Origin of the sequence: Enterococcus raffinosus, from assembly GCF_019175485.1 — a bacterium.
In the GTDB taxonomy this organism is placed as follows: domain Bacteria; phylum Bacillota; class Bacilli; order Lactobacillales; family Enterococcaceae; genus Enterococcus_A; species Enterococcus_A raffinosus.
This window is the reverse complement of record NZ_CP072888.1, coordinates 1,902,843-2,018,185: the sequence shown is the minus strand read 5'-3', so window position 1 is coordinate 2,018,185 and position 115,343 is coordinate 1,902,843. Positions and strand designations below refer to the sequence as shown.

The 115,343-nt window shown below is 38.3% G+C and carries 121 protein-coding genes (2 of these 121 cut by a window edge); 97 read left to right on the top strand and 24 right to left on the bottom strand.

Annotated features, from left to right (window positions below; genetic code table 11):
* A protein-coding gene (locus J9537_RS09900; RefSeq protein ID WP_218256033.1) for a hypothetical protein crosses the window boundary here: on the top strand, positions 1 to 929 show its 3' portion. The gene continues 856 nt to the left of window position 1, outside the view; only the last 929 of its 1,785 coding nucleotides appear in the window; its start codon lies beyond the left edge, outside the window; its stop codon occupies positions 927 to 929.
* A gap of 87 nt (positions 930 to 1,016) precedes the next feature.
* Here the strand turns inward: J9537_RS09900 and J9537_RS09895 are convergent.
* From J9537_RS09895 to J9537_RS09885, 3 genes are all read right to left on the bottom strand, one after another.
* Positions 1,017 to 2,437 (bottom strand): IS3 family transposase gene (locus J9537_RS09895; RefSeq protein ID WP_425333172.1). Its coding sequence is split into 2 segments (ribosomal slippage): positions 1,017 to 1,960 and positions 1,960 to 2,437, totalling 1,422 coding nucleotides; the frame shifts between segments, so codons are not numbered across the junction.
* 62 nt (positions 2,438 to 2,499) lie between these two features.
* The gene (locus J9537_RS09890; protein WP_010745994.1) at positions 2,500 to 2,796 is read right to left on the bottom strand and encodes a DUF1827 family protein; all 297 of its coding nucleotides are present in this window, start codon (positions 2,794 to 2,796) and stop codon (positions 2,500 to 2,502) included.
* 150 nt (positions 2,797 to 2,946) lie between these two features.
* A complete protein-coding gene (locus tag J9537_RS09885) occupies positions 2,947 to 5,169 on the bottom strand; it encodes an ATP-dependent Clp protease ATP-binding subunit (RefSeq protein WP_218256031.1) in 2,223 nt (740 codons plus the stop codon).
* Between the two features lie 439 nt (positions 5,170 to 5,608).
* On the opposite strand from J9537_RS09885, the gene J9537_RS09880 reads away from it, so the two are divergent.
* From J9537_RS09880 to J9537_RS09730, 31 genes are all read left to right on the top strand, one after another.
* Positions 5,609 to 5,875 (top strand): phosphocarrier protein HPr, encoded by a 267-nt coding sequence (locus tag J9537_RS09880; RefSeq protein WP_010745997.1) that lies wholly within the window; start codon positions 5,609 to 5,611, stop codon positions 5,873 to 5,875.
* Positions 5,875 to 7,602, top strand: a complete 1,728-nt coding sequence (gene ptsP, locus J9537_RS09875; RefSeq protein ID WP_010745998.1) for a phosphoenolpyruvate--protein phosphotransferase — start codon at positions 5,875 to 5,877, stop codon at positions 7,600 to 7,602. The genes J9537_RS09880 and ptsP overlap by 1 nt, the downstream gene beginning before the upstream one ends.
* 168 nt (positions 7,603 to 7,770) lie before the next feature.
* Complete coding sequence (locus tag J9537_RS09870) at positions 7,771 to 8,814, top strand: LTA glycolipid anchor biosynthesis glycosyltransferase, IagA/BgsA family (protein ID WP_218256029.1); 1,044 nt, start codon at positions 7,771 to 7,773, stop codon at positions 8,812 to 8,814.
* 15 nt (positions 8,815 to 8,829) lie between these two features.
* Complete coding sequence (locus J9537_RS09865; RefSeq protein ID WP_218256027.1) at positions 8,830 to 10,068, top strand: glycosyltransferase family 4 protein; 1,239 nt, start codon at positions 8,830 to 8,832, stop codon at positions 10,066 to 10,068.
* A 63-nt stretch (positions 10,069 to 10,131) separates the two neighbouring features.
* Entirely contained in the window at positions 10,132 to 10,998 is an 867-nt protein-coding gene (locus J9537_RS09860) for an NAD(P)-dependent oxidoreductase (protein WP_218256026.1), read from the top strand.
* A 104-nt stretch (positions 10,999 to 11,102) separates the two neighbouring features.
* Positions 11,103 to 11,333 carry a YkuJ family protein gene (locus J9537_RS09855; RefSeq protein ID WP_010740403.1) on the top strand — a complete coding sequence of 77 codons (231 nt, stop codon included), beginning with the start codon at positions 11,103 to 11,105 and terminating at the stop codon, positions 11,331 to 11,333.
* A 164-nt stretch (positions 11,334 to 11,497) separates the two neighbouring features.
* Complete coding sequence (locus J9537_RS09850; RefSeq protein WP_218256024.1) at positions 11,498 to 12,661, top strand: SAM-dependent methyltransferase; 1,164 nt, start codon at positions 11,498 to 11,500, stop codon at positions 12,659 to 12,661.
* A gap of 199 nt (positions 12,662 to 12,860) precedes the next feature.
* Complete coding sequence (gene fabT / locus J9537_RS09845) at positions 12,861 to 13,301, top strand: fatty acid biosynthesis transcriptional regulator FabT (protein ID WP_010746003.1); 441 nt, start codon at positions 12,861 to 12,863, stop codon at positions 13,299 to 13,301.
* Positions 13,298 to 14,260 carry a beta-ketoacyl-ACP synthase III gene (locus J9537_RS09840; RefSeq protein WP_218256022.1) on the top strand — a complete coding sequence of 321 codons (963 nt, stop codon included), beginning with the start codon at positions 13,298 to 13,300 and terminating at the stop codon, positions 14,258 to 14,260. Before fabT ends, J9537_RS09840 begins: the two co-directional genes overlap by 4 nt.
* Before the next feature lie 52 nt (positions 14,261 to 14,312).
* The gene (locus J9537_RS09835; RefSeq protein ID WP_010746005.1) at positions 14,313 to 14,540 is read left to right on the top strand and encodes an acyl carrier protein; all 228 of its coding nucleotides are present in this window, start codon (positions 14,313 to 14,315) and stop codon (positions 14,538 to 14,540) included.
* 64 nt (positions 14,541 to 14,604) lie between these two features.
* Complete coding sequence (gene fabD, locus J9537_RS09830; RefSeq protein ID WP_218256020.1) at positions 14,605 to 15,549, top strand: ACP S-malonyltransferase; 945 nt, start codon at positions 14,605 to 14,607, stop codon at positions 15,547 to 15,549.
* Positions 15,533 to 16,264 (top strand): 3-oxoacyl-[acyl-carrier-protein] reductase, encoded by a 732-nt coding sequence (gene fabG, locus J9537_RS09825; protein ID WP_218256018.1) that lies wholly within the window; start codon positions 15,533 to 15,535, stop codon positions 16,262 to 16,264. The genes fabD and fabG overlap by 17 nt, the downstream gene beginning before the upstream one ends.
* Before the next feature lie 17 nt (positions 16,265 to 16,281).
* Positions 16,282 to 17,508 carry a beta-ketoacyl-ACP synthase II gene (gene fabF / locus J9537_RS09820; RefSeq protein WP_218256017.1) on the top strand — a complete coding sequence of 409 codons (1,227 nt, stop codon included), beginning with the start codon at positions 16,282 to 16,284 and terminating at the stop codon, positions 17,506 to 17,508.
* Between the two features lie 2 nt (positions 17,509 to 17,510).
* Positions 17,511 to 17,981 (top strand): acetyl-CoA carboxylase biotin carboxyl carrier protein, encoded by a 471-nt coding sequence (accB, locus tag J9537_RS09815; RefSeq protein WP_218256016.1) that lies wholly within the window; start codon positions 17,511 to 17,513, stop codon positions 17,979 to 17,981.
* Between the two features lie 12 nt (positions 17,982 to 17,993).
* Entirely contained in the window at positions 17,994 to 18,416 is a 423-nt protein-coding gene (fabZ, locus tag J9537_RS09810; protein WP_218256014.1) for a 3-hydroxyacyl-ACP dehydratase FabZ, read from the top strand.
* Positions 18,417 to 18,422: 6 nt separating this feature from the next.
* Positions 18,423 to 19,787, top strand: coding sequence for an acetyl-CoA carboxylase biotin carboxylase subunit (locus J9537_RS09805; protein WP_010746011.1), 1,365 nt, complete (start codon positions 18,423 to 18,425; stop codon positions 19,785 to 19,787).
* Between the two features lie 11 nt (positions 19,788 to 19,798).
* The gene (accD, locus tag J9537_RS09800) at positions 19,799 to 20,668 is read left to right on the top strand and encodes an acetyl-CoA carboxylase, carboxyltransferase subunit beta (RefSeq protein ID WP_218256012.1); all 870 of its coding nucleotides are present in this window, start codon (positions 19,799 to 19,801) and stop codon (positions 20,666 to 20,668) included.
* Entirely contained in the window at positions 20,665 to 21,450 is a 786-nt protein-coding gene (locus J9537_RS09795; RefSeq protein ID WP_218256010.1) for an acetyl-CoA carboxylase carboxyl transferase subunit alpha, read from the top strand. The genes accD and J9537_RS09795 overlap by 4 nt, the downstream gene beginning before the upstream one ends.
* A 131-nt stretch (positions 21,451 to 21,581) precedes the next feature.
* Positions 21,582 to 22,388 (top strand): transporter substrate-binding domain-containing protein, encoded by an 807-nt coding sequence (locus J9537_RS09790; protein ID WP_218256008.1) that lies wholly within the window; start codon positions 21,582 to 21,584, stop codon positions 22,386 to 22,388.
* 152 nt (positions 22,389 to 22,540) lie between these two features.
* Complete coding sequence (locus tag J9537_RS09785; RefSeq protein WP_218256006.1) at positions 22,541 to 23,380, top strand: transporter substrate-binding domain-containing protein; 840 nt, start codon at positions 22,541 to 22,543, stop codon at positions 23,378 to 23,380.
* Positions 23,381 to 23,392: 12 nt separating this feature from the next.
* A complete protein-coding gene (locus J9537_RS09780) occupies positions 23,393 to 24,082 on the top strand; it encodes an amino acid ABC transporter permease (protein WP_010746016.1) in 690 nt (229 codons plus the stop codon).
* Between the two features lie 18 nt (positions 24,083 to 24,100).
* Positions 24,101 to 24,835 carry an amino acid ABC transporter ATP-binding protein gene (locus J9537_RS09775; protein ID WP_280640439.1) on the top strand — a complete coding sequence of 245 codons (735 nt, stop codon included), beginning with the start codon at positions 24,101 to 24,103 and terminating at the stop codon, positions 24,833 to 24,835.
* Positions 24,836 to 24,962: 127 nt separating this feature from the next.
* Entirely contained in the window at positions 24,963 to 25,487 is a 525-nt protein-coding gene (locus J9537_RS09770) for a YqeG family HAD IIIA-type phosphatase (protein WP_218256004.1), read from the top strand.
* Positions 25,488 to 26,597 carry a ribosome biogenesis GTPase YqeH gene (gene yqeH / locus J9537_RS09765; RefSeq protein WP_218256003.1) on the top strand — a complete coding sequence of 370 codons (1,110 nt, stop codon included), beginning with the start codon at positions 25,488 to 25,490 and terminating at the stop codon, positions 26,595 to 26,597.
* Positions 26,598 to 26,627: 30 nt separating this feature from the next.
* On the top strand, positions 26,628 to 26,939 hold the full coding sequence (gene yhbY / locus J9537_RS09760) for a ribosome assembly RNA-binding protein YhbY (protein WP_010746020.1): 312 nt from the start codon (positions 26,628 to 26,630) through the stop codon (positions 26,937 to 26,939).
* 86 nt (positions 26,940 to 27,025) lie between these two features.
* Complete coding sequence (locus J9537_RS09755; protein WP_376713204.1) at positions 27,026 to 27,610, top strand: nicotinate-nucleotide adenylyltransferase; 585 nt, start codon at positions 27,026 to 27,028, stop codon at positions 27,608 to 27,610.
* Positions 27,600 to 28,196 (top strand): bis(5'-nucleosyl)-tetraphosphatase (symmetrical) YqeK, encoded by a 597-nt coding sequence (yqeK, locus tag J9537_RS09750; RefSeq protein ID WP_218257361.1) that lies wholly within the window; start codon positions 27,600 to 27,602, stop codon positions 28,194 to 28,196. Before J9537_RS09755 ends, yqeK begins: the two co-directional genes overlap by 11 nt.
* Positions 28,197 to 28,271: 75 nt before the next feature.
* Entirely contained in the window at positions 28,272 to 28,628 is a 357-nt protein-coding gene (rsfS, locus tag J9537_RS09745) for a ribosome silencing factor (protein WP_278758301.1), read from the top strand.
* Positions 28,628 to 29,356 (top strand): class I SAM-dependent DNA methyltransferase, encoded by a 729-nt coding sequence (locus J9537_RS09740; protein ID WP_218255999.1) that lies wholly within the window; start codon positions 28,628 to 28,630, stop codon positions 29,354 to 29,356. The genes rsfS and J9537_RS09740 overlap by 1 nt, the downstream gene beginning before the upstream one ends.
* 88 nt (positions 29,357 to 29,444) lie before the next feature.
* Positions 29,445 to 30,584 carry a nucleotidyltransferase gene (locus J9537_RS09735; RefSeq protein WP_218255997.1) on the top strand — a complete coding sequence of 380 codons (1,140 nt, stop codon included), beginning with the start codon at positions 29,445 to 29,447 and terminating at the stop codon, positions 30,582 to 30,584.
* Between the two features lie 71 nt (positions 30,585 to 30,655).
* Positions 30,656 to 31,375, top strand: a complete 720-nt coding sequence (locus J9537_RS09730) for a YebC/PmpR family DNA-binding transcriptional regulator (RefSeq protein WP_218255996.1) — start codon at positions 30,656 to 30,658, stop codon at positions 31,373 to 31,375.
* A gap of 57 nt (positions 31,376 to 31,432) precedes the next feature.
* Here the strand turns inward: J9537_RS09730 and helD are convergent, their stop codons facing one another.
* From helD to J9537_RS09710, 4 genes are all read right to left on the bottom strand, one after another.
* Positions 31,433 to 33,715 (bottom strand): RNA polymerase recycling motor HelD, encoded by a 2,283-nt coding sequence (helD, locus tag J9537_RS09725; RefSeq protein WP_218255994.1) that lies wholly within the window; start codon positions 33,713 to 33,715, stop codon positions 31,433 to 31,435.
* A gap of 192 nt (positions 33,716 to 33,907) precedes the next feature.
* Complete coding sequence (locus tag J9537_RS09720) at positions 33,908 to 35,278, bottom strand: IS1182 family transposase (RefSeq protein ID WP_218255993.1); 1,371 nt, start codon at positions 35,276 to 35,278, stop codon at positions 33,908 to 33,910.
* Between the two features lie 121 nt (positions 35,279 to 35,399).
* Positions 35,400 to 36,266 carry a VOC family protein gene (locus J9537_RS09715; RefSeq protein ID WP_218255992.1) on the bottom strand — a complete coding sequence of 289 codons (867 nt, stop codon included), beginning with the start codon at positions 36,264 to 36,266 and terminating at the stop codon, positions 35,400 to 35,402.
* A 17-nt stretch (positions 36,267 to 36,283) separates the two neighbouring features.
* Positions 36,284 to 36,694 (bottom strand): VOC family protein, encoded by a 411-nt coding sequence (locus J9537_RS09710; RefSeq protein ID WP_218255990.1) that lies wholly within the window; start codon positions 36,692 to 36,694, stop codon positions 36,284 to 36,286.
* Between the two features lie 192 nt (positions 36,695 to 36,886).
* Here J9537_RS09710 and J9537_RS09705 point away from each other — a divergent pair, with 192 nt between their 5' ends.
* Entirely contained in the window at positions 36,887 to 37,063 is a 177-nt protein-coding gene (locus tag J9537_RS09705) for a 2-hydroxymuconate tautomerase (RefSeq protein ID WP_010746030.1), read from the top strand.
* A 314-nt stretch (positions 37,064 to 37,377) separates the two neighbouring features.
* On the top strand, positions 37,378 to 39,318 hold the full coding sequence (thrS, locus tag J9537_RS09700; RefSeq protein WP_218255989.1) for a threonine--tRNA ligase: 1,941 nt from the start codon (positions 37,378 to 37,380) through the stop codon (positions 39,316 to 39,318).
* A 30-nt stretch (positions 39,319 to 39,348) separates the two neighbouring features.
* Here thrS and J9537_RS09695 read toward each other — a convergent pair whose 3' ends face one another.
* A complete protein-coding gene (locus tag J9537_RS09695; protein ID WP_245001251.1) occupies positions 39,349 to 41,004 on the bottom strand; it encodes an IS1182 family transposase in 1,656 nt (551 codons plus the stop codon).
* A 503-nt stretch (positions 41,005 to 41,507) separates the two neighbouring features.
* On the opposite strand from J9537_RS09695, the gene J9537_RS09690 reads away from it, so the two are divergent.
* The 5 genes from J9537_RS09690 to J9537_RS09670 all read left to right on the top strand — a co-directional run bounded on the left by J9537_RS09690 (position 41,508) and on the right by J9537_RS09670 (position 45,798).
* On the top strand, positions 41,508 to 43,625 hold the full coding sequence (locus J9537_RS09690) for a penicillin-binding transpeptidase domain-containing protein (protein WP_218255987.1): 2,118 nt from the start codon (positions 41,508 to 41,510) through the stop codon (positions 43,623 to 43,625).
* A 105-nt stretch (positions 43,626 to 43,730) separates the two neighbouring features.
* Positions 43,731 to 44,204 carry a glutathione peroxidase gene (locus J9537_RS09685; RefSeq protein WP_218255985.1) on the top strand — a complete coding sequence of 158 codons (474 nt, stop codon included), beginning with the start codon at positions 43,731 to 43,733 and terminating at the stop codon, positions 44,202 to 44,204.
* Between the two features lie 124 nt (positions 44,205 to 44,328).
* Complete coding sequence (rpmG, locus tag J9537_RS09680) at positions 44,329 to 44,478, top strand: 50S ribosomal protein L33 (RefSeq protein WP_010740369.1); 150 nt, start codon at positions 44,329 to 44,331, stop codon at positions 44,476 to 44,478.
* Between the two features lie 178 nt (positions 44,479 to 44,656).
* Complete coding sequence (locus tag J9537_RS09675) at positions 44,657 to 45,064, top strand: hypothetical protein (RefSeq protein ID WP_218255984.1); 408 nt, start codon at positions 44,657 to 44,659, stop codon at positions 45,062 to 45,064.
* A complete protein-coding gene (locus tag J9537_RS09670) occupies positions 45,061 to 45,798 on the top strand; it encodes a DUF6681 family protein (protein WP_218255983.1) in 738 nt (245 codons plus the stop codon). Before J9537_RS09675 ends, J9537_RS09670 begins: the two co-directional genes overlap by 4 nt.
* 56 nt (positions 45,799 to 45,854) lie before the next feature.
* Here the strand turns inward: J9537_RS09670 and J9537_RS09665 are convergent, their stop codons facing one another.
* Positions 45,855 to 46,781, bottom strand: a complete 927-nt coding sequence (locus J9537_RS09665; protein WP_218255981.1) for an ABC transporter substrate-binding protein — start codon at positions 46,779 to 46,781, stop codon at positions 45,855 to 45,857.
* 159 nt (positions 46,782 to 46,940) lie between these two features.
* Between J9537_RS09665 and J9537_RS09660 the strand changes: the two genes are divergently transcribed.
* From J9537_RS09660 to J9537_RS09610, 11 genes are all read left to right on the top strand, one after another.
* The gene (locus J9537_RS09660; RefSeq protein ID WP_218255980.1) at positions 46,941 to 47,729 is read left to right on the top strand and encodes an ABC transporter ATP-binding protein; all 789 of its coding nucleotides are present in this window, start codon (positions 46,941 to 46,943) and stop codon (positions 47,727 to 47,729) included.
* Position 47,730: 1 nt separating this feature from the next.
* Positions 47,731 to 48,714 carry a FecCD family ABC transporter permease gene (locus J9537_RS09655; protein WP_218255978.1) on the top strand — a complete coding sequence of 328 codons (984 nt, stop codon included), beginning with the start codon at positions 47,731 to 47,733 and terminating at the stop codon, positions 48,712 to 48,714.
* Positions 48,711 to 49,694 (top strand): FecCD family ABC transporter permease, encoded by a 984-nt coding sequence (locus J9537_RS09650; protein ID WP_218255977.1) that lies wholly within the window; start codon positions 48,711 to 48,713, stop codon positions 49,692 to 49,694. The genes J9537_RS09655 and J9537_RS09650 overlap by 4 nt, the downstream gene beginning before the upstream one ends.
* 17 nt (positions 49,695 to 49,711) lie before the next feature.
* On the top strand, positions 49,712 to 50,707 hold the full coding sequence (locus J9537_RS09645) for a GDSL-type esterase/lipase family protein (protein ID WP_218255976.1): 996 nt from the start codon (positions 49,712 to 49,714) through the stop codon (positions 50,705 to 50,707).
* Between the two features lie 56 nt (positions 50,708 to 50,763).
* Positions 50,764 to 51,300, top strand: coding sequence for a 5-formyltetrahydrofolate cyclo-ligase (locus tag J9537_RS09640; protein ID WP_218255974.1), 537 nt, complete (start codon positions 50,764 to 50,766; stop codon positions 51,298 to 51,300).
* 47 nt (positions 51,301 to 51,347) lie between these two features.
* Entirely contained in the window at positions 51,348 to 52,010 is a 663-nt protein-coding gene (locus J9537_RS09635; RefSeq protein ID WP_218255973.1) for a rhomboid family intramembrane serine protease, read from the top strand.
* Between the two features lie 255 nt (positions 52,011 to 52,265).
* Positions 52,266 to 52,472 carry a YqgQ family protein gene (locus tag J9537_RS09630; protein WP_010746043.1) on the top strand — a complete coding sequence of 69 codons (207 nt, stop codon included), beginning with the start codon at positions 52,266 to 52,268 and terminating at the stop codon, positions 52,470 to 52,472.
* 1 nt (position 52,473) lies between these two features.
* Positions 52,474 to 53,430: an ROK family glucokinase gene (locus J9537_RS09625; protein ID WP_010746044.1), complete on the top strand. Its 957-nt coding sequence runs from the start codon at positions 52,474 to 52,476 to the stop codon at positions 53,428 to 53,430.
* A 26-nt stretch (positions 53,431 to 53,456) separates the two neighbouring features.
* Positions 53,457 to 53,858, top strand: coding sequence for a rhodanese-like domain-containing protein (locus J9537_RS09620; protein ID WP_010746045.1), 402 nt, complete (start codon positions 53,457 to 53,459; stop codon positions 53,856 to 53,858).
* 140 nt (positions 53,859 to 53,998) lie between these two features.
* Positions 53,999 to 54,811 (top strand): sugar-phosphatase, encoded by an 813-nt coding sequence (gene yidA, locus J9537_RS09615; protein WP_218255971.1) that lies wholly within the window; start codon positions 53,999 to 54,001, stop codon positions 54,809 to 54,811.
* A 108-nt stretch (positions 54,812 to 54,919) separates the two neighbouring features.
* Positions 54,920 to 56,692: an FAD/NAD(P)-binding protein gene (locus J9537_RS09610; protein ID WP_218255969.1), complete on the top strand. Its 1,773-nt coding sequence runs from the start codon at positions 54,920 to 54,922 to the stop codon at positions 56,690 to 56,692.
* A gap of 27 nt (positions 56,693 to 56,719) precedes the next feature.
* On the opposite strand, the gene J9537_RS09605 is transcribed toward J9537_RS09610, so the two are convergent.
* Complete coding sequence (locus J9537_RS09605; protein ID WP_010746048.1) at positions 56,720 to 56,887, bottom strand: DUF3042 family protein; 168 nt, start codon at positions 56,885 to 56,887, stop codon at positions 56,720 to 56,722.
* A gap of 204 nt (positions 56,888 to 57,091) precedes the next feature.
* Here J9537_RS09605 and galE point away from each other — a divergent pair, with 204 nt between their 5' ends.
* The 9 genes from galE to argS all read left to right on the top strand — a co-directional run bounded on the left by galE (position 57,092) and on the right by argS (position 66,849).
* Entirely contained in the window at positions 57,092 to 58,081 is a 990-nt protein-coding gene (gene galE, locus J9537_RS09600) for a UDP-glucose 4-epimerase GalE (protein WP_218255967.1), read from the top strand.
* 12 nt (positions 58,082 to 58,093) lie between these two features.
* Positions 58,094 to 59,575 carry a UDP-glucose--hexose-1-phosphate uridylyltransferase gene (gene galT, locus J9537_RS09595; protein ID WP_218255966.1) on the top strand — a complete coding sequence of 494 codons (1,482 nt, stop codon included), beginning with the start codon at positions 58,094 to 58,096 and terminating at the stop codon, positions 59,573 to 59,575.
* 12 nt (positions 59,576 to 59,587) lie between these two features.
* Positions 59,588 to 60,577: a LacI family DNA-binding transcriptional regulator gene (locus J9537_RS09590; RefSeq protein WP_218255964.1), complete on the top strand. Its 990-nt coding sequence runs from the start codon at positions 59,588 to 59,590 to the stop codon at positions 60,575 to 60,577.
* 125 nt (positions 60,578 to 60,702) lie between these two features.
* Positions 60,703 to 61,410 (top strand): tRNA (adenosine(37)-N6)-threonylcarbamoyltransferase complex dimerization subunit type 1 TsaB, encoded by a 708-nt coding sequence (gene tsaB, locus J9537_RS09585; protein WP_218255963.1) that lies wholly within the window; start codon positions 60,703 to 60,705, stop codon positions 61,408 to 61,410.
* Positions 61,394 to 61,942: a ribosomal protein S18-alanine N-acetyltransferase gene (gene rimI / locus J9537_RS09580; protein WP_218255961.1), complete on the top strand. Its 549-nt coding sequence runs from the start codon at positions 61,394 to 61,396 to the stop codon at positions 61,940 to 61,942. Before tsaB ends, rimI (J9537_RS09580) begins: the two co-directional genes overlap by 17 nt.
* Positions 61,943 to 62,368, top strand: a complete 426-nt coding sequence (gene rimI / locus J9537_RS09575; RefSeq protein ID WP_218255959.1) for a ribosomal protein S18-alanine N-acetyltransferase — start codon at positions 61,943 to 61,945, stop codon at positions 62,366 to 62,368. It abuts the gene before it with no gap.
* A complete protein-coding gene (gene tsaD / locus J9537_RS09570) occupies positions 62,361 to 63,383 on the top strand; it encodes a tRNA (adenosine(37)-N6)-threonylcarbamoyltransferase complex transferase subunit TsaD (protein ID WP_218255957.1) in 1,023 nt (340 codons plus the stop codon). Before rimI (J9537_RS09575) ends, tsaD begins: the two co-directional genes overlap by 8 nt.
* A 475-nt stretch (positions 63,384 to 63,858) precedes the next feature.
* The gene (gene argF / locus J9537_RS09565; RefSeq protein WP_218255956.1) at positions 63,859 to 64,872 is read left to right on the top strand and encodes an ornithine carbamoyltransferase; all 1,014 of its coding nucleotides are present in this window, start codon (positions 63,859 to 63,861) and stop codon (positions 64,870 to 64,872) included.
* Between the two features lie 285 nt (positions 64,873 to 65,157).
* Positions 65,158 to 66,849 (top strand): arginine--tRNA ligase, encoded by a 1,692-nt coding sequence (gene argS, locus J9537_RS09560; RefSeq protein ID WP_218255954.1) that lies wholly within the window; start codon positions 65,158 to 65,160, stop codon positions 66,847 to 66,849.
* A 71-nt stretch (positions 66,850 to 66,920) separates the two neighbouring features.
* On the opposite strand, the gene J9537_RS09555 is transcribed toward argS, so the two are convergent.
* Entirely contained in the window at positions 66,921 to 67,400 is a 480-nt protein-coding gene (locus J9537_RS09555; protein WP_218255952.1) for an arginine repressor, read from the bottom strand.
* A gap of 393 nt (positions 67,401 to 67,793) precedes the next feature.
* Here J9537_RS09555 and rpsB point away from each other — a divergent pair, with 393 nt between their 5' ends.
* From rpsB to J9537_RS09475, 16 genes are all read left to right on the top strand, one after another.
* Complete coding sequence (rpsB, locus tag J9537_RS09550; protein ID WP_010746059.1) at positions 67,794 to 68,591, top strand: 30S ribosomal protein S2; 798 nt, start codon at positions 67,794 to 67,796, stop codon at positions 68,589 to 68,591.
* Between the two features lie 78 nt (positions 68,592 to 68,669).
* Positions 68,670 to 69,554, top strand: coding sequence for a translation elongation factor Ts (gene tsf / locus J9537_RS09545; protein ID WP_010746060.1), 885 nt, complete (start codon positions 68,670 to 68,672; stop codon positions 69,552 to 69,554).
* Between the two features lie 128 nt (positions 69,555 to 69,682).
* A complete protein-coding gene (gene pyrH / locus J9537_RS09540; protein ID WP_010746061.1) occupies positions 69,683 to 70,405 on the top strand; it encodes a UMP kinase in 723 nt (240 codons plus the stop codon).
* A gap of 1 nt (position 70,406) precedes the next feature.
* Positions 70,407 to 70,964 (top strand): ribosome recycling factor, encoded by a 558-nt coding sequence (gene frr, locus J9537_RS09535; protein WP_010746062.1) that lies wholly within the window; start codon positions 70,407 to 70,409, stop codon positions 70,962 to 70,964.
* A gap of 190 nt (positions 70,965 to 71,154) precedes the next feature.
* A complete protein-coding gene (locus J9537_RS09530) occupies positions 71,155 to 71,955 on the top strand; it encodes an undecaprenyl pyrophosphate synthase (RefSeq protein ID WP_218255950.1) in 801 nt (266 codons plus the stop codon).
* Positions 71,952 to 72,746: a phosphatidate cytidylyltransferase gene (locus J9537_RS09525; protein ID WP_218255948.1), complete on the top strand. Its 795-nt coding sequence runs from the start codon at positions 71,952 to 71,954 to the stop codon at positions 72,744 to 72,746. The genes J9537_RS09530 and J9537_RS09525 overlap by 4 nt, the downstream gene beginning before the upstream one ends.
* A 175-nt stretch (positions 72,747 to 72,921) precedes the next feature.
* Positions 72,922 to 74,190, top strand: coding sequence for an RIP metalloprotease RseP (rseP, locus tag J9537_RS09520; RefSeq protein ID WP_218255947.1), 1,269 nt, complete (start codon positions 72,922 to 72,924; stop codon positions 74,188 to 74,190).
* A 117-nt stretch (positions 74,191 to 74,307) separates the two neighbouring features.
* The gene (locus J9537_RS09515; RefSeq protein WP_425333180.1) at positions 74,308 to 78,633 is read left to right on the top strand and encodes a PolC-type DNA polymerase III; all 4,326 of its coding nucleotides are present in this window, start codon (positions 74,308 to 74,310) and stop codon (positions 78,631 to 78,633) included.
* 166 nt (positions 78,634 to 78,799) lie between these two features.
* Positions 78,800 to 79,273 carry a ribosome maturation factor RimP gene (rimP, locus tag J9537_RS09510; RefSeq protein WP_010746067.1) on the top strand — a complete coding sequence of 158 codons (474 nt, stop codon included), beginning with the start codon at positions 78,800 to 78,802 and terminating at the stop codon, positions 79,271 to 79,273.
* A 114-nt stretch (positions 79,274 to 79,387) separates the two neighbouring features.
* Positions 79,388 to 80,605: a transcription termination factor NusA gene (gene nusA, locus J9537_RS09505; protein WP_010746068.1), complete on the top strand. Its 1,218-nt coding sequence runs from the start codon at positions 79,388 to 79,390 to the stop codon at positions 80,603 to 80,605.
* A gap of 19 nt (positions 80,606 to 80,624) precedes the next feature.
* Positions 80,625 to 80,921 carry an RNase P modulator RnpM gene (gene rnpM / locus J9537_RS09500; protein WP_010746069.1) on the top strand — a complete coding sequence of 99 codons (297 nt, stop codon included), beginning with the start codon at positions 80,625 to 80,627 and terminating at the stop codon, positions 80,919 to 80,921.
* The gene (locus J9537_RS09495; RefSeq protein WP_218255943.1) at positions 80,914 to 81,216 is read left to right on the top strand and encodes a L7Ae/L30e/S12e/Gadd45 family ribosomal protein; all 303 of its coding nucleotides are present in this window, start codon (positions 80,914 to 80,916) and stop codon (positions 81,214 to 81,216) included. The genes rnpM and J9537_RS09495 overlap by 8 nt, the downstream gene beginning before the upstream one ends.
* A 12-nt stretch (positions 81,217 to 81,228) precedes the next feature.
* The gene (gene infB / locus J9537_RS09490; protein ID WP_218255941.1) at positions 81,229 to 83,976 is read left to right on the top strand and encodes a translation initiation factor IF-2; all 2,748 of its coding nucleotides are present in this window, start codon (positions 81,229 to 81,231) and stop codon (positions 83,974 to 83,976) included.
* 85 nt (positions 83,977 to 84,061) lie between these two features.
* Positions 84,062 to 84,409 carry a 30S ribosome-binding factor RbfA gene (gene rbfA, locus J9537_RS09485; protein WP_010746073.1) on the top strand — a complete coding sequence of 116 codons (348 nt, stop codon included), beginning with the start codon at positions 84,062 to 84,064 and terminating at the stop codon, positions 84,407 to 84,409.
* A 123-nt stretch (positions 84,410 to 84,532) separates the two neighbouring features.
* A complete protein-coding gene (locus J9537_RS09480; protein ID WP_218255939.1) occupies positions 84,533 to 84,823 on the top strand; it encodes a hypothetical protein in 291 nt (96 codons plus the stop codon).
* Between the two features lie 4 nt (positions 84,824 to 84,827).
* Positions 84,828 to 86,909: a cation:proton antiporter gene (locus tag J9537_RS09475; protein ID WP_218255937.1), complete on the top strand. Its 2,082-nt coding sequence runs from the start codon at positions 84,828 to 84,830 to the stop codon at positions 86,907 to 86,909.
* Positions 86,910 to 86,988: 79 nt separating this feature from the next.
* Here the strand turns inward: J9537_RS09475 and J9537_RS09470 are convergent.
* Positions 86,989 to 88,409 (bottom strand): IS3 family transposase gene (locus tag J9537_RS09470; RefSeq protein ID WP_425333172.1). Its coding sequence is split into 2 segments (ribosomal slippage): positions 86,989 to 87,932 and positions 87,932 to 88,409, totalling 1,422 coding nucleotides; the frame shifts between segments, so codons are not numbered across the junction.
* Between the two features lie 188 nt (positions 88,410 to 88,597).
* Between J9537_RS09470 and truB the strand changes: the two genes are divergently transcribed.
* The 8 genes from truB to J9537_RS09430 all read left to right on the top strand — a co-directional run bounded on the left by truB (position 88,598) and on the right by J9537_RS09430 (position 94,651).
* Positions 88,598 to 89,521 carry a tRNA pseudouridine(55) synthase TruB gene (truB, locus tag J9537_RS09465; RefSeq protein WP_010746076.1) on the top strand — a complete coding sequence of 308 codons (924 nt, stop codon included), beginning with the start codon at positions 88,598 to 88,600 and terminating at the stop codon, positions 89,519 to 89,521.
* Between the two features lie 3 nt (positions 89,522 to 89,524).
* Positions 89,525 to 90,472, top strand: coding sequence for a riboflavin biosynthesis protein RibF (gene ribF / locus J9537_RS09460; protein WP_218255934.1), 948 nt, complete (start codon positions 89,525 to 89,527; stop codon positions 90,470 to 90,472).
* Between the two features lie 94 nt (positions 90,473 to 90,566).
* Positions 90,567 to 90,965: a GNAT family N-acetyltransferase gene (locus J9537_RS09455; RefSeq protein ID WP_218255932.1), complete on the top strand. Its 399-nt coding sequence runs from the start codon at positions 90,567 to 90,569 to the stop codon at positions 90,963 to 90,965.
* A gap of 68 nt (positions 90,966 to 91,033) precedes the next feature.
* Positions 91,034 to 91,756 carry an ABC transporter ATP-binding protein gene (locus J9537_RS09450; protein ID WP_218255931.1) on the top strand — a complete coding sequence of 241 codons (723 nt, stop codon included), beginning with the start codon at positions 91,034 to 91,036 and terminating at the stop codon, positions 91,754 to 91,756.
* On the top strand, positions 91,749 to 92,489 hold the full coding sequence (locus tag J9537_RS09445) for an ABC transporter permease (protein ID WP_218255929.1): 741 nt from the start codon (positions 91,749 to 91,751) through the stop codon (positions 92,487 to 92,489). The genes J9537_RS09450 and J9537_RS09445 overlap by 8 nt, the downstream gene beginning before the upstream one ends.
* A 20-nt stretch (positions 92,490 to 92,509) precedes the next feature.
* Positions 92,510 to 93,337: a MerR family transcriptional regulator gene (locus J9537_RS09440; protein WP_218255927.1), complete on the top strand. Its 828-nt coding sequence runs from the start codon at positions 92,510 to 92,512 to the stop codon at positions 93,335 to 93,337.
* A 144-nt stretch (positions 93,338 to 93,481) separates the two neighbouring features.
* Positions 93,482 to 93,670: a DUF6440 family protein gene (locus J9537_RS09435; RefSeq protein ID WP_010746082.1), complete on the top strand. Its 189-nt coding sequence runs from the start codon at positions 93,482 to 93,484 to the stop codon at positions 93,668 to 93,670.
* Positions 93,671 to 93,739: 69 nt separating this feature from the next.
* Entirely contained in the window at positions 93,740 to 94,651 is a 912-nt protein-coding gene (locus J9537_RS09430) for an AraC family transcriptional regulator (protein ID WP_218255925.1), read from the top strand.
* 48 nt (positions 94,652 to 94,699) lie between these two features.
* On the opposite strand, the gene J9537_RS09425 is transcribed toward J9537_RS09430, so the two are convergent.
* On the bottom strand, positions 94,700 to 95,083 hold the full coding sequence (locus tag J9537_RS09425) for a hypothetical protein (protein WP_010746084.1): 384 nt from the start codon (positions 95,081 to 95,083) through the stop codon (positions 94,700 to 94,702).
* 347 nt (positions 95,084 to 95,430) lie between these two features.
* On the opposite strand from J9537_RS09425, the gene J9537_RS09420 reads away from it, so the two are divergent.
* Complete coding sequence (locus J9537_RS09420) at positions 95,431 to 96,597, top strand: pyridoxal phosphate-dependent aminotransferase (RefSeq protein ID WP_218255923.1); 1,167 nt, start codon at positions 95,431 to 95,433, stop codon at positions 96,595 to 96,597.
* A gap of 42 nt (positions 96,598 to 96,639) precedes the next feature.
* On the opposite strand, the gene J9537_RS09415 is transcribed toward J9537_RS09420, so the two are convergent.
* Positions 96,640 to 96,840, bottom strand: a complete 201-nt coding sequence (locus J9537_RS09415) for a DUF4649 family protein (protein WP_218255922.1) — start codon at positions 96,838 to 96,840, stop codon at positions 96,640 to 96,642.
* Positions 96,841 to 97,078: 238 nt separating this feature from the next.
* Here J9537_RS09415 and J9537_RS09410 point away from each other — a divergent pair, with 238 nt between their 5' ends.
* A complete protein-coding gene (locus tag J9537_RS09410; protein WP_218257360.1) occupies positions 97,079 to 97,951 on the top strand; it encodes a phosphate ABC transporter substrate-binding protein PstS family protein in 873 nt (290 codons plus the stop codon).
* Positions 97,952 to 98,118: 167 nt separating this feature from the next.
* Here the strand turns inward: J9537_RS09410 and J9537_RS09405 are convergent, their stop codons facing one another.
* The 3 genes from J9537_RS09405 to J9537_RS09395 all read right to left on the bottom strand — a co-directional run bounded on the left by J9537_RS09405 (position 98,119) and on the right by J9537_RS09395 (position 102,169).
* Positions 98,119 to 99,588 (bottom strand): IS1182 family transposase, encoded by a 1,470-nt coding sequence (locus J9537_RS09405; RefSeq protein WP_218255920.1) that lies wholly within the window; start codon positions 99,586 to 99,588, stop codon positions 98,119 to 98,121.
* Positions 99,589 to 99,743: 155 nt separating this feature from the next.
* Entirely contained in the window at positions 99,744 to 101,477 is a 1,734-nt protein-coding gene (locus tag J9537_RS09400; RefSeq protein ID WP_218255919.1) for a sensor histidine kinase, read from the bottom strand.
* Positions 101,474 to 102,169 carry a response regulator transcription factor gene (locus tag J9537_RS09395; protein ID WP_218255917.1) on the bottom strand — a complete coding sequence of 232 codons (696 nt, stop codon included), beginning with the start codon at positions 102,167 to 102,169 and terminating at the stop codon, positions 101,474 to 101,476. The genes J9537_RS09400 and J9537_RS09395 overlap by 4 nt, the downstream gene beginning before the upstream one ends.
* 121 nt (positions 102,170 to 102,290) lie before the next feature.
* Between J9537_RS09395 and J9537_RS09390 the strand changes: the two genes are divergently transcribed.
* The 3 genes from J9537_RS09390 to ffh all read left to right on the top strand — a co-directional run bounded on the left by J9537_RS09390 (position 102,291) and on the right by ffh (position 104,642).
* Positions 102,291 to 102,752 (top strand): 2-thiouracil desulfurase family protein, encoded by a 462-nt coding sequence (locus J9537_RS09390; RefSeq protein WP_218255916.1) that lies wholly within the window; start codon positions 102,291 to 102,293, stop codon positions 102,750 to 102,752.
* Entirely contained in the window at positions 102,752 to 103,090 is a 339-nt protein-coding gene (locus tag J9537_RS09385) for a putative DNA-binding protein (protein ID WP_010746091.1), read from the top strand. Before J9537_RS09390 ends, J9537_RS09385 begins: the two co-directional genes overlap by 1 nt.
* Positions 103,091 to 103,226: 136 nt before the next feature.
* Entirely contained in the window at positions 103,227 to 104,642 is a 1,416-nt protein-coding gene (gene ffh, locus J9537_RS09380; RefSeq protein WP_010746092.1) for a signal recognition particle protein, read from the top strand.
* A gap of 43 nt (positions 104,643 to 104,685) precedes the next feature.
* On the opposite strand, the gene J9537_RS09375 is transcribed toward ffh, so the two are convergent.
* Genes J9537_RS09375 through J9537_RS09360 form a run of 4 tightly spaced genes read right to left on the bottom strand, consistent with a single transcriptional unit; the run spans position 104,686 to position 107,762 of the window.
* Entirely contained in the window at positions 104,686 to 105,291 is a 606-nt protein-coding gene (locus J9537_RS09375; RefSeq protein ID WP_218255914.1) for a VanZ family protein, read from the bottom strand.
* Between the two features lie 4 nt (positions 105,292 to 105,295).
* Positions 105,296 to 106,498: an ABC transporter permease gene (locus tag J9537_RS09370; protein ID WP_218255912.1), complete on the bottom strand. Its 1,203-nt coding sequence runs from the start codon at positions 106,496 to 106,498 to the stop codon at positions 105,296 to 105,298.
* Positions 106,495 to 107,379, bottom strand: coding sequence for an ATP-binding cassette domain-containing protein (locus tag J9537_RS09365; RefSeq protein WP_218255910.1), 885 nt, complete (start codon positions 107,377 to 107,379; stop codon positions 106,495 to 106,497). The genes J9537_RS09370 and J9537_RS09365 overlap by 4 nt, the downstream gene beginning before the upstream one ends.
* Positions 107,376 to 107,762 (bottom strand): GntR family transcriptional regulator, encoded by a 387-nt coding sequence (locus J9537_RS09360; protein WP_218255908.1) that lies wholly within the window; start codon positions 107,760 to 107,762, stop codon positions 107,376 to 107,378. Before J9537_RS09360 ends, J9537_RS09365 begins: the two co-directional genes overlap by 4 nt.
* A gap of 141 nt (positions 107,763 to 107,903) precedes the next feature.
* On the opposite strand from J9537_RS09360, the gene J9537_RS09355 reads away from it, so the two are divergent.
* The gene (locus J9537_RS09355; RefSeq protein WP_218255906.1) at positions 107,904 to 108,467 is read left to right on the top strand and encodes a DNA-3-methyladenine glycosylase I; all 564 of its coding nucleotides are present in this window, start codon (positions 107,904 to 107,906) and stop codon (positions 108,465 to 108,467) included.
* An 84-nt stretch (positions 108,468 to 108,551) separates the two neighbouring features.
* Entirely contained in the window at positions 108,552 to 109,064 is a 513-nt protein-coding gene (locus J9537_RS09350; RefSeq protein WP_218255904.1) for a dihydrofolate reductase family protein, read from the top strand.
* A 24-nt stretch (positions 109,065 to 109,088) separates the two neighbouring features.
* Here J9537_RS09350 and J9537_RS09345 read toward each other — a convergent pair whose 3' ends face one another.
* Complete coding sequence (locus J9537_RS09345) at positions 109,089 to 109,736, bottom strand: GNAT family N-acetyltransferase (protein ID WP_218255903.1); 648 nt, start codon at positions 109,734 to 109,736, stop codon at positions 109,089 to 109,091.
* Positions 109,737 to 109,864: 128 nt separating this feature from the next.
* Positions 109,865 to 110,419 (bottom strand): NADPH-dependent FMN reductase, encoded by a 555-nt coding sequence (locus J9537_RS09340; RefSeq protein WP_218255901.1) that lies wholly within the window; start codon positions 110,417 to 110,419, stop codon positions 109,865 to 109,867.
* Positions 110,420 to 110,610: 191 nt separating this feature from the next.
* Here J9537_RS09340 and rpsP point away from each other — a divergent pair, with 191 nt between their 5' ends.
* The 6 genes from rpsP to rplS all read left to right on the top strand — a co-directional run bounded on the left by rpsP (position 110,611) and on the right by rplS (position 114,007).
* Positions 110,611 to 110,886, top strand: coding sequence for a 30S ribosomal protein S16 (rpsP, locus tag J9537_RS09335; protein ID WP_010740297.1), 276 nt, complete (start codon positions 110,611 to 110,613; stop codon positions 110,884 to 110,886).
* An 11-nt stretch (positions 110,887 to 110,897) separates the two neighbouring features.
* Positions 110,898 to 111,143: a KH domain-containing protein gene (locus J9537_RS09330; protein WP_010746101.1), complete on the top strand. Its 246-nt coding sequence runs from the start codon at positions 110,898 to 110,900 to the stop codon at positions 111,141 to 111,143.
* Positions 111,144 to 111,221: 78 nt separating this feature from the next.
* Positions 111,222 to 112,070, top strand: coding sequence for a membrane lipoprotein lipid attachment site-containing protein (locus J9537_RS09325; RefSeq protein WP_218255900.1), 849 nt, complete (start codon positions 111,222 to 111,224; stop codon positions 112,068 to 112,070).
* A 22-nt stretch (positions 112,071 to 112,092) separates the two neighbouring features.
* Positions 112,093 to 112,617: a ribosome maturation factor RimM gene (gene rimM / locus J9537_RS09320; RefSeq protein WP_218255898.1), complete on the top strand. Its 525-nt coding sequence runs from the start codon at positions 112,093 to 112,095 to the stop codon at positions 112,615 to 112,617.
* The gene (gene trmD, locus J9537_RS09315; protein ID WP_218255897.1) at positions 112,607 to 113,344 is read left to right on the top strand and encodes a tRNA (guanosine(37)-N1)-methyltransferase TrmD; all 738 of its coding nucleotides are present in this window, start codon (positions 112,607 to 112,609) and stop codon (positions 113,342 to 113,344) included. Before rimM ends, trmD begins: the two co-directional genes overlap by 11 nt.
* Positions 113,345 to 113,659: 315 nt before the next feature.
* Complete coding sequence (rplS, locus tag J9537_RS09310; RefSeq protein WP_010746105.1) at positions 113,660 to 114,007, top strand: 50S ribosomal protein L19; 348 nt, start codon at positions 113,660 to 113,662, stop codon at positions 114,005 to 114,007.
* 106 nt (positions 114,008 to 114,113) lie between these two features.
* Here rplS and J9537_RS09305 read toward each other — a convergent pair whose 3' ends face one another.
* Positions 114,114 to 114,719 (bottom strand): DUF1349 domain-containing protein, encoded by a 606-nt coding sequence (locus tag J9537_RS09305; RefSeq protein ID WP_218255895.1) that lies wholly within the window; start codon positions 114,717 to 114,719, stop codon positions 114,114 to 114,116.
* 165 nt (positions 114,720 to 114,884) lie between these two features.
* On the opposite strand from J9537_RS09305, the gene J9537_RS09300 reads away from it, so the two are divergent.
* Positions 114,885 to 115,343, top strand: the 5' portion of a protein-coding gene (locus J9537_RS09300; protein WP_218255893.1) for a GntR family transcriptional regulator. 243 nt of this gene lie beyond the right edge of the window; 459 of the gene's 702 nt are visible here — the first part of the coding sequence; the start codon lies at positions 114,885 to 114,887; the stop codon falls past the right edge of the window.

The window sequence follows — 115,343 nt, the reverse complement described above, 5'->3', positions numbered from 1 at the left end:
TTGGCAATGTTTCAAAACAGTTGATTCGAATGGATGATGGAACAAAGCTTAATGAAACCAATAGCAGAGTTTGGGTCTCAAAGAAGGCTTTAGAAAAAGCTGAGGCTGTTTCTCCTACCTTTAAATCCATTGCTAAAAATATCGATTGGATTTATAAGGGAAGTCCTTGGAGCGGCGGTGAAGATATCGCTGGAGATATTATTTTCTGGGCTCTTAGAGATGCCGCAGCGCAAGCGGGCTACTATAAGGATGGCAAAAAGACGGAAGAATTTTGGCAGAAAGTTGATTCAGAATTATCGAAGGCTTATGAAAAAGGTCAATTGAAAAAGAAAAAAGAAATCTATCTCACCGCAACCGGGGACGGGAAATTAAGAAAGGATCTGCCCTTAGTAGGCGAATTCATGAAAAGCGGATTTGATTATACTGTTTTCTATAAAGAGTACGGTCAAGGGGCAGATGCTACGCTGGGACCAAAGGAAGATGTGGTTAAGGCAGAAAAATTATTAAATCATTCTTTTTCAGGAAACTGGCAAGATATTAATAATCCAGATTCAAACCCCGTTAAACTGGTAAGAACAGCAAAAATATCTAATCGAATCATTCAAGTTTATCGTGACCTGACTCCGATTTGGTTAGTCATCTGTGGATTCGGCTTAGTGATCATTCTCATTGGCAGTCTTTTTTCAAAAGCACAGTTAAAAATCTTTAGGGGGCTGCTGTTGATCATAGTAGGTATAGGATTATCTTACTTAATCTTCCTAATAGGGGTTTCCTGGTTCTGTTCATGGGCACCAGAACGGAAAGATTTGTTTATGATGATTTATACCGGAGCAGGCGTTCCTGTGATTCAATGGATCGAGATTCTTCTGTTCATTGGTATTATTCAAATACCTGCAATCGCTAAAAAAATTAATAAAAAAAATAGCTGAAGCCTTTAAGCTTGAAGTGACCCCAAAAAGTTAGACTTATTTCGGAGTAGAGAAATCTACTCCATTTTTTGTTTGTTAACATGACAATTATGCCGCTTTCTGTGCAGCTTTTCGAAATTGAACAGGGCTTCTCCAATTCAATTTCTGTTTCATCCGGTGATTGTTGTAGTAATAGATATAGTCATCGATCGCCGTTTTTAGTTCATCAAAACTGTGATAGGTTTCCCCATGAAAGATTTCTTGTTTTAGAAGACTGAAGAAGTTCTCCATGATTGAATTATCTAAACAATTTCCTTTGCGAGACATACTTTGAAAGATTTTCTGTTTCTTTAGTTTTTGCCGATAGGACTTCATTTGATAAGCCCACCCTTGATCCGAATGGAAGGTGCGACGATAGGGGCAATCAGCCGTGATCGCGATGGCTTCTTCTAAACCTTCCATAATTGCCAAGGCATTCGGCTTTTCTGAAATGCGGTACGAAAGAATCTCGCTATTATACATGTCCATGAACGGGTCTAGGTATAACTTTCTTTGTCGGATCACGCCTTTGGTATCTATTTCAAAATACTTGAATTCTGTTGTATCTGTCGTAATTTTTTGATGACAAATACTCGTATAAAAATGACGACGAATCCGGTTTTTCGCCACTTTTCCAATCTTTCCTCGATAAGAATTATAGCGACGTGATTTACGTGTGTAGGAACGGACTTCGATCCCTAGCTTTCGAATCAAACGTTGAACTTTCTTTTTATTGACATGAAATCCGCGATTTTTTAGTTCATTCGTCATTCGTAAACAGCCATAATTTTTATGTTCTTTACGAATACGAAGCATTTCGGCTTCGATTCCTTGATCGGGATTGTCTCTGTCAAATCGTTTTTGCCAGTACATAAACGTCGCTTTAGGAAAGTTTAACGTCTCAAGAAGCTCAACTAATTTGAATGATCCTCGGAGGCTGTTGATGATTCGTGCGATTGATTCGTTCGTCTTTGTTGGGCTTCCTGTTTTCGCAGCTTCCTCAGCTCTTTTAAAAAGGCATTCTCAATCTGAAGGGAACGCACTTGTTTTTCTAATTCTTTAATACGGTCTCGTTCTTCCGGTGTTGACTCAATTGAACGCTTCTTTTTCTGTTCTTTTTTCTCAGCCAAGGTAGATGGACGTCCTTTCGTTTTTGTGAGTCCATCGATACCATCATCCCGAAATTTTCTCATCCAACTGGCAATGAGAGACGGATTATTCATTTTAAGTACATTGGCAATTTCACGATAAGACAGCTCACTAGTTTGATATAACTCTATCGCATCCAACTTAAATTGAACAGAATAATTCGCATTTTTACGTTTTCTGAGAAGACCTTCTTCGCCAAATTCCCGGTAGGAATTCACCCAATCTAGTATTTGTTTCCTATCCTTAACCGAATGTATCTTTGCTAAATAGCTATAACCACCTTTCCCATCTAAGTATTCTTGAACTACTTTCAATTTGAATTCAAAACTATATTTAGCCATAAAAATACCGACCTCCAAGAGTTAGATTTTGGTCTAACTTTTGGGGGTCGGCTCAGCTTCAGCTATTTTTTTGTTATCGACATTTCAATCAGACCGGGAGATTCCAAATAAGAAATATTGGAAAAATCGTAAATACCTTCGTCTAATTTTCGTTTGAAATACTTATGTACAAAATCAACTTCCGATGGCAGGATGTTTCGATTGTCGTTTTTTAAAACAATCTCCGCATGTTTATAGGCATCCGTGTAGATGACCGTCGTGTTGCCGATCGTATAAACTTTAATCATATTTGCATCAGTGTTCTCCAGCTGATTATAAACCAATTGAGAATGACTATTTGTCACATTAATAAGTTTCATCCCGAAACACCTTCTTCCTTAACCTTACTTCATAATGTAATTATATAAGAAAGATTAAGAAAAAAGAAGGAGGTTGCTCATATTAATTAGAAAATTTGTACAATTTGATAAAAAAAAGGATTCTCGTTTTATACGAGAATCCTAAAGTCATTAGTTTTTGTCTTCTTTTGCTAGACGTTCAGGCTTTGACGTGATAACAATATGGTCTTCTTTATCAAGTTTAGCCTTAAGATCAGTAATCGTTGGATGATCTAGATAGAATTCAGCGATGCCGTCTTCAATATTTTCCTGGATCGTTCGACGAAGAGGTCGAGCGCCCATGGCAGGATCATATCCCAAATCAACCAATTTTTCTTTCACATTATCAGGAACATCGATGTGAAGCTTTTGTGAAGCTAACATTTCGTTCACATCTTCCAACATCAGTGAAACAATCTTCATCAAGTTTTCTTTTGATAATGAGCTGAATTCAACAATTCCGTCAAAACGGTTCAAGAATTCAGGTGCAAAGAAATCTTTTAACTGACCTAAGACAGAGCGAGTGACGCCTTCTCTAGCTGCACCAAAACCGACATTTGCTTCAATCTTGCCAGTCCCAGCGTTACTAGTCATAATGATAATTGTGTCTTTGAAGCTGACTGTCCGACCTTGAGAATCCGTCAAGCGGCCATCGTCAAGAATTTGTAGGAACATATGAAGCACATCTGGGTGTGCCTTTTCAATTTCATCCAATAAAATCAAGCTATAAGGATGACGGCGGACTTGTTCAGTCAATTGTCCAGCTTCCTCATAACCAACGTAACCTGGAGGAGAACCGATCAATTTAGAAACACTATGTTTTTCCATATATTCACTCATATCAAAGCGAATCATTGAATCACTTGAACCGAATAATTCTTCTGCTAATTGACGTGCCAATTCTGTTTTACCGACTCCAGTTGGTCCAACAAATAGGAAGGAGCCGATTGGACGGTTCTTCTTATTCAAACCAACACGGTTGCGGCGGATAGCTTTAGCAACTTTGTCTACTGCTTCATCTTGACCAATTACATGCTGTTTTAAATCAACAGCTAAGTTTTTCAATTGTGTCTGTTCTTTTTCCTTTAATTCGCCAACAGGAATACCTGTCCGTTTTTCAACGATTTTTTCCATATCTTTTTCAGAGATGACAGGTGTTTCTTCATCTGTTAACTGACGTTCTTTCATTTTTTGCAGCTTATTAATTTGATCACGGTAGTAGGCTGCTTTTTCAAAGTCTTCTTCTTGTGAAGCCTGAGATTTTTGTTGCTCAGCCTCTGCTAATTTTTTATCAATCGTTTTTGGATCCACAATCTGAATCGTTAAGTTTTTCTTTGAACCTGTTTCATCTAACAAATCAATTGCTTTGTCAGGTAAGAAACGGTCTTGGATATAACGGTTTGAAAGCTCCGCCGCTGCTTTGATCGCTTCATCTGTATATTTTACATGATGGTAATCTTCATAGCGAGGTTGCAGTCCCTTTAAAATCTCGATCGTTTCTTGAACAGAAGGTTCTTCAACACGAACAGGCTGCATCCGACGTTCTAAAGCTGCGTCCTTTTCAATAATGCGATACTCATTCAAGGTTGTCGCACCGACCATTTGCAGCTCACCACGAGCTAATGCTGGTTTTAAAATATTTCCAGCATCCATGTTGCCGTCTCCAGCAGCACCTGCACCAACGATTTCGTGAACTTCATCAATGAAGAGAATGATATTTTCAGCTTGTCGAATTTCTTCAATCAGCTTTTGCATTCTTTCTTCAAATTGACCGCGAATACCAGTGCCTTGAACAAGAGAAGCGACATCTAACCGGATAACTTCTTTATCCATTAATTTTTGTGGAACATCGCCATCTACGATCTTTTGCGCTAAGCCTTCAACTACGGCTGTTTTACCTACACCAGGTTCACCAATAAGAACAGGGTTGTTCTTTGTTCGGCGATTCAAAATTTCGATCACACGTTGAATTTCATCGTCCCGTCCAACGACTGGATCAATATTTCCTTCACGCGCTTGACCAGTAATGTTAATTCCATATTCATCTAATAAGCCACCGCCGCCATTTCCGCGAGGGGGTTGATTGTTAATTCCATTTCCGCCACCGAATTGTGTTGGTGGTGTTTGATCTGCAGCGCCTTGTCTTTGTTGCATTTGTTGAGACATTGAGCGGAACAAATCATCTAAACTTCCAAAACCAAAAGGATCATTTCCTGCCATTTGGGGCGCACCTCCAGCTTGATTCTTCAATTTTTGATAGCAACTTTGGCAATAATCTAATTGCTTTCGTTGACCATTGACATTTGCATATAAATGAATCGTTGCTTCATTTTCATGACAATTTTGGCAAAGCATTTTTTTCACCCTTTCAATAGTTGATTGTTTCTTCCATTGTACATCGAGTAAGCGAGTCTCGTAAAAAGATACGCTGGTCAGTTGTTTGACTTTCACTGACCTTAAAAACAATTATAACGAGATTTCAGATAAAAGCAAACACTTTGTTTCGTTTTTTAGCAATCGAAGTAGTCGAGTGCTAAAAAGAACAAAATCTGAATTTTTTACTATGTAGTATTGTTATGTAAAAAAAATGAAAGCAAGCGGGATAAGGAAGTTAAACGGTCTAGTCAGATATTTTAAGAAAGGGCATACATTTCGTATGAATAAATCGACTAAAATTGTTGTATCCACCGCAAAAAAATGGTAATCTAAGAAAATGAAGGGCTCAAAATGATGGATGTTATCATTAAAGCCCTAACATAAAAAAACATTTTTTTTATAAAGGAGAACGGTCAATATGGAAAAAAAAGATTTTCACGTAGTAGCAGAAACAGGGATTCATGCACGTCCCGCAACTTTATTGGTGCAAGCTGCAAGCAAATTTAACTCTGATATTAACTTAGAGTATAAAGGAAAATCAGTTAACCTTAAATCAATCATGGGAGTTATGTCTCTAGGTGTTGGCCAAGGTTCTGACGTTGTTATCTCTGCTGAAGGTGCTGACGAAAAAGAAGCAATGGAAGCAATTGTTGAAACAATGAAAAAGGAAGGATTATCTGAATAATGGTTGAATTACTAAAAGGTATTGCCGCAAGTGACGGTGTAGCCGTTGCGAAAGCTTATCTGCTAGTACAACCGGATTTATCTTTCAAGCAAAATAATGTAGAAGATACTGCTGCCGAAGAAAAGCGTCTTGATGACGCTTTGGCGGCTTCTTCTGCTGAACTAGAAAAAATTCGGGATAAAGCAGCGAAAAGCTTAGGTGAAGAAGAAGCACAAGTTTTTGATGCTCATTTAATGGTTCTTTCAGATCCAGAAATGATTGGTCAAATCAAACAACACATTCAAGATAATAAAGTGAATGCTGAAAGCTCACTTAAAGAAGTTACTGATATGTATATTGGCATGTTCGAAGCGATGGATGATAACGCTTATATGCAAGAACGTGCAGCAGATATTCGTGACGTTACAAAACGTGTAATGGCACATTTATTAGGTGTATCTCTACCAGATCCATCAATGATTGATGAAGAAGTAATTGTTGTAGCACATGACTTAACACCAAGTGATACTGCGCAATTGGACAAGAACTTCGTAAAAGCCTTTGTTACTGATATCGGCGGACGTACGTCTCACTCAGCAATCATGGCTCGTTCATTGGAAATCCCAGCAATCGTTGGTACGAAAGAAATCACTTCTAAAGCTAAAGAAGGCGATGTTCTTGCAGTTAACGGAATTACTGGTGAAACAATTGTGAACCCAACAGACGAACAAGCAGCTGAATACAAAAAAGCTGGCGAAGCTTATGCAACTCAAAAGGCTGAATGGGAAAAATTAAAAGATGCTGAAACAGTTACTGCTGATGGCAAGCATTTTGAATTAGCGGCGAACATCGGTACACCAAAAGACCTTGAAGGCGTTCATAACAATGGCGCTGAGGCAATTGGTTTATACCGTACGGAATTCCTATATATGGACTCTTCAGATTTCCCTACGGAAGACGATCAGTTTGAAGCTTATAAAGCCGTTTTAGAAGGCATGGGTGACAAACCAGTTGTTGTTCGTACAATGGACATCGGTGGAGACAAAGAGTTACCATACTTAACATTACCTCACGAAATGAATCCATTCTTGGGTTATCGTGCATTGCGTATCAGTTTATCTGAATTAGGCGACGATATGTTCCGTACACAGTTACGTGCATTGTTACGCGCTTCAGTTCATGGCAATTTACGCATCATGTTCCCAATGGTTGCAACATTAAAAGAGTTCCGTGCGGCGAAGAAAATGTTCAACGAAGAAAAAGAAAAGCTTGTTAACGAAGGCGTGAAGGTTTCTGATACGATTCAAGTCGGAATCATGATCGAGATTCCTGCCGCAGCTGTTTTAGCTGACAAGTTTGCAAAAGAAGTTGACTTCTTTAGTATCGGAACAAACGACTTGATTCAATACACAATGGCTGCTGACCGTATGAACGAACGCGTTTCATACCTGTATCAACCATATAACCCATCAATCTTACGTTTGATTAAAAACGTCATTGATGCAGCACATGCTGAAGGTAAATGGGCTGGTATGTGTGGCGAAATGGCTGGTGATCAAACAGCCGTTCCATTGCTAATGGGTATGGGATTAGATGAATTCTCTATGAGTGCGACATCAATCCTTAGAACTCGTAGCTTGATGAAGCGTCTAACAACGACTGACATGGCTGAATTGGCTGAAAAAGCGTTGAAAGAGTGCGACACAATGGAAGAAGTCGAAGAACTAGTAAAAGAATACGTAAAATAGATTTTTATTTTAAGACCGTTGTCTTTTCGGACAGCGGTCTTTTTTCTTGTTATAAAATATAAAATGGAAAAAAGCTAAAATGATGAAGAAGGAGTAAAATCAGACTATAGGTTGAGATAAAAATCAAGTGCTTGTGATATAATTGATTTGTTTTTAAGGAGGCTGCATATGAAAATATTACTTTACTTTGAAGGTCAGAATGTTATTGGTAAATCAGGAATTGGACGTGCCTTAAGCCATCAAAAAAGAGCATTGGCATCAATGGGAATTGATTATACTCTTGACCCAAGTGCGACTGATTATGATATATTACATATTAATACGTATGGACTGAAGAGCCTTCAATTAGTTAGAAAAGCAAAAAGGCTCGGTAAAAAAGTGGTCTTTCATGCACACTCGACAGAGGAAGATTTCCGTAATTCATTTGTAGGCTCAAACCAACTTGCTCCTTTGGTAAAAAAATGGCTAGTCTCTTTGTATGAACAGGCAGATCACCTGATCACTCCTACGCCTTATTCAAAGAAGTTACTTCGCAGTTATGGATTAAAACAACCGATTGCAGCGATTTCAAACGGTATTGATTTGAAAAGGTATTATCCAGATGAGCATAAAGAGGCGGCTTTTCGGAATCATTTTAATTTATCAAAAACACAAAAGGTGATCATATGTGTAGGTTTATTTTTTGAGCGCAAGGGGATTCTTGATTTTGTCGAGCTTGCAGAAAAAATGCCAGACTATACCTTCATTTGGTTTGGCGATGTGCCAATGCTTTCGATCCCTGCGAATATCCGGCGCCTTGTTAAAAAAGCACATCCTAAAAACGTGATTTTTCCAGGTTATATCAATGGAGATCTCATAGAGGGAGCTTATTCTGGTGCAGATCTATTCTTTTTTCCTTCTTATGAAGAAACAGAAGGTATTGTCGTATTGGAGGCCTTAGCAAGTCAACAACAAGTATTATTAAGAGATATTCCTGTTTATGATGGATGGTTAACAAATCGTGAAAACTGCTATATGGGGACCAATAATCAGGAGTTTGAAGAGTTAATTCAACAGTTGGTGAATCGACGGTTACCGAATCTTTCGATGGCAGGCTTTAAAACAGCTCAGGAAAAAAGTATCACACAAATCGGTGCTGAGTTAAAATCTGTGTATCAAGAGGTCTTAGGTTTGCCCTATGATTATCAAGTGTATGCAAAAGTCACAAAATAGTTTGGAGGAATAGTCGTGCGGATCGGCTTTTTTACAGATACTTATTTCCCCCAGGTCAGCGGGGTAGCAACATCGATCAGAACATTAAAAAATGAACTTGAGCAACAAGGGCATGAGGTTTACATTTTTACAACGACTGACCCAGATGCGGATGAGTTTGAAAAAGATATCGTACGTATGCCTAGCGTTCCTTTTGTATCCTTCAAGGATCGTCGAATCGTGGTAAGGGGAATATGGTTCGCTTATCAAGTAGCGAAAGAATTGGAATTAGAAATCATTCATACACATACAGAGTTTGGTGCTGGTTTTTTAGGGAAAATGGTAGCGAATCGTTTACGGATACCTGTCGTTCATACGTATCACACGATGTATGAGGATTACCTCCATTATATTGCCAATGGAAAAGTTGTTCGCCCGACGCATGTAAAGCATTTTATAAAAATGTTTGTCAATCATTCGACGGGAGTTGTTTGTCCAAGTAAACGGGTAGTTGATACATTGAAGCGTTATGAAGTAGATATTCCAATGCGGATCATTCCGACAGGGATCGACGTGAAACATTTTGTTCGCTCAGATATTACAAAAGAGGACACAGAGAAATTAAGAACAACACTCGGAATACAGCCTGATGAGTTGATGATTTTGTCATTAAGCAGAATTTCTTATGAAAAGAACATTCATGTCATCGTCCAACAGTTCCCAGAGGTACTTATGAGCTATCCGAATGCTCGTTTGGTCATTGTTGGTAAAGGACCCTATCGAGAAGACTTAGAAGCAATAGCTCGTGAATTAGAAATTGAGGATTATGTTCAATTTACAGGAGAAGTCCCTCATGAAGAAGTTGCCTACTATTATCATGCAGCAGATTATTTTGTTAGTGCTTCGACTTCGGAGACACAAGGCCTGACTTACGCTGAAGCGATTGCTTCGGGGACACAATGTGTCGTAGAGGGAAATGACTATCTCACGCAACTACTAAATGATGAGTCTTTAGGAATTACCTTCGAACGAAATGAAGACTTTAGCGAGAGCTTTGTTCGATACGTGCAGCAGCAGATTCCAATTGATCCAATCATTCAAAAGAACAAGTTAGTTGAAATATCGGCTGAGCGTTTTGGCGATGAAATTCTTAAATTCTATCAAGAAATGTTGATCTATTATGCTGAAAATCACACAGAGACGAGCACTCCCGCTCGAACCGTTCAAAAAATGCGCATACGGATTAACTCACTTCGAAATGGTGAAGATAAATAAAGCTGAAATCCATCTCTTCATGTATACTGGAGGTGGATTATTTTTTTATTAGGAGGTAATAACATGAGAATAGGTTTTATCGGAACAGGCGTGATGGGAAAATCCATCGTGAAGCATTTTCTTTCTGCAGGGCATGAAGTGTCCGTATATAATCGTACGAAAAGCAAGACAGATGACCTAGTTGAACATGGAGCCATGTGGCAGCCAACACCAGCAGAGGTAACTGCTACGAGCGATATTATTTTTTCTATGGTTGGGTATCCAAGTGATGTTGAAGAAATTTATTTTGGGAAAAGCAGTATATATTCGACAGAGGTAAAAAATAAGATTCTTGTGGATCTAACAACATCTACCCCAACTTTAGCGGAAAGAATTTATGAGACAGCTAAGGAAAAAGGTGCCGCCGCTTTGGATGCGCCAGTATCAGGAGGAGATCTTGGTGCGCAAAACGGAACTTTAACTATTATGGTTGGCGGTGATCAAACAGCCTATGAGCAAGTGCTACCACTATTTGAAATTATGGGTAAAAGTTATTCGTTGCAAGGCAAAGCCGGTGCAGGACAACATACAAAAATGGCCAATCAAATTATGATTGCTGGAACCATGACTGGAATGACTGAGATGCTTGTTTATGCAAAAGCGGCGAATCTAGATGTACCAAAGGTCTTAGAAACGTTAGGAGGCGGTGCAGCGCAAAACTGGTCAATGACAAATTACGCGCCACGCATTTTAAAAGCAGATTACTCTCCTGGCTTTTTCGTTAAGCACTTTATAAAAGACTTGAAAATTGCCCTAGACGAAGCAGAAAAAATGCAGCTTCATCTACCTGCGACAAAATTGGCTACGGAGCTATACGAACAGTTAGCGGAACAAGGATTTGAGAATGATGGAACACAAGCTTTAATTAAATTGTGGTGGGAACAATCTTAAGTTAGATTTAGTAAAAAAATCATAAATTAATTGATGAAAATCAATGCAAGATACGGTCGGATTTGATACAATAAGACAGAATTGAGAAGAAGGGGGGCATCTAGATGAAACATTCACAATTAGTTGCCATTATTAAACGCTTAGAAGCAATGACTGAATCGACTGATAATGAAGTACAATTGCGTCGTTTTGAAAAAGAGGGCGTGGAAAAATGTACTGTAACTTATGATAATACGACAGAAACATTTGAGCTAACTGAAAGCGACAGCAAACAATCTTATCAATTTGATAACATCGACATCGTTGCGATGGAAATTTATGATTTGATTCAATAAAACGGGGAAACCCGTTTTTTTTGTGCCTTTCTTTTTAAAAAAAGGGTTTCATATAATTTTTGATGATATTTTTATGAGGATTTCCTATTTTTTTCGCCAACCAAGGGCAAATCTTTTGAACTAATTAAGATTTAGTCGGAAGATATGATGAGGGAGGCAATGTTATGTTAGATAAAGAAGTATACAATCAATTATTTAAACCATCTTTTTCACAAAAAACTCAAGTAACTTTTTGGGATGGTTCTACTAAAGAGTATGGAAATTCCGAGGGAGAAGTAGTTTTCAAGATTATTTTTAATGAAAAAATCCCAGTAAAAGAATTAATTAACAACGCTTCTTTGGCACTTGGAGAAGCGTACATGGAAAAGAAAATTGAAATCAAAGGTGATTTACAGGCTTTAATTTACGATGTGTATAACCAAGCCAACGGATTTTTCCATAATAATAATTTCAAAAAATGGATGCCGAAAGAAAAACACACAAAAAAACAATCAGCTCACGATATTCATAGCCATTATGATTTGGGAAATGATTTCTATGAGATGTGGTTGGATCGTACTCTAACTTATTCCTGTGCCTATTTCGAAACACCAGAGGATACATTGGAGCAAGCTCAAATTAACAAAGTGCATCACATTTTGAACAAATTGTTCATTCAACCTGGAGACACACTTTTAGATATCGGGTGTGGTTGGGGAACATTGATTTTGATTGCCGCAAAAGAATATAAGGTCAAGGCTAAAGGAATCACATTGAGTGAAGAGCAATATCAACATATTCAAGAAATTATTAAAAAAGAGAAGCTTGAAGATACGGTATCTGTTGAATTGATGGATTATCGGGATCTAAAAGGGACTTTTGATCACATTACAAGTGTTGGTATGTTCGAACACGTTGGGGCAGAAAACCTTCAGGAATATTTTAAGGTTGTTGAAAATCATTTGGCGCCAAGTGGAACTGCATTGATTCATGGAATTAGTCGTCAACAAGGCGGAGCGAAAAATGCTTGGATCAACCAATACATTTTTCCGGGAGGCTATATTCCAGGTGTAACTGAATTAGTTGGTCACATTACTGAAAATGATCTGCAGCTAATTGACCTTGAGAGTCTCCGTCGTGATTATCAATTAACTCTTGAACATTGGACGAAAAACTTCCACAATGTAGAAGAGAAAGTCATTGCGCAAAAAGATGAAGCTTTTTATCGAATGTGGGATCTGTATCTACAGGCTTGCGCGGCATCTTTTCAAGCTAGCAATATTGATGTTATCCAATATTTATTGGTTCATCCAAATAACAACAACATTCCAATGCATCGAAATGTATAAAAAAAGCGGGATTCCCGCTTTTTTTTATATGGAAAATTCCTTTGGTTATCAAAGTAAATTAAAAAGTAGATCAGTCAAATCCTCCTCGATTTAATCATTAATTTTTGGTTAATTGGAAAAATATTGTTGCATTCAGAAATAAAATAAGATATAGTTTGAACATCAAATGATTTGATAATCAAACTAATTAGGTGAGGACATGGAAAGAAACTGGGAAGAATTAAATACCTATTTAGTTTCAATTTTCAACGATGTTCTGTCGATTGAAGAAAACGAACTAAAAAAATCACAATTCAGCGATTTGACGATTACAGAAATGCACACCATTGATGCAATCGGGATGTACAAAAAGAAAACGACCACAGAAGTTGCCAGGGAATTATTGGTAACAGTTGGGACCTTGACGACATCAATCAATCGTTTAGTGAAAAAGGGCTATGTAGAGCGAATCCGCAGTGAGGATGATCGTCGTGTGGTTAAACTAGGTTTGACAAAAAAAGGACGCTTAGTCTTTCGAGTTCATCAGCATTTTCATCATGAAATGGTCAAAAGTGCCATCAAGGATTTGAATGCAGAAGAGCAAGAGGTTTTCTTGAAGGCGCTAGTAAATCTATATAGTTACTTAGAGGAGATCAAATGAGTATGAGCTTCGGAAAAATAATTGCAACTGCGCGTTATTTACCTGAAAAAGTAGTGACGAATGATGACTTGGCAGAATGGATGGATACCTCAGATGAGTGGATTCAATCACGAACTGGGATCAAGCAGCGCCACATCGCAGAAGTGGAGAATACTTCGGACATGTGCTTTCAGGTAGCGAAAAAACTGGTTGATAAGGCAGCAATAGACCCAATGGATTTGGATTTTATTATTGTCGCTACAATGTCACCAGACTACACATCACCTTCTGTGGCTTGTCAGGTTCAAGGACAACTTGGAGCAAAACAAGCGATGGCATTTGATGTAACGGCTGCCTGTGCTGGATTTGTTTATGCATTAGCAACCGCTGAAAATTTCGTTCGCAGTGGAATGAAGCGGGGAATCGTTATCGGTGGAGAGAAGACTTCGAAGCTTCTAGATTGGCAAGATCGTTCATCGGCTGTTCTGTTTGGAGATGGCGCCGCGGGTGTTTTGCTTGAGGCAAATGAAGAGCCTTCTATAATGAAGCAAATGCTGCGAGCGGATGGTGAGCGTGCCAATGCATTAACTTCCGGTTATCGCAAAAATAGTAATATCTTCCATGAAGAGGCAGAGACTAGTACGGCTTTATCAATGGACGGCCGTGGGATCTGGAACTTCGCCCTAAATGACGTAACCAAAAGTTTGAAAGAATTTATTGGTGAGGAGACAGTTGACTATTATCTTCTGCATCAAGCCAATAAACGAATCATTGAAAAAATCGCTCGCAAAATGAACGAGCCAATTGAGAAGTTTCCGATGAACCTAATGAATTATGGGAACACTTCGGCAGCAAGTATTCCTATTTTATTGGATGAACTTGTTGAAGCTAATATTTTATCATTAAACAGCAATCAAAAAGTGGTATTGACAGGCTATGGCGGTGGACTAGCATGGGGCAACCTGCTGATTCAGCTATAAGTTTGTTAAAAATATAAAACTAAAAACTTAAAATTATCGGAGGAAACAACTTATGACATTCGAAAAAATCCAAGACATTATCGTAGAAGAACTAGGAGTAGAAAAAGAAGAAGTAAAATTAGAAACAAATATCCAAGAAGATCTTGAAGCAGACAGCTTGGATCTATTCCAAATTATCAACGAAATCGAAGACGAGTTTGATGTGAAAATCGAAACTGAAGATGGCATTACAACTGTGAAAGATTTAGTTGAATACGTTGAAAAACAACAAAACGCTTAATTAATAAAATTTCGGGAAAAGGCTAGGCGTAAGGCCTGGCCTTTCCTGCTATTAGGAGACGATCATGAAAACAGCATTCTTGTTCAGTGGGCAGGGCGCTCAATATGTCGGAATGGGCAAAGAGTTATACCAGCAGGAGAAAATCGTAAAAGAAACATTTGAAGAAGCTAGTGATTTACTGGGCTTTTCAATGGAAGACTTATGCTTCGAAGAAAACGATCAATTAAATGAGACGAAATATACTCAGCCAGCAATTTTAACAGTCAGCACCGCTTTTTTGCGTGTGTTAATCGATAAAGGTTTTCGAGCGGATGCAGTAGCAGGACTAAGTCTAGGGGAGTACACTGCTTTGGTTGCTTCTGAAGCATTAAAATTCAGTGATGCAGTAAGACTGGTTCATAAACGTGGGCAATTCATGAGTGAAGCAGCACCTACTGGCAGTGGCAAGATGGTAGCTGTCATGAATACTGAGGCAGAAGTGGTTGAAGAATGCTGCAAACAGGCCTCTGCCATCGGAATTGTTTCACCAGCAAACTATAATACTCCGCAACAAATTGTGATTGGCGGCGAAACTGCTGCAGTTGAAAAAGCGGAAGAATTATTGCAAGCTGCTGGAACAAAGCGAATGATTCCATTGAATGTTAGCGGTCCTTTCCACACAGCATTATTGGAACCAGCTAGCAAACGGTTGAACGAAGTGTTACAAACAATCTCATTTAGCGAGATGCAAGTACCAGTTATCTCAAATACTACTGCGGAGATCATGCCTCAGGATGAAATCATTTCCTTATTAACAAAACAGGTGATGTCACCGGTTCGTTTTAGCGATAGTGTTTTAACGTTAAAAGAACTTGGTATTGAACGTTTGATTGAGGTTGGTCCTGGAAAAACGCTGACTGGTTTTATTAAGAAAATTGATCGGTCACTTGCGACTAGTCGTGTAGAAGATGTAAAAACATTGGCAGACACAATCAGCTTTTTAGGAGGTTCGAATGGAACTAACGAATAAAACAGTATTCATTACCGGCAGCAGTCGTGGGATCGGCTGGGGGATTGCTAAGGCATTTGCTGAAGCTGGTGCGAACATTGTATTGAATGGTCGCAAAGCCATCCCTGCAGACAAAATTGCGGAAATCGAAAGTTTCGGAGTGAAATGCAGCAGCATTTGTGGAGATATCAGCTCTTTTGAAGAAGCAGGAAACATGATCAAGGAATGTGAGGAGTGCTTAGGTTCGATTGATATTCTAGTCAACAATGCAGGAATCACAAGAGATCAGTTACTTTTACGGATGAAGCCGGAAGATTTCGATGCAGTTATGGATATTAACCTAAAGGGTACCTTCAATATGACTCAGCAGGTTTTGAAAAAAATGATGAAAAAACGTGCGGGAGTCATTATTAATCTTTCCAGTGTTGTTGGTTTGATTGGAAATGTCGGTCAAAGCAATTACGCAGCAAGTAAAGCAGGCGTAATTGGCTTTACTAAAGCAGTAGCAAGAGAGGTAGCTCCGCGAGGAATTACCTGCAATGCGATTGCTCCAGGGTTTATCAAAACAGATATGACAGATGAACTGAATGATAAAGTCAAAGAACAAATGGAAGGTCAAATTCCCTTAAAATGTTTTGGTAGTGTAGATGATGTAGCAAAAGCGGCTCTATTTCTAGCACAAAACAGTTACATCACCGGTCAGGTACTGAATGTTGATGGCGGAATGGTCATGTAAAGAAAGGACGGAATAAAATGAATCGTGTCGTAATTACAGGCTTTGGTGTTGTCTCACCAATTGGTAATAATGAAGAAACATTTTTAAATAATTTAAAAGAAGGAAATCATGGGTTCGGTCCAATCACGCGCTTTGATGCCAGTGAAACAGGTGTCACTTTAGCAGGTGAAGTCAAAGATTTACCTTTAGAAAAATATTTTGTTAAAAAAGATACTAAACGAATGGAAACCTACTCGTTGTATGCCATTTATTCAGCGCTTGAAGCGATGGAAATGAGCGGGATTAACACTGAAGAAGAAGATATGGAACGTTTCGGGGTGATGATCGGTTCCGGTGTCGGCGGTTTAGGAACGATCCAGGATCAGGTCTTGAAAATGGATGCAAAGGGTCCGGCACGAGTATCTCCGATGTTTGTTCCGTTAGCAATTGCTAATATGGCAGCAGGAAATGTCGCCTTACGGATTGGTGCGAAAGGTATTTGTACTAGTACTGTAACTGCGTGTGCCAGTGGAACACATTCAATCGGTGAAGCATTCCGTAATATTAAGCATGGCTATTCTGATGTGATCATAGCTGGGGGAGCTGAATCCTGTATCAATAAAATCGGTATCGCCGGTTTTGCGGCATTAACAGCATTAAGTACTTCAGAAGATCCAAATCGTGCATCAATCCCCTTCGATAAAGATCGAAATGGTTTTGTAATGGGCGAGGGAGCAGGTGTTTTAGTCTTAGAATCATTGGAGCATGCTCAAAAACGTGGTGCAACTATCTTAGGCGAAGTTGTAGGTTATGGAGCCACATGTGATGCGTACCATATGACTTCACCTACTCCTGATGGCGACGGTGCCGCAAGAGCGATCACGGCAGCAATTAAAGAAGCAGGAATTCAACCAGAAGAAGTAAACTATGTAAATGCTCACGGGACAAGTACCCCACCTAATGATGTGGCTGAAAGTAAGGCAATTGCGACAGCCTTAACTGACAATGCATATGTCAGCAGCACTAAATCATTGACGGGACATTTATTAGGTGGAGCTGGCGGTGTTGAAGCAGTTGCTTCATTGATGGCACTCCAGCACCAATTTATTCCGCCAACCGCAAATATTCAAGAATTAGATCCAGAAGTTAAGACAAATGTTGTTGTGAACGAAGCAAAAGAAACAACGGTAAATTACGCCGTAAGTAATTCTCTAGGTTTTGGCGGTCACAACGCTGTGATCTGTTTGAAACGCTGGGAGGACTAAAAATGGAGATCAATGAAGTCAAAGAACTGCTGAATCAATTTAATGATTCTAACCTAACCGAGTTTGATTTACGGGAAGGCAGTTTTGAATTATACATGAATAAAAATCAAACGAGTCGTCAAACAGCAGCACCAGTTCAAACCGAGCAGGTTACTGAAGTTGCACCCGTAGTATCGAATACACCAGCAGCTTCGAACTTGGAAGCAGAGTCTACACCTGTTGCTGAAAGTAAAGGGACTGGTCAGGTAATCACTTCCCCTATCGTTGGGATCGTTTATTTACAGCCGTCGCCAGAACAAGAAGCCTATAAATCAGTGGGGGATACTGTAAAACAAGGGGAAACAGTCTGCATCATTGAAGCGATGAAGCTGTTGAATGAAATCACAAGTGATTTCGATGGAACTATCACTGAGATTTTGGTGGAAAATGAAGATGTTGTTGAATATGGACAACCATTGTTTCGTATTAGTTAGGAGGAGAACTACATGTTAACGATCGAAGAAATCAAAGAAATTATTCCGCATCGCTACCCAATGTTATTGATTGATCGCGTAGAGGAATTGGAACCAGGAAAAAGTATCAAAGCAAAGAAAAACGTTTCTGTTAATGAACCGTTCTTTCAAGGACATTTTCCTCACGAACCAGTAATGCCTGGCGTGCTGATCGTCGAAGCAATGGCTCAAGCCGGAGCAGTTGCTTTGTTATCAATAGATGAATTCAAAGGGAAAACGGCTTATTTCGGTGGAATCGATAAAGCAAAATTCCGTAAGAAAGTTGTTCCAGGAGATACCTTAGTTTTAGAAGTAGAATTAACAAAAGTTCGTTCTTCAGCAGGTTGTGGAAAAGGCATCGCCTATGTCGATGGCAAAAAAGTAGCCGAAGCAGAACTGACTTTTATGATTGGATAGATGTCTATGTTTTCAAAAATATTAATCGCCAATCGTGGCGAAATCGCTGTACGAATTATCCGTGCCTGTCGTGAATTAGGAATTCAGACAGTTGCGGTTTATTCGGAAGCGGATAAAGAAGCGTTGCACACCGAGATGGCAGATGAAGCGATTTGTATCGGACCAGCTCGTTCTAGTGAGTCCTATCTAAATATGCAGGAAATTCTAAGCGCAGCGATCGTGACGAACGCCGAAGCCATCCACCCAGGGTTCGGTTTCTTATCTGAAAATAGCTTATTTGCGACAATGTGTGCCGAATGCAACATTAAATTCATCGGACCAAGCGAAAAAACTATTGATGCGATGGGAAATAAAATTCATGCGCGCCAGTTGATGCAAAAAGCAGGTGTCCCTGTAATTCCTGGTAGTGACGGAGCCATCGACACACTGGAAGAAGCAGAGAAATTAGCAGATAAAATCGGATATCCGGTTATGTTGAAGGCTGCTGCTGGCGGCGGTGGAAAAGGAATTCGTAAAGTTCCTACGAAAAATGAACTTGAAAAAAATTTCTTGTCGGCCAAATCAGAGGCTAAAGCAGCCTTTGGTGATGATGCCATGTATATGGAAAAAATTATTTATCCAGCTCGGCATATTGAAGTTCAAATCTTGGGAGATCAGCAAGGTCATGTGATTCATTTAGGAGAACGTGATTGTTCGTTGCAACGAAATAATCAAAAAGTCTTAGAAGAAGCTCCTTCTGTCGTTATTGGTGAAGAAAATCGTAAGATGCTCGGTGATATTGCCGTTAAAGCTGGAAAGGCTGTAAATTACGAAAGTGCTGGAACAATTGAATTTCTTCGAGATGAAGAGGGAAATTTCTACTTCATGGAAATGAATACTCGAATTCAAGTGGAACATCCAATTACTGAGATGATTACAGGCATTGATATTGTGAAGAAACAGATCAAAATCGCTGCGGGAGAGCCATTGGGGTTGAAGCAGTCAGACGTGAAGTTTCATGGACACTCGATTGAATGTCGAATAAATGCTGAAAATCCAGCATTTAACTTTGCGCCATCTCCTGGTAAGATTAAAACACTTCTTTTGCCTAGCGGAGGGCTAGGACTGAGAGTAGATAGCGCGATGTATAGCGGTGTGACAATTCCACCATATTATGATTCAATGATTGCGAAGATCATCGTTCATGGTGAAGATCGTTTTGATGCACTAATGAAGATGCAGCGTGCTTTAGGCGAATTCGTTTCTGATGGTGTAATTACTAACGTTGAATTTCAGATGGATTTAATCAGTCATCCAAGTGTTTTATTTGGTGATTATGATACAAGCTTCTTGCAAAAAACATTTTTACCTGAGTGGCAGCAAAGCGAGTAGGAGGAATATAGGTGGGACTTTTTAACAAGAAAAAAAACTACATTCGAATCAATCCTAACCGCGACAGTGTACCAACAACGAAACCAACTGTACCGGATGATATGTGGGCCAAATGTCCAAACTGTAAACGTACCTTGTATAAAAAAGAAATTGGTACTGAAAAAGTTTGTCCTCATTGCGGCTATAGCTTCCGAATAAGTGCTTGGGAACGATTGGCTCTGACGATTGATGAAAAAAGTTTTATTGACTGGGACAACCAACTAGAACAAAGAAATCCGATCGATTTTCCGGAGTATTTAAAAAAAATAGAGTCAATGAAGGAAAAAACAGGCTTGGATGAAGCTGTACTGACAGGAAAAGCAACAATCAATGGACAAATAGTGGCCATTGGTGTGATGGATGCCAATTTCATTATGGGAAGTATGGGTACTGTTGTAGGTGAAAAAATCACTCGGCTTTTTGAAAAGGCGGTAGATGAAGAGTTACCTGTTGTTCTTTTCACTGCCTCAGGTGGTGCTCGAATGCAAGAAGGAATCTTCTCATTGATGCAGATGGCCAAGATTTCTGCAGCTGTTAAGCGTCATAGTAACGCGGGACTGCTTTATATTACTGTTTTAACAGATCCAACTACTGGAGGAGTTACTGCCAGCTTTGCAATGGAGGGCGATGTTATTTTAGCCGAACCGCAAACCTTAGTTGGATTTGCTGGACGACGGGTAATTGAACAAACGATACGTCAACAGCTACCAGACGATTTTCAAAAAGCTGAGTTTCTTTTACAGCATGGATTTATTGATCAAATTGTTCCAAGAATGATGTTGAAAGATCGTTTATCGCAATTATTGGCATTTCATCAACAGAAGGGCTGGTGTGAAGAATGAGTCTAACTGCTGGAGAAATTGTTAAGTTGGCCAGACATCAAGAGCGTTTGACTAGCCTAGACTATTTCGAAAAAATTTTCACTGACTTTCAAGAGCTCCATGGTGATCGCCATTTTGGAGATGATCCTGCAATTGTTGGGGGTATTGCTAATTTGGCTGGAAAACCAGTCACAATTATTGGTATTCAAAAAGGAGCCAACCTGAAAGAGAACATGGATCGTAATTTTGGACAACCCAATCCTGAAGGTTATCGCAAAGCGTTACGATTAATGAAGCAAGCTGAAAAATTCCATCGTCCTGTTATTTGCTTTGTCAATACTCCAGGAGCCTTTTGCGGCGTAGAGGCAGAAGAACGTGGGGAAGGCGAAGCAATCGCCCGTAATCTTTTAGAGATGTCAGATTTAAAAGTTCCAATCATTTCTATCGTAACTGGTGAAGGTGGAAGTGGCGGTGCATTAGCTTTAGCTTTGGCTGATGAGGTTTGGATGATGGAATACAGTATTTACGCGATCCTTTCACCTGAGGGCTTTGCATCAATCCTTTGGAAAGATGGGAAACGTGCTGACGAAGCTGCTGAGTTAATGAAAATTACCGCTGCAGAATTACTTGAGTTGGACGTGATTGACCGTGTGATTCCTGAAACACTAAGAGGTAAAAAATTAAGTGAGGAAAAAATTATTCGTATGTTGAAAAAATCTTTAATCGAAAAACTCACTGAGCTCTCTCAATACTCAACAGAAGAATTGATTGAGAAGAGATATCAACGCTTTCGTAAATTTTAATCCTCAAAAAGACGGCTATAGCCGTCTTTTTTTATACGTAAATATCCTTGATAATAAATAAATATACATAAATAGGTAGTGAAAACGAAATTATATGCTATACTATTAAAAAAGATTATGGGGGAAGGGTTATGAAAAAAGGGTTGAAGATTGTTTTAGGTATGGTACTAATAGTTTTATTTGCAGCATGCGGTAATCAGAAGGAAGAAGACAAATTAGATACTATAAAAAAGGATGGAGTCATCAAAGTAGCCACTTCACCAGATTATGCGCCATTCGGATTCCATACAACAATGGATGGTAAAGATAAAATCGTCGGGGCTGATATTGAAATGATGGAAACTATCGCTAAAAAAATGGGTGTAAAAGTGGAATGGCTAGATATGAGTTTTAATGCAGTCTTAGCTGCTGCAAAAGAAGGAAAAGCCGATGTAGCGGTGTCAGCAATTTCAGTTACTAGTGAACGTGAGGAAAGCTTTGACTTCACTACAGATTATTATACATCGCCTCAAGTAATCGTTATCAATAAGCAGCATGAAGATGAATTTACATCAATTGATCATTTTTCCGATAAGCAAGTCGGTGCTCAAAAGGGGACCATTCAAGAAAATATTGTAAAATCACAAATGACAGATGCTAAATTAGTGTCGATTGAAAAGCTGCCGAATATTTTCTTAGAGGTAAAAAATGGTTCTTTAGATGGTTTAGTTGTTGAGAAGACTGTAGCCGACGCCTACGTGAGTAAAAATCCAGAATTAATGATTGCGAATATTCCATTGAAAAGTATGAAGGAGGATTCTCTATGTATCGCTGTTCCTAAAGGAAATAAAAGATTAGTAGCGGCGCTTAATAAGCATATAAAAGAGTTAAAGGAAACTGGAGAAATTGAAAAAATGGTGGAGAAGAATAATCAATTAGCACAAGAAAGCGGCAATTAAAATATTTATACATGTACAATTGTATATATACAATATATAAACCTAATTTCGAATTATATCTAATATTTATACAACTATTTGCTTGTTTTATGAAAATTTCATGCTATAATAAATTCATTGAAAAAAAGATTCACTATTTAGGAGGAAACAGGATGAAGAAAATTACCGGCTTAGTAATGACATTAGTAGCACTATTCTCTCTAGCAGCATGTGGAGGAGGCGGAGATAAAACTGCCGATTCATCAAATGCAAAATCAGAAGACCAATTAGCAGCAATTAAGAAAGCTGGCGTATTAAAAGTAGCTACCTCTGCTGATTACGCACCATTTGAATTCCATACAATGGTAGATGGAAAGGATAAGATTGTTGGTGCTGACATTGACTTAGTCAATGCGATAGCAAAAGAACTTGGTGTGAAGGCTGAAGTATCTGATATGAGTTTTAATACAGTGCTGGCATCTTTAAAAGAAGGGAAATCAGATATTGCTATCTCTGCAATTTCTGCAACACCAGAACGGAAAGAACAATTTGCCTTTACTGACAACTACTACAATCCACCACAAGTAGTAATCATCAATAAGAAAAACCAAGACAAATTTACAAGTTTAGATGCTTTAAAAGATAAAAACGTCGGGGCGCAAAAAGGCTCAATCCAAGAAGATGTTGTAAAAACACAAATGAAAGATGCAAAATTAGTTTCAATCGAAAAGGTCCCTAACATGGTCATCGAAGTAAATAGTGGTTCATTGGATGCGATGGTTGTAGAAAAAACAATTGCAGAATCTTATGTACAGCAAAATCCTGATTTGATGATTGCAAACATTGATTTAGAGGCATCTAAAGATGAAGCTTTTGCCATTGCATTGCCAAAAGGCAGTGAAGAATTACAAACAGAGATCAATAAAATCATTAAAAAGTTAAATGATGAAGGCAAGATTGATGAGTTTGTTAAACAAAATCACGAATTAGCCGAAAAATCATCAGAAGAATAGAGGAAGCATGTTTTGGACTTTTCTTTTTTAGATAAATACTTATCTTACTTCGTTTCAGGAGCGGGAATCACAGTGATTATCTCGCTTGTGACAGTTTGTTTAGGGACTTTAATAGGATTGGCTATGGCTCTTTTAAAGCTGTCTAAACATAAACCTTTAAACTGGTTAGCAAATATCTATATCGAAGTGCTTCGCGGTACTCCGATGTTGCTGCAAATCACGATTGGGTTTCTGATTTTACAGGGATTTTTCCCATCTACTGATTTGAACGTCGGTGTATTGACCGTTGGTTTAAATCGTTTAATTCCAGGTATGATTGTTTTATCCTTGAATTCTGGAGCATATGTTGCGGAAATTATTCGTGGGGGAATCACAGCTGTAAACTTCGGACAAACCGAGGCAGCTCATTCATTAGGATTGCGTCCATCTCAAACAATGCGCTATGTGATTTTACCACAAGCGTTAAGAAACATTTTACCGCCTTTAGGGAATGAATTTATTACTTTGATTAAAGATTCTTCTCTACTTGCAACGATAGGAATTAACGAATTAATGGGATCCGCTCAAATCGTTGTTTCTAATTCCTATATTCCATTGGAACCCTTAATTGTCGCTGCGGTTGTTTATTTCGTGATGACCTTCATCACTTCCCGCTTAGTGAACTTATGGGAGAAAAAACTTGGAAAAGGGTATCAGCGATAAGGAGCAGAGGTGAGTAAAATGACAGAAGCATTGATTCAAATTGAACATTTAAATAAAAAATTTGGTGAAAACGAGGTTCTTAAAGACATTTCAGCAGAGATCACACCTGGAGAAGTCGTTGTAATTATCGGACCATCTGGATCTGGGAAAAGTACGTTTTTACGTTGCGTTAATTTATTAGAGGTTCCTACTTCTGGTACGATCAGGTTTGAAGGAACCGATATTACAGATAAAAAGAACGATATTTTCAAGACGAGAGAAAAGATGGGTATGGTGTTTCAACAGTTTAATTTATTTCCTAATATGACCGTTTTAGATAACATTACCTTGTCCCCTATTAAAGTTAAAGGAATGGCTAAACCTGAGGCAGAAAAAATAGCTAAAGAGCTGTTGGAAAAAGTTGGTTTGTCTGAAAAAGCGACTGCTTATCCGCAATCTTTATCCGGAGGACAACAGCAACGGATTGCTATTGCTCGAGCATTAGCGATGCAACCAGATGTCATGCTTTTTGATGAACCAACTTCTGCGCTTGATCCTGAAATGGTTGGGGATGTGCTGCAAGTAATGCAGCAATTGGCTAAAGAAGGAATGACGATGATGATCGTTACCCATGAAATGGGTTTTGCTAAAGAAGTAGGAGATAGGGTAATTTTTATGGACGGTGGAGTAATCGTTGAAGAAGGTACTCCTGAAGAAGTTTTCGATCATACTAAGAATTCTAGAACTATCGATTTCCTATCAAAAGTATTATAAAATTAGTAAGACTAGGCGAAGAAAGCCTAGTCTTTTTTTAAACCTTTGTACCCAAATGTAGAGTTTTCAAAAAATTTGCGTTATAATCAGGTTTTGTAGAAGTATAAATAAAGTTATAGGAGTTGCCATGTTAGATAAATTCAAACCAACGTGGATGGTCGAAGCCATTTATCAAATAACCCCGGAACAATTGAAGGCTCACGGATTTAAAGCAGTGTTAACAGATTTGGATAATACGCTAATTGCTTGGAACAATCCGAATGGGACAAAAGAGCTGATTGATTGGCTAAAAATGATGGATGAGGCAGGAATTCCTGTGGTTGTTGTATCAAATAATAAAGCCAGTCGTGTCGCGAAGGCATTAGAAAGCTTTCAATTGGATTTTGTTTCACGGGCAATGAAACCTTTTTCTGTAGGAATAAAAAATGCGCAGAAACAATTAGGCGTTTCTGAAGATGAGATTGTTATGATTGGCGACCAAGTAATGACAGATATTCGCGGGGCAAGCGCAGCAGGAATCCGTAGTATTCTTGTTCGACCGATTCTTGATACAGATGGATGGAATACGCGGATCAATCGATTTTTTGAACGTCGTGTCATGCATATTTTATTGCGCAAAGACCCTGAAATGAAATGGAAGAGTGAATTATAAATGGAAGAAGAATTATTTTGTATCGGTTGTGGCGCGAAGATTCAGACAGAGCATCCGAATGAACTAGGTTATACTCCACAATCAGCTTTAGAAAAGGGCTTAGCGAATGGTGAAGTTTATTGTCAACGCTGCTTCCGCTTGCGCCACTACAATGAAATTCAAGATGTATCATTAACAGATGATGATTTTTTACGTTTGCTGAATGAGCTTGGAAAAGCAGACGCGTTGATTGTGAATGTGGTGGATATTTTTGATTTTAATGGTTCACTGATTCCAGGCTTACATCGATTTGTTGGTGATAACCCAGTGTTATTAGTTGGGAACAAGGTTGATTTGCTGCCTAAGTCCTTAAAGCGAGGTCGCCTAACTCAATGGATGCGTGAACGTGCCCACGAGGAAGGGCTGCGCCCAGTGGATATTTTATTAACGAGTGCACGCAAAGCAAATGAAATGGCCGAACTATTAGAGAAAATTGAAGAGTACCGGGATGGTCGCGATGTATATGTAGTTGGTGTGACAAATGTAGGCAAGTCAACATTGATTAATCAAATCATCAAACAAACCGCTGGTGTACAAGATTTAATTACAACCTCTCAGTTTCCTGGAACGACATTGGATAAGATAGAAATTCCACTGGATGATGGTCATTATCTTTTTGACACTCCAGGAATTATTCATCGTCATCAGATGGCTCATTATCTTGGAAAAAAAGATTTGAAAATTATTGCGCCCCATAAAGAAATTAAACCAAAAGTTTACCAATTAAATGCTGGTCAAACGTTATTCTTAGGTGGATTGGCTCGATTTGACTTCATTCAGGGAGAGCGCGCATCCTTTGTTGCCTATGTGTCAAATGACATTGACCCGCATCGAACAAAATTAGAAAATGCAGATGCCTTTTATGAGAAGCACGTTGGTGGATTATTGCAGCCGCCACGTCCAGATGAGGTAGAAGATTTTCCAGAGTTAGTTCGCTTTGAATTTTCAATTAAAGAAAAAACCGATATTGTTTTTGCTGGATTAGGCTGGGTAACCGTATCAAAACCAGCAGTAGTCGCTGGCTGGGCACCAAAGGGTGTAGATGTTTTGACCCGAAAAGCATTGGTCTAAAAACTTTCATCTAAAATAAGGGGAGTATTAATGAAACTAAGAGGAAAACAAAAACGTTTCTTGCGTAGTCAGGCACATCACTTACAACCGATTTTCCAAATTGGAAAAAACGGGATGAATGAGGCAGCAATTGTTCAAATTGCTGAAGCGTTGGAGAAAAGAGAATTAATAAAAATTAATTTATTACAAAATACTGATGAGATTGCTGAAGATGTAGCACATGTTTTAGAAGAAAAGATCCATTGTCAGATTGTTCAAATTATTGGACGTGTATTAGTACTGTACAAGGCTTCAAGTAAAGAAAAATATCAAAAGATTTCAAAAGAAGTTCAAAGTATCTAAACAATGATTGATCAAAAATTAAGGGGGAGTAACCGTTGTATCAGGATGTCTTAACGATTCCAAAAGTTGAATCACTAACAGATACTATGCTGCCGAAGAAGCAGGTAGGACTGCTAGGGGGGAATTTTAATCCTATCCATCACGCGCACCTAATGATCGCTGAGCAGGTGGGACAAAAAATGGGATTTGATGAAGTACACCTGTTGCCGAGTTATTTACCGCCGCATGTGGATGAAAAGAAGACTATTGATAGCGAGCATCGACTTGCGATGGTCAAGCTGGCGATTGAAGATAATCCTTTTTTGTCAGTGGATACTAGAGAACTGGCTCGAAAAGGGAAAAGCTATACCTTTGATACAATGCTAGAGTTAACCACAGAAAATCCAGATACGGAGTATTATTTTATCATTGGTGGAGACGAAGTAGCCTATCTGCCTAAGTGGCACCGGATTGATGAGCTTGTGCGTATCGTCAACTTCGTAGGGGTTAAACGGGCCGGCTATGCACTAGAGAGCCCATACCCAATTATTTGGGTAGATGTTCCAGAGATCCAGCTGTCTTCATCCTACATTCGAAAGCAAGTGAATCAGGGATGCTCTATTCGGTATCTGGTACCAGATCGTGTACGAGAGTATATTGCGGAAGAAGGATTGTATCTTGATGAAGTATAGTGATAGATATACAGTAATGGATCGTGAGGCATTGATGCAAGCCGTTCAAATGCGAATGAGTGAGCGACGTTTTAAACATGTGTTGGGTGTAGAAGAAACTGCGATTGCTTTGGCAGAGCAGTTTGGTGAATCGCCAGAAAAAGCGAGTATCGCTGCCTTAACCCATGATTATGCTAAGGAACGTTCAGATGAAGAATTCCAACTTGCGATTGAACGAGGAAATTACGCAAATAAAACAGAGCTATTAAAATATGGTAACGCTATTTGGCACGGTCTTGTTGGTGCGGAGTTTGTGGCTCGTGAGCTGAATATTTCAGATGAGGAAATATTAAATGCGATCCGTCTCCACACAACGGGAGCGGCAGAGATGACGTTGTTAGACAAAATAATTTATGTGGCAGATTATATTGAACCAGGGAGATCTTTCCCTGGTGTTGAAGATGCACGTGTGATTGCTTTGAGGGATTTAGATCAGGCAGTCGCATTTGAAACAAAACATACGCTGGCTCATTTAATTGAGGCGGAGAATCCAGTCTATCCGAAAACAATTGAAACGTATAATCGGTGGGTTGCTGGGATAAAATAATGATTGAATGAAGCAACTAAGTATTCTAGTTGTTTAGAAGAATGTCGTATGGTATGAAAAATAAGGAGGAGAATTATCATAGATAGTAAAAATATGTTAGAAATCGCCGTTAAAGCAGCTGATTCAAAGCGAGCAGTTGATATTGTGGCATTAAACGTTTCAAAGGTATCATTATTGGCGGATTATTTCATGATTTGTTCAGCAAACTCTGATCGTCAAATCAATGCTATTGTAGATGAAATCGTTGATAAAGAGGAAGAGGCGCAAGTAGAGGTTAAGCGTATTGAAGGAAAAGATGGCGGTAAATGGGTCTTGATTGACTTAGGTGATGTAATTGTCCATGTATTTAGCACGTCAGAGCGCGAATTTTATAATTTAGAAAAGCTGTGGTCAGATGCACCACTTGAGAATATCGAGGCTTGGTTAGACTAATGGCTTATGAAACATTTGCTTTTGTTTATGATGAGGTGATGGATGATTCTTTATATCAGCAATGGTTGGATTTTTCATTGCGTCATCTACCCAAAGAAACCAATCAACTATTAGAATTAGCTTGTGGGACTGGTGCATTAGCAGTAGAATTTGCAAAAAAGGATTTTGACGTGACTGGTTTAGATTTATCAGAAGAAATGCTGACACTTGCCAATGACCGTGCTCTTCAAGAGGGGGTTGCAGTCAATTGGATTGCTGGAGATATGCTGGATTTAACGGATATTGGAAGCTATCAAGCTGTAACCTGTTTCTCTGATTCTCTTTGCTATATGCAGGATGCCTCACAAGTTAAGCAAGTTTTTGAAGGGGTCTATCAGTTGTTGAAGGAAGCAGGAACTTTCATTTTTGACGTTCATTCAACTTACCAAATTGACACGATCTTTCCTGAATATTGTTATCACGATCAGACTGAGGATTTTGCCTTTTTGTGGGATAGCTATCCTGGCGATTCGGTCCACAGTATTGAACACTTTTTAACTTTTTTTGTAAAACAGGAAGAGGAGATATTTGAGCGGTTTGATGAATTGCACAAAGAGAGAACCTATCCTTTAGATATGTATCAAAAAATGCTTACTGAGGTTGGATTTAAAGTGGAAGTCTTCGCAGATTTTATGGATGAACATCCAAATGAAAAAAGCAAACGTTGGTTTTTTGTTTGTAATAAGTAACCGAGAGAAATCTCGGTTTTTTTGTGAATTTTTCATTGTGAGAATGTACAGAATAGCAATTAAATGATAGTAAGTGAGGAGTCGAAAAATGCGAAGTTGCGGAATCGTGGTGGAGTACAACCCATTTCATAATGGACACCGTTATCATGCAAAAAAAGCACGAGAATTAAGCGGTGCGGATGTTGTTGTCGCGGTGATGAGTGGTAACTTTCTACAAAGAGGTGAGCCTGCAATCACTGACAAATGGTCTCGTGCAGCAGCGGCACTAGAAAATGGTGTTGATCTCGTGGTCGAGCTGCCTTTTTCATGGGCGGTTCAATCTGCAGACTATTTTGCTAAGGGAAGCATTAAATTATTGCAGGCACTCAAGTGTGATGCACTCTGTTTTGGCACAGATAATGAACACCAATTTGACTATGCGAATTATGGACGCTTCTTTATTGAGAAGAAGCCTGCTATTGATCAATTATTTCATGAGTTACCAATTGGATGGAGTTATCCTGAAAAAATGGCAGAGGTGGTTTCACAGCTCTACCCGAAGGCGCAGAATTTTCCACCCAATCATATTTTAGGATTGAGCTATGCGAAGGAAAATGCGTTGTATGCACAACCGATGGAAATTTTTCCTTTAGCTAGAATGGATCAAGGCTATCACGACGAGTCATTAATCATGGATCAGTTTGCAAGTGCTACAGGAATCCGACATGCAGTATTCGCAGGCGAGGATATATCCGCTTTTGTTCCTAGTAAGACGTTGGAAGCGTTACGAAATACGCAAATATCGTGGTCAGATTTCTGGCCCTACTTAAATTATCAACTTCGTGCTAATTCCTTAAGCGACCTTCGAGAAATCTATCAAATGAGAGAAGGGGTTGAGCATCGTTTAATCGAGCAGGAAGCGGCCAGCTTTTCAGAATACCTGCAGCTAATTAGTACTAAACGATATACTCAGCCACGATTGCAGCGACTTTTGACCTATGTTTTGTTGCAGATCAAAGAAACAGAAATTATCTCTGAGCAAGAAAACTCAATGCTTCATATATTAGGTTTTACTAAAAAAGGTCAAGCGTATCTGAACAAACGAAAAAAACAGTTTACTTTACCGATTGCAGCAAAAATTGGTCAAAAAGAAAAAGAGAAGCATTTTTTGACTTATCGTGCCGATCAGATCTATCAATTGATTCATCAGCAAGAACAAACAATTGGACGATTTCCTATTCAAGCATAAAAATACTTTCCAAAGCTTAAATGAGCCGTTATAATGAGAAAGTATGAAATTAACGAAAGAGAAGTGAAAACATGGGACGTAAATGGGCGAATATCGTAGCAAAAAAGACTGCGAAAGATGCAAACAACAGTAAAATTTACGCTAAATTTGGAATCGAGATTTATGCAGCAGCAAAATCAGGTGAACCTGATCCGCATGCAAATCAAAAATTACGTTTCGTAATCGAACGTGCTAAAACGTACAATGTGCCAAAACATATTATTGATCGCGCAATTGAAAAAGCGAAGGGATCAGGAGACGAAACTTTCCAAGAATTACGTTATGAAGGCTTTGGTCCTAATGGTTCAATGGTAATCGTTGATGCCTTAACGAATAATGTAAACCGGACAGCATCAGACGTTCGTGCAGCATTTGGCAAGAACGGTGGAAATATGGGTGTCTCTGGTGCAGTTGCTTATATGTTTGACAACACTGCGTTATTCGGCTTCTCAGGTGAAGATGCAGATGAAATTTTAGAATATCTGATGGACAAGGAAATTGATGTTCGTGATGTTGTGGATGAAGAGGGTCAAGTTATCGTTTATGGAGAACCCGAAGACTTCAATGCAATTCAAGAAGCTTTGAAAGAAAAAGGGATCACAGAATTTTCAGTCGCAGAAATGCAAATGATTCCACAAAACGAAGTAACTCTCACTGGGGAAGATTTAGAAAAATTTGAAAAGATGATTGATGTGTTGGATGAACTAGAAGACGTTCAACAGGTCTATCACAATGTTGAGTTAGAAGACTAGCTTATAAAAAAACCATTCAACTCTAATAAGAGCTGGATGGTTTTTTATTAAAGCTTTCTATTCGAAAGAAGCCTGTACATATAAGTTTTCGGGAATTGTTTCTAGTAAAGGACTTTTCTTTCCAATGACTAAAAGATTCAGTTCGTGCATCGCACGAGTACAAACGGTGTAAAGAATTAATTTATCTTGCTCTGTGTAATAATTCTCTGGTGAGACGTTCCAAGCAAAGACACGATCAAATTCTAACCCTTTTGCTAAATAAGTGGGAATAATAATCAGACTTTTCTTCATAAAATCTTCTTCATCAGTCAACAACTGTACGTGATCTTTTTGTTCGGAGGTCAATTGATCATAAAGCGTCTGACATTCTTCGACTGTTTTTGCGATAATAGCTGTGCGCCAGTATTTAGCTAGTTCGGCTGTTTCGTCAATTTGATGAATTAACCCATCAATCATTTGACGTGTTTCATTCGCATAATAAACTTTTGGTAGGTCGCCAACTCGTGCAGTTAATTCAACTCGATTTTCTTGAGTCAGAAACTGATTTGCAAAATGAGTGATTTCTTCCGTCGAACGATAACTAGTCGTTAATTCAAAATGCGTCAAAGCTTGATCAGGAAAAATTTCTTCTAAGGAATGAACCATGCTTTCATTACCAAAGACCTTTTGGTTTAAATCGCCGCACAACGTATAGGTTGCTCTTGGATATAAATGACGTAGCAAAGCCACCTGGGCTGGAGAGAAATCCTGCATTTCATCAATAAAAATGAAGCGAGCCTTTTGTTTTACGTCGAGTGGATGAATGGACTTCATCAGAAGAAACAGCAAGGTCCCGTCTTCTAAACTGATATCTTTTCGCTTGAAGTCCTTTAATAGCTCTTCAAGCATAGTTTTCCAATTACCCTCTGTCAATTGATAATCTGCTAATAAACGTTTCGGCAGGCTTTGCAAAAAATGCAAGTATTGCTTCGCATAATTAATGAATCCGAAACGATTGATTTGTCTGCGGAGTGGTCGCAATTTCTTTCGGACGACTTTCTGTGCCATTTGCCGACGCAAACGACGTTCAGCCTTTTCTGAATCTTCCATATCGGGATTATTAATAAAGACAGCGTCAACTAACTCATCCGCTGCTTTTTTGACCCAGTCTTTTTTCATTTCGTCTTTTTCTAAGCCGCCTAATTTTTTTAACAATTTCGTTTGCAACAACTGCATTCGTTGATACATCGGTAATTCAGGATTAGCCTCTTGATACCAACTGCGGATTTGTCGTTTTGAGATTAAAACATCTTGATTTAGCTTGAGGTCACGAAATAATGGGCCCAAGTCAGCGATTCGGTCAACATATTTATACAATTCCTGAACAATTGCAAAACTACTTTTTGCTCGCAGTACTCGATCATCTTGTCCAGAAAGAAAGACTTCTTCGTGGCTTTCTTCGGTATGAATATGATACATAGGTAATAGCGCGCCCAAAAAAGTTTTAAAGGTTTCTGTTGGTATGCCGCTTTCTCCCAATGAGGGTAAGACAGTTGAAATATAATCTGAAAAAATGTGGTTAGGGGAGAACAATAAGACCTGTTCATTCTCTAACCATTTTCGGTTGTGATAAAGCAGATAAGCAACTCGTTGAAGCAAAGCAGAGGTTTTTCCACTACCGGCAATTCCTTCAACAACTAAAACCTTACTTCTCGTATCACGAATGATTTCGTTTTGCGAACGCTGGATCGTTGCTACAATATTTTTCATATGGTTTGAAGAGGCTTCATCTAAGATTTCCAATAAGAAATCGTCATTAATCGCTTCTGAGGTATCAACCATCGATAGTATTTGCCCCTCACGAATTTTGAATTGCCGCTTCAATAATAATTCGATAGGAATAATCGCATCATGAGCTTCGTATTCTGTCTGGCCGAGTGTTCCTTCATAGTAGAGATTCGCGATAGGTGCCCGCCAGTCGATTACGACCGTTTCTTCTTGTGTATCTCTCAAAGAAGCGATACCTAAATAAAGCGTCTCAGCCTCTTGATCCTCTTTAAAATCGATGCGCGCGAAATAAGGATTTTCTCCCATCAATTTCAACACTCTTTGACGTTTTTCTTGTGAAGCGAATGTTTGATAGCGTAAAAGCAGCTCTGCTTCGTGCTGTCGTGTATCAGCCATGGTTTCAGCTAATGCCTCAAAGGAACCACCTTGAATTCTTTGACCAGCATTTTCTAACATATCTGTATCAAATTTTGATTTGGTTTCTTTTTTTTGGCTGTCCAAAAAAGCAATTTCCTGTTGAATCAAAGCGCTTGTTTGCTGGACGTGCTCTTGTTCGTACTCTCTCGCGTTCATTGAGCATCCCCCTTTATTTTTACGTCAACTGTTTATAACAGCATAATAGTATAGCACATAAGAGTAAGGAGAGGCAAAAGGAGAGTTTGCGCAAAAAAAAGAGGAGGGTTCTCCTCTCAGACTGTAGACAAAAGACGACCCAAACTCGTAGTTCGAGTTTGGGTCGTCTTTTTATATGTTTCCTTTCGAAATTCAGAGCAAAAAAAATAAAGGCTCTTTGCCTTTCCATAGCCACGTGGCCAGTTTCTTCAAATTCATTGCAGCAAACACTAGCATCGTATGCGTCGCGACTTTTTCCAAGCCTCGATACTTGGTCCAACGCATCCCATGCTTCTCTTTTGCATCTGCAAATATTCGCTCGATCGTTTCTTTTCTCTTTTTGTAAATCTCTTTATTCAAATCTGTCAGGCGAAGCTGCTCAATTTCATCCATCAAATTCGCCCAAACGTGTCGTGTGATCACTTTTTGATGATTTTTACTTTTCGTGCAGCTTCTTAGCAACGGGCAACTTATGCATTTTTTCGGATTTGATTTGTATTCTCGATAGCCCTCTCGGTTGACTGTAGAAAATTTTAACATTTGATCGTTAGGACAAAGATAGCAATCGTGACACTCATCATAGACAAATTCCTTTTTTGGTAACAACCCTTTCTTTCCTCTCGGGCGTGAGTAGGGTAAAATTGGCCGAAGTTTCCAGTGTGTCAAAAAGTGAACAAACTTCGGGGTCTTATAGCCAGCATCCGCAACCACTCGTTTGATTTCTGGAAAAAGTCTCTTCGATTGTTTGACGAGTTGGAACGCGACTTGACTGTCATGGATATTTCCGGGAGTCACGATCGTGCTAAGAACAAATCCGTTGTCATCGCAGGATGTATGGGCAGAATAAGCAAACTGTTTTTCTCGTTCGCCTTTGACATAGTAGCCACTTTCTGGATCGGCCTTACTTATTTTTCTTTCTTTCAGCTCCACTTCCTTTTCTAAGTCCAAAGTAAAAGGGCGTTTTCCTGCTACGATTCGTTGACGATTGATTTCATCTTCTAATTCATCTTTATAGGCTTTCGCTTCGTCATGAGTCATTTCCTTCGTGAACTTATGTTTATTGGCATTGGCTTTGATGTGCGTCGAATCAAAGTATAAGTTATCTTCTGTCACAAAGCCTGCTTTGACTGCTTGTCCCAAAATATAAGCAAAAATGTCTTCAAACAACGTGGTTTCTCGAAACCTCCGGACATAATTTTTACCAAAAGTGGAAAAATGCGGGATGTCTTCTTCGAAGGAAAATCCTAAAAACCAACGATAAGCGACATTGGTATCGACTTCCTTAATTGTTTGTCGCATGGAGCGAATCCCAAAGAGGTATTGGATAAACACTAATTTGATAAGAATAACGGGGTCAATGCTTGGTCGTCCTAAAGTTGAATAAGTCTCTTCAACAATTGGATAAATGAACTCAAAATCAATCGCCGCATCAATCTTTCGAACAAGGTGATCATGAGGAACCAGATCGTCAATCGTGAGCATCGCGAATTGGTTTCTACCATTCGTATTGTTTTTGGACATCATAAACTATCCCTCCTGTATTCGGTTTCATAAATCCATTATAAAAGAAAAAACTGTAGACAGCATCCATAAAATGGACTTTGTCTACAGTCTGAGAGGAGGGTTCTCCTCTTTTTTGATGAAATCAAAGAATACCGTCATGAGCGCGTTTGATCCTAGCAAGATCAATTTTTTTCATTTTGTACATCTCTTCCGTGGCACGTCGAGCTTTTTCCAAATTTGAATCATTCGTCCACGCCAACAGGTCCTTGTTAACAGTTTGCCAAGAAACACCATAACGGTCTTCCATCCAACCGCATGGCCATTCTTTTCCATTCTTAGTGATTAAGTTCCACACATGATCAATGTCTGCTTGATCGTTAAAATAAAAGTAAAAGGAATTTCCCATGGAAAAGTCAAAGGCGTGTTTTTCAGGGCTATCCATGATAATCAAATCGTGACCCCGAAGCTGAAAGCCAGAGGCACGTAAACGGTCATCTTTTCCTTTTATAACGAAAGTTTGCTTTCCGCCGAAAGTTGTGATCCATTCATCGATAGCCGCTTGAGCCAATCCATAATTTTTATTCGCAAACATAATGCAGGGAATAATCGTCTGTAAGCTCTCTCCCAAGCGAACCTGCCAAGAAACCCCATAGCGGTCATTCGTCCAACCAAATTTGCCAAGCTCAGGATAGTCAGTCAAAGCCATCAAAGTTTCACCGCTCTGATTCAATTGTTTCCAAACGTCATTGAGTTGCTTTTCGTTTTCACAGTTAACAACATAAGAAATGGCAGGAGTTGGTTCGAAATCCGGTCCGCCATTCAATAAAAGAAATTCAGTGCCTGCTAATTCTAAAGTAACGGTTAACAAGTCGCCAATCGTACCGTGTTCATTACTAATAAAATGAGTTTCATTCTTTTTCTTGCTGTCTTCAAATGTTTTCATATAAAAGTCAGCTGCTTCAGCTAACTGACCATCAAACCAGAGACAACAGCTAAATTGCTGTTCCATGACTACTCAACCTTCCTTCAATAAAGATTAATATGCCAAATGACACCATATGGATCTTTTACCATGCCATACAATTTTGCCCAAAATGTTTTTTCAAGTGGTAATAGGATCACTCCGTTTTTTGCCAATTGTAGAAAAATATCTGATGCCTCTTCTTCGGTGGAGGCATTAAAAACTAAAGCAATATTATTTCCAATAGTTATTGGTGGGGCTAATCCTTCAGGACTGTCAGAGATCATCATCGTTGTATCGTTAATTATCAAGCTTGAATTCATCACCAACTTCTTTATTGATTCATCTATCGGATGCTCATCATCCTGAGGCATATCTCCAAAAGTCATAATTTTAGCAGGTTCTGTTTTAAACACATTTTCGTAAAACATAATAGCTTCTGCTGCTTGATCTTTAAAGTGCAAATAAATGTCCATGATAATTCCTCCCATCTTATGCATATACTCTACCATGAAGAGAAGGCTTTCAATAACAATTCGACTTGAAAATATAGGTAATTATTGTATTCATTCGGTTGAAACCAGAAATGGGTTTGCTCTCTCTTTTTATTCTTACTTATGATAAAATATGAAACGATAGAACTATATAAATAAAAGGAGCGATTTGTTATGCCATTTGTTCACATTGAGTTAGTCGAAGGAAGAACAGAAGAACAATTAACGAAAATGGTGGAAGAAGTAACGGAAGCAGTCTCAAGAACTGCCGGAGCACCTAAAGAGAATATCCATGTAATCATTAATGAAATGCAAAAAGGAAAATATGCGCAAGGTGGCAAGTGGAAATAATTCATATTATACTTGCAATTCAAATCAATAAGTGTTTATAATGACTTTGTAATTGATTGATGAAGAAAGACAACTGAACTTGGAGGCTGTTTAACAGAGAGGAAAAGCATGGCTGAAACTTTTCCAGACAAGCACAAGGAATGACCACTTTCTGAGACTTCTGCATAAATGCAGAGGCGGACAGCGCCGTTATCGCTTGTGAGGAGCAGAAACTCTGCTCAAAGATTAGGTGGAACCACGTTTATTCGTCCTAGTACCGTTTTCGGTACTAGGACTTTTTTTATCAATCAAAACAAACAAGGGGGAATTACAGGATGGTAAAAATTTCATTTCCAGACGGATCTACAAAAGAGTTTAACAATGGTATTACTGGCTTAGAAATTGCAAAAAGTATTTCCAGTTCATTAGCCAAAAAAGCATTAGCTGTTGTGGTAAACGGTGAGCTAGAAGATTTGAATCGAGCAATCGAAGAAGACGCGGACTTAAAAATCATCACTGAAAAGGATGAAGAAGCTTTGCCACTTGTTCGTCATTCAAGTGCACACTTAATGGCACAAGCAATTCGTCGCTTATTCCCAAATATGCATTTCGGTGTCGGTCCAGCCATTGAGTCCGGTTTCTATTATGATACGGATAATGGTGAAGGCGCACAAATTAGTGAAGAAGATTTCCCAGCAATTGAAAAAGAAATGAAGAAGATTATCAAAGAAAATCTGCCGATTGAGCGTAAAGTGATGAGTCGAAAAGAAGCTTTAGATTTCTTCAGCTATGACCCTTATAAGGTAGAGTTGATCACGGATCTGCCTGAAGACGAAGTCATCACAGCCTATACACAAGGCGAGTTCACTGACTTATGCCGTGGACCACATGTACCATCAACTGGGAAAATCAAGATTTTTAAATTATTATCTGTCGCAGGTGCTTATTGGCGAGGAAATTCTGACAATAAAATGATGCAGCGTGTTTATGGAACAGCATTCTTTAATCAAGCAGATTTGGATCATTTCTTAAAAATGCGTGAAGAAGCCAAAGAACGTGATCATCGTAAACTAGGAAAAGAATTAGACCTATTTATGATTTCACAAGAAGTTGGTTCGGGACTTCCATTCTGGCTGCCAAAAGGGGCAACGATTCGTCGTATCATTGAACGTTACATTGTTGATAAAGAAATCTCAATGGGATATGAGCATGTCTATACACCAGTCTTGGCTGATACAGGCCTATATAAAACATCTGGACACTGGGATCATTATAAGGAAGATATGTTCCCAATAATGGATATGGGAGACGGGGAAGAATCATTAGTTTTACGTCCAATGAACTGTCCACACCACATGATGATTTACAAAAATCATATTCACTCTTATCGTGAATTGCCAATTCGTTTAGCTGAACTTGGAATGGATCATCGGTATGAAAAATCTGGAGCTTTGTCTGGTTTACAACGTGTTCGTGAGATGACTATGAACGACGCTCATATTTTCGTCCGTCCAGATCAAATTAAAGAAGAATTTCGTCGCACTTTAGACTTGATTTTAGAAGTATACAAAGACTTTGGCTTCGAAGATTATCGTTTCCGTCTAAGCTATCGAGATCCTGAAAATACTGAAAAGTATTTTGATGATGATGAAATGTGGGAAACTTCTCAAGGGCTGTTAAAAGAAGTAATGGATGAATCAGGTTTTGATTACTTTGAAGCGGATGGAGAAGCAGCCTTCTATGGACCTAAATTGGACGTTCAAGTTTTAACTGCAATTGGAACAGAAGAAACACTTTCGACAATTCAATTTGACTTCTTGTTACCAGAGCGTTTCGATTTAACATATATTGGTGAAGATGGAAAAGAACATCGTCCGGTGGTTGTTCACCGTAGTGTCGTTTCAACAATGGAACGATTCACTGCCTATTTGATTGAACAATACAAAGGAGCCTTCCCAACATGGTTAGCACCTGAACAAGTAGCGATTTTACCAGTATCACCAGAGCATCACGGAGATTATGCTTATGAAGTAAAAGATCGTCTAGTTCGTGAAGGCGTTCGTGTCGAAGTTGATGATCGTAACGAGAAACTTGGCTACAAGATTCGTCAAGCACAAACACAAAAAATTCCTTATCTATTAGTTATTGGAGATAAAGAAGTTGAGAGTGCTTCAGTAAATGTTCGTCGTTATGGTAGTGAAGAGCAAGAAGCCCAAGATTTGAATATGTTTGTTGAAGCAATTAAGGATGATATCGACAATCTAAGTCGTAATTAAGCTGAAGGGTCTGGGACATAAATCCTAAGCTCAACTAAAAACAGGGATCAAAATCGAAAAAACGATTTTGATCCCTGTTTTTTTATAACTTGTTTTTCCCGTATTGCTCTCATGTTGCCTATTAAGCATCATTTTCTTCATATTGACTGCCATTAAAGCGATCCCTACTTCATTTTTTACTTTGTCTTTCCCTCGAACGGAAAAGCGTGTCCATTTCAAACATGCCTTCAGATGACCAAAAGTTGATTCCACGTCAATCTTACGCTGGGCATAGATTGCACTGGTTTCTGGTGCTGAAAGCAAGTCTCGTTGTTGCGCTTTGAAATATTCTAATGACGGATTGACTTTGATTTTTCTTCGATAGCCGCCTGGTGTGAATGCCTCTGGTAGTTTCTTCTGATTAGCATCCTTTGTTTCGGCCACATATTCTTTGAACTCTCGTTCAAATCCGTAGTCGTCTGTTTCTGTACGATAAGTGTTGAAGTTGAAGCGAACGCCTTTAGGATCGACGTAGTAATCATCCGTTTCAAAATAGTCCCAGTTCATGACTTTCTTTTCGTCGGTTTGCCATTTCTTACTCTGTTCCTTGATCATCGTGCTATAAGGAATCAACGGTGTCTGTTGAGGAAGCTCATCCTCAAAGAAGCGATAATTACTTTCTGAGCCATAGCCTGCATCCGCTACAATGTAAGGGGGTAAAGGGAGAAATTGCGCCTGCAACGTTTCTAAAAAGGGTTGAAGGGTTCGAGTATCTGTAGGGTTCGCAAAAAGATCATACCCTAATACATATCGGTTGTTCGTAGCGATTTGAAGGTTATAGCCAGCTTTCAATTGCCCATTACGCATGTGATCCTCTTTCATTCGCATGAATGTCGCATCTGTATCTGTCTTGGAATAGCTTTTGCGATCACCTAGAATACGATACTGGTGCTCATATTTTTGAACACGCTCTTGATGGGAGCGGAAATGTTTGAGCTGAACCTTTGGCAGTTTGCGTTTGGAGCGAAGCTGCTTACGAACAGAACCGATAGGTTCTTGTTCAATTGCTTCGTCGTATTGTTCGACTGTTTCAGTCAAACGAGTAGTGAGCGCATGAATTTCCTCTTTTGATAATTCACCATCAGATTCCCGTTCAAGTGCTGGGATGATCTCTTGTTCGACGAGCGTTTGATAAGCTTCTAAGGATTTTTTTTCTAAATTCTTGTGGTTTTTCTCTATGGCAGTTTTCCAAACAAAGGTGTATTTATTGGCCGCAGCTTCAATTTTTGTGCCATCAATAAAAATAGCTTCTTCGGTTATTTGTTTCGTTTCTACCAAGTGCGAACGCAGTTGGACAAAACAAGTCTGAATCAGAGGCAACACCCGAGAATCGACTCTGAACCGATTGATTGTGCGATAACTAGGTTCGTGCCCTTGCGCGAGCCACATCATTCGAATACTATCTTTCATCAACCCTTCAATCTTACGACCAGAGGTGATTGATTGCGCGTAAGCGCATAGAAGCAACTTCAACATCATGCGCGGGTGAAAAGAGCTCGCCCCGCGATCATGTTTGAAAGCCTCAAATTCTGAATCCGGGATGCTCTCAATAAAAGAATCGATGAGTCTAGCAATATCATTTTCCGGAATGACAAGTGTAAAATCTAGCGGTAAAACGACCTGATTTGTGTTATAATTTTTAAACATAAGAGAACCCTCCAGACTTTTTGTTTCGACGCTTTAAGTTTATCAGAGAGTTCTCTTTCTTTGTAGGGAAAATAAATAGGCATCAGAGAAAATCATCGATTTTCTCTGATGCCTATTTTTATGGAGCTGGATTTATGTCCCAGCCCCTTTCTTTTTTGGACTTATACGTTAAGTGAATACATAAAAACGATTCATTTGTGGAAAACTTTAAAAAAAAATGCGTAATACTCAACTTCTAAATCAATAAAGTTTTCCACAGGCAAATCGAAAAGTGATTGTTTCACGTAAAATGTGTTTTTGATCTAATAAGAACCCACATTTTACGCAAAAAAAGTTAAGCTAATAAAATTTTTTCATTATCGTGTGAAACACTTTGGCTTTTTGAATAGGAAAGAGTATAAAGTTATTAAACTATGGTAAAGGAAGGACGAATAATCCTTTTGAAAAAACTGTTTTTCGGCTACAATAAGACAAGTAACTGTCAAAGTGGAAGGAACAGATGAATGAAATTTACAAATCCATTTAAAAAATTTTTTGAAAAATTGAAGCTGGCGGACGAAGGCGGGCGAAATCAAAATAGAAGTCATATTCCGTTTAGGTTAAACTTTTTGTTTTTTGTCATTTTTGGCTTGTTCGTGATTTTAGTTTCACGATTAGGCTATCTTCAAATTGTCGAAGGTGACAAGATGAAGGCGGAAATGAAGGCTTCAACGACCATAACTGTTAAGGAAAATGCTCCTCGAGGAGAGATATACGATGCAAAGGGTACGGCATTAGTGAAGAACACGCCAAATAGTGCTATTACTTTTACTCGCGGAAATGAGATGAAAGCGAAAGAAATTCTTAAACTTGCAACGGAACTAAACAAATTGATCGATGTTCCTGCAGATGAGAATTTGACGACACGTGATAAAAAAGACTATTGGTTGGCGGACGAAGACCACTTGAAAGAGGCTGAAGATCGTTTATCCTTCAAGGAGAAAAATTTAGACACTACGAATGAATATCAGAAGTTAGTCGATAAAGTCAAAGATAGTGAGATTCAACTTAATGACGAACAAATGAAAGTCGCAACGATCTTTAAACGAATGAATGCGGCGTCAGCACTAAGTACGGTCTTCATTAAAAACGAAGGTGTCACTGATGAAGAGTTGGCTGTAGTCGCTGAGCGGGCCTCTGATTTACCCGGCGTTTCTACAGGTACAGACTGGGACCGTTCTTATAATAATGATTTAGACGGCTCGCTGAAAAGTATCTTAGGTACAATCACTACAGAAAAAGAAGGTCTGCCTGCTGAGGAAGCAGATGCATTATTGAAAAAAGGCTATGCGCGTAATGACCGTGTCGGAAAGAGTTACCTAGAGAAGCAATATGAGGAACAGCTGCAAGGTAAAAAAGGGGAATATAAAGTAACCCTGAATCAAAATGGTACGATTGAGAAACAGCAAGAGGTCAAAGCAGGAGAAAAGGGATCGAATCTTGTTCTTACAATTAATTCAGACTTCCAGAAAAAAGTGGAGGATATCTTAAAGAATCACTACCAAGGTTTGATCGATAGCGGTGTTGCGAAATACTCACCCGGTGCTTACGCAGTTGCAATGAATCCTAACACAGGTGAAGTATTAGCGATGACAGGCTTCACTCATGATATCAATAGTAAAAATATAGAAGAAAATACCTTGGGAACGATTACTAGTGCATTTGTGCCTGGATCTGTAGTCAAGGCTGGTACGGTAACTGCTGGATATCAAACAGGTGTAATAAGCGGAAATGATACCTTAATTGATCAACCGATTAAGTTGTCTGGAACAGCGTTGAAAGGTTCTATCTATAATAAGGTATTAGGAAATCAAATCCCGCTGAATACTGTTAAGGCGTTGGAGTGGTCCTCTAATGCGTATATGATGCAGATTGTCTTACGAATGTTGGGGGTTCAATACCAGCAAAACATGACATTACCGGAAAGTGCTTCATCCAAGGAAATGTATGACAAATTACGTAAGGCGTTTGCCGAATATGGAATGGGTGTTAAAACACAAATTGATTTACCAAATGAATCTCCCGGTTTAGTAAATGAACAATTTGGGAAAGAAAACGGTCCTGGTGGCGGGAATTTACTCGATTTGTCATTTGGACAATATGACACGTATACTCCAATGCAGTTAGCACAGTATGCTTCAACAGTAGCCAATGGCGGAACTAGAATTTCTCCCCATGTAGTTAAAGGGATATACGGGAACAATGAAAGTGGCGGTTTAGGAAAGCTGCAACAAGAAATTACAGGGAAAAAGTTAGATCAAGTGAATATTACAGCTGACCAAATGGGAATTATCAAGCAAGGATTTTACCAGGCGGTGCATGGAAGCGATGCGTATACAACGGCTAAAGATTTAGCCTCTGCCAAGTTAGATCCCGCTGCAAAAACCGGAACGGCTGAGACTGTTGCCGAAAATGGTGAAAGTACTATTAATAGTAATATTGTAGCTTATGCCCCTTATGACAACCCTCAGATCGCGATTAGTGTAATGCTTCCAAACTTGGATGAAGAACATGATGATACAAATAAGGCTATTGCAAAAGACATTATAAATGCATTTGCGGACACATATGGCGTACAATAAAGCTAAGGGGCATTGCTCCTTAGCTTTTTCTGATGAACGATTAATGAGTAAAACGATCTCTTCTCCAAGAAAAAGAATGACCACTATGAAAAAGGAGTGCTAAACATGTCAGTGTATAATTTTGAAGTAAAACAGACCGATGGAACTGAAAAATCATTAGCGGATTACCAAGGAAAGGTCCTATTAATTGTTAATACTGCAACAGGTTGTGGTTTCACCCCACAATACGAAGGATTACAAAATTTGTATGAACAGTACAAAGCTAAAGGGTTTGAAATTCTTGATTTTCCCTGCAATCAATTTGGCAATCAAGCTCCTGGAACGGATGTAGAAGTTGCAGAATTTTGTCAGTTGAAATATCATACGACGTTTCAAACATTTGCTAAAATTGATGTAAATGGAGAAAACGAAGCTCCATTGTACAGCTATTTAAAGACCGCGCAAGGTGGTTTACTTAACAAGGCAATTAAATGGAATTTTACAAAATTTCTTATTGATCGTGAAGGAAACGTGATAAAACGCTACGCTTCGCAAACGAAGCCTGAAGATATTGCAAAGGATATTGAGGCGCAACTTTAAAATCGTCAAGTAGAACTACTTAACAAATTTTGAAAAAAGACTAGTCAAGGAAATCAAAACATGATATGATATCAAAGTCTGAGAAATATCTTGGAAAACTTGTATTTACAAGGGAGGGAAAATCATGCGCGTAAACATCACTTTAGAATGTACTTCTTGTAAAGAACGTAACTACCTAACAAATAAAAACAAACGTAACAATCCTGATCGTTTGGAAAAAATGAAATATTGCCCACGCGAACGCAAAGTTACTTTGCATAAAGAAGTAAAATAACCGCACTTACGAGTCAGCAATCTATTCGATTGCTGACTTTTTTTTATCAATAAACCAAAGTTTTTCTGACGTGTTTTCAGAAATCTACATAAAAAATTCATAGAATCCTAAACAAAAGCTAACCTTCCAGTGATAAAACTAGTTATTAAATAAAATAATTTTAGAAAGGAAGGATCCGATGCGTAAAGTTCCGCCGATTTTGAAGCCCATTGCTCTTTTAACATTTTCGATTTTGATCGCTACGACTTCAGGAATTTTGAATAATTCCAGTTATCGTCAAGTAAAAGATTCCACACCAACGTCAGAGTCATCAACTACTTCTACGACTGATTCTTCTCGTAATTCAAATAGTATGATTAATGAAACGAGCACAATCAACGAACAATCGTCAACGGAAGTATCTAACACAAACAATAATATTGAGGCAAGTACAATCAAAAGGAACCAATCTGTAGATACACAGTCCTCTATTTCTAACGACTCTGTCTCGCCATCATCTTCTGTAGAGGAGTCACAAACAACACCTTCACAACAGCTACAGCCAGCCAATGATTCAGCAAGCTCAGAGGCAGGTGATACACAATGACGATACTATTAGACATAATAAATGGTTTAAATAAATTTTTAGGCTTTTTGGATATCAGTCCTAAATATTCCAACCGTGCATATACGTTGCTAAGTATCATACCTACCATTTATATTTTACGTATTGTTTATGGACTTTGGCTTAACCAAAACTATTTGCAATTAGTACTCTATGGCTTAGTTTTTGTTGGATTGGTCTATTTCATTATTTTGAATTTTTTCTTTTATTTCTTAGATAAAAATTTAAAAGGAGACATCACGCAGCTTTTTGTTAAATATTTGCCAGATGATGCCTTTAACATTCAAAATGAAAAACAACAAAAAAAGAAGAAAGTGTTTGAACAGGCGCAGGAAATCTCAGTTGATTTTACCGAGGACTACCAATTACGGTTAGTCGAAAATATTCAAGCATTAATCGATGATAATGAAATTAAGACACGTGATTTAACAGAAGAAGAAGGGTTCTTAATTGAAGAAAATACACTATATCCTTATTATTATGTGAAACAGATCGATTCTAGCACCTATCGATTACAGATTGGAAAAAATTATCGTGACCTTGAAACGATTGGAACAATCCGACAAAATGAACCACTGAGTCCAATTGGATTATTTATTGTTGGTGGAGATTTCGTTAAGGACGGGGTTCGTTATCACGAGCCGTATCGTTTGAAATTCTTGGTAAAAAAAGAAGAAGTAGCTTCAGCTACACGGTCGCGTCGTAATAAAAGGTAAAAGCCGCCTGATCGTTTCCTTCTTAAAACAGAAGGAAACTTGATCAGGTCGGCTTTTTATTTTAAGACTTCGCGAATATTTTCAACCATTTTGGTATAGGCGATAGGTCCATTATATAACCAGCTTGATTCGCCATCAAATTCATACAATTGATTATTTTTTACTGCCGGTATATTGCTCCACAAAGGATCCTTAAACATCGCAGCTCCAGAATCACTATTAACTAAAAAAATGTAATCAGCATCTAACTGAGAAAGACTTTCTAATGAAACTTGTGAGAAGTCAGCGGTTGCCTTTTTGCTGATATCCTTAGTTAATTGAGGAATCTCAAATCCTAATTCCTGATAAAGAAGTTGACCGCTAGAACGAGTATCTGCCACCATGAACGCGGAATTATTTGTTACCCATAAGACAACTGCTGACTTGCCTTGGATTTTGTCCTTCAAGTCATTTTTTGTTTTATCCACCAATTGGTCATAGTCATTCTCAACCTTTTTGGCCTCGTCCTCTTTACCTAGTACTTTTCCGATGTCTTCAAGTTGATCTCGCCAAGTAACGTTGTCCCCATTTTTTACTACATACGTTGGAGCAATTTTAGCGTATTCTTTATATTTCCCGCCTTCTAAAGAACCGTTTGATCCGATTAATAATAAGTCTGGTTCAAACTTTAATACATTTTCATAAGGTAAATCATAGTTAATCGTTGGAACATCTTTTAACTTATCCTGCAGATAATTTTGAATTTTCCCTTTACCAACGGTCCACTGTGCCACAGGTTTTTCATCTAATGCAACTAAGTAATCTTCTAAATACGAGGCGATAATCCTTTTAGGCTTCTTTGGAACATCGACCTTGTGATTCTGTGCATCAGTTAATGTTTGAACGTCATTATTTGTATCTTTGTCGTCACTGCTTTGGCCACAAGCGGATAGACTAAACAAAGCCAATAAGGCAGCAGTTCCTAAAATTATTTTTTTGAACATAAAAAAACTCCTTTGAGGTTAATTGAGAAGTGTTCTCAATTGATATTATTACTGAAAGAATCAAGGGTGTCAACAGAGAGTTTTCTTTCACAAATGGTTGACGATGGTGAAAAAGAAGGTCATAATTGAGAACGATTATCAGAGAAAAGAGGAAGATCTATGACAAAATTAACTACAGCTGATCTTTCAATCGGATACGATAAAAAAGTAATTGTGAAGGATATTACAGTAGAAATTCCCAAAGGGCAGATTACTAGCCTAATCGGTCCAAATGGTAGTGGGAAGTCTACTTTTCTAAAGGGATTGGCACGTATTCTTGAGCCAGCTAAAGGAGAAGTTTTTATTGATGGTGAAAATATTCAGCGATTGGATACTAAATCAGTCGCACAAAAGATTGCCTCTTTATCACAATCAAGTAGTCAGGTAAATGGACTGAGTGTGGAAGAAATTGTTGCCTATGGACGATTTCCTTATCAAAAAGGATTTTCAGGTTTGAAAGAAGAAGACCATCGATTAATTAATTGGGCTCTAGAAGCCACGAATCTACAAGCTTTAAAAGAACGGACATTGACAACTTTGTCAGGGGGACAGCAGCAACGTGTTTGGATTGCCATGGCGTTAGCGCAGGATACGGATATATTAATTTTAGATGAACCAATTACTTTTTTAGATCCGGCACATCAATTAGAGATTTTGGAATTGTTGCAAGAAATAAATCGACAAGGAAAAACGATTCTGATGACAATTCACGATTTGAATCATGCTTCGCGTTTTTCTGATTATTTATTAGGAATGAAAAAAGGTGAATTAATTTTTCAAGGAACGCCAAAAGAAATTTTTACAGCTGAAAAATTATTAAATTTATTTGATATACAAGCCACTTTTGCTACATTACCAAATAGTGAGAAACCTTTAGTTATTGCTTATGATTTAGTAAAGGAGCAGTGAAATGGTTAAACGAAGATACTTTTTTCTTATCGTTGCTTTGTTCCTTATTTTAGCGATGTTTTTCTCTTTGAGGTATGGAGCAGTTACCAGTAAATGGGCAGATGTTCATCAAGCCTTGTTAAATTTTGATCCTGCTAATCAAGGAGAACAACTAGTTCGTTATTTACGCCTTCCAAGAATGATAGGAGCAGTCCTAGTTGGATCAGCCTTCGCAATAGCTGGTGCCTTGATTCAAGGAATCACATCTAACCCAATCGCAGATTCTGGGCTGCTTGGTATCAACTCTGGAGCAGGATTAGGACTTGCACTAGTTTTTGCAATGAATGAGCAACCTTCTCCAGCGATCGGCATAATTGGATCATTTGTTGGAGCCTCTGTATCAATTCTACTGATTTACTTTATCTCTACTAAGGTTTCTTTTAGCTTATCTCCTGTTCGAATTATTTTATTAGGAGCCGCTATTAGTTCTTTTTTCACGGCAATTAGTCAAAGTGTCAGTTTGTTGCTTGACTTGAATCAGGATATGACATTTTGGTTCGTCGGCGGAACTTCAAATCTTACGTGGGGTCAATTGCAAACGATTTTTCCACTGATTTTACTAGGGCTCATTGGAGCTTGCTTAATCAGTCCGCAAATAACCATACTGAGTTTAGGGGATGATACAGCAACTTCGTTAGGTAAAAATCCTGCTCGAATCCGTCAATTGACTCTTTTCATTGTTTTACTCTTATCCGGTAGCTCTGTTGCTCTTGTTGGGACAATCAGCTTTGTTGGATTGATCGTTCCACACGTTGTTCGTTTTTTTGTCGGACACGATTATCGTTATGTGATTCCGGCCTCAGGGCTATTTGGCGCCTTATTTTTTGTTGTTGCGGATATTGCTTCCCGATTAATTGCTCCGCCACTGGAGACACCGCCAGGGGTAATCATTACAATTATCGGAGTTCCATTTTTACTTTTACAGATTAGGAAGGGAAGCTTATGAGAAAAAAGCTGGGTTGGATAATTTTATTTCTTTTACTGTTTTTGGGTATTTTGCTCAGTTTAACAGTGGGAACTATTCCTCTTACTTTAAATGATCTACTTAGTGTCTTTCAAAATAAAGCGAGTATAAGTCAGCAATTAATCGTTTTTGATTTTCGTTTTCCTAGAATGTTAGTGTCGATACTAGCGGGTGTGGGATTAGCGGTTTCCGGATATTTATTTCAAACGATTACTCATAATGATTTGGCTGATCCAGGAATATTAGGAATCAATGCGGGGGCTGGATTAACGGTTTTAATATATTTAGGTTTTTTTGTTACAGGTGAAAGCAGTTGGTACTTACCTTTGATTGCATGTGTCGGAAGTTTTATCGCGACAGGATTTGTTTATTACTTCGGACGACAAGCAGAACGGATTACACCGAATCGTTTGCTTTTAGCAGGTGTTGCGGTTAACGCTGGAATTTCAGCATTGACTCTAATCGGAACAATTCGAGTCTCTAAGGATAATTATCAATTTGTTACAGCATGGCTGGCTGGAACGATATGGGGGACGACTCGTCAGCATGTGTTGCTATTATTACCGTGGATTTTTTGCTTACTGCCTTTGATTTTACTTCGCGGGCGTTCATTAGAAGTTTTAGAATTAGGGGATGAGGTAGCAGTCGGATTAGGTGTCAAATTGAAGCGAACACAGTTATTCTTTTTAATTTGTGCGGTTTGTTTGGCAGCAGTGAGCGTTTCAGTTGCAGGAAGCATTAGTTTTATTGGTTTGATTGCGCCCCACATTGCTCGACAAGTAACGGGCAAAAAGAATAATCAAACATTGATAATGTCAGCCCTAATTGGCGGGGGATTACTGCTGTTTAGTGATATTATAGCTAGGGTTATTTTACCAAATGGTGAGATGGCAGCAGGAATTATTGTCTCGTTAATTGGCGCCCCTTATTTTATTTTACAGCTAATGAAAAAAAGCAAATAGAAAGGAGTTTTGACTATATGAGCTGGACAACAATATGGAGTCATGCACAAAGAGGAATTGCTCATCATAGTAATGGAGAAAAGCAGGTTTTTCTGCCATTGCGCCAAATTGCGCCTGTTGGAACAATTAGGCTGGTTTTTGCAAATGATTATGGGGATCAAGTGGAAAAGATTCGTAATCTGTTTATTCAGACAAATGATAGACGACAACAAATTGGTGACCTCTCCATCGCTCCAGGTGAAATAGTTAGGACAGCTCCAATCTCAATTGACCCTGAGGCCCAAAAGTGGCAGATTACTTTTCAAAACGACTTAATGGAAAGTGGCTTCGCCGTTAATGACGCTGATGTTTTTGCTTCAACTTCCATATCAAACTTTTGCTCTGGATTATTGGCGATCGAGGCAGAAGTTGCAGGTGACTGCGTCATCGCATTAGGAGATTCTTTGACTGAAGGGGCAACATGGACTGCACCACTGCAGAGAATATTTCGTGAACAAAATATTTATTTGGTTAATCAAGGAATCAATGGCAGCTGTTTACTGAGGTCAAGCAGCGATATTATGACGAAGGATTCCAAAGAATTTTTTTACGGCTACGGTGCGTTTCACCGTTTGAAAAAATGTTTCGCTAGTCATAAAGGGATTAAAAAAGTCATATTATTTATTGGAATTAATGATTTAATCCACGGAGATTTTTCAGTAAAAAAATTTCAGAAGGAAATAGAAAAGATCATTCAGGTGTGTGAGTATGAAAAGGTAGCTTATCAACTATGCACGTTGACTCCCTGTATGAACTATCCTGAGATGGACGAACAGAAGGAAAAGGTCAGGAAAGAGATCAACCGTTGGTTACTGAATACCTACACTAATGTATGGGATATTTCTTCAATCGTTGAAAAATCCTCAGGATATCTGAATCCGATGTTTGATAGTGGGGATCATTTGCATTTTAATGCAATCGCCGGTTTAGCGATTGCTCGTCAAATTTCTAGTGAATTTGTTAAAGGGGAGTAATCCCCTTTTTATTTTGTTCTGAGTTTGTTAGTATTTCTAGATAAGAAGGTGAGTAAATGGAGAAAGAAAAGCTACGACAACTTGCGATCAGGCGGCTAGAAGAAATAAAAGAGAATGAGGAAAGAAAAGTTCAAATTGAGAACATTTATTATAATTTTTTTCGAAGCAGTATGTGGAAAGATGTAAAAACAATTGGTGTGACGATGGCAACTTCACTCGAGTTTCCTACGGCCCCCCTAATTGAGCGTGCTTTTGCAACAGGAAGAAAAGTTGCTATTCCTAAGTCTTTGCCGAAGGGTGAGATGATCTTTCACTGGATCGATTCGACGACAGAATATTATACGACGAAATTCGGTGTGGAGGAGCCTGACATCGAAGATAAGGCACAACCGGACGAACTGGATTTACTGATTGTCCCAGGGCTGATTTTTAATAGAGCGGGCTATCGAATCGGTTTTGGCGGTGGATATTATGATCGCTACTTAGCGAATTATAAGGGAAAAACATGTAGTTTTGTGTTTGCTGAGCAGTTAATGGAAGATTGGCAGATAGAGGCGTTTGATCAACCAATTCAACAGTTATTTCTATCTTAAGCAACCCCCATTTGGTCAAAATATTGAAGAATAAGAGAGGTGGATATATGAGAAAAGACAGACCTTATGTGATGTACACGCTTTTTGCAATTAATACAATTGTTTTTATAATGCAGTACTTGTTACCAGGATTATCCATAGAAAACCAATTAGGAATGTTTGCGCCTTCGGTTATTTGGCAGCATCAGTATTGGCGTTTTATTACACCGATGTTTATCCATTTTGGTTTAATGCATTTCGCCTTGAATGGTGTTGTGCTCTATTATATGGGACAACAATGCGAAGCAATTTTTGGTCATTGGCGATTTGCAATCATTTATTTACTTAGTGGTGTGATGGGGAATTTTGCCAGCTTTGCATTTAATCAGCCGACCACGTTATCTGGTGGTGCTAGTACAGCGATTTTTGGGTTGTTTGGTGCCTTTTTAATAGTTGGTTTGCATTATCGGGACAACGGAGCAATTCAAGCTTTGACTCGCCAGTTTGCATTGTTCATTTTAATGAACTTAGCCTTTGGTTTATTTGATTCCACGATTGATATTTGGGGGCATTTAGGAGGTATCATTGGAGGAGCTTTATCTGGCTGGGCGCTAGCGGTACCTTATTCGCAGGATCGCTTTACCACAAGGGCACGAGTCACTGCTGTATTGTTTTTCATTTTTGTTATCGTTCTTTTTGTTTTCTTTGGATTAAGAAAATTTAGTATGTAGGAATAAACGCGGACAAAGTTGTCCGCGTTTTAAATGGTGATAGCCAAACAATTATCTGCTTGTGTTTAACAATAAAGTAAGAGAAAATTTTTACTGGAAAGTAAGTATCGAAAGAATCATTGTATTGGAATTGCGGCTATTCAATCAATACTTTAAAATATAGAATGGATAATTGGATCAAAAATAAACTAGGAAATAAAAAAATAGGCTATAAAAAAGAGAAAATTTTCTGTATAATATTAGGGATGTGGTTTGATGGAAAGTTTGTATGATGTACAGCAGCTTTTAAAGCAATTTGGTATCTATGTTTATGTTGGTAAACGAATATACGATATCGAATTAATGCAGATTGAATTAAAGAATTTGTACGAGAGTCGTGTTATTGATCGTGATACTTATTTGCAAGGCTGGGGCATATTAAAACGAGAACATCACATTGAAGAAAGTCGAGAAGGTGACTAAAGTGGATAAAAAATTATTAGGTATTGACTTAGGTGGAACAACTGTGAAATTTGCAATTTTGACTGAAGCAGGTGAAATTCAGCAAAAATGGAGTATTGAGACGAATATTTTAGATGATGGTTCTCATATTGTTCCAGACATCATTGAATCAATCAACCATCATCTTGCTTTATATGATATGAAGCCAGAACAATTCATGGGAATTGGCATGGGAACGCCTGGTAGTGTCGATATCGAAGCAGGAACAGTCATTGGCGCCTACAATTTAAATTGGACTACCTTGCAACAAGTTAAAAGTGAAATAGAAAAAGGAACGAAAATTAAGTTCAGTATCGATAACGATGCTAATGTTGCCGCTTTGGGTGAACGTTGGAAGGGTGCAGGAGACAACGAACAAGATGTCGTGTTTATAACTCTTGGCACTGGTGTTGGTGGCGGAATCGTAATGAATGGTCAATTACTTCACGGGATTGCCGGATGTGCGGGTGAGGTTGGGCATATAACAGTTGATCCAAACGGTTTTGAGTGTACCTGTGGCAAACGAGGCTGCCTAGAAACTATCGCGAGTGCAACCGGAGTTGTTCGTGTCGCTCGTAAACTAGCGGAAGAATACGCCGGCGGCTCGAAACTAAAAGCTCGTCTAGATAATGGTGAAGACATCACAAGTAAGGATGTTTTTGAATTAGCTGAAGCTGAAGGCGATGATTTAGCTTTAATGGTTGTTGATAAAGTGACTTTCTATTTGGGATTAGCTTGCGGCAATCTTGGTAATACGTTGAATCCTTCAACAATCGTAATCGGTGGTGGCGTTTCGGCAGCAGGAGAATTCTTGCGTAGTCGTGTCGAAAACTATTTCAAACAATTTACTTTCCCACAAGTACGTGAAAGCACTAAGATCAAACTAGCAGAATTAGGAAATGAAGCGGGTGTAATTGGCGCGGCTTCATTAGCAAAATAGATTAAAAATAAGAGAGGAATTAAGGCATGTCAATTTGGTGGAAAATTAATATCGTACTTATTTCGGTCCTTGTACTATTTGGACTTTATGAGTTAGTTGTGCGGATCATGATGAGACGTTCTGCGAAAATTATCACTCAAGAAGAATTTCAAGCGGGGATGCGTAAAGCTCAAGTTGTCGATGTACGTGAACGAGATGAGTTTAACGCAAAGCATATTTTAGGAGCACGCAGCTTTCCATTCAGTATGTTGAAAGAAACTTATAGTTCTTTACGAAAAGACCAACCAATCTATCTTTATGATCACAATAAGGCCGTTAGTGCTCGTGCAGCGAACATGTTACGAAAAAAAGGCTATAAGGACTTGTACATTCTTAAAGGCGGTATGCAAGAATGGACTGGAAAAGTGAAACAGAAAAAGATTGATTAACTAGTAACGGCCGGATTAGAGTCTGGCTGTTTTTATTTTTTTCAATCATTAATTTAGTAAATTGACGTGCTTTTAAATTACGACTATCATAGAAATTGAAAACATTTTTGTATAAGATAAATAAGAATTAGGAGAATTGTATGAGTATAAAGTTAGTTGCCATAGATTTAGATGGAACATTACTGAACGATCATCATGAAATCAATCAGCCGGTCGTTGACTGTATTAAGAAAGCTCGCAGGGCTGGAGTATATGTCGTTCTTTCTACTGGACGACCGTTATCAGGAACAAAATCACAGTTAGAGGTATTAGGATTAGATAATGAGGATGATTACATCATTACTTATAATGGCGCCTTAGTTTTAAATACAAAAACTTGGGATGTTGTAGCTGAGCATAGTCTGACGAGAGCAGATTACCTAGAAATTGATTATCTGGCACGTTCGCTAAATGTTCATCTGCACATCGCTGATAAAAAAGCAATGTACACAGCCAACCGTGATATCAGCCAATATACGGTTCTGGAATCCCACTTGGTAAATATGCCGCTACATTATCGCACACCGGAGGAAATTGCGGAAAATGTGTTGGCTGTTAAAATGATGATGATTGATGATCCTGAAATCTTGAGTGGCGCCTTCAAAAAAATCCCGACGGAGTACTTTGAGAAATATACAATCGTTCGCAGTACCCCTTATTTCCTTGAAGTATTAAATTCCAATGCCAGTAAAGGATTGGCTTTAAAAGAATTGAGTGAACATCTAGGAGTAAAAAAAGCTGAAGTAATGGCAATTGGGGACGCAGAAAATGACTTATCAATGATTGAGTTTGCTGGAACTGGCATAGCTATGGGAAATGCTAGTGAGACAGTCAAAGCAGCTGCTGATTATACTGTAGCAACAAATTTAGAGGATGGCGTTAAGGAAGCATTTGAGCGTTGGGTGCTAAAATAGTTTTTAAAGTTTCTGGTGAAAAAATCATCAGAAACTTTTTTTTATTGATTATTCAACGATTATTCTCTACTCTTAAAGAGACGAATCTATCAAAAATGAGGAATGAATATGAAAAAAATCGCGATTATTGGAGCGGGACCTTATGGGTTAATTGCATTGGACCGATTAATTAAGCAAGCACCTGAGTCAGAAAAAATAGAACTTTTGTTGTTCGATCCTGATGGACCAGGTGGGAACATTTGGCGTGAGAACCAAACGGATCAAGTTATTATGAATACGGTTATGCAGCATGTGACTCTCTATTCTGAGGATGAAGGTCCAAATCTAGCAGAATGGAACCAAAAAGAGGCACCAAGTTATCTGTCTTCTTTAGCGTTTGGTGAAACTTTTTTTTCGGAGACAAATCTAAAGGAAAATGACTATTGTCAACGACGTTATTATGGCGTTTACCAAAAGTGGTTTTTTGACGAACTTTTAAAAACGTTACCTGAAAATGTGGTGGTTAAAATGGTTAAAGAGCGAGTCGTTGATTTGATTATAGGGGAGAATCAAATCATTCTTCAAGCTTCGGGGATTTATCAGGTAGATGATGTGATTTTAGCAACGGGACATTCTCAAAATGAATTGAATCGGTCTGAAGAAGAAAATCAAAATTATGCAAACAAGCATGGACTTTTCTATCAAAGTCCAGGGAACCCTTCCGATACGCAGTTGGGTTATCTGATTGAAGGAGAGCCAGTAATACTTCGCGGACTAGGGTTAAGCTTTTTTGATTATATTGCATTATTTGTAGATAGATGGGGCGGAAAGTTTTTCGAAGGCGAGGATGGTTGCTTGGTATATTACCCATCTGGTAATGAGCAACTTTTGATTGCTGGGTCAGGTAGAGGATTACCCTATCATGCGCGTCCAAATAATCAAAAAGAACCTGGAGAGGATGCACAACCGCAAATTTTAACGGAAAAGTTCATGACACAATTTAATGGTAGTGCTGATGAATTATTTGATTTACTTAAAAAAGAAGCAGAACTAATATTTTATCAAAAAAAATTGTCCAGTACAGAAATGGATTTAGAAGCTTTTCTGTCTGACTATCGTTCAGATGATAGAGAATCTGTTTTAAAAAAATATCAGATACCGATCGAGTCTCGTTTAGATTGGTCCGTTCTTCTAAATCCAGCGAAGGGAGTTTCTCCACAAGCATTTCCTAATTTTATTCTAGAATATTTAAAAAAAGATATCACTGAGGCAGAGTTAGGAAATCAAACTGGGCCAATTGCTGCTGCAGTTGATACATATAAAGAACTTCAGGCGCCATTTAACTACATGTTGGACCACGAAAAATTTACACCGAAAGAGTATTTTGATGATTTCTTTGGGACATTCAATCGGAATTATAGTTTTTTAACTATTGGTGCTCCAGTCATTCGGCAAAAACAATTATTGGCTTTGATAGAAGCAGGAATCGTTAAAATTTTAGCACCAGAAATGGTAGTTGAAAGAGAGGGTGGAGAATTTTTAGCCTATAGTAAGAGGGCTCCTGCACGTTTTTTTAAAACAAAAAATTTCATCGAAGCACGTCTTCCAGCTACAAGTTTAAAAAGAACAAAAAATTCTCTACTAATCCGAATGCGAGAAAAAGGGTATTTATCTTCTCATAATGTACCGTTCAAGGGGAAGAAACATTTTACGGGTGCTATCAAAGTTGCTCTCGAAACACATCAAGTGATAGATCAAAACGATAAGGTGTTACCCCATGTTTATTGTTACGGAATCCCACTAGAAGAACTAGATTGGTTAAATGCTGCTTCTCCTCGACCTAAAAGTGAGGATCGCGTGTTTGATTTGGCAAATAGGATCGTCACTACAATTTATAAATAAAAAAGAAAGCCAACTTGGCTTTCTTTTTTATCGAGCAATTCTTTTTCTACGAGCTTTTTTACGATTTTCATCAATTTTTGATTCTTTTTCCTCGATTGGATCGATAACCTTCTTTTTAACACCCATCACTACGCTAGCAACTACTGCAGCTGCAGCTAAAGTACCAGTAACGAATCCTGAAGCAAATTTACGCATCTGTCATCACTCCTTTCTAAACTATAAGAAACATATTTCTTATCGAAAAATGCTAACCATGTATCATTAATTTTCCTATACACCTATTATGAAGCAAAATACGTAAAATGAAAAGTTTAACGAATGGAAAAGAAGGTTGCATTTATTTAGTAAACAAACTATAATTTGTTTACTAAATAAATTGAAGAGACAGGAGTAGATTGAATGGCAATTTTAGTATTAGGTGGAGCAGGCTATATTGGGTCTCATACAGTCGACAAATTAATTACTCAAAAATATGATGTTGTAGTTGTGGATAATTTGTTGACGGGTCATCGTAAAGCAGTTCATCCAGATGCAAGATTTTATGAAGGGGATTGTCGTGACAAAGCATTTATGAAGGATGTCTTTACGAAAGAGTCAATTGAAGGTGTCGTTCATTTTGCGGCTAGTTCGTTAGTTGGTGAATCGGTGGAAAAACCGTTAAAATATTTCAATAACAATGTAGTCGGTATGGAAAGCCTATTAGAAGTTATGGAGGAATTCGGTGTTAAAAATATTGTCTTTTCTTCAACTGCAGCAACTTATGGCGAACCAGATGTTTCACCTATCACAGAAGAAGTGGTTACCAATCCTACTAACCCCTATGGAGAAAGTAAATTAATGATGGAGAAAATGATGAGATGGTGTGATAATGCTTATGGCATGCGCTATGTAGCATTACGCTATTTCAATGTTGCTGGTGCGAAGGCTGACGCAAGTATCGGAGAGGATCACGATCCTGAGACACATTTAGTACCAATTATTTTACAGGTAGCATTAGGAAAAAGAGATCATTTGACAATTTTCGGTGATGATTATGATACTCCAGATGGCACTTGTATTCGTGACTATGTTCAAGTTGAAGATCTGGCGGCTGCACATATTCTGGCATTAGAATATTTGAAAGCCGGGAATCCGAGCAACTTCTTCAATCTTGGTTCAAATAACGGCTATTCAGTGAAAGAAATGCTGAATGCAGCGCGTGAAGTTACGGGCAAAGAAATTTCGGCAGAAATTGGACCGCGTCGTGCTGGGGACCCAAGTCGTTTAGTAGCTTCTAGTGAAAAAGTGAAAGAGACTTTAGGTTGGAAACCAGAATACACAGATATAAAAGCAATTATAGAAACTGCGTGGAACTGGCATGTTGGCCATCCACATGGATATGAGGAGTAGGAGGAAAAAAAAGTGTCAATCAGTCAAATCACCAGAGATTTCATTACGTTAGCTATCCAATCAGGTGGCTGGATGGAAATGGATCGTTTGTATTTAGAAAATCGTGTTATTGCGATGATTGGTGAAAATTCATTAGAGAAAGCTGAGATTCGTAGAGTTTCAAACAGTGCCGTAGAGTTAGTTGATCAGCTTTTGATTCAGGCAGAAAAAAATAAAGTAATTACAAGTCTGCAAGCTGAAAAGGAAATTTTAGAAGCTCAGCTGATGGATCTAATGACACCGCCACCATCTGTAGTTAATGCTTATTTTGCTCAGTACTATTCCAAAGATCCTATTCAGGCAACAGATTATTTCTATAAGTTAAGTAAAGAAAACGACTATATTAAAACACGAGAAATTGCCCAAAATATTATCTTTCCTGCAGAAACTGAATATGGGGAATTAGAGATTACAATCAACCTTTCTAAACCTGAGAAAGATCCAAAACAAATTGTAGCAGAACGTCAAGCGGTGAAGGTAGATTATCCTGAATGTATGTTATGCATGGAAAATGAAGGCTATAAAGGACGATTAAATTATCCAGCACGAGCGAATCATCGAATTATTCGAATGAATCTTGATGGGGAAAGTTGGGGCTTTCAGTATTCGCCTTATGCCTATTATGACGAGCATTGCATAATTTTATCTGAAGAGCACCGCCCGATGAAAATCACAAAAGCGACTTTTCAAAGGTTATTAAAAATTACGGAAGTTCTACCGCATTATTTTGTTGGATCGAACGCAGATCTGCCAATAGTTGGTGGTTCTATTCTATCTCACGACCACTATCAAGGCGGTCGACATACATTTCCGATGGCGACTGCTGAAGTAGAAAGAACTTTTCAATTAAATGACTTTTCAAATATTAAGGCGGGAATTGTAAAATGGCCTCTATCTGTGATTCGCTTACAAGGGGAAAATCAAAACGATTTGATTGAAGCGTCAACTATGATTTTGGAAAAATGGCAGTACTATTCGGACGAATCATTACAAATTGTTGCTCACACAGAAGATGGCATCCCACATCATACGATTACTCCTATTGCTCGTCGCAAGGAAAATCTTTTTGAGATAGATCTTGTTTTACGAGACAACAATGTTTCGGAAGAGTTTCCCGATGGAATTTTTCATCCACATCCAGATGTCCAACATATCAAAAAAGAAAATATTGGCTTAATTGAGGTAATGGGGTTGGCTGTTTTACCGCCACGCTTAGAAACAGAGCTTAAGGAAGTTGAAAATTATCTATTAGAAAAAGAGAATAATATAGCTGATTATCATATTGTATGGGCGGATCAATTAAAAGCGGACAATCAAATTACCCGTGAAAATGTAACACAGGTCGTACAAAAAGCAGTAGGGGCTGTTTTTGCTCGTGTATTGGAAGATGCGGGAGTATTTAAGCGTGATGTTGAAGGACAAGAAGGTTTTATGCGTTTTATCAAAACGTTGTAGAAAGGGGCAGCGATGGCAACTATTCGCGATATTGCTAAATTAGCAGGTGTTTCTCCTGCCACCGTTTCTCGTGTATTGAATTACGATCAAGAATTATCTGTTGCTCATGAGACAAAACAGCGCATTTTTGAAGTGGCAGAGGAACTAAATTATACTAAACATAAACGAACCAATAAAATTGGTAAAGCTGTGATTCGGCTTGTTCAATGGTACGATGATGCAGAAGAATTAGCAGATTTATATTATTTGTCGATTCGTCTAGGGATAGAAAAAAAGGCGGAAGAGTTAAATATCCAAATTCGTCGTGAAGGTTTAGATGAATTGTCAGATAACCAAGTGAATGGAACAATTGCTTTAGGTAAGTTTGATGCTGAACAGATTCGTCGGTTAAAGCAAATTGATGAGAACCTGCTTTTTGTCGATTTTGATGGGATGAGTATGGGATTAAATTCTTTAGTAGTCGATTTTGATCAAAGTATGAATCTTGTAATTGATTATTTTATCCAGCAGGGGCATAAAAAAATTGGAATCCTTTCAGGGGAAGAAAAAACGAAGCATAATCTTCAGCCGATAGAAGATCCACGGTTAGTTGCATTCAAACTAAAGATGGAGCAAATCAATCTCTATCGACCAGAGTTTGCTTTATCGTCAGCTTTTTCAATGGAAGCTGGAAAAATTGCAATGGAAAATTTTTTGACGAAAAGGAAGGATCGACCAAGTGCTTTGTTCGCGTCAAGTGATGCTTTAGCCGTGGGAGCGATGCAAGCAATTCAAACGGCTGGTTTGCGAATTCCAGAAGATATAGAAGTGATTGGGTTTAATGATGTTAGTGTAGCGAAATATGTATCACCCGCATTGTCAACGATCAAGGTAGAAACTGAGTGGATGGGAGAATTAGCGGTATCAACGATTTTAGATTTAGCAAAAGAGTTCTCTCCAGTACCAAGGAAAATTATGGTGGCAACTAAGTTGGTTCAACGAGAATCCACCAAAAAGTTTTAAGCAGCGAATTTCGCTGCTTTTTTCTGTAAAAATTTTAGAAAATCAGAAAGTTTAAACAGTTAGTAGGAAGGAAATATAGTTTGTGTTAAAATATGGCTATCTTAAATGCGAGGAAATGACGTTTTATGAAATTATTAGCGATAGATACATCCAATCAAACTTTAGCAGTGGCTGTTTTAGAGGACAATAAAGTTTTGGCTCATTTTCAGTTGAACCGAAAAATGAATCATAGTTTAACTTTAATGCCAGCAATTGAAACTGTGATGGAGGCGGCTGGTTTGAAGCCTACTGATCTGGATCGAATCGTCGTTGCGAAGGGTCCAGGCTCGTATACAGGTATTCGGATTGCAGTAACGACCGCAAAGACGTTAGCAGAAACATTGAAAATTGAGTTAGCAACGGTTTCTAGTTTGGCTGTTATTGCAGGAAATACTCGTATAAATAAGTTGATTGTTCCAATGATGGATGCACGGCGTAACAATGTATATGCGGGTGTTTATCGTTGGGAAAACAAACAGCTTGTGAATGTAATAGCTGATCAGCACATACCACTAGCTGATTTATTGAATAAAATCAAAGAACCAGCATTATTTATCGGAGAGACTAGCAAGTTTAAAGATCAAATAGAATCAATTTTAACAAACGCAGACGTATCAGAAGAAGATGAAGTAAATCTGCCTAATGGAATAATCCTAGGTAAATTAGGTTTCTTGGTGCAGCCAGTTGAAAATATCCATGGGTTAGTACCCGCGTATTTAAAACGGGTGGAGGCAGAAGAAAAGTGGCTGGAGACACACCAACCAGAGGACGAGAATTATGTTGAAAAAATTTAGTGGTTTAGTAAAGACCATTTTATATGGGAAACAATATCCTTTCAATGCGAAATATGTAAAACTAAGGGATGAAGAGTATCTACTAAGAAAAATAGCTGATCAAGATATTAAAGAACTGATTGCGCTTGAACGTGATGTCTATTTTGGCGAGACTCCATGGACAAAAAGCGCCTTTCTTTCTGAGATTCATTCGCCGATTCCTCATTTGTATATTTGTATCGTAACTAAAAAAGAGGAAATTGCTGGATTTATTGGGAGTCGTTTGATAGGAAACGATACACATATTACGAATATTGCAGTCGGAACGACTTTTCAAAATCGTGGGATGGGTAAGCTATTGATTGACGAAGTAGAAAAATTCGCTATAATGAACGATTGTGAAACTCTCTCTTTGGAGGTTCGACTTAGTAATACAGATGCGCAGCGGTTGTACCGAAGGCTGGGATTCTCAGCACGGAATATTCGTAAAAATTATTATACTGAAAATAATGAAGACGCGCTAGACATGATTAAACGTTTGGAAGTGAACTAATTGGAGCAGCTATCTACAAAATTTTGGGAAATAAGTCAAACTGCTTATGCACATGGCTCACCTTGGACAGCTGAACAATTTGCTAGTGACATAAAACAAGCTCATAGTCATTACTTCACTGAAGGAACAGAGATTATTGCTTTTTTGGGATTTCATCAAGTCTGTGATGAAATTGAAATCACAAATATTGCAGTACAATCAAAAGGACAAGGTCATGGAAAAAGACTATTGAAGCGATTGATTAAGCATGCTAAGTCACAGAAAATAGTAAGTATTTTTTTGGAAGTACGTGTTTCGAATCAAGAGGCGCGTCTTTTTTATGAAAAATTTGGGTTCCAAGAAATGACCACGCGAAAAAATTACTATCAGCACCCTCAAGAAGATGCTGTACTGATGTCTTTGAAAGTAGGAAATATAGATGAATGAATCAGAACTTATTTTAGCAATTGAAAGTAGCTGTGACGAAACAAGTGTTGCAGTGATTGAGAACGGCGAAAGAATTCTATCTAATATTGTTGCTTCGCAAATAAAAAGTCACAAACGATTTGGTGGAGTTGTTCCTGAAGTTGCCAGCCGTCACCATGTTGAACAAATCACATTGTGCATTGAAGAAGCCTTGGAGGAAGCAAATGTGACTTCTAAAGAATTAAGTGCTGTTGCGGTAACTTATGGTCCAGGACTTGTTGGCGCATTATTAATTGGCTTAAGTGCTGCGAAGGCTTTTGCTTGGGCAAACGAGTTACCTTTATTGCCAATTAATCATATGGCAGGACATATTTATGCGGCACGTTTAGTTAAACCTTTAGAATTTCCTTTAATGGCCTTACTAGTTAGTGGTGGCCATACAGAATTAGTCTACATGGTTGAAGATGGCTCTTTTGAAATTATTGGTGAAACAAGAGATGACGCTACTGGTGAAGCTTATGATAAAGTTGGTCGCGTTCTAGGCTTAAGCTATCCTAGCGGAAAAGAAATCGATGAACTGGCTCATCAAGGTGAAGATACCTATGACTTTCCACGTGCGATGATTAAGGAAGATAATTTTGATTTTAGTTTTAGTGGCTTAAAGAGTGCTTTTATCAATTTAACTCATAACGCTGAACAACGAGGAGAACAATTAAATAAAATGAATTTAGCTGCAAGTTTTCAAGCAAGCGTTGTTGATGTACTAGTTACGAAGACAATCAAAGCTTGTAAAACTTATCCAGTTAAGCAATTAATTGTTGCTGGGGGAGTAGCGGCTAATCGAGGATTGCGAGAAAAGATGACAGCAATGATTGAAGCAGAACTGCCTGAAGTTAATTTGATCGTTCCACCTTTACGTTTATGTGGGGATAATGCGGCGATGATTGGGGCTGCTGCTCATGTTGAATTGCAAAAGAAGCATTTTGCAGATATGAGTTTGAATGCCAATCCGAGTTTAGCTTTTCAGCATATCTAACTCCTTGCGATAAAAAGGTGGAGAAAGAAACGTAGGATAAAATTTCAAAATAATAATAGACTCTGAAACAGATGAAAAAAATTTGTAGCAGATACCTATTTTTAAAATGTATGGAATTATTGGTTAGAGGAATGACTACAAAAAAGTTACCTTAAAGAGTCGACAGGAAAAAATTTTAAGATATTAAATATTTTAGTATATTTGTGATCCAAGAAAGAAGAAGTAATACTTAAGCAGCCAAATATTGGCTGCTTTTTCTTTTAAATAGTATATTTTTTTCTATAAAGACGTTGTGTGTTAAATCCCGATTTAAAACAGATTAAGCCTGCAAAGAAAAAATTACGGCAAGCGTAAAGACAATTTTTGTAAATGAATACAAATAACGGTTGATACTTTCATTTTATTCAGTTATCATGAATAAAAATGAATTATTATCTCTTGTATAGAATTAATATTCAAAAATGGAGGGGTTATCATGACTAATATTTTTCAAGAAAAGAGTTTTTTAAAAGAAATTGATTTTACTAAAGAGGAGTTGCTTTATCTAATTGATTTTGCTGCGCATCTAAAAGCATTAAAACAAAAAAACATTCCGCATAAATATTTAGCGGGGAAAAATATTGCGTTACTTTTTGAAAAAACTTCTACTCGTACTCGCGCTGCGTTTACTACTGCAACGATTGATTTAGGCGCTCATCCAGAATATTTAGGAAAAAATGATATTCAATTAGGGAAAAAAGAATCGGTAGAAGATACAGCAAAAGTTCTAGGAAGTATGTTCGATGGGATCGAGTATCGCGGATTTTCTCAAAAGGCTGTCGAGGACTTGTCAAAATACTCCGGTGTACCTGTTTGGAATGGTTTAACGGATAAATGGCATCCTACTCAAATGTTGGCGGATTTTTTGACTATTAAGGAGCATTTTGGAAAACTAGAAGGCTTGACCTTAGCCTATGTTGGTGATGGTCGAAATAATGTGGCGAATTCTTTATTGATTACCAGTGCTATTTTAGGTGTTAATATTTCAATCGTAACACCTAAAAGCCTATTTCCTGAATCAGACTTAATTGTCATGGCTGAAAAATATGCGGAAGCTTCACAGTCTAAAGTTTTTATCACTGATGATATTGATCAAGGCGTGGCTCAGGCGGATATTATATATACCGATGTTTGGGTGTCCATGGGTGAGGAGTCAGCTTTCAAAGAACGGATAGATTTATTATTGCCCTATCAAGTCAATCAAGAGTTGATGTTAAAAACGAAAAAGGCGGAAACGGTTTTCTTACATTGCTTACCAGCCTTTCATGATCTTGAAACAGAAGTTGCAGAAGAAATTAAAGAGAAGTACGGGTTAGTTGAAATGGAAGTGACTGACGAAGTCTTTCGCAGTGAGAGGGCTTTGCAGTTTCAACAAGCTGAAAACCGCATGCATACCATTAAAGCTGTAATGGCTGCGACACTAGGCAACCTATTTATCCCTAAAGTATAAAAAATATATTTCTTGACTAGTCAGATGGTGATTTTTCTGTTACTATAAATGCCAGATAAATCATTCATCGATGAAAAAGAGAAGTCTATAGTCTGTTTTGCAGCGAGTTCGGGCAGGTGAGAGCCGAATAAACAAAAATAGATGGCGCACTTTTGAGATGAAACGGCAGCTACCGTTATAGCCTAAGTTGGTCGTTTATGACAATAAGAGTGGTACCGCGGGAATTCTCGTCTCTGATGTATTTATACATCAGGGACTTTTTTGTATTATAAGGGAGGAATTTGGATGAATAATAAAGAAATCGTCGCACAAGCTGTATTTGAAGTAGTTAAGGAAAATCTGGCGCTACCAGAAGTGGAACGTCTGCTAGAAAATCCCAAATCAGTTGATCATGGGGATGTTGCTTTTCCGACATTCGCTTTAGCAAAAGTTTTTCGTAAAGCACCACAACAAATTGCGGGTGAGCTAGCGGAACAAATCAATCCAGAAGCATTTGAGAAGATCGAAGTGGTGGGGCCTTACTTGAACTTTTTCATGAAGAAAGAAATTATTTCGAGTATGGTTTTAAAACAAATCGCTAAAGAGAAAAATCATTTCGGTGATAGCAATATTGGTAACGAGGGCAATGTAACAATTGATATGTCTTCTCCAAATATTGCAAAACCTATCTCAATGGGACATTTACGTTCAACAGTCATTGGTAATTCTATCAGTTTGATTTTAAGTAAGATTGGCTATAATCCAATAAAAATTAACCACTTAGGCGACTGGGGTACTCAATTTGGTAAATTAATCGTGGCTTATAAAAAATGGGGTTCAGAAGAGAAAGTTAAAGCAGAACCAATCAATGAGCTTTTACGTTTGTATGTGGAGTTTCATGAAAAGGCTGAAGAAGAGCCCGAACTTAATGATGAGGCCCGGGCGTGGTTTAAAAAATTAGAAGAGAATGACGATGAAGCCTTAGAATTATGGAGATGGTTCCGTAGTGAGTCCCTAAAAGAGTTTAATAAAATTTATGGCATGCTGGAAGTAAATTTTGACTCCTATAATGGAGAAGCATTCTATAATGACAAAATGGATGAAGTCGTAACAATGTTAGAGGAAAAACATTTATTGCAAACGAATGAAGGGGCAGAAATTGTCGACCTTGAAAAGTATGACTTAAATCCTGCACTGATCAAAAAATCTGATGGGGCAACTTTGTATATCACACGTGATTTAGCTGCAGCACTTTACAGAAAACGTGAATATAATTTTGTTAAGTCACTTTATGTTGTAGGAAATGAACAAAGCGGACACTTCAAACAATTAAAAGCTGTTCTGAAAGAAATGGACTTCGATTGGTCTGAAGATATGATTCACATTCCATTTGGATTAATCACAAAAGACGGGAAAAAATTGTCTACACGTAAAGGGAAAATTGTTCTCTTAGAAGAAGTCCTAAATGAAGCTAAAGACTCAGCACTTTCGCAGATTCAGGAAAAAAATCCTGATTTACCAAATAAAGAAGAAGTTGCACACCAAGTAGGTGTTGGTGCAGTAGTCTTCCATGATTTAAAAAATGATCGTTTGAACAATTTTGATTTCAATTTGGAGGAAGTTGTTAGATTTGAAGGCGAAACCGGCCCTTATGTTCAATACACTCACGCGCGAGCAATGACTGTTTTGGAGAAAGCGGGATATAATGTTGACTCTGAAGAAGTATATGCGTTAAACGATGCGGATAGCTGGGAGATCATCAAATTACTGCAAAATTATCCTGAAGTAGTGATGCAAGCGGCAAATCAATATGAGCCATCTGTAATTGCTAAGCATGCAATTAAATTGGCGCAAGCATTTAACAAGTATTATGCACATACGAAAATTTTAGTGGATGATGATCAAAAAGATGCTCGGCTAGCATTAGTTTACGCAGTAACCGTAATATTGAAAGAAGATTTACGTTTATTGGGTGTTCATGCACCAAATAAAATGTAAAAAAACGGAGAAATTTTGAACCGACCTTCAAAGTTAAGGTGAAAATCTAACTTTTGAAGGTCGGAATTTTTTTATTTAAAAATTGAACTTTGTGTTGGGTCCTGTAAAAACGTAGTGACTTTTTGAGCATCCCCAGGTGTTCTTGAAATAATAATAATCGTATCAAAGCTTGCCATTGTTGCTACGATTAGTTCACTCGATAGATCATCCAGAACGGAAGCTAATAAATGTGCATTGTCGGGCAAAGTATTGACGATCGTCATAAATTGAACGGTATCAACTTTGACTATCACATCGTTTGACATACGGATTAATCGTTTGATGTCATCATCCTCTGTAGGCGTTTTACGTTCTTGAAACAATTCAAAACGCGGATTGCCGGATTCATCAATCGTTTTTATAATTTTTAAATCTCGAATATCTCTCGAAATCGTTGCTTGAGTAGCAGAGACTTGGTACTCTGATAAGTACTCCATTAATTCTCCTTGATTTCTAATTGGGTTTTCCAAGATAAGCTTCTTGATTAATTCGTGTCGATCTTTTTTTCGCATAAAAAAACTCCTTATTCTTATGTGCTGAACCAAACATATTTCACACGTATAAAGAATTGATCAGATTGGTTACATAGTATATAACTATAAATGACGACTTCTTTGTTCAACTCACGTTTGAGTAGTGTAAAAAGTTAAAATGATAATTATGCATTTAGTATAGCAGAAAAAGTTTTTTTAACCAGTACTCTATATAAATATTAATGTATCAAAAAGTGAAATAAAAAAGATTGATTTATTAAAAAAACTCTTGTATAATTACTAATTGTGTGTAGGCGACTATACATAAAAAATCCACATTCTGGCTTGATTTATAAGGCGGTGCTGCTTGTCAGTTCCTTATAAAGAAGAGAGCAGAAGAGGAAAACAAAAAACCAATTGGAGGAAACACAAATGTCAGTATTGTCTATGAAACAATTACTAGAAGCCGGCGTACATTTTGGTCACCAAACTCGTCGCTGGAACCCAAAAATGAAGAAATATATCTTCACAGAAAGAAATGGAATCTACATCATTGACTTGCAAAAAACAGTCAAATTAGTAGATGCAGCTTACGATTATATGAAAGATGTTGCTGAAGATGGTGGCGTTGCATTGTTCGTAGGAACTAAAAAACAAGCTCAAGAAGCAATCAAAGAAGAAGCAGTACGTGCTGGTCAATACTACGTAAACCATCGTTGGTTAGGTGGAACTTTGACTAACTGGGATACAATCCAAAAACGTATCGCTCGTTTGAAACAAATCAATGCTATGGAACAAGATGGTACTTTCGAAGTATTACCTAAAAAAGAAGTAGTTGGTTTGAATAAAGAACGTGAACGTTTGGAAAAATTCTTAGGCGGAATCGCTGATATGCCTCGCATTCCAGATGTAATGTATATCGTTGATCCACGTAAAGAACGTATCGCTGTTCAAGAAGCTCAAAAATTAAACATTCCTATCGTGGCTATGGTAGACACAAACTGCGATCCAGATGAAATCGACGTAGTTATCCCTTCAAATGATGATGCTATTCGTGCCGTGAAGTTAATTACTGCAAAAATGGCTGATGCGTTTATCGAAGGAAACCAAGGGGAAGATCAAGTAGCTGAAGAAGACTTCGTAGCTGAAGATGGCGGACAAGCAACTTCAATCGAAGAAATCGTTGATGTAGTAGAAGGCGACAATGCTTCTACTGAATCAGCTGAATAATTTAGTAGCATACGCTGCTTCAAAGTAAATATTTTCCTTTGAAGCAGCTTTTTTAGAAAAACTAAGGAGGCCCTTAAAATGGCAGACGTAACAGCTAAAATGGTAAAAGAACTACGCGACATGACTGGCGTAGGGATGATGGATGCGAAACGTGCATTAGTAGAAGTAGAAGGCGACATTGAAAAAGCTGTTGATCTTTTACGCGAAAAAGGTATGGCTAAAGCAGCTAAGAAAAATGATCGTATTGCCGCTGAAGGTTTAGCTTCAGTTGCAATCCATGGAAATACTGCTGCAATTGTAGAAGTAAACTCAGAAACAGACTTCGTTTCTAAAAATGAAATGTTCCAAGACTTGGTGAAAGAAATTGCGGCCTTAGTTGCTGAACATAAACCAGCTGATATGGAAGCTGCGATGAAATTAACGAACGCTAAAGGTGAAACTTTAGAAGCGGCATTAATTGAAGCTACACAAGTTATTGGTGAAAGAATCAACTTCCGTCGTTTTGAAGTTGTTGAAAAAGAAGACAATGCAGCATTTGGCGGATACCTTCACATGGGCGGACGTATTGCTGTTTTAGCTCTGTTGAACGGTACTACTGACGAATCAGTTGCTAAAGATGTTGCAATGCACGTTGCGGCAATCAACCCTCGTTATGTTAACGAAAGCCAAATTCCTGAATCAGAATTAGAGCATGAAAAAGCAGTTCTAACTGAACAAGCATTAAACGAAGGCAAACCAGCTAACATTGTTGAAAAAATGGTGATTGGTCGTTTAAATAAATTTAAAGCTGAAATCGCTTTGGTGGATCAACCATTCGTTAAAGATCCTGATATGACTGTTGAGAAGTATGTATCTTCTAAAGGCGCTACAGTTGCAAGCTTCGTTCGTTTCGAAGTAGGCGAAGGTATCGAAAAACGTGAAGATAACTTTGTTGAAGAAGTTATGAGCCAAATTAAAAAATAATTCTGTTTTTTAACAGTCGGGAACGCACGTGAGATGTGCGCTCCCTTTTTTTAAGCAAATTCAAATTTGGCTCGCTTCAAAGACAGAGTATGCTAAAATATCAATAGAGTGACAGTGGAGGTATTGAGATGAATGAACCAAAGTATAAACGTGTAGTATTGAAACTCAGTGGAGAAGCCCTAGCTGGCGACGAAAAATTCGGTATTAATCCACCTGTGATCTCAGAGATCGTGGAAGAAATTAAAGAAGTTCATGATTTAGGAATCGAAATGGCAATAATTGTTGGCGGTGGAAATATTTGGCGTGGACAAATCGGTGCTCAAATGGGCATGGAACGCGCACAAGCAGATTATATGGGGATGTTGGCAACGGTGATGAATGCGTTAGCCTTACAAGATGCATTAGAAAATATTGATGTACCGACGCGCGTTCAAACATCAATAGAAATGCGTCAAATCGCTGAACCATACATTCGTCGCAAAGCAGAACGTCACCTCGAAAAAGGACGAATCGTTATTTTTGCAGGTGGAACGGGAAATCCTTACTTCTCAACGGATACAACGGCGGCTTTAAGAGCAGCGGAAGTAAATGCAGACGTGATTTTGATGGCTAAAAACAACGTCGATGGTGTTTATTCGGCAGATCCAAAACTTGATGAAAATGCTGTGAAGTATGAAGAATTGACTCATTTAGATGTAATCGCTAAGGGATTGCAAGTCATGGATTCAACTGCAAGCTCATTAAGTATGGACAATGATATTCCACTTGTTGTCTTTAATTTAAATGAACCAGGAAATATTAAACGTGTCGTACTCGGTGAAAACATCGGAACAACTGTAAGGGGGAAATAAAATGGCAGATGCAGTAATGAACGAAGCAAAAGACAAAATGAAAAAGGCACAGGAAGCTCTACAACGCCAATTAGGGCAAATTCGTGCTGGTCGTGCAAATGCGAGTTTACTTGATCGCATTGTGGTAGATTACTATGGAGTACCTACACCCGTTAACCAAATGGCTTCAATCACTATTCCTGAAGCACGTGTGTTAATGGTTACACCGTTTGATAAAAATATGATTAATGATGTAGAAAAAGCAATTTTAGCAAGCGATATTGGATTAAACCCAGCAAATGACGGAAACGTTATTCGATTGGTCATTCCTCAATTAACTGAAGAACGTCGTAAAGAATTGGCTAAAGAAGTAAAGAAAGAATCAGAAGGCGCAAAAATTGCTGTACGTAACATTCGTCGCGATGCGATGGACGATTACAAGAAACAACAAAAAAATGGCGATTTGACAGAAGATGATCTACGTAACATGGAAAAGGACATCCAAACGTTAACCGATGAAAATATCAAGGCCATTGATTCAATTGTTTCTGAGAAAGAAAAAGAATTATTAGAGGTTTAAGTTAATCAAAGCCTGGAGAAATTTCTCTAGGTTTTTTTGTTGTGTTTATCCTTCAATTCAACTGAAAAATCATTGAAAAAGCCTAAAGGTATTCATTTTTCATAGGAATAAGCTCATTTTATTGTTATAATGGCAGATGACTTTCTAGAAGTATTTTTAATTTGTTATCTTAAATAAAGGAGGGAAAAACATGGTATTGCGATTTTTTCCACAAAAAGAAAAATATACACCAGAGGATGCGCAATTCGTCTTCGATCCTGAAGGTTCTGTACCTAAGCATGTTGCGATTATTATGGATGGAAATGGACGCTGGGCGCAAAATCGTCGTTTACCAAGAATCGCCGGACACAAAGAAGGCATGGAGACAGTCAAAAAAATCACGAAACATGCAAATCGTTTAGGAATAAAAGTATTAACGCTATATGCGTTCTCAACTGAAAACTGGAAGCGTCCAGAGGATGAAGTCAAATTTTTAATGCAGCTGCCAGTTGATTTTTTTGATACTTTTGTACCAGAGTTGATTGAAGAAAATGTGCAAGTTCATGTTATGGGATACGAAGAGTATTTGCCTGCACATACGCAAGATGCGGTAAAACGTGCAATCGAGCAAACATCAAAAAACGATGGACTTGTTTTGAATTTCGCATTAAATTATGGGAGCCGGGCTGAGATTATTACTGCCATCAAACAAATGGCTCAAGAGGTTAAAGAGGATGAGCTTTCAATCGAAGAGATCAATGATGACATTGTCGGTGATCACTTGATGACAGGATTTCTACCAAAAGAACTGAGAGATCCTGAGCTAGTTGTTCGGACTAGCGGCGAAGAACGAATTAGCAATTTTTTACTTTGGCAGTTAGCCTATAGTGAGCTTTATTTTACAAAAGCCTTATGGCCAGATTTTGATGGTGATCATTTAGAAGCAGCTATTGCTTCTTTCCAACAGAGAAATCGGAGATTCGGCGGTTTGAATAAGGAGGATAAAAAATGAGACAGCGAGTTATTACCGCTGTTGTTGCTTTAGCGATTTTTATTCCGATTCTTTATGTCGGTGGAATTGCAGTGGAGCTAGCGGCAGCAGTATTAGCAGGAATTGGTGTATATGAGTTGTTCCGTATGAAGGGACTTGCGATTTTAAGTTTTGAAGGCGTCTTATCCATTCTAGGTGCGGTATTTTTAGTCTTACCAGCAGAACGTTGGATGCCTTTTTTAAGCGGAAATAATAGTAATTTTCTATTATTCTATTTGACAGTTATGATCATTTTAGGATTCTCGGTTGTATCCAAGAACACCTACACTATTGATGAAGCAGGTTTTCCTGTTGTTGCTAGTTTATATGTTGGTGTTGGATTCCAAAATTTAGTAACAGCACGAGCAGATGGACTGGCGATCTTACTTTTTGCCTTCTTTATTGTATGGGCCACAGATATTGGTGCTTATATGGTAGGGCGACAAGTCGGAAAACATAAATTATGGCCAGACATCTCACCAAACAAGACGATTGAAGGAGCGCTGGGCGGTATCGCCAGTGCGATAGTAGTTGCAGTTGTCTTTATTTTGGTTCAACCTAATGTGTTTCAACATAATTTAGTGACGATGGTTATTTTCATAATCATCTTCTCAGTTGTCGGTCAATTTGGGGATTTGGTAGAATCAGCAATTAAGCGCCATTATGGTGTGAAGGATTCAGGAAAAATTTTACCAGGACATGGTGGTATTCTTGATCGCTTCGATAGTATGTTGTTTGTTTTTCCAATGATGCATTTATTAGGCGTTTTTTAAAAGAGCATAATAGCTCTTTTTTTTTCGGAGATAAGAGAGAGAAACACTCCAAAGGAAAGATTGAATTTATATAGGAGACTTTTTTAAATTTTCTATGAAATGATCGGTAAAGGAATATATTCTTTCGAGACTATGATAAACTGTTTCTAAGAAACTAATTGAAGGTAGGAAAATTATGCGTACTATTATTACGTTTTTAATTGTATTTGGGGTTCTTGTAATCGTTCATGAGTTTGGACATTTTTTCTTTGCAAAACGTGCAGGGATTTTGGTTCGTGAATTTTCGATTGGCATGGGACCTAAACTAATTGCTCATATGGGAAAAGATGGAACTACTTATACTTTGCGATTATTGCCGATTGGCGGGTATGTACGAATGGCAGGATTAGAAGATGAAGAAACAGAACTGAGCCCAGGAATGCCATTATCTGTGGAATTAACTTCTAAAAATGAGGTTCATCGAATCAATACCAGTAAGAAAATTCAGTTACCAAATAGTATTCCAATGGAGTTGATTTCGGCCGACTTAGTGGATGAGCTTGTTATCAAAGGATACGTGAATGGTGATGAAAGTCAAGAGACGACTTATAAGGTTCAGCATAATGCGACTGTGATTGAAGAGAGTGGAACAGAAGTCCGAATTGCCCCGCGGGATGTTCAGTTTCAATCTGCCAAGTTGGGTTCAAGAATCTTGACAAATTTTGCTGGTCCGATGAATAATTTTATATTAACGGTTCTATTGTTTATTGCTTTAGCATTTCTGCAAGGTGGAGTAGCAAATTACGATACTAATCAAATTGGGACTGTGCAAGCTGGTAGTCCAGCAGCGGCTGCTGGTCTTAAAGATCATGATACAATTCTTTCAGTAGATGGAAAAAAGATTTCCACTTGGGATGATCTAACCAATACAGTTACTAAGAAACCCGGAAAAGAATTAACTATCATAGCAGAACATGATGGCAAAGAAAAAACAATGCAAATGATACCAAAGAGTGTGAAGAGTAATGGTGAAAAAGTAGGACAAATTGGTGTAACACCTTACATGAAGACAGGCTTTGGGGATAAAGTGATTGGTGGTTTAACTCAATCATGGGATATGGTTAAAAGAATTTTCGGTGCCTTAGGGTCACTATTTACTGGGTTTAGTTTAGACAAGCTGGGTGGACCGGTGATGATGTATCAAATGTCAGCCGAAGCATCGCGTGCAGGAGTTAAAACAGTCATCTACTTAATGGCGTTATTATCCGTTAATTTGGGTATTGTTAATTTGCTTCCTATTCCGGCTTTTGATGGTGGTAAAATATTGCTGAATTTTATTGAGGGTGTTCGTGGAAAACCACTTGATCCAGACAAAGAAGGTATGATTACCATGATTGGATTTGGATTTATCATGCTTTTGATGATATTGGTTACATGGAATGATATTCAGCGTTTCTTCTTTTAAAATGAAAGGATCGAAATTTTTTCGATCCTTTTTCTAATGCAATCATAAAAAAAAACAGGTATACTGGAACATACTTGAAAAAGTGAAGGAGATGTCATTTTGTCTAAAAATCGTGAAATGTTCGAAAATTTACTACGACAAATTGAATTGGCCGAGAAAGAGCAGCAACACCCAATGATTCAAGAATCTGAGATCAAGGAAGTTGTTGTTCATGAGAAATCGCGAGTTTGGGAATTTTTTATTCAAACACCGAAAATATTACCGGCAAAATTATTTTATGCATTTCATCAAAAGCTACAACTTGCCTTTCAATCTATTGCAAAGGTGAAATTACATATCATCCCAGAAGAGAATCAATTTGAAGAAGAGCTTCTTCAAAATTATTGGCAATTGGCATTGAGTGAACAAGAATGTGATACACCTTTGGTCAAACAAGTCTTAAGTAAGCCGTTACCAATAATCCAAGGTAAACGTATTGTCTTATTGATTGACAACGAGACGGTTATTCCATTTCTGAAGCAACAGTATCTTCCTCTTATTGAAGAAAACCTGGTTTCATACGGTTTTCCACACTTGAGGATTGATCCAGAAGTGGACAAAGCGCAAGCAGATAAAAAATTGCAGGAATTCGAAGTTCGCAAGCAAGCGCAAGCCCAAGCAATGCAAGAACAAGCTGCAGCAAGTTTAGCGCAGTATGAATCGAAGAAAAAAGAGCAAAAAGAAAATGCTGCTCATTTTGACGGACCTATTCAAATGGGACGAAATATTCCAGCAGATGAATCCATTACACCTATGGGAAATATAATTGAAGAAGAACGCAGAATTACTATTGAGGGCTTTATTTTCGATAAAGAAGTTCGGGAGTTGCGATCAAAACGGAAAATTTTGATTTTGAAAATGACCGATTATACATCTTCCTTCGTCGTGAAGAAATTCTCCAATGGAGAAAAGGATGAGGCCATTTTTGAAGCGATAGCAAATAATAGTTGGATTCGTGTCCGAGGGAGCGTCCAAGAGGATACCTTCATGCGTGATCTTGTTATGAATGCGCAAGATATTCAAGAAGTCAAACATCCAGAACGTCAAGATACAGCAACAGAGAAGCGTTCAGAACTACACTTGCATACTAATATGAGCACGATGGATGCAATAAACAGTGCTAGCGAACTAGTCGCACAAGCAGGGAAATGGGGCCATAAAGCGATTGCTATTACAGATCATGGTGGCGCGCAGTCGTTTCCTGATGCCCATGCGGCCGGTAAAAAAGCTGGTGTAAAAATTCTTTATGGGGTTGAAGCAAATGTCGTTTCTGATGGTGTTCCGATTGCCTACAACGATGCTCACGAATCGTTAACGGATGCTACTTATGTTGTTTTTGACGTGGAAACAACAGGGCTATCAGCTGTCTATGATACGATTATTGAGTTGGCAGCAGTTAAGATGCATAAAGGAAATGTGATTGATACTTTTGAGGAATTCATTGATCCAGGACATCCACTGTCAGAAACAACAATTAATTTAACTGGAATTACCGATGAAATGGTTCGCGGCTCAAAACCAGAAAAAGAAGTCATGGAATTATTCGAAACATTCTGTGAAGGGTCGATTTTGGTGGCCCATAACGCAACGTTCGATATTGGATTCATTAATACAACGTATGTTCGTCACGGAATGCCAGAAACACCAAATCCAGTGATTGATACTTTGGAACTGGCTCGTTTCTTGTATCCAGAATTTAAGCGGTTTGGTTTAGGTGTCTTAACGAAAAAATTTGGTGTTAATTTAGAGCAACATCACCGGGCGGTTTATGATGCAGAAGCGACAGGACACTTAGCATGGATTTTTGTTAAGGAAGCAATCGAAAAGCATGAAATGAATTATCATGATCAGTTGAACGATCATGTCGGTGAAGGAGACTCATATAAAAGAGCACGCCCATTTCACGCTACGATTTTAGCAAAAAACCAGGCAGGTCTGAAAGATTTATTTAAACTAATCTCGATGTCAAATGTAGAGTATTTCGAACGAGTTCCTCGAATCCCTCGTTCCCAGTTGAATAAGCTACGGGAAAATCTTTTAATAGGTTCTGCTTGTTCTCAAGGAGAAATCTTTGAAGCGATGATGCAAAAGGGTGTTGAGGAAGCGAAAAATCGCGCAGCCTTTTATGATTATATTGAAGTAATGCCAAAAGCTGTCTATGCGCCACTAATTGAACAGGAACTAGTGAAGAATGAGTCTGATTTAGAGGACATTTTGCGAAACTTAATTAAAATCGGAAAAGATTTGAATAAAACGGTGGTTGCTACTGGGGATGTTCATTATTTGAATAAAGAAGATGCAATTTATCGTAAGATTCTGATTAGTTCAATGGGTGGTGCAAACCCATTGAACCGTCATAGTTTGCCAGATGTACATTTTCGGACAACAGATGAAATGCTACAGGCTTTTAGCTTCTTAGGACCTGAGTTGGCTAAAGAGATTGTTGTTGATGGTCCGAATACAATCGTGGATAGCTGCGAAGAGATTATTCCAGTGAAAGACGATTTATACACGCCGAAAATTCCAGGTTCTGAAGAAGAAATCAAAAAATTAAGTTACGATCGTGCACGAGAATTGTATGGTGACCCTTTACCAGATATTATCGAAAAACGTTTAGAAAAAGAATTGACTTCCATTATCGGAAATGGTTTTTCAGTGATCTACCTAATTTCTCAAAAACTAGTGCATAAAAGTAATGCTGATGGCTATTTAGTTGGTTCACGTGGTTCTGTAGGATCAAGTTTTGTTGCTACTATGACCGGGATCACTGAGGTTAATCCATTGCCACCACATTATTATTGTCCTGAGTGTCAGTACTCAGAATTCTTTGAAGATGGCTCTTATGGTTCTGGTTTTGATTTGCCAGAAAAAGCTTGTCCAAAATGTGGTACACGTTTGAATAAAGATGGTCATGATATTCCGTTTGAGACCTTCTTGGGTTTCCATGGAGACAAGGTACCAGATATTGATTTGAACTTTTCTGGTGATTATCAAGCAGAAGCACATAATTATACTAAGGTGTTATTTGGTGAGGATTATGTTTATCGAGCAGGGACGATTGGTACGGTCGCTGATAAAACAGCGTATGGATTTGTTAAAGGATATGAGCGAGACCACAATTTGCATTTTCGTAATGCAGAAGTGGATCGATTAGCTAAAGGTGCGACGGGAGTTAAGCGGACCACCGGACAGCATCCTGGAGGTATCATTGTTATCCCTGATTATATGGATGTTTATGATTTTACTCCGATTCAATATCCAGCTGATGATCAAAACTCTGAGTGGAAAACGACACACTTCGATTTCCATTCAATCCATGATAATGTGTTAAAGCTCGATATTCTTGGTCATGATGACCCAACAGTGATTCGGATGTTGCAAGAATTATCGGGAGTCGATCCCAAAACGATTCCAACAGATGATCCAGAGGTAATGAAAATCTTTGCAGGTCCTCAAGTATTAGGCGTAGAGCCAGATCAGATATATTCTAAAACAGGGACGTTAGGAATCCCTGAATTTGGTACACGTTTTGTTCGAGGGATGTTAGAAGAAACTGGTCCAACGACATTTGCTGAATTACTTCAAATTTCCGGTTTATCCCATGGTACTGATGTATGGTTAGGAAATGCGGAAGAGTTGATTAGTCGCGGAGAAGCCAATTTGGCTGAAGTAATTGGTTGTCGAGATGATATCATGGTTTACTTAATCCACGCTGGATTGGATAGTGGAATGGCCTTCAAAATTATGGAGACAGTTCGTAAAGGGCAATGGAACAAAATTGACGATGACTTACGTGAAACCTATTTAACCGCGATGAAAGAAAACAATGTTCCCGATTGGTATATTGATTCTTGTTCTAAAATTAAGTATATGTTCCCTAAAGCCCATGCGGCAGCTTATGTGTTGATGGCGTTGCGAGTAGCTTACTTTAAGGTTTATTTTCCTATCCTGTATTACTGTGCGTATTTTTCGGTGCGTGCCGATGATTTTGATTTAGTAGCAATGGCTAAAGGAAAAGATGCTGTGAAAGCAGCTATGAAGGCTATTACAGATAAGGGAATGGACGCTTCAACAAAAGAGAAAAATCAGTTAACGGTATTAGAGTTGTGTAATGAAATGCTAGAGCGTGACTTCCATTTTGGAATGATTGATTTATATAAATCAGATGCTCAGAATTTTGTCATTGACGGAGATACGCTAATCGCTCCTTTCCGTGCAGTTCCTGGACTTGGTTTGAACGTAGCGAAACAAATTGTTGAAGCACGAAAAGACGGAATCTTTTTGTCGAAGGAAGATTTAGCTTCTCGAGGAAAGGTATCTAAGACATTGATTGAATATATGGATACTCACGGTGTCCTAAAAGACTTACCAGATGAAAACCAACTTTCACTTTTTGATATGTAAAGAAAAAGATAAATTCAACCTAAAAATGAAAGGAACTCCTATTATGAAAATGATAAGGTTGAATTTTCAATAGATTTGTGCTACTATGACAATGTAATCATAGATTGATGGTGAGTGAGCGGATTTTTCGCTCACTCTTTTTAATGGATTAAAGGAGGCTGACAGTTTGAGCAGTGTAGTCGAAACAGTGACTGACTTAGTAACACCGATCTTAGACGAGCAAAATTTTGAACTTGTCGAAGTGGAATTCGTCAAAGAAGGGAAAAGTTGGTTTTTAAGAGTGTTTATTGATAAAGAAGGCGGCATTGATATTGAAGAGTGTGCCTTTGTCAGTGAAAAACTCAGTGATAAATTGGATTCGATCGACCCAGATCCGATTCCGCAAGCATATTTTCTAGAAGTGTCTTCTCCAGGGGCTGAACGTCCATTGAAAAAAGAGGCGGATTATCAAAAAGCGATGGGTCAATATATTAATGTTTCGTTGTACCAAAATATCGATGGCGAAAAACAATATCAAGGCTTTTTGAAAGAGCTAACTGAAGATGAGTTGACGCTAACGGTAAAAATCAAAACACGCACCAAGGACATGGTCTTTGATCGTAAAAATATTGCGAAAGCTCGTTATGCAATCGAATTTTAAGTAAATGATGTCAAACCTATTTTTCTATTAGTAGATTGAAGCATGTGACAAAAGTACAACTTCTTTTTACTTTGAAGGATAGATTCGTTAATATGAACTAGGAGGAAAGTTAGAATGAGTAAAGAAATGCTGAATGCGTTGGATACTCTAGAAGCAGAAAAAGGTGTTTCGAAGGAAATCGTGATCGAGGCATTGGAGGCGGCATTAGTTTCTGCCTACAAACGTCATTATGGCCAGTCACAAAATGTTGAAGTCGAATTCAATGAAAAAAAAGGCGACATCCATGTATATGCCGTGAAAGAAGTAACGGAAGAAGTTATGGACTCACAATTAGAAGTATCTTTAAAGGATGCAATGGAAATCAATCCAGCCTATGAAATCGGTGATACGATTCGATTTGAGGTAACACCAAAAGATTTTGGTCGAATTGCTGCACAAACAGCGAAACAGGTTATTTTGCAACGTGTTCGTGAAGCAGAACGTAGTATCATCTACAATGAATATAGTGCTTATGAAAAAGACATTATGCAAGGCGTGGTTGAGCGTCAGGACAATCGTTACATCTATGTCAACTTAGGTAAGATCGAAGCAGTTCTTTCAAAACAAGATCAAATGCCTAATGAGCATTACAAACCACACGACCGTATTAAAGTATATGTCTCTCGAGTAGAAAACACTTCAAAAGGACCTCAAGTTTTCGTAAGCCGAAGCCATCCAGATTTATTACGTCGTTTGTTTGAACAGGAAATTCCTGAAGTCTACGATGGTATTGTTGAAATCGTCAGCATTGCTCGCGAAGCTGGTGATCGTGCGAAAGTGGCTGTTCGTTCAACCGACCCGAACATTGATCCAGTAGGAACCTGTGTGGGGCCAAAAGGACAACGAGTACAAGCAATTGTAAATGAGTTAAAAGGTGAAAATATGGATATCGTTGAGTGGGATGAAGATCCAGCGGTGTTTATCGCAAACTCTTTAAATCCAGCCCAAGTGGAAGATGTTATCTTTGATATTGATAATCCAAAAGTTTGCACGGTTGTTGTACCTGATTATCAGCTGTCATTAGCTATCGGTAAACGGGGGCAAAATGCGCGTCTTGCCGCTAAACTAACTGCTCATAAGATTGATATCAAATCTGAATCGGACATGGAAGAGTTTTATGAAACCTATGACGAATCGGAAGTAGAAGACATTGTTTCTGAGGTTGAAGAAATCACTTCTGAAGCAGATGCGGTTGAAACGGAAGTAGAAGACATCGAAACAGAAGCAGAAGTAACAATTGACAATATGATTGAAGATGAAGAAAACATTGCTTCAGATCAAACGGATCAATAACTCAATAGGAGGACAGCAAATGAAAAAAAGAAAAGTTCCTTTGCGTAAATCGGTAGTTTCCGGTGAAATGTTTCCTAAAAAAGAATTGATTCGCATTGCTAAGTCAAAAGAAGGCGAGGTTTCAATTGATCCTTCTGGTAAAAAGCCAGGGCGTGGAGCCTATGTGGCTCTTGAGCCGGCAGAAGTTGAAGCAGCGTGGGAAAAGCGTATTTTAGATCGTACGTTGGATGTGGAACTAAGCGATGAATTTTATCAAGAACTATTAGATTATGTGAAACACCAAAAAGCCAGAAAAGAGCTCTTCGGCAATGAATAAACAAAAGGCCTTGAACATGTTAGGCCTTGCTATGCGTGCAGGCAAACTGATCACAGGAGAAGAATTGACAATCAACGAAATTCGTAAGCATAAAGTGAGTCTCGTGATTGTTACTACTGATGCGAGTAAAAACACTCAAAAGAAACTATCAGATAAAAGTAAGTATTATCAAACGGCATGTTTTGTCGAATTTACTCAAGGAGAGATTTTAGGCGCGATTGGCAAACCGAGAAAAGTAATAGGGGTTTTAGACCAAGGATTCGCCAACAAAATTATGACGTTAATAACAGGTTAGGAAGGTGATTGCATGGGAAAAAAGAGAGTATACGAATTTGCCAAAGAAGTGAATCAATCAAGTAAGGATGTTGTGGAAAAAGCACAAACCCTAGGGATTGACGTTAATAATCATATGGGTTCATTGTCCGGAGATGATGAATCAAAATTGAAACAAGCTTTTTCTAGCAAAACGAAACAAACTACTCAAGCAAAACCATCAGCTAACCAGCACGAAAAACCAAAATTCCATGGAAAGAGCTCGAAGAATAACCCAAATTTCCAGAATAGAAAAGGAAATAAAGACTTGACACAAAACAATAGACAGAACAACTCAGCGAACGCAAATCGTTCAAACCAAGGACAACGTCCAAATCAAGGACAACGTCCAAATCAAGGAAGCACGAATAATACACAACGCCAAAACCAAGGCCAACGTCCAGCACAAGGCGGTGCGATTAACGCACAACGCCAAAATCAAGGACAGCGTCCAGCACAAGGTGGCTCGAATAACGCACAACGCCAAAATCAGAGCCAACGTCCAGCACAAGGTGGCTCGAATAACGCACAACGCCAAAATCAGGGCCAACGTCCAGCACAAGGTGGTGCGAATAACGCACAACGCCAAAACCAAGGCCAACGTCCAGCACAAGGTAGCTCGAATAACACACAACGCCAAAACCAAGGCCAGCGTCCAGCACAAGGTGGTGCGAATAATGCACAACGCCAAAATCAGGGCCAACGTCCAGCACAAGGTGGCTCGAATAACGCACAACGCCAAAACCAGGGCCAACGTCCAGCACAAGGTGGTGCAGGCAATGCGCAACGCTCGAACCAAGGCGGTTCATCTGCACAAGGCGGCAATCAAAATCGTAATAAAAATAATTACGGTAATCAAAACCGCAACAATAACTTTGGTGGCAATCAAAATCGTAACAAAAACAAATTCAACAAAAAAGGGAAAAAGGGCAAGCATCAACAAAGCCAAAAACCTGCTGTACCACCACGTAAATTCCGTGAGTTGCCAGAAATCTTAGAATATACAGAGGGTATGAATGTTGCAGATATCGCTAAGAAGATTCATCGCGAGCCTGCTGAAATCATCAAGAAGTTGTTCATGATGGGGGTAATGGTCAACCAAAACCAACCATTAGATAAAGATACAATTGAACTGTTGGCAACTGATTACGGAATCGAACCACAGGAAAAAGTGACAATTGATATCGCTGATATCGACCGTTTCTTCGATGTGGAAGAAGCTAATGAAGAAAACCTTGTTTCTCGTCCGCCAGTAGTTACGATCATGGGACACGTTGACCATGGTAAAACAACATTGTTAGACACTTTGCGTCACTCACGTGTAACAAGTGGTGAAGCAGGAGGAATCACTCAGCATATTGGTGCTTATCAAATTGATATTGATGGCAAGCCAATCACTTTCTTAGACACACCAGGACATGCTGCCTTCACAAGCATGCGTGCCCGTGGAGCAAGTATCACGGATATTACGATTTTAGTAGTGGCTGCTGATGATGGTGTAATGCCTCAAACAATTGAAGCAATCAACCATGCGAAGGCAGCGAAAGTACCAATTATCGTAGCCGTGAACAAGATTGATAAACCTGGTGCTAACCCGCAGCATGTAATGCAAGAATTGAGCGAATATGAACTGATTCCAGAGGCTTGGGGCGGCGATACGATTTTTGTTGAAATCTCAGCGAAATTCAACCAAAATATCGATGAATTATTAGAAATGATTCTACTGGTTGCAGAAGTGGAAGACTTGAAAGCAGATCCAACGCAACACGGAATCGGAACAGTCATTGAAGCTCGTTTAGATAAAGGAAAAGGACCAGTTGCAACCTTATTGGTTCAGCAAGGTACAATGAGAGTCGGAGATCCAATCGTTGTCGGAAATACCTATGGCCGTGTTCGTGTAATGACAAATGATATCGGACGCCGAGAAAAAGCGGCCGGACCAGCAACACCAGTAGAAATTACTGGATTGAATGATGTTCCTCAAGCAGGAGATCGTTTTGCAATCTTCGATGATGAAAAAACAGCTCGCGCTGCCGGGGAAGAACGTGCTAAACGCGCGTTGCTTGAGCATCGCAGTGCTAGTGCCCGTGTGACATTAGATAACTTATTTGAATCTCTTAAAGAAGGAGAATTGAAAGAAGTTAATGTCATTATCAAGGCAGATGTACAAGGTTCAGCTGAAGCATTAGCAGCATCATTGAAAAAAATTGATGTTGAAGGCGTACGTGTGAAAATCGTCCATTCCGCAGTTGGAGCAATCAATGAAAGTGATGTTACTTTAGCAGCGGCAAGTAACGCGATTATCATTGGATTTAACGTTCGTCCTACACCGCAAGCAAAACAACAAGCATCAACAGAAGAAGTCGATATTCGTTTACACCGTATTATCTATAAAGCAATCGAAGAAATCGAAACGGCGATGAAAGGTTTGCTTGATCCAGAATACGAGGAAAAAATTACTGGTCAAATGACTGTTCGTGAAACCTATAAAGTTTCTAAAGTTGGTACTATCGCTGGATGTTACGTTAACGAAGGTTCTATCCAACGTGACAGCGGTGTGCGTATCATTCGTGATGGAATCGTTATTCTTGAAGGCAAACTTGCTAGCTTGAAACGTTTCAAAGACGATGTGAAGGAAGTTAAGATGGGTTACGAATGTGGCGCCATGATCGAAAACTTCAATGATATTAAAGTTGACGACGTTATTGAAGGCTTTATTATGGAAGAAATCAAGCCTAAATAATAATTATTCGTTCCGCTATGTACTCTTAGTGCATGGCGGAATGATTAAAAATTAATCTACTAGTATGAACAAGGAGGCAGTCGATATGCCAAATTATCGCGATCGTCGTCTCGCTCAAGAGATTTTAAAAGAAGTCAATGACATCTTACGAAAAAAAGTTCGTGATCCGCGTGTGCAAGAAGTAAATATCACGGATGTTCACGTTACTGGCGACCTGCAGCAAGCGACGATTTATTATAGCTTATTATCTGATAAAGCGTCAGATAAAGAAAAGGCACAAGAAGGATTGAATAAGGCAAGTGGGTTAGTTCGTCGAGAATTAGGTCATGCATTATCAATTTACAAAACACCGGAGCTGTTTTTTGAGTTGGATGAATCAGTTGAATATGGTTCTAAGATTGATCAGATGATTCGCGACTTAAATAAAGAATAAATTCGTTAGAACCTGAAAAATTTTTCGGGTTCTTTTTTGCATTATTGGTCAAATCCTGTTAAAGTGTATGCAGTTTGTAATGAATCCTTTTGCTGGATATTTTTCAAGGAGGCAACGTCTAAAATGACTACGGAATTTGAAGAACGGATGAAGGCTCTCCATAAAGAATTTGAAAATTTGAGCCCTGAAGAACGCAAAGCCGTTAAACAAAAAATAAAAAAAATCAATGTCTTAACTTCTCGTAAATTAGAACGAATGAAGCACGATTTGCTACGTATGGAAACAAAACGTGCTCAACTTTCATTGGATGGTGAGTCAAAAGAACTATCTGAATTGGAAGATCGAATTATTAGTAAGAAAAGAGAATTTTTAAAATTATTATTTAAGGCGAAAGAAAATTGTTCCAAGAGGTGAGTGAATGGGCCTAATTGAGATTATTATCATTTTAGCCATTGCCATTACCTTATCGAATGTTTTAGCAAAAGTTTTTCCGTCGTTTCCAATCTTCATGATCCAAATCATCACCGGCATCATTCTTGGATTTACCGAAGTAGGTAGTTCTATCCATTTTGAACCGGAAGTTTTTCTTGTAATGATCATTGCTCCTTTGCTTTTTCGTGAAGGAGAGACAGCAGATATTCCATCGATTTTAAAACATTTTGGATTGATCTTGTTATTAGCCTTTGGCGGAGTGATTTTTACGCTATTTGGTTTGGGCTTCGTTCTGCATAGTATTTTGCCAGCGATACCGATTGCTGCCTGTTTAGCCTTTGGCGCCTCTTTAGGTCCCACAGATGCTGTGGCAGTTAGCTCTCTGGCGAAACGTTTAAACATCCCAGAATCAGTAATGCATGTTTTAGAAGGGGAAGGGTTAATTAATGATGCCACAGGTGTTACGGCCTTCCAGTTTGCAGTAGCCGCTTTATTAACAGGTCAATTTTCTGCGACTGATGCTTCTATCTCTTTACTTGAATCAAGTATCGTGGGAGTACTAGTTGGTCTATTGATTATTTGGATAAAGAATGAAATTATAAAAATTATTGAACGAATTTCCGCTCAAGATATATCAGCTTATTTGCTAATTGAGCTGATTTTACCGTTTGCGGCTTATTTTATTGCTGAACTATTCCATGCTTCTGGAATTATTGCTGCGGTTGTTACAGGTGTTTTACAAGCGACTGGTTTTCGTCGTGTGACACTTTTTGAAGCACAGCTTTCGAATGTAACCGAGAGTTCATGGAGTACAATCAGTTTTATGTTGAATGCGCTAGTTTTTATCTTTTTAGGCATTGAGCTTTCACAAGTCTTTTCACCCGTTTGGAATAGTCGTAATTATTCAAACATTCATCTCCTAGGCATCGTTTTATTACTTACAGCTCTTTTATTTGTTTTACGGTTTCTGTTCGTTAGTGGCTTTTATATTGTGACACAAGGATGGAAAAAGAGTCATGAACAGTTAAGAGATCGCTTATTGTTGACCTTCGGGGGCGTTAAGGGAACAGTTAGTATAGCGACGATTTTTATTTTACCGACAACAATTAACGGACTAGAGTTTCCAGAGCGCTCGCTATTACTGTTTATTACTGCATGTGTGACATTCTTGACGCTGATTATTGGTATGATCTTGTTACCAATTCTATCTGAAGGGGAAGTGGTTCCGCCGACTGACCCTAAATTAATGTTGATTCTTAGAGAGGTTATTAGTGAACTGTATGAGGATCTAGACAATAAAAAATTGAGTGAAAAGGAACGTTTTGCGTTGCTAGCAGTTATCGCAAATTATCAAGGCCGCATCCAAATGGTTTTTAACAATTCAATGCCAGAGAGTGCACAACAAGAATTTCAAGAAATTCAAGCATTAATTATTTCGGTTGAACGAGATGGTCTCGATGAAAGTTTCAGGAGACATCAGATTGATTCCGGTGCTTATCGCTTATATTCACGATTTATTTCAAATGTATCTGAATCTGTTACGAAGCAAATGTTGTCCTTGCTTAGTTTTTGGTTAATCTTTGTTCGTCGAATTATTCGTGTCATCATGCATCCGAAAATGTTCTGGCAACGTCGACAAAAACGGAAAGAAACGGTTGATAACGAAGATATTTCTAATCTTAGAAAAATCTTTATTCGAAATAGTGAAGCTATACTTGACAGCTTGGAAAACTTGCGTGATGTGTATGATGAAGATTTAATTGATTTTTTCGTTGATGAACGAAAAAATTTAATGCATCAAGTTAGCGGTCATGGATTATTTGGAACGTATTTAATTCAACAAGATCCAATCTATGCTAAAGAACTAATTCGCGGTTTTTATTTAGAAAGAAAAATTATTGATAAGTATGAAGGTAGCGAAGAAATATCTAACTTTGCAGCCAATAATTATCGTCATCAAGTGAATCAATTAGAATCTTATGCAATGCGTCAACCGTCTGATCCAAGTATCTCATTTGTGATTAATCGTCAACGTCACAAGAAAAAAGTAAAGGAAGAAAAATATTAAAAACTGAAGTGACCCCAAAAAGTTAGACTTATTTCGGAGTAGAGAAATCTACTCCATTTTTTGTTTGTTAACATGACAATTATGCCGCTTTCTGTGCAGCTTTTCGAAATTGAACAGGGCTTCTCCAATTCAATTTCTGTTTCATCCGGTGATTGTTGTAGTAATAGATATAGTCATCGATCGCCGTTTTTAGTTCATCAAAACTGTGATAGGTTTCCCCATGAAAGATTTCTTGTTTTAGAAGACTGAAGAAGTTCTCCATGATTGAATTATCTAAACAATTTCCTTTGCGAGACATACTTTGAAAGATTTTCTGTTTCTTTAGTTTTTGCCGATAGGACTTCATTTGATAAGCCCACCCTTGATCCGAATGGAAGGTGCGACGATAGGGGCAATCAGCCGTGATCGCGATGGCTTCTTCTAAACCTTCCATAATTGCCAAGGCATTCGGCTTTTCTGAAATGCGGTACGAAAGAATCTCGCTATTATACATGTCCATGAACGGGTCTAGGTATAACTTTCTTTGTCGGATCACGCCTTTGGTATCTATTTCAAAATACTTGAATTCTGTTGTATCTGTCGTAATTTTTTGATGACAAATACTCGTATAAAAATGACGACGAATCCGGTTTTTCGCCACTTTTCCAATCTTTCCTCGATAAGAATTATAGCGACGTGATTTACGTGTGTAGGAACGGACTTCGATCCCTAGCTTTCGAATCAAACGTTGAACTTTCTTTTTATTGACATGAAATCCGCGATTTTTTAGTTCATTCGTCATTCGTAAACAGCCATAATTTTTATGTTCTTTACGAATACGAAGCATTTCGGCTTCGATTCCTTGATCGGGATTGTCTCTGTCAAATCGTTTTTGCCAGTACATAAACGTCGCTTTAGGAAAGTTTAACGTCTCAAGAAGCTCAACTAATTTGAATGATCCTCGGAGGCTGTTGATGATTCGTGCGATTGATTCGTTCGTCTTTGTTGGGCTTCCTGTTTTCGCAGCTTCCTCAGCTCTTTTAAAAAGGCATTCTCAATCTGAAGGGAACGCACTTGTTTTTCTAATTCTTTAATACGGTCTCGTTCTTCCGGTGTTGACTCAATTGAACGCTTCTTTTTCTGTTCTTTTTTCTCAGCCAAGGTAGATGGACGTCCTTTCGTTTTTGTGAGTCCATCGATACCATCATCCCGAAATTTTCTCATCCAACTGGCAATGAGAGACGGATTATTCATTTTAAGTACATTGGCAATTTCACGATAAGACAGCTCACTAGTTTGATATAACTCTATCGCATCCAACTTAAATTGAACAGAATAATTCGCATTTTTACGTTTTCTGAGAAGACCTTCTTCGCCAAATTCCCGGTAGGAATTCACCCAATCTAGTATTTGTTTCCTATCCTTAACCGAATGTATCTTTGCTAAATAGCTATAACCACCTTTCCCATCTAAGTATTCTTGAACTACTTTCAATTTGAATTCAAAACTATATTTAGCCATAAAAATACCGACCTCCAAGAGTTAGATTTTGGTCTAACTTTTGGGGGTCGGCTCAAACCGTCATAATAAATGGCGGTTTTTATTTGTTAGAAAAGAGGACAACTAGTCTCCAGCTTTAACTTGCCATTTCTCAGATTAGCTATGCTATAATGGGAGCGTTGATTATAAAATGAAATGAGGAAACAGCGATGGACGGTATTTTGCCGTTATGGAAAGAACGCGGCATGACAAGTCATGACTGTGTCTTTAAATTGAGAAAAATTTTAAAAACAAAAAAAGTTGGCCACGGAGGAACATTAGATCCTGATGTCGATGGGGTCTTACCCATCTGTATAGGAAAGGGAACTAAGGTGATCGAATATCTGCAAGATAGTGGGAAAATTTATGAAGGTGAAATTACACTAGGGTTTTCAACGACAACTGAGGATCGTAGTGGCGATATTGTAGAAACTAAAGCAGTGGACGGCGTGTTATCGACAGAAGAAATTGATCGAATGATGAAGTCATTTATTGGGACAATCAAACAAATCCCACCTATGTACTCAGCGGTAAAAGTAAATGGCAAACGTTTATATGAATATGCGCGAGCTGGCGAAACGGTGGAACGCCCAGAACGACAAGCTGTCATAGAAAGTTTTCAACGAACAACAGAGCCCGTCTACAATGAAGAGAACAAGACACAAAGCTGGCGATTTCAAGTCACTTGCGGGAAAGGGACCTATGTTCGAACATTAGCGGTGGACCTTGGAGAGAAACTAGGCTACCCTGCACATATGTCTGATTTAACGCGTTTAGCAAGCGGCGGTTTTTCAGTTGGACAAGCAGTTACTTTGGCACAAGTTAGCGAATTAATGGAAAATGAGCAGATTGATCAAGCACTGCAGCCGATTGAAGAGGCTATGAAAGACTTTCCTCGTATTGATTTAACAGAGGAGGATTGGCAAAGGGTAAAAAATGGTCAAGTGCTACCTATGAAAGCTTTTAGAATCAAAAAGATGCCAGAAAAATTAATCGCTTTCTACTATCAAAATCTGCTAGTCAGTCTCTATGGTCAGCATCCAGAAAAAAATTGGCTTTTGAAGCCAAGTAAAGTGATTCGAAACGAGGTATAGCAAATGGAAATTGTTAAGCTACGTCATCCTTATAAGCCAGAAGAAATTCCTATGGGTGATTGTGTTTTAGTTTTAGGCTTTTTCGATGGTGTTCATCGCGGGCACCAAGAAGTGATCAAGACTGGAAAAAAGATCGCACAGGAAAAAAAATTGAAATTAGCAGTAATGACTTTTAACCAACATCCTGCAGTGGTATTTCAGCAAGTACAAAGTAAACCTATCAAGTATCTTTCTACATTGAGACAAAAAGAGGAGCGAATGGCGGAACTGGGCGTTGATCTACTTTATGAAGTAGCATTCACCTCTTCATTTGCGGCTTTAAAACCACAAGATTTTGTCGATCAATACATCGTTGGACTTCATGCAAAGGTGGCAGTTTCCGGTTTTGATTATAATTTTGGAAAAGATCAAACCGCTGATGCAAAGCATCTGCCTACTTATTCTAATGATCGTTTTGAAGTAATCATTGTTGCTAAGAAAACAGAAGAACATGAAACTGAAAAAATCAGTTCATCGCGCATTCGCCGCTTGCTTTCTGAAGGACGTTTAGACGAGGCCAATCATTTGTTAGGATATATTTATGAGACGAGTGGGACGGTCATTCATGGGGAAGCACGAGGGAGGACTTTAGGCTATCCGACGGCGAATATTCAAGTGCCTGATGACATGAAATTACCTAGAGAAGGTGTTTATGTAAATCAGATCAAAATCGGTGATGACTGGTATCCAGCGATGGGGTCAATTGGTCATAACGACACCTTTGGCTCTAATCGGATGTTGACAGTAGAAATCAATATTTTGGATTTCAATCAAGAGATTTATGGAGAAAAAGTCAAAGTCCGTTGGTATCATATGCTGCGTGGGCAAGTAGCCTTTGAGTCTGCTCAAGGCCTAATTAAGCAATTAGAAGAAGATGAGCAGGCTACGAGAGATTACTTTAACCAGTTATAGACACTCAGAAATGAGTGTCTTTTTTTTCGAGAAAAAAGCATTAAAGCAGAATGGTCAAATTTTTGCTATCATAAAAATAAAAAGGATGAATGGGATGGAAAAAAACTGGCAGATTCGGACGTATAAAAAGACTGATGAAAAAGAATTATTCACAATGATGGAAAAAGAATCCGATTGGCATGACTATTGTTTTGGTGGTGGAAAAACAAAATATGCGACGGCATTAGAAACATCTTTGACGTATCTGCTTTTGGAGGAGAATAAAATTTGTGGGTATGCTCGTTGCCGAGAGGATGATGGCTTTGGCGTATATGTTTATGATTTATTGGTTAACGCAGATTCTCGAGGAAAAAACTATGGTCGATACTTGATGGAGCAGGCTTGTAAAGATTTCCCTGATCAGATGGTTTATGTTATGAGTGATGTCGATCCATACTATGAAAAGCAAGGGTATCAAAAAGAAGGAACGATATTTATTGTGAAACAAAAATAAATTTACTTTGGTGATTGACTCTCCCTTAACAGGAGACAGTATTCTGTTTGTGAAAGGGGAGGAGCACAATGAATGTAGCTATCGAGGCAGAACAACTAACTAAGGGAATCGGTGGGAGGAATATCATTAATCAACTGAGCTTTACCATCAGAAAAGGTGAGGTTTTCGGTTTGTTAGGACCAAATGGGGCAGGAAAAACAACGACCATTGAAACACTTTTAGGAATTAAACGTCCAGATCAAGGTTCAGCTAAGATTTTAGGATTCGATCCGCGCAAGCAGCGCCGTGAAGTTTTTGAGCGAGTAGGTGTTCAATTGCAATCGTCTAGTTATCAAAACAACATTCGTGTAGGCGAGTTATGTCGAGAACTTTCTAGTTTGTATAAGCAGCCTCGTTCTTACCGTGAATTACTAAGTTTGTTTAAACTGGAAAGATTTGAGTCACAATTTGTTGAGAAGCTTTCTGGTGGGGAAAGACAAAAACTTTCTATTGTACTTGCATTGATTCCTAATCCAGAAATTATTTTTTTGGATGAATTGACGACAGGACTGGATACAGAGGCACGTAGAAGTGTTTGGCAAACATTATTGAAGCTCAAGGAGACGAACTTAACTATTTTCTTGACGACTCATTATATGGAAGAAGCAGAGATTCTTTGTGATCGACTACTTTTGATTAAACGTGGAAGTATCGTAGCGGAGGGATCAATCTCAGAATTGCTGGAGGAGAGTTCCCAGAATAGTTTGGAAGAGGCTTATCTGTGGTATGTAGGGGAGGATGAGTATGAATAAAGTTCTTAGTTTAGCAAAAGTGGAAGGTAAATTAGCGCTTCGGTCAATTGACGGTGTTCTTTTTGGCATCGGTATGCCATTAGGTGTCTTATTGTTGACGACGATGATTGCAGGAAACAAACAAGCCGGCACTACTTCTTATACTTTTTTAGATAGCAGTTTCAGTTCCCTTTTAGTAGTGGGAATATGTGCTACTGCTTTCATGGGAATTCCACTGACAATATGTGATTATCGAGATAAGAAAATACTGAAACATTTTTTTGTGACTCCCGCTTCACCGATTCATTTGATAGCGACTCAAGTGCTGATTGCAATGATCACAGCAATTATTTCCGCAGGATTAGTTGCATTCGTCGCTGTTTTCTTTCTTGATTACCGCATGCAGGGAAGCTGGGGATTATTGATTGCAAGTTATTTTTTGGTTATGATTTCGATGTATAGTTTAGGACTATTGATCGCTAGCTTGTGTAAAAATATTAAAATTGCAAATTTGATTTGCAGTTTGGTTTATTTCCCAATGCTGTTTTTATCGGGTGCAGTTATTCCGTTTGAGTTATTTCCAAATGGGATGCAAAGGATTGCGAATATTCTACCATTAACACAGGGAGTGCAATTGTTGAAAAGTGTAAGTCTTAATCAGTCTGTAGGAAATCCTCAATTTGTGTTGGTACTCTTGATAGGAATCACTATCTTAGGATTTGGTTTAGCGGCAAAATTCTTTCGTTGGGAATAATAAAAAAAGAGGAGAATTTCATGGACTACGAATGTGAAAAGATTGAAGAAAAACTATATCGAATTGGTATGTTTTCAAAAATGAACCAAGTGACGATCAAAACATTACGTTACTATGATGAAGTGGGGCTGCTTCGCCCCCGCTTCATTGATCCAGATAATGGGTACCGTTATTATAGCTCTAGCCAGTTAGAACCACTGCACCGACTTTTAGCTCTTCGTAGAATCGGCTATAGCATTGAAGAAATTAAGCAGGTTCAAGATGGAGTAAGTGAGCAGCGAATCTTACGTCGAAAAAAACAGCAATTAATGAAAGAGATATCTGAACGCATGTCGATGCTCTCGCAGATTGAAGGGTATTTACAACAGGAAGAAGAAAGTTATCATATGATAGTCAAACGATTACCAGAAGTCATTGTGGCATCGATGAAAAAGGTAATTCCAAATTTTGAATCATTGAGTTCTATCATGCCAGAGATGGGTGCTATGATGGAGAAAGTCGGTTGTGTCTGTGCGATGCCCGAATACTGTTTCAATATTTATTATGACAATGAATATAAAGATGAAAATATTGGTGTCGAGGTTTGTGAAGCAGTAACAGAACAGAAAGAGGATTTCGGTGACTTGAAATTCAAGGTAATTCCTGAAGTTCCAATGGCAGTTTGTACAATGCATAAGGGACCATATACATCGATTCCGAAAGCATTTGCTGCGGCGATTAAGTTTACTGAAGAAAACGGATATGAAATTATCGATTCTATTCGGGAAAACTATATTGATGGAATGTGGAATAAGGATAACGAAGACGATTGGTTAACAGAAATTCAAATACCAGTTAAGAAAATATGAGAAGCAAAAAGAAGTCTTGTTCAAAAGATTTCTTTTTGTTTTTTTGAAGAATCATGACGATTAATAATTGTTTGCCCTTTATCGATATGCTACGCTAGGTGTAGTTTTAATGAAAACGCTATAAAAAAGAAAGAAGGAATGAAAATGGCGAAAGAACGTTTTGTAAGAGTATATGCTCAAGGAAAGTTAGATGCGCTCATGATCTTTATTGACCGTGAAACAGGAGTGAATTATTTGTTCAACAAGGTCGGTTATGCAGGAGGCTTGACCCCTTTGTTGGACAAGGATGGAAAACCAGTCATTACTCCTATTGATGAAATAGATAAGAAATAGAGGACATTGGGGAACAAGCCTATAACAAAAACTTATGCTAAGCTTTTCTCATAAGGGAGAGTGAATAGGATGCACGCGTGGGAAGCCATTCAGCAATCAGTGGACTATATTGAAGAGAATATCAAGGAAGTATTATCAATAGAAGAATTAGCGAACGTTTCTTATTTATCCATGTATTATTTCCAAAAATTATTCAGTCGTCTAGTTGGGAAGACAGTAAAGGAGTATATAAAGGCTAGAAGAGTTGCAAATGCGAAACCTTTATTGAAAGCAACGAATCTAAGGATTGCGGATATTGCTCTAGAATATGGGTTCAACAGCCATGAAAGTTTTACGAAAGCTTTTAAAGAAATTTATTGTATAACACCTAAAGCTTATAGAAGAAATAATCTGTTACTGACGGATTTTTTGAAACCAGATCTATCGATCTACTACACGATGGTCGATGAAGATGTGCCACTGATGGTGGATGATATGGTGTTAGAAATAAATCAACGTGTATTAAATGAAACAGAATACTATACGGGTGTCTTAAAAAAAATCGATTCAAAAGAAATGAATACGGTTGGTGTAAACACCTTGATCGAGCTATGGGATGCGTTTCACGAAAAAAAGGAAGGAATTCCCAATTTATTTGCAGAGGGACTATACATCGATTATTTTTCGACGGATGCTATTCCTGGAAAAGTACAGTATTTTGTAGGAGCTAGCTCTGATAATAGCCCAGTAAATGGATTTAATCAACTGAGTGTTGAACCGGGGAAATATTATGTTTGTACATTCGAAGCTGAAAGTTTTGACTATTTAGTTGAGGATGCATTGTATAAGGCGAACCATTACTTCTTTGAAACATGGCTAAAAAGGCATGGAATCGGTAAGGAAGACATGGAGCCTTTTTTGATCCAAAAGTATGTGAATGTCACAGATGAACCCAAAATCGAAATATGGATCAAGCCAACAAAAGAGCTTGTCAAAGGTTAAGAGAAAAAAGCTTCAGTTCCTTACGGATCAGAAGCTTTTTACATACTCTTAATTCTTTTTTTCTTTATTGACAGAAAGAACAGTTTCTTTATGTAACGTATATCCCCAAAATATGCCTGTCAGTTGTGTCATTAGAAAAAGCACAATTAGTGGAATCGCCGCAAAATACGGAGAAGAAGAGTGGTACAAACTAACTAAAGGACTTTTAAAGCTTATTAATGCGCAACTTAGTAGTATATTAAGGATATTTCCAGCTATTAATAAAGAAAGTTGTTGACTGGCTTTGGCATAATACCCGAGGATGACAGTAAGTACTAAAAAGAAAAAAATTCCCACGATTGAATCAAATAAATAATCTATCGCTAGAGAGAGATGAACGTACGGAATCAAATAGAAAATGAATGGTAATTGCATGATTCTTTTTTTGACCATCAAATAGCCCTCCTTAAAACGTTCTCTACGGTTATTTTATGACTCATAAATGGTCAATTCAACATAAAACTCTGAAATACTAATAATAATGAAAGTTCTTTTATACTGTTATCAACAAATAATCACCTGTTTAATTTCAAATTTTTTCTTATTGATTCTTTTTTCAATTCTAAAAAAAGAATAGCGGCTTAACCTGAATTTTTATAAAGGGGCCTCCGAAAGTAAAAATTATCGTTGTAATAAGCAAGAAAATTTTCAAATCATTGCTGTAAAGCAGATAAAAGTGAACTTTTTTTTCTTTACTATCTGAGAGATTGTGATAATATGATTAGAAATGGAGGGGTTATATGAATAAATTGCAAGATCGATTTAACAAAAATGTCTATGAAATCGCCGTCTCATTGATTCGTCAATTTGATGAAAAAGTCTCGGGAATTCCTAATATGCTAAAGTTGACATTAGGCGAGCCGGATTTTAATACCCCCGAGCATGTGAAAGAAGCAGGGCAGCAAGCAATTAGGGATAATTTTAGTCACTATACAGGGATGTCCGGGTTGATGGATGTCCGAGAAGCGGCGAGTCGTTTTTTATCAGAGAAATATACAGTCAATTATGATCCAACAACTGAGGTTTTAGTGACAGTCGGAGCAACTGAGGCGTTGTCGGCGAGTTTGCTATCAATTTTAGAAGCGGGAGACAAGGTTTTGCTTCCGGCGCCGACCTATCCAGGGTATGAGCCATTAATTTTATTGGCAGGAGCGGAGCCTGTTTATATTGATACACGAGAGACTGGGTTTGTTTTAACTCCTGAACAGATTGACCAGGCGATGGCAGAGCATGGTGATAAGGTGAAAGCGATCATTATCACCTCACCATCCAATCCAACAGGTGTTGCCTACAATGAAGCAGAAGTTTCAGCGTTAAGTGAAACTTTAAAAAAATATCCGGTTTTTGTAATCAGTGATGAAATTTATAGTGAATTGAATTATGAAACAAAGCATGTTTCCTTTGGAAAATATTTAAGAGAACAAACGATTTTGATTAATGGACTATCAAAATCTCATGCGATGACGGGTTGGCGGATTGGCTTTATTTTTGCACCGGTTGAGTTAACCGAGCAGATTATAAAAGTTCATCAATATTTAGTAACAGCAGCTTCCACGATTTCACAAAAAGCTGCGGTCCGTGCATTAGTACAAGGAATATCAGATGCAGAGATAATGAGAGAAGAATATCGTGAGCGTCGGGATTATGTTTATCAAGCGATGACGAAACTAGGGTTTGATGTCGCACGTCCTTCTGGGGCGTTTTATATCTTTGCCAAAATCCCAGCGAATTTAGAACAGGAGTCAATGGCCTTTTGTGTTGATTTAGCTGAAAAAAATCAATTAGCAATTATTCCAGGAATTGCCTTTGGACCTGAAGGGGAAGGCTATGTTCGAATCAGTTATGCGGCTTCCATGGAGAATTTGGTTGAAGCAATGAATCGTTTGGCAGCCTATGTAGGAAAATAAAAAGAAACGATCAAATCAATTTTTCGATTTGATCGTTTCTTTTTATTTGTTTAAGTAGTTAAAGAGTCCGCTGATTGTTTTGTCGGTTAAATCAATTTCTTTACCCTCCACTGTTGCTTTTACAACATGGTAATAATCAGGTAAATCGGGAACCTCTTTCAATTGAGCTGCTACGAAATCATTGGCATTCGTATAAGTTTTTTCTTTTTGTGATCCGTTTAATTCATAAGTAATGACTAACATTGCTATTCGCTTCTCTCATTAATAATTTTCATTGCAGGATTATTATATACTGAAACTAATAAAAAGTAAGCTAATATGCCTTTACCAAATATTTACAGTACTTTACGGATCGTTTACATGCAATCAATAAGATATTTACTTTCTATTGTTAAAGTAACCATGTACTAAAAATAAGAGAGAGTCAAAAGGTTCATTGAGTCTCTTTAAAATGCATTATTTATTATAAGGAGTGTACATGATGAAGAAAATTATTTTAGCATTAGCATTTTCAGGAATTATCTTAGCTGGCTGCGGCAGTGGGAATGCGACAAAAGATTCAAGTTCTGCGAAAGAGGAAACAACGAAAATTACAGCGGTAGGTTCAACAGCATTACAACCCTTAGTTGACGCTGCACAAGAAAGCTATACACAGAATCATCCAACTGTTCAAATCTCTGTTCAAGGCGGAGGAAGCGGAACGGGCTTGAGTCAGGTGGAAAGCGGAGCAGTAGAAATCGGTAATTCAGATGTGTTTGCTGAAGAAAAAGATGGTGTAGACGCTAGTAAATTAGTTGATCATAAAGTAGCTGTTGTGGGCTTTGTTCCAGTAGTAAATAAAGATGTGGGTGTAAAAGATGTTACAAAACAGCAATTGATTGATATTTTTACAGGGAAAATCAAAAATTGGAAAGAACTTGGTGGAAAAGATGAAGCCATTCAAGTCGTAAACCGTGCATCAGGAAGCGGAACTCGAGCTACTTTTGAAAAATGGGGCCTAGATGGCAAAGAACCAATTCAGTCACAAGAACAGGATTCATCAGGAACAGTGAAAAAAATTGTGGCACAAACACCTGGTGCAATCAGCTACCTTGCACTATCTTACGTGGATGATAGTTTACAGCCCTTAGAATTAGATGGTGTAACAGCTAATGATAAAAATATTACAACGAATAAATGGCCAATTTGGTCTTATGAACATATGTATACAAATGGAAAACCGGAAAAAGCATTGGCCGATTTCTTGAAGTATATGACAAGTGATGAAATTCAAGCTGGTCCTGTTAAAGAGTTGGGTTACTTGCCTATTACCTCAATGAAGGTGGAACGCGCAGCAGATGGAACGGTTAAGTAATGCTGAGAATATTTTTACCGTCTAAGTGGAAGAAATATGGATATTAAAAAGGACCGTCGTTTGCTTGGAGCCACTGATAAAGTACCCTAGTTTCTACAAAAACTCAGATTAATGAACGGAAAAAGCCCGATGATCAGCCTACAAAGTTGATCATCGGGCGTTCTTTATTATTTTTCTTCCGCTTTTTCATCAATCAGCTTAACGATTCGTTTTAAATTAGTGACAAAGAGCGTACTGGCTCCTTGAAGCATCATGCCCTCAATGTCTTTAGACCAGGAAACATTGTAGCCATGTCTGTTTTTGATTTCACTATTCTTTCCTTCAATCATATAACGCATACGGTAACGTTTTTGGAACGCTTCCGTTTCCTGAAATGTCTGTTGGTCGCTATGTGCTTGGGATTGAATCGTCACACTGTACGTTTTACTTTTTGCCCCTTCTTTATAACAGTCCTCATTCAATGGACAAGCTTGGCACTTTTTTACATCAAAATAGAAGGTCAATCGTTGGTTTTCTCCTTGATTTTTCTTTCCTTGAACAGCTTTTCGAAAGGCCAATTGTCCATTGGGACAGACGTACATTCCAGCGTCCTTATTATATTCCCACTCCTGTTCGGGATCTCGTGTGCCATTTGAAATCACTGGATGAAGTTTTGAATAAAGTTTAATTTTTTCTTCTGCTGTAAAAAGTAAGTTGGCTTTTCCTGAATACGCTGTATCACCGATAACTTCCTTCACATCAATTCCGTTCGCACGTGATTTTTCAACTAATTCTTTTAAATATGGGCCGTCTCCAACATCCCCACCAGTCACACTTGCGGCTGCGATAATTCGTTCTTCGGTGATAGCCAGATGGGTTTTATAGCCGAAAAATTCTGTTTCTGCGGTTTTATGTCCAACCTTTGCGGACGTATCGTGAGAATAGACTTCATATTCTTGGCAATCTTCAACCGTTTCTTTTAACTGATTGACTGACTCCGCGACTGCAGGTATGACGGACCATTCTGGATGTTCCTCAATTGCTTTTAAGAGCGTCTTTACATAGTCTTTTTCTGCTTGGTACTCGTTTTTTTGATTTTTTTCAGGCATGATCTGTTTCGCTTCAGGTTTTACTGTATAAATCGCTTTGCGCACCTTTTTTGAATAAGAACGTAAGAGCTCTATTGCGGATTTTTTATTAAATCTAGAAGCGGTATGTGTGGCATCTACGATAATTCCTTTGCTTTTGATAATCTCTTTTTCGATCGCGAGCTGAACGGTTTTGTTCAATAAGAGATCTAGTAAATTTGAATCGTTCAAGCGTTGTCGTCTGAATTTCGTCAGTAGACTTGGATCAATGACCTCGTCTTCTGGAGCTAAGCCAAGAAAATATTTGTAGGCCATGTCTGTTTTACTGCGAGCAACGAGATCCACATCAGACGCGGGAAACATCGCTTTTAACATCAAATATTTGAATAACTTAATCGGATCATAGGCATTGCGACCATCGTTTAAACAATATTTATTTTCTAGTTCCTCGTAAACAAAAGAAAAGTCAACTAACTCATTGAACCGACGCAAAATATGATCGGCTGGGATGAGTAAATCATAAAGATCACTATATGGACTAAGTTTGGTTTGAACCATTTGTTTAAGCATGAAATCGCCCCCTAGATACTTCTAATTATAAAGATATCTGGACAACGAATCACTATCTAAAAGAAAAAATTGTCGAAAGAAAATGCCTGCATTCTCTTTCGACAATTTTTGTTATTGAACTTTATCAGTGGCTCCGGATAAGCCGCGATCCCTTTTTAATTTGGCAATTTGACAGTAAAAGTAGAGCCAAGCTTTGGATGACTCTCTACTTCGACAGTACCGCCCAAAATTTCAGTGTACTCCTTAACGATAGCAAGTCCTAATCCAGTTCCACCTGAATGACGAGCACGTGCTTTATCGACACGATAAAAGCGTTCAAAGATCCGTTTTTGATCGTCCTTTGACATTCCAATGCCGTGATCGGTAACGGTGATTTCTAACTGACTTGTCAGACGATAACGTATTTCGATCTGACTTTCCTCAGGTGAATACTGAATAGCATTCTCTAGAAGATTTTTTATGATTGGCTGGAAGAAGGTCAATCGAGTTTGATAGAAGCAATTCTCAGCGCCATCTATGGATACAGTAATGTGCTTCGTCTTGAGTAGATGGCTATATAAGTCTATTTGCTGTTGCAAGAAATAATTGAGTTCGATTGTTTGGCGGTCTTCCGCTAAATCATCGCTATCTTTTGACAGCTCAATGATATCTTGGATCAATCGCTGCAAACGTTTCGCATCCTTTTGCATGATCGTCAAAAATTCATCGGTTAATTCAGGATCATCTTTGGCACCATCTAATAAAGTTTCTGTAAAGCCTAATAGCGATGTTACAGGTGTCTTCAATTCGTGTGAGACATTACCAACGAAATCGCGTTGAATTTTTTCTAGACGCCGCACATGAGTCAAATCATAAACAGTCCCCATGATTTGATCCCCTTTGATTTCATTTTCGATATAACGTAAACGAATATCTAAATTCATGGAACTTGGAAGCTTCGTTGAAATTTCTTGGTGCACTTGATTTTTATCAACTAGAACTTGTTGAATTAATTGGATAAACTTATTGTCTTCAATGACCTGCCAATAATAGTGCTGACTGGCACCCCCAATATGCAGGAGCTCCTCCATCGCTGGATTGATCATGATAAAGCGGCCTTCAGTATCAATAATGAAGACACCAATCGTCAATTCATGGAAGAGGGTCGAAAACTGCTCCTCCGTGGAGGTATATGCGGCATAGGTTTCATTTAATTGCTCACTGATTTGATTCACCGTGAGATAAAGCTCTTGCCATTGGGGCGAGTTTTGCATAACGTAATTACTTTTTTCAGGTTCCTTCAGCATTCGCTGCAGGACCGGCAGGACTGTCTCAATAGGACGATTTCGTTGATAAGTTAAATAGCAGATAATCAAATAAATAAACACGTAAAATAAAAACAAGATAATAAAAATGGTTCGTTGAAAATTCCGAGTTTTCGGTTGAAAGGCGGACGTTCTTTTTGCAACACGCAAAATACCAACGGTTTTATCACCAGAACGAATGGGTTGTGCTGTATAAAGCAGTTCGGTTTTTAAAGTAGTACTATAACGAACGGAAGACCCAACACTATTATTGTTTAGAGTAATTTTTACTTCGGGACGATTTTCACGGCTTCCTGAAAGACTTGGGTCTGAACTATCAAAAATAATTTTTCCTTGAGCATCTAACAATGTAATACGGTCATGAGCTTCCTGAGAAAAAATTTCGATAGCTGATCGGTTTTTTTCTGAGTCCAGCTGTTGTAGGTCTAATCGATGAATAATGAGTTCGCCATTGCTGGTCAAAAATTCTTCCTGTTGCTCCAACAATTCTTTTGTATAAAAATGGTTAGCTAGTTTCCAACTGCCAAAGAAAAGCAAACAAATAAGTAAAAAAGGAATAAGATAATCTAAATGCTTGCGTTTCATTGATTCGGCACCTGAAATTTATAGCCAAAGCCGCGTACAGTTTGCAAATATTGGGGATGCTTAGGGTCCATTTCAATTTTTTCCCGCAGATGAGAGACATGAACATCTACGATCCGACTTTGTCCGGAGAAATCATATTGCCATATTCGATCTAGTAAGGTATCTCGATCTATGACACGTTCTTTGCGCTTCATGAAATAAACGAGAAGTTCAAATTCTTTTGGTGTCAGCTCAATTCTGTCACCGCGAACAGTCACCTGGTAGTTTGATAGGTCGGCCTTAATATCTCCTGCAGTTAAAAATTCATGCTCAACGACTTCTTGACGAGGTTCCACTCTACGAAAGATAGCTTTCATGCGGGCTAGTACTTCTCGAGGAGAAAACGGTTTGGTTAGATAATCGTCTGCTCCAATTTCCAACCCTAAAATTCGATCAATCGCATCGTCTTTAGCAGTGAGCATTAAGATAGGCGTATCAATTTTTTCTTGTCGTAATTTTTTTGCGATGTCCAATCCATCCATCGATGGCAGCATGACATCTAAAATAATGAAATCAAATTTTTCATTCAAGGCCAACTCATAGCCTTCTTTTCCATCCTCAGCAGTAGTGACGGCATACCCTTCTTTTTCTAAATTAAAGCTTAATAACTTTACGATCGAAAGCTCATCGTCTACAACTAATACACGTTTCATATGTGTCTCCTTTTTTAAAAACTTTTCATTTGTGAAAGACTATTTCCATACCTGAATAAATGGTATAATGGGAAGGCAGTTTTGTCACCTATTTTCTATTAATTTGATGGGAGAAATAACGATGTTAGGAATTAGTGCTTGTTTAGGCGGCATTGCTTGTCGTTATGATGGCGGTTCAAATGAAATCGCTGATCTGAAAAGATTAGTGGAAACCGGACAAGCCATCATGGTTTGTCCTGAAGTTTTAGGCGGTCTTTCAACACCACGAAATCCCGCTGAAATACAAGGTGGCGATGGAATGGACGTATGGCGCGGACAGGCGCGAGTTTTCGATACTATGGGCAATGATTTAACTGAGGAATTTAAACAAGGGGCTATCAGGGCGTACGAAGAGTTAAAAAAATTACAGATTACAGCTTTGATTTTAAAGGAAAGAAGCCCATCTTGTGGGAGTGGCTTGATATATGATGGCAGCTTCTCAGGTATGCGAATTAAAGGAATCGGTGTAGCAACCGCTTATTTTAAGCAAAAAGGATTAGCCGTGTACTCCGAAGAAAATTGGCGAGAAATGAGGATGACGTAATGGAGATCGAAAAGACGAATCGCATGAATGCGTTGTTTGAGTTCTATGCAACGCTATTAACAGAAAAGCAAATGAATTATATGGAGTTGTATTACGCAGATGATTTTTCCTTAGGAGAAATTGCAGAGGAATATCAGGTGAGTCGGCAGGCGGTTTATGATAATATCAAAAGAACAGAAAAAATTTTAGAGGATTATGAGCGGAAGTTGCATTTGTTCTCTGATTACATCGTAAGAGAGGAACAACTGGACAAACTTGCACTATATGTAACAGAGCATTATCCTAAAGATGAATTTTTAGCTGAGACAATTATCGGTTTACAGGATTTAGATGAATAGCTCCATCAGCTCTACGTTTTTATTGCTAGATTCAAAATTAGTGACTCTATAGTCTTTTGAATAAAAGGCTTGAAAAAAAATAGAGAATTTGAGTATATTAAATGAAGCAGTTTATTGACAGAAAGGAAAATAAGTCATGGCATTTGAAAGTTTAACGCAGCGGTTACAAGCTGCGATGGGAAAATTACGAAAAAAAGGAAAAATCACGGAATCTGACGTCACTGAAATGATGCGAGAAATTCGTTTGGCCTTATTAGAAGCCGACGTCAATTTACAGGTCGTGAAACAATTTACCAAAGAAGTGCGAACACGTGCATTAGGTGTAGAAGTCATGGAAAGCTTAACACCAGCGCAACAAATTGTAAAAATTGTAGATGAAGAGTTAACAAAGACTCTAGGATCTGAAGCTGTTGGTATTGAAAAATCACCTAAAATTCCAACAGTCATCATGATGGCGGGGTTGCAAGGGGCTGGTAAAACGACCTTTGCTGGAAAACTTGCCAATCAACTGATTAAAAATGAGAAGGCTCGTCCTTTAATGATTGCGGGCGATATTTACCGTCCAGCAGCCATTGACCAATTAAAAGTATTGGGTCAACAATTAAATGTTCCAGTTTTTGATATGGGAACAGAGGTAAGCCCAGTTGAAATCGTACGACAAGGGATGGAACAAGCCCGTGAAAATAAAAACGATTATGTTTTGATTGATACGGCTGGTCGTTTGCATATTGATGAGGCTTTAATGGATGAATTAAAGCAAATCAAAGAAATCGCACAACCAAATGAAATTTTGCTAGTAGTTGATGCCATGACAGGTCAAGATGCCGTTAACGTGGCACAAAGCTTTAATGAACAACTCGGAATTACCGGTGTTGTCATTACTAAATTAGATGGGGATACTCGTGGTGGTGCGGCATTATCAATTCGCGCGGTAACGGGTGCACCAATCAAGTTCATCGGTTCTGGTGAAAAGCTAACCGATTTAGAAGTCTTCCATCCAGATCGAATGTCCAGCCGAATTTTGGGCATGGGTGATATGTTGACTCTGATCGAAAAGGCACAGCAAGATTATGATGAGAAAAAAGCAGAAGAACTTGCTCGCAAGATGAAGGAAAATAGTTTTGATTTTAATGACTTTATCGAGCAGTTGGATCAAGTAATGGGAATGGGCCCCATTGAGGACTTACTAAAAATGATTCCTGGTATGAGTCAAATGCCAGGTATTGAAAATGTTAAAGTGGACCCTAAAGATGTTGAACGAAAAAAAGCGATGGTCTTCTCTATGACTCCAGCTGAACGCGAAAATCCAGATTTGTTAAATCCAAGTCGCCGTCGCCGTATCGCTGCTGGATCTGGAAATTCAGTGGTGGAAGTCAATCGCATGATCAAGCAATTTAAAGAATCACGTAAGATGATGCAACAAATGAGTAAAGGCAGCATGCCTGCTGGGATGGATCAAATGTTTGGTACCGGTATTAAAGGTAAGATGGGTAAAATGGCGATGAATCGCATGGTCAAGAAAAACAAGAAAAAGAAAAAGAAACGCAAATAAACAAAATGGTGCTTGTCTCAAATATTGAGATAAGCACCATTTTTTATAAGAAGAAACGCCAATGATAAAAGAAAAAGACTCCTGACAAACTTAATAAAAGATAAATTTTCGGTTCGTGATTTGGAAATGCTTGGATGCTATTAGGAACCTTGTTGATAATCTTTTTGCTGAGCTGCCAAAAGAGGAAACCAACAAGAGCACCAAGTGTATTCATTAATAAATCATCAATATCTGTTGCACGGCGATTAAAAAGTTGCAGCAACTCGATCATCAACGAAAATTCGAAACCAAGAAAGACGACAGACCAGAGAGTACGATATTGACTCCAAATCAATGGTAACAGGAAGCCAAAAGGGACAAACATGATAATATTAAGAATATTTAATAACCCTACTCCAGATTGGAAGGGCACAAGATTGAGTTCCTCAGGCCTAAAAACCTCTGGATAGCTAAGAAGGTCCTCAAGGGTTCCAACACCAGTAACAGTAATAACTAAATAGAGATAAAATAGGAAGATCCCTCGCCAAATCATCGAAGAAATGAAAATAGTACCTTCCTTGTCCTTCAAGGTAAAGAATTGATAAATGAGACAGGGTAAAAAAACGCAAGTCATAAGGTAAAGTCGAAAGAAGAGATTTAAAACACCCAAGAAATCACTCCGTTTGATGTTGTAGTTTGTTGATAGCAGTACGAATTTCTTTGAAAAAGACGATGAGCAGGCAAATACCTCCAACAATTAAGACAATAGTGCCACTCGTTAGTATCGGTCCACTGATTGAATCCGTTGCATGATCATAAATTCTTCTTTGGATAAAGTAAGACCAAGGGGCAAAGAAATTAATAGTAAGAATAGTCGAGGTAAAAAATGTCATAATCATCCAAATCGGCCATCGGGACTTTCTATACAATAAATAGGTGTTCTCATTTTCCAATGAAAGGGTCTGGAAACTTTTATATGCCCAAAAAAGAAGCATTGAACCCAACAATAAGAAAAGGAGATTCATCCACCAGAAACCGCCCATTTTCCCTACTGAGTAAACAAATAGCGTTTCAGGAAATTGTTTATGCAAAATATTTTTTGATGTGTAAATCATATTTCCTAATCGATAGATAGTAGATGGTACTGAAAGTGTCAACCACCAATAGACGCCCCAAGTCAAAGGCCCAAAAACGATATTTCCAACCATGGCTCCAATAAAAATGCTACTAGAAAAAAGTATGAATAATAGGCAAAAATTACTAATGACGGAAGTAAAAAGCTGCCCCAAAGTAGCATTCATATATGGCTCAGGGATCAGGGTATGAATCAATAAAGCATACAAGGATTGTCCGACTAAAATTGAAAACAAGAATGGTAACGCAACATATAAAAGCTTCTTCTTAAACAAATCTTTTCGTGAGATACCTAAAGAGAAAAGAAATTGATTGAAGCCTATTTTTTGATCGATAAAGAAAAGCAAAAAGCCAGCAAGAGGGACAATAAATAATAAGGCAAATCCTGAAGAGAATCGACCAAAACCTGCGATATAAGGCGTTTTATTTGAATAATTTTCTGCTTTCATTATGGTTTTGATGTCACGTCCTGAATTATCTAAAGGGAAATAATTATAGAAAACAAGAATTGTATCACGATAATTCTTATAAGATTTATAAGGGACATTTGTCATTTTTTCTTCATCATAATAAGTATAGCTATCGCGATCTGCCTCAAATTGAGCTTTGATTTCAGGATCGTTATAAAAGTCCCTCCATTGATTGCTCTGACTGATTGCCGTGAATATGCAGATACCGACGACTAACAAACAAGCTGCAAACAAAACTTTTTTATATCGTTCAAAATATATCGATCGAATCATTTCATGGCCTCCTTTTTATGAGATTTTAGGTTTGCTTCGAAAAGATCTTCTAAAGAAAGCGGTAATTCTTCATAAACCAACGGATCAAACTCTTTGATTGCTTCTTCAAGTTCCTTTGAAAAACGCTCGAAGACGACAGTTACTACACGACCTTGGAAGTCAAGCATTTTAGAATTTTCCTTTACTAGAGCAGGTACTTTTTTCGTCTTGAATACTAATTGAAGTTTTTTTGCCTTTTCACGCATCTCTTCTAATCGATAGTCTTTACTGATTGTTTGATTTTTTAGGAGTAAGACTCGGTCGACTAAGTTTTCTAATTCAGATAAATTATGAGAGGCGATTAATGCGGTTCTCGATTGCTCACCAAGGTGTTCCATCAATAATCCAATCACTTCTTTTTTGACAATTACGTCTAACCCATCAAAAGGCTCGTCTAATAATAAATATTGAGCATTAGAGCAAATAGCAAGAATTACTTGAAATAAAGCCTGTTGACCTTTTGACAACTGACGGTAACTTCGGTTGAAGAGTAATTCGTGCTTTCTAATCAAATCCATAAATAGGACTTGATCAAATTTAGGGTAGGCCAGCTGATAAAACTTCGCTATTTTTTTTATAGAGTAGGTACGAAGGAAGTTCTCTTTTTCATCGATAAAAAAAAGATCTTGTTTGACAGCGGGGTGCTGGAATAGAGATTCTTGATTGATTTGAATATCGCCACTGTCAGGCAAATAGTGTCCAGCAAGTACACGGAACAAGGTGGTCTTACCTGAACCATTTCGACCAACGAGGCCGACAATTTCTTTCTCTGTTAATGTGAACGATATGTCCTTCAAGACAGGCTGTTGATCAATTGTTTTTGTTAAATTTTTGATATTCAAAATGACGGACCTCCAAAATTATTTTCTGCCTCTTTAATCCATTGAAGCAATTCCTCTTGAGAGATTTGTAAGTGGCGCGCTTCAATCACTAATTCATTTAAATCCTTCTTAAGTTCTTGGACGCGAAGTTCATCTCGAGGAATTTCTTCGATCGAACGAACAAACGTACCTTTGCCTTTTACAGTGACTAGAACTTTTTCGTTCTCAAGCACTTTATACGCTTTACTGATGGTATTGGGATTCATTAATAATTGCTTCGCCATTTCTCTAACTGAGGGAATCTTATCTCCTGGTTGTAGAACGCCATGTAAGATATCTTCTTTGATCCCTAGTACCAACTGTTCATAATATGCTCGACTGCTGTTTTTATCGATACGAACCATCTCTTCACCACCTTAAAAGTCGTTTGTGTGTACTAGTATACATAGTACACTTGATTTAAGCAATGACTTTTTCAATATTTCTGATATACTAAAGGGGAGCGTATGTTCGTTTTTTAAAATTGTAATTTAGGAGTGGTGAAGATGTATCGTTGTCAATGGGCTGGGAGTAATGAAAATATGCAAATCTATCATGATACGACTTGGGGTGTTCCAGAGTATGATGATCAGCGACTTTTTCGAAAATTAGTTTTAGATATGAACCAAGCGGGACTGAGTTGGCAGACCATTTTAAATAAGATGGACAATTTTGATCAGGCTTATAAACAGTTCGAGATCGAAAAAGTCGCACAGTTTGATGAAGAGAAAGTTGAAGAATTGATGCAGAACGCAGGAATTATCCGAAATCGTCGAAAAATCGAAGCTGCGATCATCAATGCACAAAAAATCTTAGAGATGCAGGCTGAGGGCTTAAGCTTTTCCGATTACTTGTGGGGCTTTACGGATCATCAGGTGGTGGATAACCACATTCAATCATCTTCAGAAGTGCCAGCTAAAACGGAGTTATCTGATAAAATTGCGAAGGATTTGAAGAAGCGAGGGTTCAAGTTTGTTGGCAGTACGACGATCTATGCTTTTTTGCAGGCTGTTGGAATCGTCAATGATCACGAAATGTCTTGTTTTCGCTATACTGAACTAAGTAAGTAATATTTTCTGATTTGAACATAACTAGGGAAATATTTGTTGTGCTTGGTACGTTTGGTCAGGTAAATAGGAGAAAGAGGCGGGATAATGGCTAGAGCAGTATTTTATGGAGCAATTAGTTTAGATGGGTATTTAGCAGATAAAGAGGATCGATTGGAATGGCTGTACGGGCAAGAAAGTGGGGAGCTTGTTCCCTATGATGCGTTTTATCAAACAATCGATTACACGATAATGGGCAGGCGGACTTATGAAGCAATCAAACGAGATGCTGAGTTAGAAGCAATTTATCCGGAGAAGAAAAACTTTCTGTTCACTCACTCAACGATTCAAGTAGATGACACGATGCAATTAATTAACGAAGATCCTGTGGAGTTTATAAAGGAGCTGCCTGCAGACAAAACTGTTTGGATAGTAGGTGGAGGCTCTTTATTAAAACCAGTAATAGAGGCGGGAATAATTGAAGAATGGTGGATTCAAATCGTACCGATTTTGTTAGGTGAGGGTGTTCCTTTATTTTTACCCCAATCAAATCAACAAAAGCTTCAACTACTAGAAACAGAGCAATTCGGGCAATTTGCGCAACTACATTTAAAAAAATAAAAAAAAGCCAGATTTCTGGCTTTTTTAATACTCATTTTCATCAATTTCGCTTGCTGCAGCTTCAAATTTTGCCTGACAAGGCAAAACTTTTTTTTCTTTGTTTGGAAATGTCTTATCAAATGCTGCTAAACCTTCAGGATTTGGATATAAACCTGAAGAAAAGATAATTTTACCATGGACATTATCTAAAGCGCCTTCTTTCAAGGGCAACGCCATAATTCCTGTATAAAATTTACCATCAGGCATTGAAATGTTGTATTTTTTTGTACCAATAAAGCCATAAGGATGATAGTGATAAGGGAATCCACCAAGTACAATCGCATCATAGCCCAAACGTTTTGCTTCAGCGATCGAATGTTCAATCAGCATTTTACCATAACCTTGTCTATGATAGTCAGGTTTGATACTAACAGGCCCAAAAGAAATAAGGGGATATTCTGTTCCTTCGGGAGAGACGACTCTGGCATGGCTGTAAAAAATACTTCCGATTATGTTGCCATCTAGTTCAATGACAAAGGTCAATTCAGGAATAAAATCAGGATGCTTGCGAAGTGAATGCGCAACATAATGTTCTTCCGCGCCTGGAAGGTATAGATTCCAAAATGCATCACGAGTGATTTCTTCAACAATACGATAATCTTTTTCTTCTTCGAGTCTAATATTTACAGTCAACTAATTTCCTCCAATTTTTTTAATAAATAAAGTATAGCACAGGCAGAATTAAGTGAAGGGAAGAAATAATAAAAAGACTGTAGAATGTCTTAAATTGTCAGGCATCTCTACAGTCTCTGTCGTTAAAATTATTTAGTTAATTTATTGAAAAACTCAATATATTTGTCAGTGATCATCTTGAAGAAGTCAACAGTACCGTCAGCAATATGTCCGTCGTTATCAACTAAGTTCATGATGCCGCCAATATAGGCCTCAGGTTGTTGCAAAGTAGGTACATCTAAGAAAACTAATGATTGACGTAAAGCGTGGTTTGCACCAAAACCGCCAGGGCCACCAGGTGATACCGTCACAACTAAACCAGGTTTACCACCCCAAACGCTGCTGCCCATTGGACGAGAACCAACGTCCAATGCATTTTTCAATGCAGCCGGAATGGAACGATTATATTCAGGTGTTACAAAGAATAATCCGTCTACTTCATTAACGTCGTTTCTTAAACGTGTCCACGCTTCAGGAACAGAGCCTTCCACTTCAAGATCTTCATTATAAAATGGTAGATCACCAATCTCAATAAATTTTGCCTCGAAACCTTCAGGCAATAATTCAGCAAATTGTTTTGCAACGATTTTGTTGTATGAGTCTTTACGAAGACTCCCTACTAAAATACCAATTTTTTTTGTCATAATAATTCCTCCTAAGTCGAAATAACAATACATAAGTTATCCTATGAATGTATCTTACAAAAAATAAGTAAAATGTGCAAAGGATATGCTTTGAAAGAAAAATAGAGCTGTAAAGAAAAAACTCTTTACAGCTAACTCAAAGCGTGTTAGACTACATCTTGTGATTAATTATATGGAGGTGTAGTTATACAATGGCAGTTAAAATTCGCTTGAAACGTATGGGTTCTAAAAAGAAACCTTTCTACCGTATCGTTGTTGCTGATTCTCGTTCTCCTCGTGATGGACGTTTTATCGAAACTGTGGGTACTTACAATCCTTTGAAAAACCCAGCAGAAGTCGTTTTAAAAGAAGAAGATGTTTTAAACTGGTTACAAAAAGGTGCACAACCTTCTGATACAGTTCGTAACATCCTTTCTAAAGAAGGTATCATGCAAAAACACCACGACGCTAAATTCGCTAAGAAATAAGGTGATCAATTATGCAAGATTTAACTAACCTTGTGTTGACCATTGTCCACCCTTTGGTGACAAAACCTGAAGAAGTGAAATTAGAGATCGAAGAGTCTAAAGATTTCTTAGAGTACAACTTAACGGTTGCACCCGAAGATATCGGTAGAATTATCGGAAAACAAGGCCGAGTGGCAAAAGCGATCCGTACGATCGTCTACAGCGTTCGGACAAATGGCCCGAAAAAAGTTCGGCTTAACATCGTGGATGGTAAATAAAGTAAAGCACTCGAGTCAGTTTGATTCGGGTGTTTTTTCGTTAAAAATACGGTAAACTATGGGTGGAGGTGTTCCATCATGAAAAAATATTTGTTGTTGTTTAGTGCGTTGTTTGTTTTGGCCGCTTGTAATTCAGGAAGTAATGATTCAAAAGATAGTACGACAAAATCGACCACCACGGAGACTGGAAAAAACAGCTCGAAAAAAAGTACATCTACTTCAGAAAAAGCTGATTCAACAAACGACAGCTCAACTAAAAATTCGTCGACTAGTTCAAATACACAAACAAGTTCGACAAAAACCGATTCATCTCACGGCAATCATGCCATGTCAGCATGGGATGAGCTAAAAGCCAATTATCCAAATGACAAATTCCCTGATCCTGCAACCATCAGTGGAGGAAAACAAATCGGTATCGCTGCTTCTGAAGAGCAGGGAACGCTAAAGGTTAATTACTATGCTGTTAATGAGGATACACCATTCAATGATCCTTCTCTTAACGAACAAACACCCGTCGCTCAATTCCAACGTAAAACCGTTGATTCAAAAGAAACTGCTCGAAATGAAGTTGGGCAAACCTATGATCAAAACGGTCAGCAGGTGGATTTAGGTCACCAGATTATCGGCTATCGCAGCGCTGGAGCCGGCTCTAGCTTCATTATGTGGAAAGAAGGCAATTGGAGTTTAGCTGTGCAAGCAAATAATCTTGAGCAAGAAGATCCTATACCATTAGCGAAACAAACGGTTGAATATCTGGAAAGTGCTTTTTTACCTGTTCCAAAGGATGCTGGGCAGATTTCTTTGCGGGTAGCACCAGGCGATTATCAATCAAATCGTGTGGTTTGGCAAGATAATCAAACTGTTTATACCATCATGAATGGGGATTCAATGAGCAGCTTGAAGATGGCTGTCTCAATGGCAAAATAGATGAAAAGAAAGAGGAAGATTCGTGACAAATTATTATAAAGTCGGAAAGATCGTCAATACTCACGGTATTCGTGGAGAAGTACGTGTGATTTCCACTACTGATTTTACGGAGGAACGTTATCAAGTCGGGGAACAGCTTTTCTTGTTTCGTGACAAGCAAGAGGTCCTTCCGCTGAAGATATCAAGTTATCGCAGACATAAAAATTTTGATTTACTGAGCTTTGAAGGCTATGAAAATATCAATCTAGTTGAACCTTTTCGCGATGGAATCCTAAAAATTTCAGAGAAGCAGCTAAGTGAATTAGACGAGCATGAATATTACTATCATGAGATTATTGGGCTGATCGTTGTAGATGAAGATGAAAAAGAAATTGGTAAGATCACGGAGATTTTATCTCCAGGTGCGAATGATGTCTGGGTCGTGAAGCGCAAGGGTCAAAAGGATGCATTGATTCCTTACATTGAATCTGTCGTGAAAGAGATTGATTTAACTGAAGGGGTCGTCCATGTTGAAGTTCCAGAAGGGTTGTTGGACGATGCGAATTGATGTATTGACTCTTTTTCCTAGAATGATTGAAGAGCCATTAGGCCAATCAATTATTGGAAAAGCTGTTGAGAAAGATTTATTGGAAATTAATGTTCATGATTTTCGCCAATACTCAGATAATAAGCATAAACAGGTAGATGACTACCCATATGGTGGAGGAGCTGGAATGCTGCTAAAGGTTCAGCCGATTTTCGAAAACTTGAAAGCAATCGAAGCAGAAACAGGTAATCAAAAAAAACGGGTTATTCTGCTTGACCCAGCTGGGAAACCCTTTAATCAAAAAATGGCAGAGGAATTCTCACAGGAAGAACAACTCGTGTTTATTTGTGGACATTACGAAGGCTATGATGAACGGATTCGCTCATTAGTGACTGATGAGGTGTCGTTAGGGGACTATGTCTTAACTGGCGGTGAGCTGGGCGCAATGGTCATGATCGATGCGACAGTTCGCTTATTACCGGATGTTTTAGGCAATCAGACATCAGCCAAAACGGACTCGCATTCCACTGGTTTGTTAGAACATCCACAATACACGCGTCCCGCAGAATTTGAGGGAATGGGCGTACCTGAAGTTTTAATGAATGGCAATCATCGGTTAATCGAAGAATGGCAATTAAAGGAATCATTGCGCCGTACCTTTTTACGTCGACCAGATATGCTTGAGAAAGTAGAATTGACGTCAGAGATGGAAAAATTCTTAGCAGAGATAAAACAGGAAGAACAATAAACATTCAGAAAGTCCTTAAATAGTTAAGGCTTTCTTTCTTGTTTAGAGGAAAAATAGAAATTTACAAATTGAAAACGACAAGTATCGCTTATAGTAACTATTAGTTGTCCGGTTGCTGTAACCAAAATGTTTTTTCAGTAACAGCTTATCAACACCCACAGCACAATAAAAATAATTTCTTCTGACAAGAATTTTATCTTTACAGATAGATATTCCTCTGTTAGAATGTTCTGGTGAGTGCAAAGCTCATCTATTATACGATGTTCCGCTGGGACGACCGTCCTAAGAATGTTTGGAATAAGGAGAATGATAAAGATGAATCCATTGATTCAAGAACTAACTCAAGAACAATTACGTACTGACATCCCAGCATTCCGCCCTGGGGACACTGTTCGTGTTCACGCGAAAGTTGTCGAAGGAACTCGCGAACGTATCCAGTTATTCGAAGGCGTTGTAATCAAACGTCGTGGAGCTGGTATCAGCGAAACTTACACTGTACGTAAAATCTCTAACGGTGTTGGTGTGGAACGTACTTTCCCACTACACACACCACGTGTTGCTAAAATCGAAGTTGTTCGTTACGGTAAAGTGCGTCGTGCAAAACTTTACTACTTACGTGCATTACACGGAAAAGCAGCTCGTATCAAAGAAATTCGTCGTTAATTTTAAAGATGTCTTTCGAACCCTTGAGAAATCAAGGGTTTTTTATTTACCCAGTTTAAAGAAGAAGGAGCCGAACATTTTTTGTATCAGCTCCTTCTTTTTTAAATTACTCTGTGTCAGGTTGTTGTCCATCATGGGCCAACCATTGACAGTCCAATAACTGTATGTTTGTAAAGACTGCTTTAAAAGAAGAGGCCTCAGGAGAACATGCATAGATTCCAAACTGAATTTTTCCGCCTCCGTTGATCATATGACAAATCCGCATTTGTTGAAATGTGATTCCATCAGTTGAACACTCGATACAATAGTCGCTTTCTCGTCTGCTCAAGCGGTACCACATTGATTTGATTGAGGCATCAATCTCTGTTGTCGCCCAATCTGAAAACCCTTGATTTGTCACGACACTTCCCAAATGCTGATAATCTTCATTCTCGTATTCAATAGAGCCTTTTAACCAGTTTTTACTATCTAGGTACATGACGATGCCACATTGATCAAAACGATGATGACTGTCAGCGAAATCCGTCTTTACGACAAAACTGAAATATTGTTTTTCGGTTGTCATTTGAAATACAGGGGCATTATCATTTTGAAAGTGATAATAAGTATTTTGCCAAAGATCTGTTTGAGGCTTTGTCACAATTTCTATCCTGTCTTCGAAAAGTTGATAGCTTGCCGGAAAACGTGTCCATTGGAAATCTCGTAATTCCATCTATGGTCCTCCTGTAATAGTTATGATATAAAGAGAGTAGCAAAAATTAAACCGATGCGCTACGTTAACATGTATTTAAGCAGTAAATACAATCTAACTTTGCAAACACTCATCTAAATGCTATTCTAATTAAATGAAGAACTGCTTGTGGGGAAGGTGGAACGTATGAAAAAAACACGTGTGTTGTATTTAGAAGTTGCAGAAAAAATAAAGGAAGATATTTTTTCCGGCAAATATCCTGTTGGTACTATGCTGCCGACGGAAACGGAGCTTGAAAAACTTTTTGATGTAAGTAAAATCACTGTTAGAAAAGCCATTGAGCTGCTCGCGGCGGATGAATATGTAGAAAAAAAGAGTGGAAAAGGGACAACCGTACTCAGTGAACGCCCCTACAATAAATTATCGAAGGCTGTTAGTTTCACTCAAATTTTAGAAAAATCAAATCTAAGCGTGGAAAAAGTCATAATTGACGTTAAAAACGTAGAGCTTAATGAATGTGATTCGGCATTTGAGTATTTTGGTTCTGAAGCGATTTGCTTTCAGCGAATGTATGTTTTAAATGGGAAGCCTTATATCTACGCGACACATTATTTGCCGACTTCTTTGGAAAGGGTTACGAAAGAA

Bases quoted from the DNA above. Each gene is read 5' to 3' on its own strand.
- J9537_RS09890 (WP_010745994.1), bottom strand. From the start codon at position 2,796: ATGAAACTTATTAATGTGACAAATAGTCATTCTCAATTGGTTTATAAT.
- J9537_RS09660 (WP_218255980.1), top strand. From the start codon at position 46,941: ATGACAAAATTAACTACAGCTGATCTTTCAATCGGATACGATAAAAAA.
- J9537_RS09655 (WP_218255978.1), top strand. From the start codon at position 47,731: ATGGTTAAACGAAGATACTTTTTTCTTATCGTTGCTTTGTTCCTTATT.
- trmD (WP_218255897.1), top strand. From the start codon at position 112,607: ATGCGAATTGATGTATTGACTCTTTTTCCTAGAATGATTGAAGAGCCA.
- accB (WP_218256016.1), top strand. From the start codon at position 17,511: ATGGAGATCAATGAAGTCAAAGAACTGCTGAATCAATTTAATGATTCT.
- J9537_RS09775 (WP_280640439.1), top strand. From the start codon at position 24,101: ATGACAGAAGCATTGATTCAAATTGAACATTTAAATAAAAAATTTGGT.
- rbfA (WP_010746073.1), top strand. From the start codon at position 84,062: ATGCCAAATTATCGCGATCGTCGTCTCGCTCAAGAGATTTTAAAAGAA.
- infB (WP_218255941.1), top strand. From the start codon at position 81,229: ATGGGAAAAAAGAGAGTATACGAATTTGCCAAAGAAGTGAATCAATCA.
- J9537_RS09455 (WP_218255932.1), top strand. From the start codon at position 90,567: ATGGAAAAAAACTGGCAGATTCGGACGTATAAAAAGACTGATGAAAAA.
- J9537_RS09340 (WP_218255901.1), bottom strand. From the start codon at position 110,419: ATGACAAAAAAAATTGGTATTTTAGTAGGGAGTCTTCGTAAAGACTCA.
- J9537_RS09530 (WP_218255950.1), top strand. From the start codon at position 71,155: ATGGTATTGCGATTTTTTCCACAAAAAGAAAAATATACACCAGAGGAT.
- ribF (WP_218255934.1), top strand. From the start codon at position 89,525: ATGGAAATTGTTAAGCTACGTCATCCTTATAAGCCAGAAGAAATTCCT.
- J9537_RS09445 (WP_218255929.1), top strand. From the start codon at position 91,749: ATGAATAAAGTTCTTAGTTTAGCAAAAGTGGAAGGTAAATTAGCGCTT.
- J9537_RS09870 (WP_218256029.1), top strand. From the start codon at position 7,771: ATGAAAATATTACTTTACTTTGAAGGTCAGAATGTTATTGGTAAATCA.
- J9537_RS09395 (WP_218255917.1), bottom strand. From the start codon at position 102,169: ATGAAACGTGTATTAGTTGTAGACGATGAGCTTTCGATCGTAAAGTTA.
- J9537_RS09390 (WP_218255916.1), top strand. From the start codon at position 102,291: ATGTTAGGAATTAGTGCTTGTTTAGGCGGCATTGCTTGTCGTTATGAT.
- rpsB (WP_010746059.1), top strand. From the start codon at position 67,794: ATGTCAGTATTGTCTATGAAACAATTACTAGAAGCCGGCGTACATTTT.
- J9537_RS09715 (WP_218255992.1), bottom strand. From the start codon at position 36,266: ATGGAACAGCAATTTAGCTGTTGTCTCTGGTTTGATGGTCAGTTAGCT.
- ffh (WP_010746092.1), top strand. From the start codon at position 103,227: ATGGCATTTGAAAGTTTAACGCAGCGGTTACAAGCTGCGATGGGAAAA.
- J9537_RS09620 (WP_010746045.1), top strand. From the start codon at position 53,457: ATGTCAATTTGGTGGAAAATTAATATCGTACTTATTTCGGTCCTTGTA.
- J9537_RS09665 (WP_218255981.1), bottom strand. From the start codon at position 46,781: ATGTTCAAAAAAATAATTTTAGGAACTGCTGCCTTATTGGCTTTGTTT.
- J9537_RS09555 (WP_218255952.1), bottom strand. From the start codon at position 67,400: ATGCGAAAAAAAGATCGACACGAATTAATCAAGAAGCTTATCTTGGAA.
- J9537_RS09330 (WP_010746101.1), top strand. From the start codon at position 110,898: ATGCAAGATTTAACTAACCTTGTGTTGACCATTGTCCACCCTTTGGTG.
- J9537_RS09630 (WP_010746043.1), top strand. From the start codon at position 52,266: ATGGAAAGTTTGTATGATGTACAGCAGCTTTTAAAGCAATTTGGTATC.
- J9537_RS09360 (WP_218255908.1), bottom strand. From the start codon at position 107,762: ATGGTTCGTATCGATAAAAACAGCAGTCGAGCATATTATGAACAGTTG.
- galE (WP_218255967.1), top strand. From the start codon at position 57,092: ATGGCAATTTTAGTATTAGGTGGAGCAGGCTATATTGGGTCTCATACA.
- J9537_RS09685 (WP_218255985.1), top strand. From the start codon at position 43,731: ATGTCAGTGTATAATTTTGAAGTAAAACAGACCGATGGAACTGAAAAA.
- J9537_RS09350 (WP_218255904.1), top strand. From the start codon at position 108,552: ATGGCTAGAGCAGTATTTTATGGAGCAATTAGTTTAGATGGGTATTTA.
- J9537_RS09650 (WP_218255977.1), top strand. From the start codon at position 48,711: ATGAGAAAAAAGCTGGGTTGGATAATTTTATTTCTTTTACTGTTTTTG.
- J9537_RS09795 (WP_218256010.1), top strand. From the start codon at position 20,665: ATGAGTCTAACTGCTGGAGAAATTGTTAAGTTGGCCAGACATCAAGAG.
- J9537_RS09880 (WP_010745997.1), top strand. From the start codon at position 5,609: ATGGAAAAAAAAGATTTTCACGTAGTAGCAGAAACAGGGATTCATGCA.
- yqeH (WP_218256003.1), top strand. From the start codon at position 25,488: ATGGAAGAAGAATTATTTTGTATCGGTTGTGGCGCGAAGATTCAGACA.
- J9537_RS09405 (WP_218255920.1), bottom strand. From the start codon at position 99,588: ATGCTTAAACAAATGGTTCAAACCAAACTTAGTCCATATAGTGATCTT.
- J9537_RS09495 (WP_218255943.1), top strand. From the start codon at position 80,914: ATGAATAAACAAAAGGCCTTGAACATGTTAGGCCTTGCTATGCGTGCA.
- helD (WP_218255994.1), bottom strand. From the start codon at position 33,715: ATGAACGCGAGAGAGTACGAACAAGAGCACGTCCAGCAAACAAGCGCT.
- frr (WP_010746062.1), top strand. From the start codon at position 70,407: ATGGCAGATGCAGTAATGAACGAAGCAAAAGACAAAATGAAAAAGGCA.
- J9537_RS09860 (WP_218256026.1), top strand. From the start codon at position 10,132: ATGAGAATAGGTTTTATCGGAACAGGCGTGATGGGAAAATCCATCGTG.
- J9537_RS09705 (WP_010746030.1), top strand. From the start codon at position 36,887: ATGCCATTTGTTCACATTGAGTTAGTCGAAGGAAGAACAGAAGAACAA.
- J9537_RS09855 (WP_010740403.1), top strand. From the start codon at position 11,103: ATGAAACATTCACAATTAGTTGCCATTATTAAACGCTTAGAAGCAATG.
- J9537_RS09695 (WP_245001251.1), bottom strand. From the start codon at position 41,004: ATGTTTAAAAATTATAACACAAATCAGGTCGTTTTACCGCTAGATTTT.
- J9537_RS09450 (WP_218255931.1), top strand. From the start codon at position 91,034: ATGAATGTAGCTATCGAGGCAGAACAACTAACTAAGGGAATCGGTGGG.
- J9537_RS09805 (WP_010746011.1), top strand. From the start codon at position 18,423: ATGTTTTCAAAAATATTAATCGCCAATCGTGGCGAAATCGCTGTACGA.
- J9537_RS09790 (WP_218256008.1), top strand. From the start codon at position 21,582: ATGAAAAAAGGGTTGAAGATTGTTTTAGGTATGGTACTAATAGTTTTA.
- J9537_RS09435 (WP_010746082.1), top strand. From the start codon at position 93,482: ATGGCGAAAGAACGTTTTGTAAGAGTATATGCTCAAGGAAAGTTAGAT.
- fabT (WP_010746003.1), top strand. From the start codon at position 12,861: ATGGAAAGAAACTGGGAAGAATTAAATACCTATTTAGTTTCAATTTTC.
- J9537_RS09850 (WP_218256024.1), top strand. From the start codon at position 11,498: ATGTTAGATAAAGAAGTATACAATCAATTATTTAAACCATCTTTTTCA.
- J9537_RS09785 (WP_218256006.1), top strand. From the start codon at position 22,541: ATGAAGAAAATTACCGGCTTAGTAATGACATTAGTAGCACTATTCTCT.
- rimI (WP_218255961.1), top strand. From the start codon at position 61,394: ATGTTGAAAAAATTTAGTGGTTTAGTAAAGACCATTTTATATGGGAAA.
- J9537_RS09475 (WP_218255937.1), top strand. From the start codon at position 84,828: ATGGGCCTAATTGAGATTATTATCATTTTAGCCATTGCCATTACCTTA.
- nusA (WP_010746068.1), top strand. From the start codon at position 79,388: ATGAGTAAAGAAATGCTGAATGCGTTGGATACTCTAGAAGCAGAAAAA.
- J9537_RS09480 (WP_218255939.1), top strand. From the start codon at position 84,533: ATGACTACGGAATTTGAAGAACGGATGAAGGCTCTCCATAAAGAATTT.
- J9537_RS09355 (WP_218255906.1), top strand. From the start codon at position 107,904: ATGTATCGTTGTCAATGGGCTGGGAGTAATGAAAATATGCAAATCTAT.
- J9537_RS09635 (WP_218255973.1), top strand. From the start codon at position 51,348: ATGAGAAAAGACAGACCTTATGTGATGTACACGCTTTTTGCAATTAAT.
- J9537_RS09645 (WP_218255976.1), top strand. From the start codon at position 49,712: ATGAGCTGGACAACAATATGGAGTCATGCACAAAGAGGAATTGCTCAT.
- J9537_RS09735 (WP_218255997.1), top strand. From the start codon at position 29,445: ATGCGAAGTTGCGGAATCGTGGTGGAGTACAACCCATTTCATAATGGA.
- rpsP (WP_010740297.1), top strand. From the start codon at position 110,611: ATGGCAGTTAAAATTCGCTTGAAACGTATGGGTTCTAAAAAGAAACCT.
- J9537_RS09410 (WP_218257360.1), top strand. From the start codon at position 97,079: ATGAAGAAAATTATTTTAGCATTAGCATTTTCAGGAATTATCTTAGCT.
- yidA (WP_218255971.1), top strand. From the start codon at position 53,999: ATGAGTATAAAGTTAGTTGCCATAGATTTAGATGGAACATTACTGAAC.
- J9537_RS09755 (WP_376713204.1), top strand. From the start codon at position 27,026: ATGCTGCCGAAGAAGCAGGTAGGACTGCTAGGGGGGAATTTTAATCCT.
- J9537_RS09400 (WP_218255919.1), bottom strand. From the start codon at position 101,477: ATGAAACGCAAGCATTTAGATTATCTTATTCCTTTTTTACTTATTTGT.
- rpmG (WP_010740369.1), top strand. From the start codon at position 44,329: ATGCGCGTAAACATCACTTTAGAATGTACTTCTTGTAAAGAACGTAAC.
- truB (WP_010746076.1), top strand. From the start codon at position 88,598: ATGGACGGTATTTTGCCGTTATGGAAAGAACGCGGCATGACAAGTCAT.
- J9537_RS09610 (WP_218255969.1), top strand. From the start codon at position 54,920: ATGAAAAAAATCGCGATTATTGGAGCGGGACCTTATGGGTTAATTGCA.
- argS (WP_218255954.1), top strand. From the start codon at position 65,158: ATGAATAATAAAGAAATCGTCGCACAAGCTGTATTTGAAGTAGTTAAG.
- argF (WP_218255956.1), top strand. From the start codon at position 63,859: ATGACTAATATTTTTCAAGAAAAGAGTTTTTTAAAAGAAATTGATTTT.
- J9537_RS09640 (WP_218255974.1), top strand. From the start codon at position 50,764: ATGGAGAAAGAAAAGCTACGACAACTTGCGATCAGGCGGCTAGAAGAA.
- J9537_RS09720 (WP_218255993.1), bottom strand. From the start codon at position 35,278: ATGATGTCCAAAAACAATACGAATGGTAGAAACCAATTCGCGATGCTC.
- rseP (WP_218255947.1), top strand. From the start codon at position 72,922: ATGCGTACTATTATTACGTTTTTAATTGTATTTGGGGTTCTTGTAATC.
- yhbY (WP_010746020.1), top strand. From the start codon at position 26,628: ATGAAACTAAGAGGAAAACAAAAACGTTTCTTGCGTAGTCAGGCACAT.
- J9537_RS09440 (WP_218255927.1), top strand. From the start codon at position 92,510: ATGGACTACGAATGTGAAAAGATTGAAGAAAAACTATATCGAATTGGT.
- J9537_RS09730 (WP_218255996.1), top strand. From the start codon at position 30,656: ATGGGACGTAAATGGGCGAATATCGTAGCAAAAAAGACTGCGAAAGAT.
- fabF (WP_218256017.1), top strand. From the start codon at position 16,282: ATGAATCGTGTCGTAATTACAGGCTTTGGTGTTGTCTCACCAATTGGT.
- J9537_RS09305 (WP_218255895.1), bottom strand. From the start codon at position 114,719: ATGGAATTACGAGATTTCCAATGGACACGTTTTCCGGCAAGCTATCAA.
- fabZ (WP_218256014.1), top strand. From the start codon at position 17,994: ATGTTAACGATCGAAGAAATCAAAGAAATTATTCCGCATCGCTACCCA.
- J9537_RS09590 (WP_218255964.1), top strand. From the start codon at position 59,588: ATGGCAACTATTCGCGATATTGCTAAATTAGCAGGTGTTTCTCCTGCC.
- J9537_RS09740 (WP_218255999.1), top strand. From the start codon at position 28,628: ATGGCTTATGAAACATTTGCTTTTGTTTATGATGAGGTGATGGATGAT.
- J9537_RS09885 (WP_218256031.1), bottom strand. From the start codon at position 5,169: ATGCTTTGCCAAAATTGTCATGAAAATGAAGCAACGATTCATTTATAT.
- J9537_RS09385 (WP_010746091.1), top strand. From the start codon at position 102,752: ATGGAGATCGAAAAGACGAATCGCATGAATGCGTTGTTTGAGTTCTAT.
- J9537_RS09415 (WP_218255922.1), bottom strand. From the start codon at position 96,840: ATGTTAGTCATTACTTATGAATTAAACGGATCACAAAAAGAAAAAACT.
- J9537_RS09605 (WP_010746048.1), bottom strand. From the start codon at position 56,887: ATGCGTAAATTTGCTTCAGGATTCGTTACTGGTACTTTAGCTGCAGCT.
- ptsP (WP_010745998.1), top strand. From the start codon at position 5,875: ATGGTTGAATTACTAAAAGGTATTGCCGCAAGTGACGGTGTAGCCGTT.
- tsaB (WP_218255963.1), top strand. From the start codon at position 60,703: ATGAAATTATTAGCGATAGATACATCCAATCAAACTTTAGCAGTGGCT.
- J9537_RS09710 (WP_218255990.1), bottom strand. From the start codon at position 36,694: ATGGACATTTATTTGCACTTTAAAGATCAAGCAGCAGAAGCTATTATG.
- J9537_RS09835 (WP_010746005.1), top strand. From the start codon at position 14,313: ATGACATTCGAAAAAATCCAAGACATTATCGTAGAAGAACTAGGAGTA.
- tsf (WP_010746060.1), top strand. From the start codon at position 68,670: ATGGCAGACGTAACAGCTAAAATGGTAAAAGAACTACGCGACATGACT.
- J9537_RS09840 (WP_218256022.1), top strand. From the start codon at position 13,298: ATGAGTATGAGCTTCGGAAAAATAATTGCAACTGCGCGTTATTTACCT.
- yqeK (WP_218257361.1), top strand. From the start codon at position 27,600: ATGAAGTATAGTGATAGATATACAGTAATGGATCGTGAGGCATTGATG.
- tsaD (WP_218255957.1), top strand. From the start codon at position 62,361: ATGAATGAATCAGAACTTATTTTAGCAATTGAAAGTAGCTGTGACGAA.
- pyrH (WP_010746061.1), top strand. From the start codon at position 69,683: ATGAATGAACCAAAGTATAAACGTGTAGTATTGAAACTCAGTGGAGAA.
- J9537_RS09370 (WP_218255912.1), bottom strand. From the start codon at position 106,498: ATGATTCGATCGATATATTTTGAACGATATAAAAAAGTTTTGTTTGCA.
- J9537_RS09670 (WP_218255983.1), top strand. From the start codon at position 45,061: ATGACGATACTATTAGACATAATAAATGGTTTAAATAAATTTTTAGGC.
- J9537_RS09425 (WP_010746084.1), bottom strand. From the start codon at position 95,083: ATGGTCAAAAAAAGAATCATGCAATTACCATTCATTTTCTATTTGATT.
- J9537_RS09690 (WP_218255987.1), top strand. From the start codon at position 41,508: ATGAAATTTACAAATCCATTTAAAAAATTTTTTGAAAAATTGAAGCTG.
- J9537_RS09675 (WP_218255984.1), top strand. From the start codon at position 44,657: ATGCGTAAAGTTCCGCCGATTTTGAAGCCCATTGCTCTTTTAACATTT.
- fabG (WP_218256018.1), top strand. From the start codon at position 15,533: ATGGAACTAACGAATAAAACAGTATTCATTACCGGCAGCAGTCGTGGG.
- fabD (WP_218256020.1), top strand. From the start codon at position 14,605: ATGAAAACAGCATTCTTGTTCAGTGGGCAGGGCGCTCAATATGTCGGA.
- J9537_RS09325 (WP_218255900.1), top strand. From the start codon at position 111,222: ATGAAAAAATATTTGTTGTTGTTTAGTGCGTTGTTTGTTTTGGCCGCT.
- J9537_RS09420 (WP_218255923.1), top strand. From the start codon at position 95,431: ATGAATAAATTGCAAGATCGATTTAACAAAAATGTCTATGAAATCGCC.
- thrS (WP_218255989.1), top strand. From the start codon at position 37,378: ATGGTAAAAATTTCATTTCCAGACGGATCTACAAAAGAGTTTAACAAT.
- J9537_RS09430 (WP_218255925.1), top strand. From the start codon at position 93,740: ATGCACGCGTGGGAAGCCATTCAGCAATCAGTGGACTATATTGAAGAG.
- J9537_RS09515 (WP_425333180.1), top strand. From the start codon at position 74,308: ATGTTCGAAAATTTACTACGACAAATTGAATTGGCCGAGAAAGAGCAG.
- J9537_RS09770 (WP_218256004.1), top strand. From the start codon at position 24,963: ATGTTAGATAAATTCAAACCAACGTGGATGGTCGAAGCCATTTATCAA.
- rplS (WP_010746105.1), top strand. From the start codon at position 113,660: ATGAATCCATTGATTCAAGAACTAACTCAAGAACAATTACGTACTGAC.
- rnpM (WP_010746069.1), top strand. From the start codon at position 80,625: ATGAAAAAAAGAAAAGTTCCTTTGCGTAAATCGGTAGTTTCCGGTGAA.
- J9537_RS09525 (WP_218255948.1), top strand. From the start codon at position 71,952: ATGAGACAGCGAGTTATTACCGCTGTTGTTGCTTTAGCGATTTTTATT.